The following is a 98150-nucleotide window of genomic DNA, read 5'->3' on the forward strand; positions in this document are numbered from 1 at the left end:
TGGACGAGGTTGAATCCATCGAGTCCATTGTCAAGCGATTCTCAACCGGCGCAATGAGTTACGGCTCTATTTCGCCTGAAGCTCACGAGACACTCGCGATTGCGATGAACTCCATCGGTGCCAAGAGCAATACAGGTGAGGGTGGTGAAGATGTTGCACGTCTTCTCGATCCCACTCGTCGTTCTGCCATTAAGCAAGTCGCATCTGGCCGTTTCGGTGTGACAAGCATGTATCTCACTCACGCTGATGACATCCAGATCAAGATGGCTCAGGGGGCAAAACCTGGTGAGGGTGGACAGCTTCCCAACAACAAGGTTTACCCGTGGATCGCTCGCACTCGTCACGCAACCGCAGGTGTGGGTCTCATCTCACCTCCACCGCACCACGACATCTACTCGATTGAAGACCTCAAGCAGCTCATTTTCGACGTCAAGCGTGCGAACCCTGCCGCTCGCGTGCATGTGAAATTAGTGAGCCAATCCGGCATCGGTGCTGTTGCTGCAGGTGTTTCTAAGGCACTGGCCGATGTCATTCTGATCTCAGGTCACGATGGTGGTACAGGTGCGAGTCCGTTGAACTCTCTCAAGCACGCTGGAACCCCCTGGGAACTAGGTCTTGCAGAAGCACAACAGACCCTCATGCTCAACGGAATGCGCGACCGCGTTTCTGTTCAGGTAGACGGACAGCTCAAAACCGGACGTGACGTTATCGTCGCAGCCTTGTTGGGCGCTGAAGAGTTTGGTTTTGCAACCGCACCACTCGTTGTCTCGGGCTGCATCATGATGCGCGTGTGTCACCTTGACACGTGTCCTGTTGGTGTCGCAACCCAGAACCCTGAGCTACGGGCACGATTCACAGGCAAGCCTGAGTTTGTCGTGAACTTCTTCCAATTCATTGCTCAGGAAGTACGTGAATACCTGGCTGAGCTTGGATATCGCAGCCTCGACGAAATCATTGGTCGAAATGATCTCCTCAACGTTAACGATGCAGTAGAGCACTGGAAGTCCGAAGGTCTGGATCTTGAGCCCATTCTGGTTGGCCCCAAGTTCTTAGCTGACGAGCCTCGCATCCGTGCACGTGCACAAGACCATGAGCTTGAAGAACACTTTGACAACGAGTTGATTAATCTGTCACGTGCAGCGTTGTCTGAGGGTAAGCCTGTCTCGATTGAGCTTCCTATCCGCAACACCGAACGTGCTGTGGGAACCATGCTTGGTCACGAACTGACCAAGAAGTATGGTCAGGACGCTTTGCCACATGGAACCATCGACATCACCTTGACGGGAACGGCAGGTCAATCCTTTGGTGCCTTCGTTCCGTCAGGTATTACTCTTCGCTTAGTCGGTGACTCGAACGACTACGTCGGTAAGGGTCTTTCAGGTGGTTCGATTGTGGTCAAACCTTCACCTTCTTCGAGGTTTGCTCCTGAAGAGAACGTGATTGCTGGAAACGTCATTGGTTATGGCGCAACGAGCGGTTCTATCTTTATCAGTGGTCTCGTGGGTGAACGATTCCTGGTACGTAACTCTGGTGCAACTGCAGTTGCTGAAGGCGTGGGAGATCACGCCCTCGAATACATGACCGGTGGTCTGGCAGTTATCCTCGGTTCAACAGGTCGCAACCTCGGTGCAGGTATGTCCGGTGGTATTGCCTACGTACATTCCCTCGATCCCAACAAGGTCAATGCTGATTCGCTTGGATCTGGTGAGCTTCGTTTGGAAAAGCTGGGAAGCGCAGATGCAGAAATCCTCAAGGACATTCTTGAATCTCATCTTGCAGAGACAGGATCACCACGAGCATCTGCACTACTTGACCAGTTTGAGAAGACTGTTGATGAATTCACCAAGGTAGTTCCTCGTGACTATGCAGCTGTGCTGGAAGTGCGTCAGGAAGCCGAAAACGCTGGTATTGATCCAGACGGGGATGCGACCTGGAAGAAGATCATGGAGGTGACCGGTGGCTGATCCCAAAGGTTTCTTGAACACGCGTCAGCGTGAAGTTCCTGCACGCCGTCCAGTTCCTATCCGCTTGATGGACTGGAAAGAAGTTTATGAAGCAGGAGACCGCGAGACGTTGGTTCGCCAAGCCGGTCGTTGCATGGATTGTGGAATTCCTTTCTGTCACCAGGGGTGCCCTCTCGGTAACCTGATCCCTGAGTGGAATGACCTCACCTGGCGCGGGGATGACAAGGATGCAATTGATCGCCTGCATGCGACCAATAACTTCCCGGAATTCACTGGTCGACTTTGTCCAGCACCGTGTGAATCTTCCTGCGTTCTGAGCATCAATCAACCTGCTGTCACCATCAAGCAAGTTGAAGTATCAATCATTGATAAGGCATTTGATGAGGGATGGGTCACTCCTCTGATTCCTGAGCGTCTTTCAGGGAAGACTGTCGCTGTTGTAGGTTCTGGTCCCGCCGGCCTCGCAGCTGCTCAACAACTTACTCGTGCTGGTCACACCGTTGCTGTGTTTGAGCGTGACGAAAAAATCGGTGGACTGCTTCGTTATGGCATCCCTGATTTCAAGATGGAAAAGGTTCACATTGACCGTCGTCTTGAGCAGATGGAGGCAGAAGGAACTCGTTTCCGCCCAGGGGTCAACATCGGCACAGACATTACCTGGGAAGACTTGCGTAAGCGTTATGACGCTGTTGTAGTTGCTACCGGTGCGATGGTTCCACGAGACCTTCCCATTCCTGGTCGTGATCTTTCCGGTGTTCACTTCGCCATGGACTACCTTGCTCAGTCCAATCGGGCTGTAGATGGGCTTGTCGTAACAGACCAGATTCACGCTCAGGGAAAGCACGTTGTCGTTCTTGGTGGTGGAGACACCGGCGCAGACTGCATTGGAACTGCTCACCGTCACCAAGCAGCAAGTGTCACCAACCTAGCTATTGGCCAGCAGCCTCCAGCGGAACGTTCAGATTCTCAACCTTGGCCTACGTTCCCGAACCTTTTCGAAGTAACTAGTGCTCACGAAGAGGGTGGTACTCGGGAATTCCTCGTCTCGACAGTTGAGTTCTTGGGTGACAAAGATAGCAATGTTCGCGCAGTTCGCGTTGCAGAAACTGAGTTTGTCGATGGAGCTCGAGTTCCCAGAGCAGGCACTGAACGTGAAATCCCAGCTGACCTTGTTCTTTTGGCACTTGGTTTCACTGGCCCTGAAGGCGAAATTGCAGAATCAGAGCTGGGTGTGAGCTTGACCCAACGAGGCAACATCAACCGTGATGCTCAGTATGCAACTGCTGAACCAGGCGTTTTTGTTGCTGGAGACGCAGGCCGTGGTCAATCACTCATTGTCTGGGCAATTGCCGAGGGTCGCGCTGCTGCAGCTGCAGTTGACCGCTACCTTGAAGGTGAAACCTTACTTCCAGTACCTGTAGCACCTACAGATCGCGGTTTCGCGGTTTAGTACGATTAGAAAGTCGCAATTCCCTCCTGCGACATGGCACCACTGAAACGAAAGAGACATTTCATGAGACGCGCCAAAATAGTTGCGACCCTAGGTCCAGCAACTTCCAGCTATGAGAGCCTGAAGTCAATCATCGAAGCTGGTGTTGACGTTGCACGTATGAACCTCTCGCATGGTTCTTACGATGTTCACGAAGAGGTTTACCGCAACGTTCGAAAGGCCGCAGAAGACCTCGGCAAGCCTGTAGCTGTGTTGGTTGACCTTCAAGGCCCCAAGATTCGTCTCGGCAAGTTTGAGGGTGGCCCTTACGACCTCGCTGAAGGCGATATCTTCAAGATCACCATCGAAGACATTGTGGGCAATAAGGACATCAGCTCCACAACCTTTAAGGGTTTGCCCCACGACGTGAAAGCAGGGGACCCCCTCCTTATTGATGACGGCAAGGTCACCCTCCGTGTTCTCGAAACAGACGGAACTTTAGTCACCACTGTTGTTGAAGTACCAGGACCCATTTCGAACAACAAGGGAATTAACCTTCCTGGTGTTGCGGTCAACGTTCCCGCTCTTTCTGACAAGGATGAGGCAGATCTTCGCTGGGGCCTTCGTCTCGGTGCTGATTTCATTGCGTTGAGCTTTGTCCGCGACGCAGCAGACATCAAGCGTGTGCACGAGATCATGGATGAAGAAGGCGTGCGCCTTCCCGTGATTGCCAAGGTTGAGAAGCCCCAGGCTGTCGACAATCTTGAAGAAATCGTAGATGCTTTTGACGCCATCATGGTCGCTCGAGGTGACCTCGGTGTTGAGCTTCCTCTTGAAGCTGTCCCCATTGTTCAGAAGCGTGCAGTCGAACTCGCGCGTCGCTGGGCAAAGCCCGTCATTGTGGCGACTCAGGTTCTTGAGTCCATGATTTCCAGCCCACGCCCAACCAGAGCTGAAGCTTCTGACTGTGCCAACGCTGTGCTTGATGGCACAGATGCTGTCATGCTCTCGGGTGAGACTAGCGTCGGTGAATTCCCCACGATTACCGTTGCCACCATGGCTCGTATCATCGAGTCCACTGAAGACCACGGTCTAGAGCGTATTCCTGAGCTTGGCACCAAGCCTCGCACCCAGGGCGGCGCTATCACTCTGGCGGCTAAGGAAGTTGCAGAGTTCGTTGATGCGAAGTTCCTCATCGTCTTTACGGAATCCGGCGACTCAGCACGCCGTATGGCTCGTCTCCGCTCGGATATCCCCATGATCGTGCTCACACCTCACGAGCACATTCGTCGCCGTATGGCACTGACCTGGGGCGTCAAGTCCTACCTTGTTGAAGCTGTCACGCACACCGACCAGATGTTTGGTCAGGTTGATGATCTTCTCCTTGGTGAAGGTTTAGCAGAAGCAGGAGACAAGGTCGTAGTTATTGCCGGTTCCCCTCCCGGAATCGCCGGTTCAACTAATGACCTTCGTGTTCACAAGGTTGGAGATGCTCGTAACGCTGCAGCTCCCGCCTATGAAAACCTCTAGGTTTCATAAAGAAAAGCCCCTCATGTGAGGGGCTTTTCTTAGTTGTGCCGAATGTGGGACTTGAACCCACACGTCCGAAGACAAAGCATTTTGAGTGCTCCGCGTCTGCCATTCCGCCAATTCGGCTTGTAACTCTTCAAGAATATCCTAGGCTGGAGACATGGCCGACCAAGAGATCCAAACTCCCACCAAACGACGCGTTGTTGTTGCAGAAGATGAGTCCCTTATCCGCATGGATATTGTAGAAACTCTCCGCGACAACGGTTTTGACGTTGTGGGGGAGGCCGGTGACGGTGAGGCCGCGGTAGCACTGGCAAAGGAACTTCGTCCCGATCTCGTCGTAATGGATGTCAAGATGCCGAAACTCGATGGCATCTCTGCTGCAGACCAGCTCAACAAAGAGCACATTGCACCCGTTGTTCTTTTGACTGCATTCAGCCAGAAAGAACTAGTTGAGCGGGCTACCGAAGCAGGAGCTCTTGCTTACGTGGTGAAGCCGTTCACTCCCAATGATTTACTACCTGCAGTTGAAATAGCGTTGTCCCGTTGGGCACAAATTGTTGCCCTGGAAAACGAGGTCGCAGATCTCTCTGAGCGTTTCGAAACCCGCAAGATTGTTGACATTGCTAAGGGCATTCTCAACGAAAAGATGGGTCTTACCGAGCCAGAAGCATTCCGTTGGATTCAAAAGGCTTCTATGGATCGTCGTCTCACCATGAAAGACGTTGCAGTGACCATTGTTGATCAGCTTGGTTCTGACCAGAAAAAGGAAAAGAAGTAACCTACTTCTTCCGTTCCTTAATGAAGTTCGTCAAGCGAACTGTGGAAAGTCGTCGTCCACTTTCATCTGTGCACACGATTTCGTGAGTAGTCAGTGTTCTTCCCAAGTGGAGTGCTGTGCACGTTGCAATGACGAAACCTTCGGAGATGCTGCCGGAATGGGTTGCGCTCACTTCGATTCCTACCGCTACGCGCCCTTCTCCCGCAAACATATTGGCGGCAATAGATCCCAAGCCTTCAGCAATCACAATGTGAGCACCGCCGTGGAGTATGCCCACAGATTGGGTATTACCTTCTACTGGCATCGTTGCAACAGAGTACTCAGGGGAAAGCTCGTGCAGTTGAATATCCATCTTTTCCCACAGAGGTCCAGCAGAAAAGCCACGATATTGCTCAAGGTCGAGTACTGGGGGGCGGACATATTCAGAAGACATTCAAGTTTCCTCGCAAGCTGAGTCTGGCGTGCTGTGTAGGCTTGGCACGTGTCGAATAACGCCCAGCCTACCCTTATGGTCATTGATGGGCACTCGCTCGCATTTCGGGCGTTTTATGCCCTTCCTGTAGACAGTTTTCGGACTGCGGATGGACAGCACACGAATGCCATTCACGGCTTCATTTCGATGATGTTGAACCTTCTTGCTAAAGAGAAGCCAACCCACTTGGCAGTTGCGTTTGATATCTCGCGCTACTCATTCAGAACCCGCGAATATCCCGAATACAAAGGAACTCGTGGAGAGACCCCACCAGAGTTCATTGGACAAGTCCCACTCCTCCAGGATGCACTGCATGCCATGGGGATTACGACCATCACAAAAGAAGACTTTGAGGCCGACGATATTCTCGCCACTCTTGCTTCTCAAGGTTCCGCACAAGACTTCAAAGTTCTCGTTGTTTCTGGTGACCGCGACACAATTCAACTGATCGATGACAATGTGACTTTGCTGTATCCGTCAAAGCAAGGCGTTTCAGAACTCACACGCTATGACGCGGCCAAAGTTTTCGAGCGTTATGGAATTCAGCCTCACCAATACCCTGAAATTGCCGCCCTCGTGGGTGAAACCAGCGACAACCTGCCAGGTGTTCCCAAGGTAGGGGAGAAGACGGCTGTTAAGTGGATCAATGAGTTTGGCTCTCTCGACGAGATCCTTCGCCGTGCAGACGAAATCGGTGGCAAGGTCGGCGAAAGTCTTCGTGAGTTCAAAGAAAACGCGATCCGTAACCGTCGACTCAACCGACTCGTCAATGATGTGGAACTACCTGTAGGACCGAAGGATCTGGAAAGACTTCCCTTTGATTCAGAGGCCGTCAAAGAAGTTTTTGGGCGCTTAGAATTCAAGTCGTTACTCACTCGTGTTCTTTCACTCAACGGTGAAGAAACGGCCCCTACGGCATCACAGCGATCCGCTCAAATACCGACTGCTATTAATACTTCTTCAGAAGAAGTACGTCCTGAACCTGTAGTTGCTTCTGTTGCACCTCGTTCACAACAACTCTTAGACGAAGAACTTGCTGCGTGGTTGCACCGTGCTTCAGATACATCTCCACAGGGCGTCTCCGTTGAGCTAGAGGTATATGCCACAGGAATTGCAGTTGTGGGTCTGGCAACAGAAACAGAAACCGTTGCAGTTCCGTGGTCTCCCGTTCATGCGGATATGAAACCCCTGATTGACTGGCTTGCAGGCCCCACGCCCAAGATTTTTCACGGGGCTAAAGAACAGATCAAAGCACTCCTTGCCGTTGGTGTTTCTATCGAAAACCTTGGTTTTGATACAGAAATTGCTGACTGGGTTCTTCGTCCAGACACGTCAAAGCGTGAGCTTGCTGATCTGACGAAGTTGTACCTGAACGAACTGTTACCAACGCCTGACCCTAATCAGCTTGTTCCAGATGATTCAGAGCTTGATGCTGGTGGTCGTGCGTGGTTCGTGCGCCGCATCGATGCCGCTATCCGAGACAAGATGGAAGCAGCCACCCTGGCCCTCTTCCTAGAGATCGAAATTCCTTCACTCATCACACTTGCTGCTATGGAAATGCGCGGCGTGACGGTCAACAAGGACAAACTCCAGTCGCTGTCTGACGAACTCGGCACTCGCGCCGAAACGGCCAAAACCGAGGCTTTTGCCGTCATCGGTCGCGAAGTAAACCTCGCTTCGCCTAAACAACTGCAAGAAGTTCTTTTCGACCAGCTAGGTATGCCTAAAACTCGCGCAACGAAGACGGGTTACACCACCGATGCGACAGCACTAGCTGATCTTCAAGCAACAAACCCACATCCATTCTTAGGGTTACTCCTGGAACACCGTGATGTCACCAAACTCAAGCAAATAGTAGAGACATTAATCTTGGCTATTGGCCCTGATGGTCGCATTCACACCACCTATGGTCAAACGGGCACGAGCACAGGGCGTTTGTCTTCTGCGAACCCCAATTTGCAGAACATTCCGATCAGAACTGCTGATGGTCGTCGCATTCGTGAAGCATTCGAAGTAGGTGACGGCTTCGACACCCTGGTCACTGCTGACTATTCTCAGATCGAAATGCGCATCATGGCGCACTTCTCAGAGGATGAAGGCCTCATCGAAGCGTTCATTTCAGGTGAGGATCTGCACAAATTCGTCGGTGCTCGCGTGTTCGGGGTAGAACCTGCCGAGGTTACTGGTGAAATGCGTAGTCAAGTCAAGGCAATGAGCTACGGCCTGGCTTATGGGCTCTCCGCTTTTGGCCTTGCCAGACAGCTCGGAATTGATAACAGTGCTGCAAAGAAGCTGATGGCTGACTATTTCCAGCGCTTCGGGGGAGTACGCGACTATCTTCGAAGCGTTGTAGAACAAGCACGAGCACAGGGTTACACAGAAACGTTATTTGGTCGTAGAAGGCCATTCCCTGACTTGGCCAGCCCTAATCGTGTACTTCGTGACAATGCTGAAAGAGCAGCATTGAACGCCCCGATGCAGGGAACAGCTGCTGACATCATGAAAATTGCCATGATTGGTATCGAACAGGACCTTGTTGCACTTGAGTTAAAGTCACAATTACTACTTCAAGTTCATGATGAGTTGGTTTTAGAAGTCATTGAATCTGAACGTGAACAGGTTGAAAAGATCGTGATTGATCGAATGGCTCATGCTGCGAAGTTGAGCGTTCCACTAGATGTTCAAATTGGTATCGGCTCAAACTGGAATGAAGCCGCCCACTAGCCTGATATCCGCGAGTTTGCGCGGAAGTCTGTGGTGAAGTAATCTGAGAGATGCACATTTGTGCGTTCTATCCGTCTGCCCGAAAGACAATTCACCAGCTTGCTGTGTCTGAAGGCCTGAAGTAAGTAAATACTGGAGCACGTTTTACATGACGCTTGTAGCAAAGAAGGCAGCCACTCAGGTTGCAATCAATGACATCGGTTCTGCTGAGGACTTCCTCGCCGCTGTCGAAAAGACCCTCAAGTTTTTCAACGATGGAGACCTCATTGAAGGCACCGTTGTCAAGGTAGACCGCGACGAGGTTCTCCTTGACGTTGGCTACAAGACCGAAGGTGTTATTCCTTCCCGCGAACTTTCCATCAAGCACGACATCGACCCTTCAGAGGTTGTCAAGGTCGGCGACACCGTTGAGGCTCTCGTTCTTCAGAAGGAAGATAAAGAAGGCCGCCTCATCCTCTCCAAGAAGCGTGCACAGTACGAACGTGCATGGGGCGATGTTGAGAAGATCAAGGATGCTGACGGCATCGTTACCGGTTCGGTTATCGAAGTTGTTAAGGGTGGCCTCATCGTTGACATCGGTCTTCGTGGATTCCTTCCTGCATCTCTCATTGAGCTGCGTCGCGTTCGTGACCTCACGCCTTACCTCGGCCAGGACATCGAAGCCAAGATTCTCGAGCTAGACAAGAACCGCAACAACGTAGTTCTTTCTCGCCGTGCGCTTCTTGAGCAGACTCAGTCCGAGAGCCGCAGCACCTTCCTGGTTAACCTCCAGAAGGGTCAGATCCGTAAGGGTGTCGTTTCCTCAATCGTCAACTTTGGTGCTTTCGTAGACCTCGGTGGCGTAGACGGTCTCGTCCACGTTTCAGAGCTCTCCTGGAAGCACATCGAGCACGCTTCTGAAGTTGTTGAAGTTGGCCAGGAAGTTACTGTCGAAATCCTCGAAGTTGACATGGACCGCGAGCGTGTATCGCTTTCGCTCAAGGCAACTCAGGAAGACCCATGGCAGGTATTTGCCCGTACCCACGCAATCGGACAGGTTGCCCCCGGTAAGGTCACCAAGCTCGTTCCATTCGGTGCATTCGTTCGCGTTGCAGACGGTATCGAAGGTCTCGTTCACATCTCTGAGCTCTCCAGCAAGCACGTTGAACTCGCAGAGCAGGTTGTATCTGTTGGTGATGACGTCTTCGTCAAGGTCATCGACATCGACCTCGAGCGTCGCCGCATCTCGCTCAGCCTCAAGCAGGCTAACGAGGGTGTTGACCCTGAGGGCACCGAGTTCGATCCAGCTCTCTACGGCATGCTCACCGAGTATGACGAGACTGGCAACTACAAGTACCCAGAGGGCTTCGACCCAGAGACCAACGAATGGCGTGAGGGCTTTGATGCCGCACGTGAGAAGTGGGAACTGGACTACGCAGCAGCTCAGGCTCGTTGGGAACAGCACAAGGTACAGGTCAAGGCAGCTAATGAAGCCGAAGCCAATATTCCTGATGCTCCAGCAGCTGCAGCTTCTGAAAGCACCTCTTTCTCCAGCGAGGCAGCTTCTGCTGGAACCCTCGCTGATGACGAGTCGCTTGCAGCACTTCGCGAGAAGCTTGCTGGCAACTAGTCACAAGAGTTATCAGATGGGTGGGTCCTTCGGGACCCACCCATTACTCGTTAAGCTGATGTTATGAAATTGGTTGGCCTCACCGGCGGTATTGGCTCAGGAAAGTCCACAATCGCGCGCCGTTTGGCAGAACATGGTGCACACATCATTGATGCAGATCAGGTGGCACGGGAAGTTGTTAAACCAGGCACACCAGCACTTGCTGAGATTGCTGCTGTCTTTGGTACACACGTCCTTTCAGCTGATGACTCTCTAAACCGTGACGTCCTAGGCGACATCGTTTTTTCTGACCCTGCTAAACGGTTACAGCTCAATGCCATCGTTCACCCTGCTGTTCAAAAGAGGACTCAAGAGCTCATTGCTCAGGCACCTCACGATGCAGTTGTCGTCTATGACGTTCCGCTTCTCGTTGAAACGCAGAACGAATATTCCTTCGACGAAATCGTCGTCGCGACAGCCCCTGAAAGTGTGCGCGTTGAGCGCTTAATGGAACACCGTGGCATGTTGGAATCAGAAGCAGCTGCACGTATTGAGTCGCAGGCCCCTGAAGAGGAACGCCTCAAGATTGCAAGTCACATTATTGACACCAGTGGCGACATTCTTCACACCTACTCTCAGGTTGACGCTCTCTGGTCTCAGCTAAAAAACGTAGACTAGGGGAGTGGACCCCCGACGATCTGAGAAGCCTTTCAAGGTCGTGAGCGAGTATTCTCCCAGCGGTGATCAACCAACAGCCATTGCAGAACTATCCGGTCGAATCAATGCCGGTGAGACAGACGTTGTTTTACTCGGAGCGACCGGTACCGGTAAGTCAGCAACCACAGCGTGGCTCGTTGAAGCGGTTCAACGTCCGACCCTGATTCTTGCCCACAACAAAACTCTTGCGGCTCAATTAGCTACTGAATTCCGTGAGTTGATGCCGGACAACGCGATCGAGTATTTCGTCTCCTATTACGACTACTACCAGCCTGAAGCATACGTTCCACAAACAGATACTTTTATTGAAAAAGACAGTTCGATTAACGCTGAAGTAGAGCGCTTGAGGCACTCCACAACGAACTCCCTCCTTACAAGACGTGATGTGGTGGTTGTCTCTACTGTGTCGTGTATCTATGGTTTAGGTGCTCCACAAGAGTATTTAGAAGCCATGATCACCCTCCAAGTGGGGGAGAAGATTCCTCGAGAAGCGATCCTTCGCCAATTTGTTTCCATGCAGTATTCCCGCAACGACATCGATTTCAGTCGGGGAAATTTTCGCGTCCGCGGAGACACTATTGAAATCATTCCAATGTATGAAGAGCTTGCTGTTCGTATTGAAATGTTTGGTGATGAAATAGAGGCTCTGTATAGCCTCCACCCACTCACTGGCGATGTCGTAGAGAAACTGGACATGGTCTCTGTTTTTCCTGCTTCGCATTACGTGGCCAGCGAAGAAATCATGAAGAAAGCCATCGTCACTATTCGTGAAGAGATGGAAGAGAGAGTTGCTGAGTTTGAGAAGCAGGGGAAGCTTCTGGAAGCACAACGTTTACGAATGCGAACCACCTTCGATCTCGAAATGATGCAGCAAATTGGATTCTGTTCCGGTATCGAGAACTATTCACGTCACATTGACGTTCGTGAACCAGGTGAAGCGCCTCAGTGTCTCCTTGATTATTTCCCCGATGATTTCTTGTGCGTCATTGATGAGTCCCATGTCACCGTTCCTCAAATTGGTGCAATGCACGAAGGAGACGCTTCTCGTAAACGCACACTGGTTGAACATGGATTCCGTCTTCCGTCAGCGATGGATAATCGACCTCTTCGCTTCGATGAATTCAAAGAACGTGTTGGCCAAACCGTCTATCTCTCCGCAACTCCCGGTAAATATGAGATGGGCATCGCTGACGGTGTTGTCGAGCAGATCATTCGACCTACAGGCTTGGTTGACCCACAAATCGTCATCAAACCGTCTCAGGGGCAGATAGATGACCTCTTAGAGCAAATACGTGTGCGTGCAGCTAAAGACGAACGTGTACTTGTCACAACTTTGACCAAGAAAATGGCAGAGGAACTCACTGACTTCCTCACCGAAGCTGGTGTGCGTGTTCGTTACCTTCACTCAGACGTGGACACATTGCGCAGGGTTGAGTTACTCACGGAACTTCGCCAAGGAGTATTTGACGTCCTTGTGGGTATCAACCTGCTCCGTGAAGGTTTGGACTTACCTGAAGTTTCTCTTGTCGCAATTTTGGACGCAGACAAAGAAGGATTCCTCCGTTCCGCAACGTCACTGATTCAGACCATTGGACGAGCTGCACGTAACGTCTCAGGTGAAGTGCATATGTACGCAGATGTCGTCACTAAATCAATGGCCCAAGCCATTGAGGAGACAACTCGACGCCGTGAAAAACAGGTTGCTTATAACCTCGCTCATGGTATTGATCCCCAGCCTCTTCGTAAGAAGATTGCAGACATCACAGCTATGTTGCAACGGGAAGAAGCAGACACTGCAGAGCTCCTCTCTGACACAGGGAATAAGAAGTCAAAGTCAGGTGCATCGCGACCCAGTACTTCTACTCTGCTTACCCCACGAATTGGTGCAGCCGGTGCTACTGAACTCGAAAACATCATCGGCGACCTCAATGAGCAAATGCTCGTTGCCGCTGCAGAATTAAAGTTTGAACTCGCTGCCCGATTACGAGATGAACTCTCGGAACTCAAACGTGAACTTCGCATCATGAAAGAAGCTGGACATGCCTAAACCACAGAACACACACTCACATTTGAGTGTCAAAGGTGCCCGTGTTCACAACCTGCAAAACGTTGATCTGGAAATCCCTCGTGATTCCCTAGTTGTCTTCACTGGGCTATCAGGTTCGGGCAAGTCTTCACTTGCCTTTGACACCATCTTTGCTGAAGGTCAACGTCGTTATGTTGAGTCCCTTTCTGCTTATGCACGTCAGTTCCTAGGCCAGGTCGATCGTCCTGACGTTGATTTCATCGAAGGCCTCTCTCCAGCTGTCTCAATTGATCAAAAGTCCACGAACCGTAACCCTCGATCAACAGTGGGCACGATCACGGAGATTTATGACTACATGCGACTGCTGTGGGCCCGTATCGGAATTCCGCACTGCCCTGAATGCGGCGAGATTATTCAGTCTCAGACTGTTCAGCAAATCGCTGATCAGCTCATGGATTTGCCGGAAGGTACTCGCTACCAAGTAGTAGCACCGGTTGTTTCACAGAAGAAGGGTGAGTTTGTAGATCTATTTGCTGAGCTCACTGCATCCGGATACTCGCGTGTCATTGTGGACGGAGAAGTTGTTCAACTTGCGGAAGCACCGGCACTCAAAAAGAGCTTCAAACACGATATTTCCGTGGTTATTGACCGCTTGGTAGCAGGTCCTGAACTTCTTTCTCGTCTCACTGATTCTTTGGAAACAGCTCTCAAGCTCACCAGCGGAACAGTAGAAATCAATTACGTTGACCAGGAAGGGGATGGTGCATGGCAATCATTCAGCGAGAAGCTCTCGTGCCCCAACGCACACCCCATTCAATTAGCTGAAATTGAACCACGCACGTTCTCGTTCAACTCTCCCTTTGGCGCTTGTCCTGTCTGCTCTGGATTAGGTACCAAGATGTCCGTAGATGAAGAGCTCTTGATGGGCGACCCTTCTCTTTCCATCAATGACGGTGTCATCATTCCTTGGGCTACCCAGGGTAAGGGTCTGTTCCAGTACTACGAGAAACTTCTCCTCGGTCTTGCATCAGATCTTGAGTTCTCTCTTGATTCACCGTGGGAAGAACTCGACGAAGAAGTTCGTGAAGCAGTCATGAACGGAAATAACTTTAACGTTCGCGTGAAATGGAAAAACCGTTACGGTCGTGAAGTTCAATACAGTTCTGGGTTTGAAGGTGTTGTTCCTTACATTGAACGTCAATATCTTCAAGCAGATACCGACGTTCAGCGTGCACGATGGGCTGAATACCTTCGAGAAGTACCTTGCGCCGAGTGTGCTGGACAGCGCCTGAAGCCAGAAGTACTTGCAGTCAAAATCAACGGTCTTTCCATTGCTGACCTTGCTGAGCTACCTCTGTCAGATGCACGTAATTTTATGGATGGCCTCACCCTCACCGATCGTGATGCCATGATTGCTGCCCAGGTTCTCCGAGAAATTAGAGCACGACTGAACTTCTTGATTGAAGTGGGTCTTACCTATCTCAATCTCTCACGTGCAGCCGGCTCGCTGTCCGGTGGTGAGGCACAACGCATTCGTCTGGCAACTCAGATTGGTTCCGGCCTGACCGGAGTCCTCTATGTCCTTGATGAACCTTCAATTGGTTTGCACCAAAGAGACAACCGCCGACTTATTGACACACTCATCAAGCTTCGCGACCTGGGTAACACACTCATTGTTGTTGAACATGATGAGGACACCATTCACACCGCAGACTGGATTGTGGATATCGGTCCCGGTGCAGGTGTTAACGGTGGAAAGGTTGTTCACTCCGGTGACTATGATTCACTTCTGAAGAACACTGAATCAATAACTTCAGACTATGTTTCTGGGCGCACAAAGATTGAAATTCCCAAGAAGCGACGTGCCATTGATAAAGACCGAGAAATCACGGTTGTGGGAGCTGAAGCAAATAACCTCAAGAAGGTCACTGCTACGTTCCCTCTTGGCACACTCACTGCTGTAACGGGTGTGTCAGGTTCTGGTAAGTCTTCACTGGTCAACGACATTCTTTACAAGGTGCTTGCCAACAAGCTCAACGGCGCTCGTACCGTCGCTGGTAAGCATGTTCGAGTTACCGGCTTGGAACACCTCGATAAGGTCATTCACGTTGATCAGAACCCGATTGGCCGTACTCCCAGGTCAAACCCTGCTACCTACACAGGGGTATTCGACAAGATCCGTACTCTGTTCTCTGAAACCACAGAGTCAAAGACACGTGGCTATCAGCAGGGACGATTCAGCTTCAACGTCAAGGGTGGACGCTGTGAAGCATGTGCAGGTGATGGCACGCTCAAAATCGAGATGAACTTCCTGCCGGATGTTTATGTTGACTGTGAGGTCTGCCACGGTAAGCGCTATAACCGTGAAACCCTGCAGGTTCGTTACAAGGGCAAGAACATCTCAGAGGTTCTTGATATGCCTATTGCCGAAGCAGCGGAGTTCTTTGAGGCAATCACGTCGATTCATCGCTTCCTCAAAACACTTGTCGATGTGGGCCTTGGCTATGTTCGCCTGGGCCAAAGTGCAACGACTCTCTCCGGGGGAGAGGCCCAACGTGTGAAGCTAGCAACTGAGCTTCAAAAGCGTAGTAACGGCCGCAGTATCTACGTCCTCGATGAGCCCACTACAGGTCTTCACTTTGAAGACGTTCGTAAACTCTTATTGGTTTTGAATTCTCTCGTTGATAAGGGCAACACCGTCATCGTCATTGAGCACAACCTCGATGTCATCAAGAGCGCTGACTGGCTGATTGACTTAGGCCCAGAGGGTGGAGCCGGTGGTGGAGAGATCATTGCTGTGGGCACGCCTGAACAGGTAGCTAAGAGCACCAAAAGCCACACGGCTACGTTCCTCCGAGAGATCATCGCGACCTAGTTATGGCCGATACCGTCCCGTATCGCCCCCAAACAGGCGATATTCCGACAGATCCCGGAGTTTATAGATTCCGAGATGAGTCTGGACGCATTTTGTATGTGGGAAAGGCTAAGAATCTCAGAGCTCGACTAACGAGCTACTTTGCACCTCTGAACACGCTCCATGAACGCACCCGTCGCATGGTCACCTCTGCGGCAAGCGTGGAGTGGACCATTGTAGGAACAGAATTTGAAGCCTTGCAGCTGGAGTTCACCTGGATTAAAGAGTTTGACCCACCGTTCAATATTCAATTTCGTGACGATAAGAGCTACCCCTATCTCGCTATCACTCTGGGGGAGAAGATTCCCCGTGTCATGGTGACGCGAACCCGAAAGATTGAAAATGCTCGATATTTCGGTCCCTATACAAAGACATGGGCAATCAGAGAAACGCTTGATCTGATCCTTCCCGTCTTCCCTGTGAGGACCTGTTCAGAGGGTGTGTATAAAAAAGCAGAGAAAGCGAAACGCCCTTGCTTACTTGGTGACATTGGCCGTTGCGCTGCTCCGTGTGCAGGGCGCGTATCACCTGAGGAACATCGCTCTATCGCTCTAGATTTAGCAACATTCATGACCGGAAAGAACGATGCCCACATCAAGAATCTCAAAGAGAAGATGGCGCAAGCATCCTCTAGTCAAGACTATGAATCAGCGGCAAAATATCGCGACAATATTCAAGCACTAGAAACGGTTGCTTCAAAGAGTGCTGTTGTGCTCAGCGATGACGTGGACACTGATGTCTTTGGTTTGGCTAGCGATGAACTCTCAGCCGCAGTACAACTGTTCATCGTTCGTGAGGGTCGTATTCGAGGAGTACATTCCTGGAATGTTGATACTGAATTAGACGTTTCGATTAGTGAACTCGTCGACAATATGCTCAGAACGGCATATGACAATGATGAGGTCCCTCCTCGTGACATCATCGTCCCTGAACTTCCAGAAGATGCGCCTGCTCTGACTACATGGCTCAGCGAGATTCGCCGAGAACGTCTGGGCGACGAAAGAGCCGCAAGCGTCAAGCTAAGAGTTGCTCATCGAGGGGATTTAGCTGCTCTTGCCAGCACCGTTAAACACAATGCCCAACAAGCATTGATTCTTTATAAAACTAAGCGGCGTGCCGATTACGTTACAAGGACCAAAGCTCTCAGTGATGTTCAAGAGGCGTTAGGGCTTCCAGAATCACCTTTACGAATTGAATGCTTCGACGTATCCCATTTGGGTGGAACGAAAATCGTTGCGTCCATGGTGGTTTTTGAGGACGGTCTTGCCAAAAAGAGCGACTACCGCAAGTTCAGCATTGCTCAAGCACGTGATGACACCGATGCCATGAATCAGGTACTCACCAGACGGGCTGCATATTTGACCGGTCAAGAAGAAGACACAGAAAAGAAGGCTTCAAGTTTCTCCTACCCACCTGGCCTGTTTGTTGTCGATGGAGCTTTACCTCAGGTGAATGCAGCCGCCAAGGCACTTGACGCAGCTGGTCTCTCACATATTCCCATTGTCGGATTAGCAAAACGACTTGAAGAGTTGTGGCTACCGGGTGAGAAGTTCCCCATCATTCTTCCTCGAAACTCAGAAGCTTTATTTCTTTTTCAACAGCTACGCGATGAGGCGCATCGTTTTGCCATCACGTTCCAAAGAGCATCGCGAAAACGCGACATCAATACCGTCTTGTCAGAAGTTCCCGGGATGGGGCCGGCAAAGGTCAAGGCTGTCCTGGCTCAGTTTGGTTCAGTTGCACAGTTACGCAAAGCAAGTGTTGAAGAAATTTCTCTCACACCACAGATCAGCCCAGCAATTGCTCAAGCAATCAAAGACACTTTGTCTAACCGCTAATTTTTGAGTTCACTCACAGCAAGATCTGTTCTGTCAGTTACGATTCCATCTACTCCGGCATGAATCAGTTGTGACATCTTCTCGGGGTCGTTGATTGTCCACACATGCACAAGAACACCAGCTTTGTGAAACATCGTCACTAGACGGGGTGAGGCAATGTTTATTCCAAGAGCACGAGCAGGAATTTGAACTGCGTCAAAAGGTTTCAAGAGTTTATTGACGAGCCATTGCTGTCCGAACAATCCCGCGAAGAGTGCAGGGGCAAATTCCTTCACTGAAGGAGAAGACGCTGTTCCAGGAGCAAGCAACATTATCGCTTTACGCCTAGTTGCATCAAAAGAAGTAATGAGCACTCTGTTGTGAGCAGAAAATTCATTGATGTCTTCAGCTACGGGCTCAGAGGCTTCACTGTTCTTGATGTCGATGTTGAACTTCACATGAGGGAATTTCGACAGTGCTTGATGCAAAGTGGGGATGTATTCGGGGAGTTCTGAAGCCATTAATGAATTGAGAAGAACTCCATCGATATCGTCATCATGGAACAAAACTGCCACACCGTCTTTTGTGCCATGTGCGTCTGTTTCAATGAAATCTGCACCGGCATCCAGAGCCGCTGTGAATGCCTTCAAAGAGTTGGGCTCAACATTCAGTGCGAGGCCTTGGTGAGCAAGAATGTGGGGGAGGGCTGAATCCAAATACGGGTGCACGGCTAGAGGCTAACACTCTCGCGGCTTGGTAGTCTGCTTGAGGAAACTTTTACAAAGGAGACTGACGTGTCGAACCCATTAGCTGCCGGATCACTTTCTGGAAAGCGCGCTTTAGTTACTGGATCTTCCCGCGGTATTGGCGCTGACACGATCAATTATTTTGCTGAAGCAGGCGCCAAAGTTGTCGTGAATTTCCGCAACAAAGAAGCTCGCGCTCTGAAGATTGTTGATGCGATTAAGGCAAATGGCGGAGAAGCCATTGCTGTGGGGGCTGACCTCACTGATCCATCTTCGGTTGCAGCAATGTTCTCCGCAGCACAAGATGCATTTGGCGGTCTTGACATCCTCGTAATGAATGCGTCCGGAGGCATGGAAGCCGGGATGGGCGATGACTACGCCATGAAACTCAATCGAGACTCTCAGGTGAATCTCCTCAAGGCAGCCCTGGAGGTTCTCGTGGATGGAGCTCGTGTGGTTTTTGTCACCAGCCACCAAGCACACTTCATCCGCACCACTCCAACCATGGACGAGTACCTTCCTGTAGCGCTGTCTAAGCGTGCTGGGGAAGATGCGTTGCGTGACATGATTCCTGAACTTGAAGCCCGTGGTATCGGTTTCACCGTCGTATCGGGAGACATGATTGAAGGCACTATTACTGCCACCTTGCTAGAGCGAGCCAACCCTGGTGCGATCAACGCTCGTAAAGAATCAGCTGGAAAGCTCTATAACGTTAGTGAGTTTGCTGCAGAGGTAGCTCTTGCTGCAGTTGAGCCAGTACCTGCAGATAACACTCGCCTCGTTGGCGACGTGAGCTCTTTCGTAGCGGAGTAACCATGGCGCGTCCGGCGCACCGAAGAGTTTCGAGGGTGGTTCTCTTAGATGAACACGATCGCTTCCTGCTCTTACTTACAGCTTCACCACGTTTACAGACACCAGTAGTTCGATGGCTTACTCCAGGCGGGGGAGTAGAAGATCACGAAACCCATGCCGAGGGTGCTATTCGAGAACTGTTTGAGGAAACCGGCTTACGAGTTGATTCAGTGGGTGATCCCATTTGGAACATTGAAGGCAAGTCCGTCTTCAACGATGGTCACGTTCAAACCACATATAGCGAATATTTCGTGGTGAGAACACAATCATTTGAGCTGACAAATGAACATTGGATGGAAAACGAGTTCATTGACATCACAGATGTTCGCTGGTGGACTCTTGACGAACTTATGAACTCGGGAGAAAAGTACTCGCCCGAACCGCTTCCTGATGTCATCCAGAAAGCAATTGATTGTTCTCTTAACAACTAAAAAAGGCCCGGATTATTCCGGGCCCAATTTAGAAGCAAAAACTTTAGATTGTGTTCTTTGCTGCTTTGCCAATCATGATTGCACCAATGATTTGTGCGACTGCAATCACCAACAGGAAGATTCCAGCGATCATTGTCAGCACAGCTACACCCTCAAGGGGAAGCAGGACAACAACGATTCCAGCGATGACAGAAATGATTCCTGCAACGATGGAAAACGCCTTGGACGGAGACTTGGAAGATTCAACCATGCTGACAATTCCGTCAATAATCCACGAGACACCGATAAGGATGCCGATAACGGCAAGAATTTCTGCCGGGTGAATGACGGCAAGTACGCCAACAACGAGAAGCAACAGGCCAATGATGATGTTCAGTGCACGGCCAACTCCGCCGAATGCGCCAGAGAACAAGCCTGTTCCCAGTCTTACAGCACCACGAACGATGAAGTAAATACCGAACAGAACAGCAACTACTTCAAGAACCTGTCCGGTAGCAGTGAGGATAAGGACTCCGAAAAGTGCTGAAAGAATCGCACCAATAATCAGACCAGTACGGATGACTTTGATGGTTTGTTTCGCAGTTTCGTGGCCATCGCCGTAGAAAGCGAAACCCTGAACGTCAGGGGAAGAATTGGACATAAGAGCTCCTTTGTAAGCGTAGAACGCAGTATCAGGATAATTCCCTGGCACCTGTTTCGGTTTATTGCTTGCGCCGGTCGGTGGAAATTGGCAGTCTGATGCTGTGGCCAACTCCTCACTCATCAACGGCAATGTGTCTTTCTGGTACACCGAAGCAGGATTCCCTTCAAGAACTCCCTCTCTCGCAGAATCCTTGACGTGTGATGTTTGCATTGTCGGAGCTGGTTACACCGGCATGTGGACTGCTTACTATCTTAAAAAAGCTGCTCCTCACCTCAGGGTCGTCGTATTTGAACAACAGTTTGCTGGTTTCGGAGCTTCAGGACGAAATGGTGGCTGGCTCACAAATTCAGTAACAGGAGGACGGGACCAGTACGTTTCTTCACATGGCAAGGAATCTGCACTGGCCATGCAGGCAGCTATGAACCACACAGTCGACGAAGTGATCCGAGTGTGTGAGGCCGAGGGAATTAGTGCCGACATCGTCAAAGGTGGCGAACTCAATGTCGCTTTCAATCCTGCACAGCATGCGCGCTTGATTGAGTGGGCAGAAGATGAACATTCGTGGGGTTACGACGAGGTACAAGTCTTTGGCAGCTCAGAAACGTTGTCCCGAATCTCTATGCCAAACGTAGTCTCGTCCATTTGGCACCCTCACTGTGCACGTATTCAACCTGCGAAATTGGCACAAGGCCTTCGTCAGTTAATACTCAACCTCGGGGTTGAACTCTATGAAGACACCACAGTGGATGAAATCCGTCCACATCAAGCAATCACTGCGCGAGGCATTATTACCGCTGATCACGTCATTCGAGCCACAGAGGGCTTCACAGCCAACCTCAAAGGCGTGCACAGACAAGTTCTACCCATGAATTCTTCGATTATTGTCACTGAGCCGTTGCCCGAGGGCGTATGGGATGACATTGGCTGGACTGGCAGCGAAACTTTGGGAGATATGGCCCATGTGTATTTCTATGCTCAGAGGACTGCAGATAATCGAATTGCCATGGGAGGCAGGGGAGTGCCCTACCGTTTCGGTTCGAGAACAGATACGAACGGCACGGCACAAGAAGCCACAGTTCACACGTTGATGAATCTGACGCGCACACATTTCCCGCAGACTGCCAATTTTGAATTTGAACATGTCTGGTCTGGTGTTCTTGGCGTCCCACGTGACTGGTCAGCTGCTGTGAATTATGTCAGTTCCACAGGAGAGGGTTCGGCTGGTGGTTACGTGGGGACAGGCGTGACCACAACTAACCTGGCAGGTCGAACTCTGACAGACCTCATATTGGGTAGACAAAGTGATCTGACGGCTTTGCCCTGGGTAAACCATCAAGTGAGAAATTGGGAACCTGAACCTTTGAGGTGGATTGCTACTCATGGTTTGTACGCTGCTTATGGTTTTGCTGACTCACGAGAACAACGAAGTAGTTCTACACGCACGTCCGTAGTGGCAACACTTGCTAACAAGATAACTGGGCGTCATTAATTGGGTATTAGTCCGATAATACACATTATGTCAGGTTATAAATTTCCCGTCAGTACTGATCACTCCTCACTGATTCGTAACAATTGAGGGCTACAACTTTGACTCTTCTACGAATTGATTCATAGAGTTCAGGAATGAGCACTACTTTTCCAAAGCCTCGGATTTCTCACTATGCAGGTGTTCTGTGGGGTTTGCTCGGAATACTTGCTTTTTCCTTCACACTCCCCTTCACCCGAGTGGCAGTAGAGACAATCAGTCCTTTTTTCATGACAACGGGCCGAGCGACACTAGCTGCCATGTTTGCACTCATTGCTTTTGCAATCGTGAGACCGCAGAGGCCTAACCGACGCCAAGTATTTCGTCTCACTGTTGTTGCTCTTGGAGTAGTTGTTGGTTTCCCTTTATTTACCTCTTTAGCACTGCAGAGCGTGCCCTCAGCGCATGGAACTGTCGTTATTGCTCTACTTCCGGCAGTTACGGCTCTTTTTGTCGTGATTAGGACTGGTGAACGGCCAAGTGTTCTCTTTTGGTTTGCCTCAATTGCTGGTGCAGCTGCTGTTGTGGTCTTCCTGACACTCGGAAGTGGCTTTTCAGGAGTGAGCCTTCCAGATATCTATTTGGTCCTTGCAGTCGTGCTAGCAGCTATTGGTTATACCGAGGGTGGATTACTCTCCAGGGAACTGGGTTCTTGGCAGACCATTTGCTGGGCACTGATCATCTCATTACCTCTCATGGCTCCCCTGACTGCCGTAAATGCGTGGCTCGTTCCCTTGTCACAGGAACCAGTTGCATGGCTTTGTTTTCTATATACAGCTGTATTCAGTATGTTTCTAGGATTTTTCGCCTGGTATCGCGGCCTCGCTATTGGACCTATGACATCCGTGAGTCAGGTTCAGCTGAGTCAGCCCGTATTCACCTTGCTGTGGTCTGCACTGATTCTTGGAGAAGTTCTCACCCCTGACATCCTCATTGGTGGAGCCGTGATTATTGCGCTTGCGTTTACAGCTGTGAGGGCACGTGTGAAAACCTTTGAACCCTCTAGTGTTAGTAAGTGATGACCACAAAAAAGCTTTCACCACGAAGTTGGTACTGGTACACATTCTTTTCGTTTGGTATCCAGGGTCTCTTTTTCTCCACGTGGGTGAGTAGGACACCTGAAATACAGAAATTGCTGGGGCTTGATACAGCTCAAATGGGTTTATTCACCCTTGCAATGGCGATAGGTTCTCTCGTTGGACTTTTAGCTGCAGGGCGAATAATCGCCCATTATGGAGTTCGACTCGTTCTAATTTCTTCATATGCAATCGGTGCGATTGCGTTAGCTTTTCTAGGAATTTTCTCTCAACAAGGAAACCTCGTTTTATCAACTGCTCTACTGATTCTGGTTGGTATGTCCGGTGGTGCTGGCGGACTTGCCATCAATATTGAGGGGGCGAACGTTGATCGAAATTCAACAAAGAGCTTGCTTCCTTCTCTCCATGGAGCTTTCAGCCTTGGTTCACTTATCGGTGGCGCAATTGGAACAGTTGCCATCGTTGCCGGCATAAATGTTCAAATGAACTTCATCCTTATGTCCATTGTGGTGTTGCTTGGCACCGCATTTGTTCTGACGAAACTCCCTGAAGAATCAGGTAAGCATGTACACGACAACATGAATACCGAAGAAATACGAACAATCCCTTCTGCAAAGGAACGTCGTTCTGTCTGGCGTGAGCCTCAAACGCTCATGGTTGCATTCATTGTTATCGGCTTTAACCTGGCAGAAGGCACAGCAAGCACTTGGCTTCCCATCGCGCTTGTAGATGCGGGGCTATCAAGTGCCATCGCTACAGCTTCTTTTACAGTGTTCGCTGGGGCCATGGCTGTTGGAAGACTTAGTGGTGGTTTGGTCGTTGACAAGCTTGGTCGTTCTCGATCAATTCTGCTTTTTGGAGCGTTAACAGCAGCTGGAATTCTCGTAGTGATATTGACTGGATTTATTGCGTTACCTCTTGTAGGTGCAGCCTTGTGGGGGCTTGGTAACTCTGTCGGGTTCCCTTTATGCGTCTCCGCAGTTTCAGAAGAACCTCGTCTCGCAAGCTCACGAGTAGGTGTGCTGTGGATTTCTAGTAATGCTTCTGGAATTACCGGTCCCCCGCTATTGGGCTTCATTGGTCAAGTCGCAGGCCTATTCACAGCATTCCTGGTGCCCTTCTTCCTCCTCATGGCAGGAATGGCCTTCAATCGTGCGACACGAACACACACAACTGTCGACGCGCGTCGATGAATGTGATTCAATAACTACATGTCGACTCCTGTTGGCGGAACAAAGTCGTTTCGCTCCCAAGCAATCATTCTCTTTGCCTACTTCCTCGTTTTTGGCGTAGGTGGTGCATCGTGGCTTGTCCGCTTGCCTGAAGTGCGTAGTTACATCAATGTGTCAACCTCAATACTGGGTTGGGTACTTTTTGCTGGCTCTGTCGGAGCCCTCACGTCACTGCTGCTCTCCGGAAGGTTTGTTGCACGTTTCGGAGCCCGAGCCGCTGTAGTTGTTGGTTTCACCACCCTGGGTATTGGTCAGGTAATTCAAGCGCTCTCTCTGATTGGTGAAGCACCTCTAGGTGTGGCAATTGGTGGATTAGTTGCAGGCTTAGGTTACGGAATCGGCGATGTGGGAATCAATGTCGAGGGTGCGGAACTCGAAAAAGCACGCGGCAAAAGTCTGCTTCCACAACTTCATGGAGCCTACAGTTTGGGAGCATTAGCAGGTGCTGGGATCGGCACTATCGCGATCATCACCCAGTTCTCTCTTGTGATTCAGATGATTGTTATCGCAATCATTACAACCTCAATCGCGTGGTTCACCTACAAGAAATTGCCTGCTGATACTGGCAAGTCTCTCGTCACAACTGCCGGCGTGAAAGCGAAGCGTGAACGTGTTGTTCTTTCTCGTCGGATACTGTTCCTTGGGCTTGGAATCATGGGGCTCTCGCTTGCCGAGGGCGGCTCGAACGACTGGTTAGCTCTCTCAGTTGTTGATGACTATAAACTCGACACCACAACCGCTGGAATTACCTTCGCGATTATGACGTTGGCCATGGTCATCACTCGTTTCTCAGGCGGCAAACTTGTTGACCGTTTCGGTCGTGTTTTTGCTCTTCGACTTCTCGGTATTGCAGGAGTACTTGGCATTTTGATTGTGATCCTCTCCCCCACGATTTATCTCGCCTGGGTAGGTGCAGCTCTGTGGGGTGCCGGTGTGGCATTAGGTTTCCCACTCTTCATTTCAGCTGCTGCAGATGGCGAAAACTCTTCTCAACGCGTTGCGACAGTTACGACGTTTGGATACATCGCCTTCTTGGTTGGTCCCCCACTTCTTGGCTTCTTAGGCCAGGCCTGGGGCCTCCTCAATATGTTCTATCTGCTTGCCTTCTTTGTTGCCTGCGCAGTGTATTTTGCTGGTGCAGCAAAGCCACTGGCACAAGACTGACTTCCCCGTGGCTCACACTTGCGCTGATAGATTTCTGACATGAACAAGCCACGTTACGTTCTGGCCATTGATAACGGGACAACCAGTACGAGGGCAATTCTCTTTGACCATGCCGGTAACAAATGTGGGACTGGTCAACTCGAAACCACTCAAATATTTCCTAAGAGTGGGTGGGTCGAACATGATCCACTTGAAATCTGGGCTAACACTGTCAGAGTCATCGAATTAGCACTGGAACAAGCAGGGGCAAGCCCTGAAGATATATCAGCTGTAGGAATCACCAATCAGCGTGAAACGACAGTTCTATGGGACAAGGCCACAGGCATTCCCGTATATAACGCGATTGTCTGGCAAGACACCAGAACTCAATCCATCATTGATGCCGTTGCATCTGCTGGGCTTGCAGTTCCTGACGTGAATCGTTACAAGAACAAGACAGGGTTGCCGCTTGCGACCTACTTTGCAGCGTCAAAAATTGTATGGATTCTGCGTAACGTTCCAGGCACTCTGGAACGTGCACATGCTGGTGAACTCGCTTTCGGGACCATCGATACCTGGTTGCTCTGGAACCTCACAGGTGGAATCAACGGCGGTAAGCATGTCACGGATGTGACAAACGCGTCACGAACTTTGTTGATGAACCTTGAATCACTTTCATGGGATGAAGAATTACTTTCTTCTTTCGAAATACCTAGTGAAATACTTCCCACAATTGCGTCATCGTCTGAAATTTATGGGACAGCAATAGCTCCGCTTACGAGTGTGCCTGTCTCCGGGATTCTGGGAGATCAACAAGCTGCAACTTTCGGTCAAGCAGCTTTCACCCGTGGTGAAGCAAAAAACACATACGGAACAGGCAACTTCCTCATCTTCAATACAGGTGAAGATATTGTTCATTCCCAGAACGGTCTTCTCACAACTGTCGCCTACAAACTCGGTAACGGAAATGCCCATTACGCCCTTGAAGGTTCGATCGCTGTCACGGGTTCGCTGATTCAATGGCTACGCGACAACCTGGGGATCATTTCTTCCGCCAGTGAAGTGGAGACACTTGCTCTGTCTGTTCCGGACAACGGCGGTGCGTATTTTGTTCCAGCGTTCAGCGGTCTTTTTGCTCCTCACTGGCGACCAGATGCCCGAGGAGCGATTGTGGGTCTGACCCGTTTCGTGAATAAAGCTCACATTGCTCGAGCCGCGTTGGAAGCCGTTGCTTTTCAAACCCGTGAAGTATTAGACGCAACAAATGCAGATACCGGCGTAAAGCTGTCAGAAGTGCGCGTAGACGGTGGAATGATCGCCAACGAACTCTTGATGCAATTTCAAGCAGACCTGCTGGGTGTACCCGTTATTCGACCAGTTATTGCTGAAACGACGGCATTAGGTGCTGCTTATGCAGCTGGATTAGCTGTAGGTTTCTGGGCAAATACCGATGAACTTCGAGGTTTGTGGCAAGAAGAAAAGCGCTGGCTTCCTCAGATTGACGATTCTGAACGCGCAAAACTCCTCAGAGTTTGGAACAAGGCAGTTGAAAAGAGCCTGAACTGGATTGATGAGGATTCAATTCAACTTTAACGCTGAGTTGCCGCTATCCACTTCTCAAGCTGAAGTGTTGCCCTGCCGGAATCGATAGATTCTGAAGCGATCACAAGCTTTTCAGACAGACGCTCAGTAATTGGTCGAAGGACCTGTGATGAATCTTTTGCAAGGTCATAAGCAACAAGACCAGCAGCTGCATTGAGCAGAACAATGTCCCTAACAGCCCCCCGTTCTCCGGCGAGAGTGTCCTTAAGAATCTGTGCGTTGTAAGAGGGTTCTCCCCCGCGGAAATCTTCCAAATTTGCTCGAGCAATGCCCAGATCAGAAGGATCTAAGTCGTGTTCAACAATTTGGCCGCGTGATACTTCCCAAATGTGACTGTGACCTGTTGTCGTCAGCTCATCTAATCCATCATCACCACGGAAAACAAGAGCTGTCGCATCTCGAGTGCGGAAAACACCGGTAATCAAAGGGACACGGTCAAGCTGTGCAACACCGACCGCGGAAGCTTCCGGGCGGGCTGGATTACACAAAGGCCCTAAAACATTGAAGATGGTGGGCACACCGAGTTCGCGACGAGCTTCGGCAACATGACGAAAACCAGGGTGAAATGCAGCTGCGTAGGCGAAAGTAATGCCTGTCTCATTGAGTACATCAGCAACCTCAGTGTTGGAGAGGTTGAGATTAATGCCGAGTTCAGAAAGGACATCGGAAGACCCAGAAGCGCTACTGGCTGCCCTATTTCCATGCTTTACAACGGGAATACCTGCTGCGGCAGCAACGATTGCTGCGGTGCTTGAGATATTCACCGTGTTGTGGCGATCTCCCCCGGTGCCAACAATGTCCAGGGCCATAGCAGGCACGGGTAAATCAAGGGCATTGGCTAGAACAGCATCTCGGAAACCAACAACCTCATGTACAGCCTCCCCCTTAGCGCGCAAAGCAATAAGGAAGCCGGCAATTTGAGCATTAGTCGCGTTTCCCGTCACGATCTGATTCATTGCCCATTCAGCTTCTGAAATGGATAAGTCAGTTCCGCTCAGGATTGCACTGAGCAAATTTGCCCAGGAGATGTTTTCCGCCATAGCTAACAGGGTACTTGCACAGCGTGGCGAGAGTCGATTGCACCCATGAGGAATGTGAATTCCGGCATAATGGAAGGGTGACAGCAGCCACTATTACACCAGCCCCCTTATCGTCTTCTGTGAGTCGACCCAACCCTGTTGCGGTCGGAACAATTGTTTGGCTTGGAAGCGAAGTTATGTTCTTCGCTGGCCTCTTTGCCATCTATTTCACATTGCGCGCAGCAGTGCCTGAAATGTGGGCAGAAGACTCCGCATTGTTGAACTTCCCGTTCTCTTTGACCAACACAATCATTCTGGTTTCGTCCTCAGTGACGGCTCAGTTTGGTGTGTTTGCTGCAGAACGACTTCAGTCACGCGCTACAGGTTGGAAGCCTTCTCAGTGGGGAATGGTTGAATGGTTCTTCCTCACTTATGTCCTCGGCGCGATCTTCGTGACTGGTCAGGTCTACGAATACGCCATGTTGGTCAGTGAAGGAATTACGTTCAACGGAAATGCTTACGGAACGGCCTTCTACCTGACAACTGGTTTCCACGGTCTTCACGTAACCGGTGGTTTGATCGCCTTCTTGCTCGTCATTGGACGCGCATTTGCTGTCAAGAACTTCGGACACAAGGAAGCAACGAGCGCCATTGTTGTTTCCTACTACTGGCACTTCGTGGACGTGGTCTGGATTGGCCTCTTCCTCGTCATCTACGTACTCAGATAACAAACGGACGGTATTGAACTTCATGCGTAAGAACATGTCTGAATCAAAAGCAACTCGACGTAACGGTCGTCGTGGTCCATTGGCTTCTGTTGCACTCATCTTGATTGGCCTCGTAGCAACCGGTGGAGCATATGCAGCTCTCAGCACCGCATCAGCTAGTGCCTCCGTTGACCTCAGCTCCCCCGCTGTCATCGACGAGGGTCAGAAGCTGTTCGCTGCTAACTGCTCAACATGCCACGGCCAGCAAGCTCAAGGAACTGCTAACGGTCCAAGCTTGATCGGTGTTGGTTCAGCTGCGGTTGATTTCCAGGTTGGTACTGGTCGTATGCCTATGCAGATGTCCGGCCCACAGGCTGAACAGAAGCCTGTTCAGTTCACTGACGAGCAGACCAAAGCACTTGCTGCTTATGTAGCTTCTCTGGCACCTGGTCCAGCTATCCCAGCTCAGTCTGAGCTTGAAGGTGGAAATGTTTCCAACGGTGGAGAGCTCTTCCGCATCAACTGTGCAATGTGCCACAACGTTGCTGGCGCTGGTGGAGCACTTACCGAAGGTAAGTACGCACCAGAACTCAAGGGTGTTGCTGCCGTTCACGTTTACGAAGCAATGCTTACTGGCCCTCAGAACATGCCTGTATTCAATGACTTGAACCTGTCCCCTGAAGAGAAGAAAGACATCATCTCTTACCTGACCTACATTCAGGAAAACCCTTCTGCTGGTGGTTTGGAACTTAGCAACTTGGGTCCAGTTTCTGAAGGTCTCTTCCTGTGGGTATTCGGCCTGGGTGCAATTGTTGCCTTGACCGTGTGGGTCACTGCGAAGTCAAACTAAGACTTTCACGACGAGTTTAGTAAGAATCTTGAGGAGAAACATGGCTAAGAACGAGAGTGGCAAAGCCGATATCGTTCCTGCGAACAGCGCAGAAGCAACAGGAACAGGTGTTGTTGCACCAGATGCATTCGCTAACCCTGGTTTGCCACCCCACCGTCCACGTGTAACCGACCTTGATCCCAAGGCTGCCAAGCGTGCAGAACGTGTTGTCTACGTCTTGTTCTACCTGTCAATCGCAGCCAGCGTGTTCGCTGTCTACGCTTACATGTTCTTCCCCATCGAGCCTGAAAATGTTCACTCGGTTCGAATGAACACCCTGTACCTCGGTCTTGGTATTGCTTTCTCTCTTCTTGCTATTGGTATTGCTGCTGTCCACTGGGGCAAGGCAGTTATGTCTGACAAGGAAGCCATTGATCACCGCCACCCAGTTCGAGGCACAGAGGAAACTCGTGCACGTGCTGTAGAAATCTTCCGTGAATCTGATGAAGAATCTGGATTTAGCCGTCGTACACTCATTCGTAACGGTCTCATTGGCGCATTGATTGCATTCCCACTTCCTGCAATTGCGCTCTTCCGCGGACTTGCACCAATGGATGTTGACCCTAATAACGAGCTCAAGCACACCTTCTGGAAGAAGGGTATGCGTTTGACTCGTGACCCACAGGGAACTCCAATCAAGGCGTCGGAACTCACCATTGGTTCCGCTTTCCAGGTCATTCCTGAAGGTCTCGTAGATCTTCCCGAGCACGAGATGCTCGATGCAAAGGCAAAGGCTGCAGTTCTTCTAGTTCGTTTGAAGAAGGAAGATCTGAACTGGACCAGCGAGGAACGCGAAAGCTGGTCTTATGAGGGAATCGTCGCTTACTCGAAGATTTGTACTCACGTTGGTTGCCCTGTTGCCCTCTACGAGCAGCAGACACATCACCTCCTGTGCCCCTGCCACCAATCGCAGTTCGATATTGCGAATGAGTGTGCTGTGATCTTTGGACCTGCAGCTCGCCCTCTCCCCCAACTTCCCATCACTGTTGACGCAGAGGGTTACCTCGTTGCAACAAGCGATTTCACCGAACCTGTAGGACCTAGCTTCTGGGAGCGTGCTAATTGAGTAACGTAACTGCACCTGCGCAAAGTGGTGTCGTAGGAAAATTCTCGAACTACCTCGACGAACGCACCAGTATTTCGGGTGCTGTCAAGGAATTCGGTCGCAAGGTATTCCCCGATCACTGGTCATTCCTTCTGGGTGAAGTTGCTCTCTACAGCTTCGTCATCATCCTTCTGACCGGTAGCTTCCTTACCTTCTTCTTCCAGGCTTCGATGACGCCTGTCCACTACGAAGGCTCTTACGTTCCCCTCAAGGGAATCGAGATGTCGGCAGCAATGGCCTCTACCCTGGATATCTCCTTCGATATCCGTGGCGGCTTGCTCATGCGTCAGATTCACCACTGGGCAGCGCTTCTCTTCGTAGCGAGCATCGGTCTCCACATGCTCCGCGTCTTCTTCACTGGCGCATTCCGCAAGCCTCGCGAATTGAACTGGTCGATTGGTTTCGTCCTGTTCGTTCTCGCAATGGCGGAAGGCTTCACCGGTTACTCACTTCCTGATGATCTGCTTTCCGGTAACGGTCTTCGAATCATTGACGGAATGGTCCTTGGTCTTCCCGTTGTTGGTACATGGATTACGTTCCTCCTCTTCGGTGGAGAGTTCCCAGGATCCGACATTGTGGGCCGTTTGTACTCACTGCACATTCTTCTTCTTCCTGCCTTTGTTCTGATTTTCATCGTGCTTCACTTGATGTTCGTCATCATTCACAAGCACACTCAGTACCCTGGCCCCGGAAAGACAGAAGAGAACGTAGTCGGTTTCCCCATCCTTCCTGTTTACGCAGCAAAGGCTGGTGGATTCTTCTTCCTGGTATTCGGTGTTGTAGCACTTATCGGTGCAACAGTAACCATCAACCCGATTTGGAACTACGGTCCATACGACCCCTCCCCTGTGTCTGCAGGTACACAGCCTGACTGGTACATCGGTTTTGCTGATGGTGCGCTCCGTCTGGTTCCACCACACCTCGAGACCTACTGGTTCGGCTACACCTGGTCGTGGAACATCATCATTCCTGTTCTGCTCCTCGTTGTTTTCCTCGCAGCAGCATTTGCCTACCCCTTTGTAGAAGCTTGGGTTACTGGCGACAAGCGTGAACACCACCTGCTTGACCGCCCACGTAACGCACCTGTACGTACCGCAATCGGTGCTGCTGGTGTTACCTTCTACGCAGTCCTCTGGGCAGCAGCTTCTTCGGACATCATTGCTACGCACTTCAAGGTAACAATGGAAGGTGTCATCAACACTCTGCAGATTATGCTGATTGTTGCTCCCATCATCGCCTTTATGACCGCAAAGCGAATTGCTCTGGCTCTTCAAAAGAAGGATCGTGAGATTCTCCTTCACGGTTTCGAAACAGGTCGCGTGGTTCGTCTTCCCGGTGGCGAGTACACCGAGGTGCACCAGCAGCTTGACGCATATGACCGTTGGCAGCTTGTCTCCTACAACGACAATGCTCCCATCATGCTTCGACCTAACCCTCAGGGAAAGATCACTGCTGGCATGCGAATGCGAGCATCAATGTCTCGTTTCTTCTTCGAAGACCGTATTGCTCCTGTTTCGCAGGAAGAATACAAGCAAGCTCTCGAGCACGCTCACCACTAAGCACACAGACAGAAAGCCCCTCTTCGGAGGGGCTTTCTTCATATCTACAGCTATAGAGGTTTTACTGGCTGCCTCAAGATCGTTTTGAGCTTGTCAGGTGCTGTCCTGCGCATATCGCTGAGATAAATCTCATGATGAAGACCGTTGAAGGTATAGCCGTTCTCTGGCATCACGACATCGTGCAAAGTGGATAGCACAGCACCTTCCCCAGAGAAGGGGCCTGTGTAGAGTGCTTGATAAGAAAGCCCCTCAGTAATGAATCTCAACTCTATGCTTGCTGCACAATCACTGCCTTTAGCGAGGGCTTTGGCCAAGGCAGCGTTGAAATGCTCTTCGGTAACCCACTCCGGAATTATGGAAAGTAATGTCCACTTCCAGGAAGTTCTTTTGTTTTCGGTGAATACAGAATAATCCTCGGCCCACCACAAAGCTTCTAGCGGAGGGATTACATAATCTTTTCCAGTTGCCGCTTTAGAGATGAATTTGAGCGGGTAGACAGTGGAATACAACGCTTGGATTGCCATGCTAAATTCGTCACTTTCAGGTGAACCCGATCCGTCCAGAGCGAGATACCGAAGAGGCGGAAGCTCTACCAACTCGAAGTCTGAATTCTTTGGCGCATAGAAGCTCTTCAAATACTTCTTGAAATCAAGTTTCTCTGACATATGAACGACGTTACCTCTCAGCATAAAGAAAAGGCCTCAGAAGCGAATCTGAGGCCTTTTCGTGAAGATTACGATCTAGTGACCGAAGTTCCCACGGTAGTACTCGTAGGTCCATCCAGTGATTGCCACAAGGACAAATGGAATAGCCAAGAAAATAATCCAGAAACCAACTGCAAGACCGAGGAATGCAAGACCAACTGAGAAGCCAAGCACTAATGGCCACCAGCTCCAAGGAGCAAAATGTCCGATGTTGGGATCTGCATCATCGATATCTGCTGTTGGCATGTCCTCAGGGAGGAGAATTCCACCTTGAGAGCGGTTAACCATGTTCAAGAAGAACGCAATGAATGCTGCAAGAACTGCAGAAAGCAAAAGGCCAAGAGAACCAGTAGCTTCAAACTCATTACCGGCCAGGTGGTTCCAAACGATGTAGGCGACACCTGACAGGAGGAAATACGCCCCTAGAACCAAAAGGATAACAATATTATTTTTCATTGTTGTTAGGCCTTTACCTTTCCGGCGAGTGCAGGCTGACTGGTGTAACCACTAGGAGCAAGCTCAGGGTGGTTCAGGTCGAACGCAGGAGACTCGCTGCGGATACGTGGGATCGAAGTGAAGTTGTGTCGAGGTGTAGGACAAGCTGTCGCCCACTCGAGTGAACGTCCGTAACCCCATGGGTCGTTGACCGTGACTTTTGCGCCGTAACGTGCGGTGAGGTACACATTCAAAACGAATGGAAGAAATGAAACTGCCATCAAGAATGCACCGATAGTGGAGAGCTGGTTCATCCAGGTGAACCCATCTTCAGGCAAGTAGGTTGCGTAACGACGTGGCATTCCCACAACACCTAGCCAGTGCTGTACAAGGAAGGTCATGTGGAAACTGATGAAGAACAACCAGAAGTGCCACATACCCAAACGCTCGTTGAGCATCTTTCCGGTCCACTTTGGCCACCAGAAGTAGAAACCACCAAACATTGCAAAGATCAAAGCTCCGACAATGACGTAGTGGAAGTGAGCCACGATGAAGTAGGAGTCAGACAGGTGGAAGTCAAGAACTGGCGAAGCCAGGATAATTCCAGTCAGACCACCGAAGACGAAGTTGAAGATGAATGCCAGTGCGAACATCATTGGCGTCTCGAAGGTTACTGAACCGCGGAAGATTGTTCCGATCCAGTTGAAAATCTTCACACCGGTTGGTACTGCAATAAGCATTGTCAGCAGAGCGAAGAATGGCAGAAGTACAGAGCCCGTGACGTACATGTGGTGTGCCCACACAGTCATTGAAAGAGCACCAATCGAGATGGTTGCGTAAACCAATGTCTTGTAACCAAAGATGGGCTTTCGGCTGAATACAGGAATAATTTCCGATACCACACCAAAGAACGGGAGGGCAAGGATATAAACCTCTGGGTGACCGAAGAACCAGAACATGTGCTGCCAGAGAATTGCTCCACCAGTAGCAGCGTCGTAGACGTGTGCGCCGAAGATGCGGTCAGCAGCTAGACCGAAGAGTGCTACTGCAAGAACGGGGAACACGAGAATGGCCAAGATCGAGGTCACAAGAATGTTCCACGAGAAAATCGACATACGGAACATTGTCATACCAGGAGCACGCATGGTGATGATGGTGGTGATGAAGTTCACCGAACCCATGATTGTTCCGAAGCCACCAAGAGCAAGACCCATCACCCACATGTTTGAACCGATGCCAGGTGAGAACGTCGACGTCGAAAGAGGAGCATAGGCAAACCAACCGAAGCTTGCTGCGCCCTGAGGGGTGAGGAATCCACCAACAGTAATCAATGCACCGAAGAAGTAGAACCAGAAAGAAAGCATGTTCAAACGTGGGAATGCAACGTCTGGAGCACCAAGTTGAATTGGGAGAATTGCATTAGCAAAACCCGCAAACAGAGGTGTTGCCACCAGTAAGAGCATGATGGTTCCGTGCATGGTGAACATCTGGTTGTACTGCTCTTTGGTCTGCAAAACGTTGAGACCTGGAGCGAAGAGCTGAGCACGGATGATCAGAGCCATGACGCCACCAAGAAGGAAGTACAAAATGGCTGTGATGTTGTACATGTGACCAATGACCTTGTGGTCGGTCGAGGTCAACCACTTCACAACAATGTTTCCCTTAGACACTGGACGTGTGACGCCAACAGTCTGAGGCTTGCTTGTTGTGGTTACAACAGGGGTGGGAGTAAGAGTTGCACTCATCGCTTTTCCCTACTACTTCGACTCGGTAGCGGATGCAACAACATTCGCTTGGTTCTTGTTACGGTCATACTCGGTTCCGAGCTGACCTTCAAAGCCCTGCTCACGCAAGCTCTCGATGTACGCGTCATATTCCTCTTGGGAAACAACCTTGACCTGGAAAAGCATCTGAGAGTGGAATTCACCACAGAGCTCTGCACACTTTCCTGCGTAGGTACCTTCGCGCTCAGGAATGATTGACATGACATTTGTCTTACCTGGAATCATGTCCTTCTTGTAGAGGAAGTCGATGACCCAGAAAGAGTGGATAACGTCGCGAGCGTTGAGCTGAATTTCGACCTTTTTGCCAACAGGCAAGTAAAGGGTCGGGATTGAAGATTCAAGAACAGAACCTTGTTCAGCTCCTTCTGAAAGATCGGGCTGAACCTGGATGCCTGAATAGTAGACATCTTCATCGGTGTAGTTGAAGTCCCAAGCCCACTGCTTTCCAAAAGCTTGAATGGTGACATCAGGGTTATCAAAACGCTGCTCAATGACTTCTTCATCACGAGCAGTGAGAGCAAAAAGACCAATGATGAGGATCAAAGGGATGACAGTGAAAAGAATTTCGATTGGCATGTTGTAGCGCAATTGAACAGGAAGTCCGGTGTCGGTCTTGCGGCGGCGGTAGACAACCATCGACCAGAGCATGAGGCCCCAAGCAATGAATCCGATTGCGAGAAGAATAATCCAGCTGTTCACCCAGAAATCAGTAACGAGCTGGGTGTGGTTTGTAACTGGAGCAGCCCCAGATACGAAGCCGGGCATGTAACCCGCGAGCTCCTGATCGGTACATGCCGACAGGGCAAGTACGAGCGTTGCTGCAATTGGAACTGCAGCCCATCGGATTCGACGTGTAGAACGCACTATTGGCCTTTCACAAACACTTGTTCAAATTCGAAACATATCTATCCCGAACATTTCAACTCTACCCTCAGAAAGGGCTGTGAATGTGTAGCAACGTGCTGGATTTTCGCTCCTCAGAAGCGAAAAGGAAGTTCGTTAGTGGAAAGAGTCTCCGCAGGCACAGCTTCCTTCAGCATTGGGGTTATCAATGGTGAAACCCTGCTTCTGGATGGTGTCTTCAAAGTCGATAGTTGCGCCATCGAGATAAGGAACGCTCATCTTGTCGACAACAACTCCAACTCCCTCAAAATCAACAACCGCATCGGCGTCCATAGTGCGCTCATCGAAGTACAGCTGGTAAATCAGCCCCGAACATCCGCCTGGTTGCACGGCAATTCGTAGTCGAAGATCATCGCGACCTTCCTGTTCCAGGAGTGCGCGAACTTTCTGAGCAGCAGCATCGGTGAGACCAACGCCGTGTGCTTTGGTCTCAGCGGTTGTCGTTTCAGTCATTTCCACTCCTTGGAAGGGTTTGTCTGGGGTATTTCTATTCTAAAAGGACAAGGTGAATGTTGCCTGCAATATTCCTGAGAACTCAAAGTTCACGAGAATTGCATTCCGCAAGAAATAGAAGATCCGCAACGATAGCTCGTTCAAAAGACTCAATATGCAAAGACTCATTTGGGCTGTGTGCTCGAGAATCGGGATCTTCAACTCCCGTGACTAAAACTTGTGCAGTTGGAAAAGCTGACACAAAGCTGGAGATAAAGGGAATGGATCCGCCCACACCCATCTCAACGACATCTTTCCCCCAGGCAGTAGTTAGAGAGTGAGAAATCGATTGTGCTGCCCAACCACTTGTGTCAGTAGAGAACGATTCGCCTAAATTAATGTCTTCAAAATCAACCTGAGCTCCATATGGAACGTTATTGAGAATGTGGTGACGGACAGCTTCGAAAGCATCTGAAGCTGATTGACCTGGTGCAACCCTGACGCTGATGCGAGCAGAAACACTAGGGAGTAATGTGTTTGAAGCATTGGCGACATCTGGAATGTCCATGCCTGTAACTGTGATCGAAGGCTGCGACCACAGTCGTTCAAGCACATGTCCATCACCGATAAGAGAGACTGCGTCTAGGACACCGCTTTCGAGTCTCATTTGGTCATCTTCATACTCAGGTATCTGGGCAATTGAACGAGTAAGTCCCTCAACCTGAACTGAGCCAGTTTCGGAATAGAACGAAGAGGTCAGCTTGGCAAAAGCCATAAAGGCATCTGGCACAGCACCACCAAACATGCCGGAATGCAATGCATGATCCAAAGTTCGCACCGTGAGTTTGAACGTGGCATTCCCCCGCAACGTAGTAGTGAGTGCTGGCGTTTCAAGATCCCAGTTCCCTGAGTCGGCAACAACAATGACGTCTGCCTCGAGCAAGGCGTGATGATCTTTCAAGAAGTTCTCAAATGACGGGGAGCCAAATTCTTCTTCTCCTTCAACAAAGAGAACAATCCCCAAATCAACATTCTCAACAAGTTCCGGAAGAAGACGAAGAGCTGAAATATGAGCCATGATGCCCGCCTTGTCATCTGCTGCACCACGACCAAAAAGACGTCCGTCTTTCTCAATTGGTTCAAATGGTTCACTCACCCACACCGCCAGGTCACCCGGAGGTTGAACATCATGGTGGGCGTAAAGCAGAATCGTGGGCTTTCCTTGAGCTGCCTGACGTCTCGCAACAACAGCGGGCTGTCCCAATTCGTCGCTATCTGACTTCATCGCTCTCAGGATGTGAACTGTGTCAAACAAATTTGTTCCACGAGCCAACTCAGCAACTTGTTCAGCACTCTTCACCACCTGTGATGGATCAAAAGAAGACCAGGAAACCGAAGGGATACGGACCAATTGCGTGAGATCGTGCATTGATTGCGGAAAAGCTTGTGACACCATTGCACGAACGTCAGAAATTGAAGCAGTCATGCCGGTAATCTTATGGTCGAAGCTTTCAAACAAAGGAACATCGTGGCTAAGAACTCTGAAGAAAACATCACTGCAGACTCAACTGTTGATGAAAACGGTGCTGGCAAAGGTCACGCAACCCCTAGTCGCAAAGAAAGAGAAGCTGCAAATAAGCGACCTCTCGTTCCCAGCGACCGCAAGGAAGCAGCTCGTTTGGAACGTGCACGCATGAATGAGCAGCGCAACAAGCAGCGAATTGGACTTGCTGCTGGAGACGAGCGTTACCTCCCCATGCGTGACCGTGGTCCTCAGAAGAAGTTTGCTCGCGATTTTGTCGATGCCCGTTACAACGTTGGCGAACTGATGGTTCCCTTTATGTTCTTGGTCATCATCATGACGTTCATTCCTAGTCTTCCTGTGCAGGAAAGCTCATTCCTAGTGCTCTGGGCTTTCTTCTTTATCGCCCTGACCGATGTCATGATTTTGGGTGTGCAGCTACGCAAGCGTGTTACAGCTAAATTCGGATCGGTCGATAAGGGCGTTCGTTGGTATGCAGGTATGCGTAGCCTTCAAATGCGACCTCTTCGCTTGCCCAAGCCTCAGGTAGCACGCCGCCAATACCCCAGCTAAGTAATTAGCGTTGAGCTGCGATCTTCTTCAAAACGCGGTTCATTTTGATTGCCCACAGAGGGCCGTTGTAAACAAAAGCTGAGTATCCCTGAACCAAGGTTGCACCAGCATCAAGACGCTCTTGTATTTGTTGCGCTGTCTCGATACCGCCGACAGAAATAATGCACATTTCAGCTGGAACAATAGCTCTTATCTGCTTGAGTACCTCTAGTGAGCGCGATGCCAAAGGTGCACCCGAGAGACCGCCAGCGCCAATAGCTGCCACTTTGTCTGGATCTGATATGAGACCATCACGACTAATTGTGGTGTTGGTGGCAATGATTCCATCTAACTTGAGAGTGACTGCCAACTGAGCAATTTCAGCGATTTCTTCCTCTGTGAGATCTGGTGCAATCTTCACCAAAAGAGGGGTGGAGCCTGCAGCGGACTTCACTGCTTCGAGCAGCGGCTTCAAGTGAGATATTTCCTGTAGGCCACGAAGTCCAGGGGTATTCGGTGAGCTGACGTTGACAACGAGGTAATCAGCCAAAGGTGCTAGAAGTTGTGAACTGATGAGGTAATCCTCAATCGCATTCTCAACTTCAGTAATGCGGGACTTACCAATGTTCACACCAATAACTGGACGATGTTTCAGCGCGCGAAGCTTCTTCAAACGAGGGACAGCTGCTGCCGCTCCCCCGTTATTGAAACCCATTCGATTAATCAGTGCACGATCAGGGATAAGTCGAAACAGGCGTGGTTTTGGGTTGCCTGGCTGAGCATGAGCAGTCAGAGTCCCGACTTCAACATGGCCAAAACCAAGTGCATATAGCCCGGAAACCATGGTGACATCCTTGTCGAACCCTGCCGCCATTCCAAAGGGAGAGTCGAAGTGCAAACCTAAGGCCTGAACATGCAGTTCCGGCACAGGTTTGCTGGCCGCATGCTTGATTCCACGGATACCTGGCAGTCCTGCAAGTTTGATTACCAATGCACCGAGGTGATGTGCATCCTCAGGATCAAGGTATTTAAAGAACCCTTTGAAAATCAGGTTATAGAACGAGTGTTCCCCGTTGTGAGTTACCACTACTTACTCAGCCTGACCGTTTTGACGCTCAGAACGAAGCGTCTGAACAGCCACTTCGAAATCTTCAAGCGAGTCAAACGCCTGATAAACACTGGCGAATCGGAGATACGCAACTTCATCGAGTTCACGTAAGGACGGCAAAATGGCCAGGCCAATTTCGTTGGCTTCAATTTGAGAAGCACCGGTGGCACGAATGGTTTCTTCTACCTTTTGAGCCAACACTGCAAGATCGGCATCAGTCACGGGACGACCTTGACATGCCTTACGAACACCCGCAACAACCTTTTCACGGCTGAAAGATTCGACGACTCCTGAACGTTTGATCACGGACAAAGAAGCTGTCTCAAGCGTTGAGAAGCGGCCATTGCACTCTGGGCACTGGCGTCGACGACGGATAGAAAGTCCATCGTCACTTGTTCGCGAGTCAATTACTCGGGAGTCTGAATGGCGACAAAAGGGGCAATACATTCGACTAATTGTCCTCTGTGTTGAAACGGATATCTACAGCATCACCGTGTGCGGGTAAATCTTCATCATCGGCCAACACACGAATACCCTGAGCAACTTCTTTGAGTGCATCTTTGCTGTACTCAATGATTTGTTGTGGCCGTAAGAATGTGTATGCCCCGAGGCCAGAGGAGAACAAAGCTTGTCCAGCTGTAGGGAGAACGTGATTAGAACCGGCGGAGTAGTCACCCAGGCTGACGGGAGTGAAGTCTCCGACGAATACAGCTCCGGCGTTGGTTATCTGAGTAACCAGTTGGGAAGCGTGTTCGCTTTGAATCTCTAGGTGTTCAGGGCCATAAGCATTGGAGAAGTCGACGGCGACGGAAAGATCATCAACGAGAACTATTGCTGATTGTGGCCCCTCAAGAGCAATTTTTACTCGAGCTGAGTGTGGAGTAGCGCATGCCTGTTTGCTGATTTCTGCTTCGACCGCAGCAGCGAGTTCGACAGAGTCCGTTACCAGGACGGCGGAGGCCATTTCATCGTGTTCCGCTTGAGATATGAGGTCAGCAGCAACGTATTCAGCACGGGCCGACGAATCAGCAATGATAAGAATTTCTGTTGGTCCAGCCTCAGAATCAATCCCCACACGGCCACGTACAAGGCGCTTCGCAGCCGCAACATAGACATTGCCAGGACCAGTAACAACATTCACCGGCACGAGATCAAGATCTTCCACACCGTAAGCAAAAGCGCCGATAGCTCCGGCCCCACCCATGGCATAAATTTCATTCACGTCTAAAAGACCAGCGGCAGCAAGAATTGTGGGGTGTACGCGACCACCGAAGTGAGCCTGCGGCGGAGAAGCTAAGGCGATTGAACGAACACCGGCAACCTGTGCAGGAACAACATTCATAATGACGCTTGAGGGATAGACAGCTTTTCCACCAGGAACGTAAAGTCCCACACGTTCAACTGGCTGCCAACGCTGAGTAATCACAGCACCTGAAGCAATTTCAGAGCTGACTGCTGGTGGAACTTGAGCCTGAGAGCCAACCCTGACACGCGAAATGGCAGTTTCTAGTGAGCTTCGAAGCTCAGGTGAAAGTCCAGCAACTGCTTCATCGATGTGTGTTTGAGGTACACGAATTTCATATTCTGACACATTGTCCAAACGCAGAGCTTGCTCTCGTAAGGCAAGCGAACCGTCTGTGCGGACAGCAGTAATGATCTCACTGGCAACATCAAGTGCCGTATCTACATCTAGCTCAGTGCGAGGAATAAGCCCCAAGAATTGAGCACGAGTAGGACGTGAACCACGCAGGTCAAGAGTACGAATCATCAGAAGTCCAGTCTAATTCCGCTATCCCAGGCAACCTGGACCGAGAAGAGACTTGAGTTCACCATAGAGATCAGAGGAGATATTTACTTTGGCTGGAAGTTCAAAGACGCGAGCAGTTGCTCCACGAGTGAGCCGCAAACGAACCTCACTGTCACCAGGGTGTCGCTTGAGAACAGCAGAGAGTTCACCAATCGTCGCAGAGGTAGCACGAACTTCTGGAAGTACTAGATTGAGCGGTCCTTGCTGGCCAATAACAGCACCCACATCTGGGACGAACATGCTCATGGCCTGGATATTAAGGCCATCATCACGAACATTGACACGACCCTTGACTGCTAACACAAGGTCCGTTTCCAGCATTGGGCCAAATTCTTGATAAGTGCGACCGAGCAACATGATGTCCATCTCGCCGCCAAAATCTTCGAGTTTGATAATGCCGTAAGCATTACCCGACTTCTTGGCTATGCGGCGTTGAACCTCAGTGACTAAACCTGCCAATACGACAATGTCGCCGTCCATTGTGGAATCACTTGTTGTCAGATCATTGATGGTGACTGTTGCATGTTTGGCCAACTGCAATTCCAGGCCAGCCAACGGGTGATCGGAAACATAGAGCCCGAGCATTTCTCGCTCAAAGGCAAGCTTGTCCCGTTTGGTGAATTCTGGTCGGTCGGGAACTTGAGAATGTTCTTCGGCAAATTCGAACATGTCGCCAAAGAGATCGACCTGCCCCAAAGCTTCATTGCGCTTGAGGCTGACGGCAGACTCGACGGCATCCTCGTGGATCTCGACCAGGGCACGTCGAGTGTTACCCATGGCGTCAAAGGCACCCGCCTTGATGAGGGATTCCAAGGTCTTCTTGTTGGCTACTTGTGTGGGAACTTTCTTCAAGAAGTCATGGAATGTCTCGAAACGTCCTTTGTCTGCACGAGCAGCTTTGATGTGTTCGACAACTCCAAAGCCGACATTTCGAATAGCACCCATGCCGAATCGAATGTCTTGACCTACAGCAGAGAAAACACCATCTGATTCGTTCACATCAGGAGCGAGGACGTTGAGCCCCATTCGGCGACATTCAGAGAGATAGATGCCTAACTTGTCTTTCGAGTCGCCCACAGAAGTCAGCAGCGCTGCCATATATTCCGCGGGGAAATTCGCTTTGAGGTAGGCAGTCCAGTAACTGAGCACGCCGTAACCAGCTGAGTGGGCCTTATTGAAGGCATAGTCTGCGAACGGCATCAGCGTATCCCAGAGAATCTTCACTGCCGGGGCTGAGTAACCATTGGCGAGCATGCCAGATTCAAAATCAGCAAACTGCTTATCAAGCTCTGATTTCTTCTTTTTACCCATGGCGCGACGCAAAACGTCCGCTTGCCCCAGGGTGAAGCCAGCAACTTTCTGAGCTACAGCCATGACCTGCTCTTGATACACAATCAAGCCATACGTGGTTCCCAGAATTTCTGAGAGTGGCTCCTCTAACTCTGGGTGAATGGGTTCAATTTCTTGAAGACCGTTTTTTCGCAGGGCGTAGTTAGTGTGGGAATTCATGCCCATTGGACCTGGGCGGTACAAGGCGATAACAGCCGAAATATCTTCGAAGTTTGTGGGCTTCAATTGGCGCAACAATGCGCGCATCGGGCCACCATCTAGCTGGAATACTCCAAGGGTGTCTCCGCGAGAAAGCAATTCATAAGTTGCTGGGTCAGAATCCAAATCCAATAATTCAGGCTCAACAGTGATGCCTCGGTTGTTCTGAATGTTCACGAGTGCGTCTTGAATAACCGTAAGGTTACGAAGCCCCAAGAAGTCCATCTTGAGGAGTCCCAGCGACTCGCACGGTGGTTGGTCAAATTGGGTAATGATGGCGCCGTCATCTTCACGTTTCATGATGGGGATGACGTCCATCAACGGTTCTGCTGACATGATCACACCTGCAGCGTGAACACCCCATTGGCGTTTGAGGTTTTCGATTCCCTGGGCCGTATTGAAAACTGTCTGAGCATCTACATCAGATTCAAGTACGGATCTAAAGTCAGCAGCTTCTTTATAGCGAGGCGCCTGAGGATCCATAATTTCGGTTAAGGTGATGTCTTTACCCATGATAGAAGGAGGCATCGCCTTGGTGAGCTTCTCCCCTACCGAATAGGGCATACCAAGTACTCGCGAGGAGTCCTTGAGCGCTTGCTTTGCCTTGATAGTTCCATATGTCACGATCTGCGCAACACGGTCGCTGCCGTACTTCTCCGTGACATAACGAATAACTTCACCGCGACGACGATCATCGAAGTCGACGTCCACGTCGGGCATTGACACACGTTCGGGGTTGAGGAATCGCTCAAAGATGAGACCGTGGTGAAGGGGATCTAGTTCAGTGATTCCCATGGCGTAGGAAGCAAGAGAACCAGCGGCTGAACCACGACCTGGACCAACACGAATTCCTTGCTGACGTGCCCACGCGATGAAGTCAGAAACGACGAGGAAGTATCCGGGGAATCCCATCTGAATAATGACGTCTACTTCATATTTTGCCTGAGCTTTGTGAGCGTCAGAAACTCCTCCGGGGAAACGTCGTTCCAGACCGGAAGCAACTTCTTTTTCAAACCAAGAAGCTTCTGTTTCTCCCTCGGGGACAGGGAAACGAGGCATGAGGTCGCGCTTCTCAAAGCTTGTTTCACAGCGTTCTGCGATGAGCAGAGTGTTGTCACAAGCTTCTGGATAGTCTGCGAATAAGCGACGCATTTCCGCGGCTGACTTGAGATAGAACTCATTCGATTCAAATTTGAAGCGGTTTGGGTCATCCAGAGTTGAGCCTGACTGAACGCACAACAAAGCAGCGTGAGCATCCGCATCGTGAGCGTGCGTGTAGTGAAGGTCATTGGTGGCAACAAGCGGCAAACCGAGATCTTTAGAAAGCTTAATTAGGTCGGTGACGACGCGTCGCTCAATATCGAGACCGTGGTCCATGATTTCGACAAAGAAATTCTCTGCGCCAAAAATGTCACGAAATTCTGCAGCAGCCGCCCGTGCTTCGGCATACTGACCAATTCGCAACCGGGTCTGGATTTCTCCACCAGGACAACCAGTCGTGGCGATCAGACCTTTGCCATAGGTGTTGAGGAGATCTCTGTCCATACGTGGCTTGAAGTAATACCCCTCAAGAGAGGCCAAAGAAGACATCTTGAAAAGGTTGTGCATTCCTTCAGTAGAAGAAGAAAGCATTGTCATGTGCGTATACGCGCCACCACCTGAGACATCATCATCGCCACCGTTGTTCCAGCGAATACGTGTCTTATCTGTGCGGTGGGTGCCAGGAGTGAGGTATGCCTCTGTCCCAATAATGGGCTTGATTCCCGCATCAGTTGCTGCGTTCCAGAAGTCGTAGGCGCCGAACATGTTTCCATGGTCAGTAATGGCAATAGCCGGCATTCCTGATTCAACAGCAGCGTTAATCAAAGGTTTGACTCGAGCAGCACCATCGAGCATCGAATACTCAGAGTGAACGTGAAGGTGAACGAACGAGTCGTTTTCCTTGCCCATTTTCACTCCAGTTTCGTAAGCCTCAAGAACTTCAATTCTAGGGCTTGCGGCGAATCAAAATGAGCGACAATCCGACAATTCCCACAGCTCCGATGGTCCATTCAATGAATCGTCCAAACGCCATGGCTGGAGTGATTGTTGAACTCAGAGGAACTGCGCTCAGCATGGCTCCAGGTTGGTAAGCAGGGATACTGTCTATCGTTTCGCCAGTGGGCGAAATTATCTCGGACGTCCCTACTGTGGAGATATTCACAACCGAACGGCCGGTCTCTATCGCGCGGAGTCGAGCGATAGAGAGTTGTTGAAGGTTCTCAGAGGTTTTGCCAAAATCTGCATTGTTTGTCTGGGCGAGAATGAGCTCGGCACCCTGAGAAATCATTTGATACGCCTGTTGATCGTCGGTGATATCAAAACAGATGGCGATACCAGCGAGCACACCGTTGATATCAACGACATTTGACCGAGTTCCAAATGAATAGTTACGGGTAACAAGATCAACAAGATCAGGTTGGAATGTGCGCCACAAATCTCTGTTTGGCATGTACTCGGCAAAAGGAACCGGATGGATTTTGTCGTATTGAGCCTGGAGTCCATCGGACCACACCAACGATGAATTGAAATATCGCTCATCGCTCGTTGTGGTGATTGTTCCGGTCACGATTGGGGCTTCTATTTTTGCCGAAACGGTGGTTAACATCAGCGCAGCCAATTGGGATTGGAGGGGATCAATATCACTTGCGTTCTCTGGCCACACAACCATATCGACGTCCTTGCCCACAAAAGGAAGAGTCCCTGAGATGTGATCTTGCAAAATCTCCCCCGGAGCGCCATGGTCGAACAATCCAGCTTTTGAGTTTCCTTGAACCGCAAGCACTTTGGTCGTGCCAGAAATATCAATGACGAAACTTGGAACAGCAATCGCAGCGACAAACACCAGGATGGGAAGAACCAGCAAGGAGCGTCGCTTCTCCCTGAGAACCTGAAATATCAAAGCCGCAGTCAGAGCAACTACGAACGTGACCCCTGCAGTTCCTACCCAGGCGACATCATGCGCAAGAGGACTTTGGGATTGCGAATGGGCGAGACGACCCCAGGAAAATCCTCCGTATGGCCACACGCTGGTAACGCTTTCTCGGAGTGTCCAGAGTGCAGCAATCACAATGCTGACGAGTCCTAGACGCCCAAAACGTGATGGCCATCTTGTTGGACCTCGATTGAGTGCTAAAGCCATGAGGGAAGCACCCAATCCAAAGAACAAGGCTTGAAGTATGCCCAGAGCAAGCCATGGCACGGGCCCCAGATATAGCGTCAACCAGTTGATCAGAGATAACCAAAAACTGGCACCCGCAGCCGTTCCAATTACGAAAGAACTCCAGAAACGGCGTCCAAGCAAGGACCACAGAAGGAGAAACACACCAATGAAAGCAAGTGGCCAAAAATTAGTGGCGGGGAACGCTCCCTGTAAAGCGAAACCCGAAACCATAGCTAGTGCCAGGGCAATCCAGAAATTGAGTCTTTTCATTTAGACCACCGTGGAATAGGCAACAATGCCACGTCGAACCTGATCCAGGGCCATACGAGCTGTCTTCTGAAGATCACCTGTTGTTACCTGCGCTAACTGATCGAGAAGGTCGATAGTTTGTTTGGACCACCGCACAAAGTCACCAGCAGGCATGTCAGCGTCAAAGAGAACGTCATCTAACCGTGAACCCTTAGCCCATTTATACATAGCCAGAGAAAGTCCAGTTGCAAGAGGGTTTGTTCCAGGGAGCTCGTGATAACTCTCAAGCTCTTCTAAGTCAGACCAGAGGTTCTGTGTCTCGTGAAGTACGTCAATGAACTTCCCCCTGGGTAAATAGCGCTCATTGACCAATCCCTCTTCACGACGAGGTTCAAAAACAATTGCACACGCCATGGCGGCTAGTCCCGGGGCATCAAGCTTATCCCAGAGCTGTAGACGAATACCTTCTGCAATCAGCAAGTCGCGCTCACCATAAATTTTTCCCAAAGATTCACCCTTAGGAGTGAGCGAAAACTCAGAGCCCTGAGGGTCTTTCATGAGGTAGTCCATGTCCACCAACACATCACAGACACGATCAAATATCCGCGCAACTGCACCTGTTCGAGTGTTGATTTGTTGCACGAGCTTGTCGGTTTCACGCTTTAGTCTCCACCAACGCTCTGCCCAACGTGCATGTTGTTCACGATCGGGACAGTGATGACATGAGTGGCTTTTTAGCTGCTTACGCAATGAGTTCAACTCAGAGCTACGTTTCTCTTTTGCTGCTCGTGAACCGGCTTCAGTTTGTTTTTCTAAATCCGTCAACTTGCGACGCAGTGCAGCGTATTCCACGAAGTCACCTAAGTGGCATGTCATGGGTTCGGAATATCCGCTGAGAGTCTCTTCCTGCTGTTTGACCTTACGGGCAAGATCAACCACGGCTCGGTCTGCCTGGAATTGGGCAAAGCTGCTTTCCAGGATTTCACGTGTGCGACTTCGACCAAACTGTTCAATCAGGTTGATTGCCATGTTGTAAGTAGGACGGAAGCTGGAGTTCAGAGGATATGTTCGCCTGCTGGCAAGAGAAGCTACCGTCTGAGGATCTAAGTTGTTGGCCCATTGAATGAGAGAGTGGCCTTCAACGTCAATCCCGCGACGTCCAGCACGACCGGTGAGCTGGGTGTACTCCCCCGGCGTGAGTGGGACTCGAGCTTCACCGTTGAACTTTTCAAGTTTCTCCAACACCACTGTTCGTGCTGGCATGTTGATACCCAACGCGAGTGTTTCAGTTGCAAATACAACCTTGACGAGTTTCTTTTGGAAAAGCTCTTCGACGACTTCCTTGAAAGCAGGAAGCAACCCAGCGTGGTGAGCTGCCACACCACGTTCAAGACCTTCGAGCCACTCCCAGTAGCCCAACACACCTAAATCTTCATCGGCAAGGGTGCTGCACCGATCTTCCACAATGTCACGAATGATTTCTCGTTCTTCAGCATCAGTGAGTCGAATACCAGAGCGCAAGACCTGAGAAACAGCTTGATCACAGCCTGCTCGGCTGAATATGAAGGAAATAGCGGGAAGTAGATTCTTTTCATCAAGAAGTTGAATGATGTCAGCACGTTCCATGCGGCCTTGTAGAGGCTGGTTTTGTGCATATTGTGGACGATTATTTCGTCCACCTCGATGAGCATTGCGACCTGCGGAACGCATGTGAGGTGCACGTTGGTTGGAGTGAGCAAGGCGTAAGAGTTCAGGATTTACTCGATGTTCTGCAGCAGCGTGTGAACCATCGAAGAGGTCAATGAATTTGTTACCAACCAAAACATGCTGGTCAAGAGGAACAGGGCGGTCTTCAGAAACGATGATGTCAGTATTGCCACGAACTGCCTGCAGCCAATCACCAAACTCTTCCGCGTTCGAGACGGTAGCGCTCAAGCCCACCAGTCTGACGTGTTGGGGCAGGTGGATGATGACTTCTTCCCAGACAGCTCCTCGGAATCTATCTGCCAAGTAGTGGATTTCATCCATCACAACAAAGCGGAGATCTTTCAACAGATCGCTATCTGCATAGAGCATGTTGCGCAGAACTTCAGTCGTCATGACGACGATTCGAGCCCCAGAATTGATATTTGTATCGCCGGTCAGGATACCGACGTTTTCTGCGCCCCACTCTTCTACGAACTCGTTGTATTTCTGGTTCGACAAGGCCTTCATGGGAGTGGTGTAGAAAAGCTTGTCAGCCGGGGTGCTCATGGCCAAGAAGACGGCAAACTCTGCCACAACTGTCTTTCCTGCACCTGTCGGAGCAGCAACCAGAACACTATTTCCGGATTCCAATACGTTCGCAGCCGCAATCTGGAAGGGGTCTAAATCGAATGTGCGCTTTTCTCGAAACTCATTGACGAGAGGAGTTTTAGAACGTGCTTGTGCTTGCGCAAAGCGTTCAGCAGCTGAAAGTTCGGCCATCGGCTATGCCGACAGTGCTTCAGTTGGAGGAAGCGAGCTTGCCTGATCGTCACTATATTCTGAAACCTTTTTGGTCTTTCGACGATCATGGAGCCATGCGATTCCAGCAGCCAAGAAATACAGCAGAACCATGGGAATCGCCAGGAGGAACATGGACAGCACATCTGCAGCAGGAGTCGCAATAGCAGTGAAGAGAGTAATCACAAGAACTGCAATGCGCCAGGCTTTGATGATGCTGTAGGCAGAAAGTAGACCAGCGAAATTGAACAAGACCAAAAATACCGGCAGGACGAAAGCTACTCCCACGACAAGCACTAGCTTGAGAACAAAATCGAAGTACGTTTTGGCCGTGATGATGGTGGCATCGTCACTAGGAGCAAAGCTCGTCATCAGGGCCACTATGTGGGGGTAGACATACCAACCCGCTGCACAACCAGCTAGAAATAACGGAATTGCACTGAGCATGAAGCCCAAGGTGTATTTGATTTCACGTTTTGTCAGCCCTGGCATGAAAAATGCCCAAATTTGATAGAGCCAGAACGGGCTTGAAATGACGATGCCGACTGTGAAAGCAATCTGAAGCTTCAAATCGAAGGCACTGGTGATGCCGTCATAATTCAGGGTGGCGACTCGACCTTGTTCAGAAGCTACAAGAAAAATCGGTTCCCGCAGTTGTGACAGAAGGAAATCTGCTGAGAACCAGCCGAGCAAAGCACCTATGACGATAAAGAGGGCAGAGAAATATAGCCTTTTGCGAAGCTCAACAAGATGTCCACCAAGGGACATCTTTCCTTCGCGCCTGGAGGCTTTAGTCTGCCGTGCCGCCATGGGCTACTAAGCGGACTTTGACGAGTCGCTTGAATCGGTAGAACTTGAGTCAGAAGGAGTCTGACCATCTTCCTTCATCTGCTTCACTTCACTTTTGAAGATGCGCATGGACTGCCCCAACGAACGAGCAAGACCAGGAAGCTTGGGTGCACCGAACAACAAAAGAATGATGGCAATGATGATGAGCAAGTGCCAACCGGAGAGATTTCCTAGCATCTGTACTTCCCTTTGAATTGTTGCGATGGTGTTGTCTATAGTTTAGGCGCTATAGCGAGAGAGTGCCTGCCGCGACCACTCGCTCACAGTGTCAATAGCTACTTGTGGCGAGATGACCCGGATAGATCCCGGAAACTGTGCCACAAAGACAGAAACGCTTCCAAGGTCACTAAAAGCGACCTCAACTTCGATCTCATCATCGGAACGTGCGCCTGTTACCTCGGGACGATAGGCCGCCAGCAGAGATAAAGCTGACTCCTCAACGGCAAAAGTAACCCGAATGTCTGTGTCTTTGATCTCGAAAAGTTCGTCAGAAAGATCGTGAGCTGTCAGCGTTGTCTGAATTGATTCCCCAGTCAGGGAGAGTTGAGAAATTCGGTCCAATCGAAAAGTGCGCAACGCTTGACGTTCGTGACACCAGCCACGGAGATACCAAGACTCCCCCACTAGGTCTAACCGCAAGGGATCAACTGATCGAGGAGTGAGTTCTCCAATGGCAGAACGATACTCAAAACCGACGCTATGACCGGACGTCACAGCCTGACGGATGACATCGAGGTCAACGGGGACTGGCGCTGGTGTAACAAGGAGATTTTCTGGTTCGGCCGATGCTCCAGAAGCAATCTTGAGAACGAGCTTGTCAATAATGGACCTATCCCGTTCGGGAACGATTCCAGAAATGTATTGAAGGCCAGCAAGGAGCGCAGCTGCTTCACGAGCTGAGAACCTGGGTGTCGATTCAACCCCAACATGTTGCCAAAGTTCAACAATGTGTTCTTGTTCAAACAAGTCCCAGTTGATGTCAAAGAGATCCTGGTGTTGGTAGTACCCGTCATCGCCGGGAACACCAGACATCGCAAGTAGTTGAACGAGTTCATCTACTTGGGATGTCGTCAAGTCAAAATGCGTTGCCAATTGCTCGACAGGAACTGGACCTTGTTCAATCAGATAGGGAACAAATGACATCAGGTATGTCACTCTGTCTGCAGCTTCCAAACGTGTGGCCATTAGTTGCGCCCTTCATGGAGAGCGGAAATCGTTACCAACCGTGAACGCACTGCGTGAATCAACTCTGGCGGCGATTCAACAGTGAGTTGCCCACCGAAGACCGCCAGATCATCAGCGAGAAGTTCCACATCTGAGTATCCGAAAGACAGAGACGTGTGAGTGGGGTCTAGCTGATATTTGGAGGCAAGCCGAAGTTGAGCATCTGACCCCGGCACTACCGATACTGATGCAGAATTTAGCCGAGTAAGAGATTCAAGTTCTTGCTGAAGTCGCTGAGCGTATTGTTCTGGAGAAAGAGGGTACGTTTTCTGTGGAATGCGGGTAGGTACAGAAACAATGCGCTTAAGAAGAAAGGTTCGCTCTGCCTGAACATCGAGGTCAAAGGCCAAAACATACCAAAGTCCACCCCAGTTCAACACCGCTAACGGAGATGCCGTTCGTTGTTGCGGTTTGCTATCACCGGGTTTGAGATAGCTGAAGGAAAGGATGAGCTCATTCTCTAACGCATCTTCAATTGCAGCGAAAGCTCGGTCATTAGTCCTGATGTGAGGGGCGACACCGATGAGGGGATCATTTGCTGAAACACCAAGCGATTTGATTTTGGTCAATGCATGACGCGAATCACTAGAAAGTGACGCCTCCCTCCAGGCATTCGCGGCCACATTGAGCAACGTAAGTTCATCTGAGCTGAAAGTGACATCTTCAGGAAAGTCATAATTGCGTCGTGAAATGGAGTATCTGATGTGGTGAGTTTGACCCTCTTCTTCGGGCAACTCCAATGTGTCGATGATGACACCCATCGAACGTATTTCATCCTTGTCGCGTTCAAACATCTTGTCGAGAGAAGTGTTGCCATTGAAGTCATAGATGTCGCTATAACCACGAACGGTCTTCAGGATCTCGTTCTTTGTAAGACCTTCTCGCGATGACACGAGAGCAAGAATGAGACTGAAAAGACGGTCTTCTTTCTTAACTCTATTTTCTGCTCGGGCCATCTTCTTCTCCGTTAGGGAGTAGTACCCAGGATGTCGATCACGAAGACCAAAGTGGATCCAGAAGGGATCGTGCCTTTGTCTTGGTCGCCATAGCCCAAATCAGGAGGAATGATGGCGACAATCTGTGAACCCACGGTTTGGCCTTCTAACGCTTGAGCGAATCCAGGAACGACGCCATTCAAGCTAAGGGTTGCTGGAGTATTTCGTGACCAACTGGAGTCGAAGACAGTTCCATCGTTCCAGAGCACACCTGTGTAGTGAACGGTTACGGAACCGCCTGCTTGAACAACAGGGCCATCACCCTTTTTGAGAACTTCAACTTTGAGTTCGGTAGGCGCTGTGGACTTGGGAACCGTCACGCCGGGAACGCCATTGGCATCTAGTACGACAGCTGGGAAACCGTCTTGCGCGGGTTGGTCCTTGCCATTTGCTTTGGCCAAGCTTGTTGAGACCAAATCAGCAACAACGACAAGGCTGGTGTCCTTGCCTAGGTCGCCAACAGGTGCACCATTTTGATCAAGAAGATCTGTGGGGGCAATAACAGAAACAATCTGACTGCCTGCAGGTGCACACTGAATCGTCGCGACCAGACCGTGAATCAGAGAGTTGTCGTCGAGTGAGGAAGTTTGAAGATCAGTGCCGTCGTATTTGGTCTGACCCAGAATGTCGCCAGTTTCACCGTTGTAGATGGTGAAGTCGAGCGTGACAGCTCCACCAGGCAAAGCCGGAGCACCGTCGCCCTTGACGAGAATCTTTCGTTCGGTTTTAGATGCCGTCAAAGGAGTGGGGAACGTAGCAGTAGGCAATTCACCGAAACCACCACTGACTTTGACCTTGTCAACTGCAGAACCGGACTCAGCCAGTGGTGTGCACGAAGCGTCAGAAGATGACGAATTGCACGCACTCAGGCCGACAATCAGGGCAATACTGACAAAAAGGGCAGAACTACGACGCACAATTCCTCGCAAAAATAGGTATGAGGAAGATTCCCTCAGCACGCTCTAGCCTATGTCGTGAATTTACTATTCAGCTGGCGACGAGCTGTCTGGAGCCTGTGAAAGTTCTGCACTTTCTGTGGCAGAACGTACTCTTTTTCGCAAGCTCTTTGGACTGATTTCGCGTCCTCCCAGCACTCCGGGAGTCCAGGCTTCAAGATCTTCAGCGCTGAAATCGCTCTTTGATGCACGGCGTTTGAGATCTGGGAGCACTGTGCCGGGAGCTAATTTTCGAGCAGTGACCAAGAATGCAGTGTGGCCAATCATGCGATGTTCAGGTCGCACTGCTAAACCTTCAACGTGCCATCCACGCACAATCGTTTCACTTGATTGAGGGTGAGAAAACTGTCCGGTCTCACGAAGCGCTTCGACGACTCGAGAGAGCTGCGTCACTGTAGCGACATACATGAGTACTACTCCACCGGGCACAAGCGCATCCGCAACCATGTCCACACATTCCCAAGGAGCAAGCATGTCTAGAACGACTCGGTCAGCCTCAGCAGGCTTCACTGTTGAGGGCAGGGCATCCTGAAGATCTCCGACCGTAACAGACCAGTTTTCGGGCGTGTATCCGTGGAAGGTCGATACATTTGCTCGAGCAATTTCTGCGAATTCTTCACGGCGCTCAAATGAATACAGGAAACCTTGAGGGCCAATGGCTCGCAAAAGCCAAAGAGATAAAGCTCCAGAACCAACGCCTGCTTCTACAACGCGTGCACCGGGGAAAATGTCTGCCTGCCCAAGGATGGCTTGCGCTTCTTTGGGATAAATAATTGCAGCGCCTCGAGGCATCGACATCACAAAGTCGACCAATAATGGCCGCATTACTAAGTACTCAACGCCAGAACTGTTGAGGACAACGGACGCATCTGGGAGTCCAATAATGTCGTCATGCTTCACAACGCCACGGTGTGTGTGAAATTCGTCTCCATGCTTCAAAGAGACAGTGTTGATTTTGCCTTTGGGATCCGTGAGCTGGCACCTGTCTCCTGCACGAAAGGGTCCAGGCATATATCGCGGAGTTGTTTCGTGTGTCATCAGTTCAGTCCTCGTTGTGCAGTGAATATGTCAAAAACGCGGTCTGCGGTCACGCCAACCAACGTATCGAGAGTCACATCGGTGGGAATCCCCGAAAGGGGGACAAGATATTCAACACCGATCGTGACTGCTCCTGAAGAATGTGCAGAACGACAACCTGAAGGGGAATCTTCGAAAGCAACACATCGAGTAATGTCGACACCTAGTTTGTCTGCTGCTTGCAGGTATGCCTCTGGGTCAGGTTTTGATTTCATGACGTTATCACCTGCCACTACTTCGGTGAGAGGGAGACCAGGTATGAGTGCGACAACAGATCGCGCCATTCGCTCAATAGACATGGTTACTAAAGCTTGAGGGATGCCTGCAGTGTGGAACTGCTGAATGAGTTCAAGCGCACCGGGACGCCACGGGACGGAAACTTCTAATTGCTCTAGGACCCGATTGGTCAGGGCTTGGATGATTTCATCGATGGAAAGATCCACGCCATGACGCTGCAACTTTTCAGCAGTAGTGGGTAAACCGTTGCCCACCAATTCCATTCCGTCTTGGTGGGTCCAGATACCGCCAAAGAGTTCAACGAGTTCAATCTCTGCCGTAATCCAATATTCCTCGGAGTCAACGATGGTTCCATCCATGTCCCACAGAATTGCGTGGGGCATGACAGGGGAACTTGTTTCGCTACTACTCACCTAACAAGACTACTTGTCGGTAGACCTGAGTATTCTTGGTAACGAAGTAGAACGGGGTTCCCCACAGTGAGTAACGCACGCAATCCATTCAGAGGTCGCCTCCTCGTGGTGGCATTCGAAGGTTGGAACGATGCTGGAGAGGCAGCAAGCTCCGCAGTAACCACCCTGCAAGAGCAACTCGATGTCATTGCGTTACACACCGTTGATCCTGAAACTTTCTACGATTTTCAGTTCAACCGTCCAACCATTGGTTTCGACGACGATGGCAATCGTGCGTTGACGTGGCCCACCTCAATTCTTTATGCCCCTATGGTTCCAGCAGAGCTGGATGAAACTGTCTCAGAAGATCTTCTTCTCGACGTCACGGGAGCTAATGCCAACAACATTTACCTGTTGCAAGGTGTCGAACCCAGCCGAAATTGGCTCACCTTTACTAATGAAATTCTTGATATCGCGCTCGCCGCGGATATTTCAGCCATTGTGCTCCTGGGGTCGATGCTGGCTGATGTTCCTCACACCAGGCCGATTTCAACATTTGTTTCAAGCGAAAATGCAGCAGTTCGACATGAGCTTGACGTTGAGCGCAGTACCTATGAAGGTCCAGTTGGAATTTTGAGTGTGATTGCAGCGGCTGCCGAGGAAGCCGATATCCCCACGGTTGCTATCTGGGCTTCAGTTCCCCATTACGTCCACCAGGGCCCGAGCCCGAAAGCAACTTTGGCGCTCATTGACAAGCTTGAAGAAATTGTCGACGTAGTAATCCCCCGCGGTGAACTGGTTGCAGAAGCAGCCGAATGGGAAGAGAACATCAACAAACTCGCAGCAGAAGATGACGATATGTCTTCCTATATTGCGCAGCTCGAGCAGGCACGAGACATGGTTGATTCGCCCGAAGCTACTGGCGAATCCCTGGCTCAAGAGTTTGAACGATTCCTTCGTACAACTGATAAACCAGACACCGAAGGAACAGAGCCTCCAACTGGTCTCTAGCCCTGAATAACTCCGCCACTCAGAAGAATCAACAGGGTTCCACCCAGCACTATTCGGTAGATCACAAAAGGCCAGAAACTGTGCTTGCCCAACCAATTCATCAGGAATGCAATCACACCAATTCCCACGATGAAGGCAACAACGGTGGCTCCGAAGGTTTCAAACCCAGTGAAGACCTGGGGTTCGTTGAAACTTTTGGCAAGTTGATACAGACCGCTTCCGAATACGGCAGGTAGTGCAAGCAGGAATGAATAGCGCGCTGCCGCGGTTCGACTGAAACCCATGAATAAGCCGGCAGTAATGGTTCCACCTGAGCGAGAAACACCAGGAATCAAGGCAAGTGCTTGGGCAAAACCAAAGATGATCCCACGACCAACTGTGAGCTGTTGAAGGCTCTTTGTTTTCTTCCCCACAACATCTGCAATGCCCAGAAGAATGCCAAACACAATCAACATGGTGGCCACAATCCAGAGAGAACGTAGCGTCGTTTCAATCTCATCTTGGAAAGCAAGGCCTAACACGATGATGGGAAGTGAACCGAAGATGATGAGCCATCCCATACGTGCATCTGGGTCGTTACGAGGCATTTTGCCTACGAGAGCTAAGCACCAGTGTTTGATGATGCGCACAAGATCGCGCCAGAAATACACAACGACAGCGGCTTCAGTGCCCAACTGGGTAATGGCAGTGAACGTAGCACCAGGGTCACCACCATTGGGGAGGAATTCACCAATGATTCTGAGGTGCGCGGAACTAGAAACGGGAATGAACTCAGTCAATCCCTGCACAAAACCGAGAAACAACGCCTCAAAAAAACCCATAACCCTGACCCTAATCGCCCATTATTCGTCACAGGAGTTGCCACGTGAACATCGCGCATATTTCTTCGTGCTAATGTTGTCTCTCGGTGGTAAAACACCATCACCTGCGCGGGTGGCGGAATGGCAGACGCGCTAGCTTGAGGTGCTAGTGTCCGTAAGGACGTGGGGGTTCAAGTCCCCCTTCGCGCACAGAGAAGAAGTCCCGGTCTAACGACCGGGACTTCTTTTGTTAAGTTCTACGCTGTTGCAAGTTCCTGCTCGGCTAAATCTGCTTTCCAGGCGACAAGCTTGCGAACGGATTCGCTCTTATCGGACGCCAGCTTTTCCATGGTGTCTTGAGGCACAAAGAAATTGACTGCTACCCAACTGCGAACCTGTTCACTCTTATCGGAGGCGAGGTGACGAAGAATGTCGCAAGGGGTTGTTTCATTTCGAGCGACACAGATCCGAACACCTTCGTTCTTATCCTTCGCTAGTGCCCACATCACTTCTTCAGGGACGTGATAGCTCAGGGCAACACTCTCCCTAATCTTCGGGTTCTTGTCCGTGGCCATGCTGCGTAGACGGTTGATTTTGCTCTCACCGAACTCTGGACCAAGGAATTTTGCTACTGCAGTCTCGTTGAGCTTTTTATCCGCTTTGAGGGCGTCAAGCTGTGCGCGTTGTGCTGGAGTGTTAAATCTGATGCAAGACATGTTGAAAATAGTACTGCTGAGAAACCTTCAACTAGTGATTGAACCACAACATCTAGGGTGTGTCGCAGAGAAAAAGAGAAGATGTTGCTATTTGACAGGGGAAGAGATGCGACGACGCATGAGGTCAATGCGTGCTTGCAGTTGTGCGACTGTTGCCTGTGCAACTGCAGGGCCACCGCAAGTTTGTCGTAATTCTGTGTGAATCATTCCGTGCGGAGTGTTTGTTTGCTTACTCCACAAAGCAACAAGAGAATTCAGGAGTGCGCGTTGTTCTTTGAGGCTGCGGTGTAGAGGAATGCTTTTATTGAGAGCAACGTCGCTAGATCGTCCCACTCCCCTTTGAGCTTGACGGCGTTGGCGATGGCGTAGCAGTTCAGAGATTTGTTCCGGCTCCAAGATGCCAGGGATACCAATAAAGTCATGCTCTTCTGGAGAACCAGGTTCGGCATATCCACCAAACTCTTCACCTTGGAACATGACCATGTCAAAGTTGGCATCAGAACCAAGGAATGCATACTCCCCCAGTTCTTCTTCCAAGGAATCCGAGGCAGATTCTTCTCTTTGCGCCTGATCAAAAGCATCCATTTCTGGATACTCTTCATCTCCCGGCTGTAATCGTCGCTCTAAAGCGTGATCGCGCTGGAGCTCAAGTTCTTGGGCAAGCTGCATGAGCTGTGGGACATTTGGTAGGAAAACAGTTGCTGTTTCACCGCGACGACGTGCTCGCACGAAACGTCCAATGGCTTGCGCAAAGTACAAGGGTGTTGCGGCGCTGGTGGCATAAACGCCCACAGCAAGACGGGGAACATCAACCCCTTCAGAAACCATCCGAACAGCGACCATCCAGCGCGAGTTTCCAGCAGAGAACTCGTCAATCTTGTCTCCGCCACCAGATACATCACTGAGGACAACCGTGGGCTCTTCTCCCGTGAGTTCATGGAGAACTTTCGCGTATGCACGAGCATCATCTTGATCCGTTGCAATCACGAGACCAGCGGCATCAGGGATCGATTGACGAACTTCCGACAAACGATTGTTTGCGGCCTGCATAACCTGAGGAATCCAGTCACCGCCTGGATCAAGTGCTGCCCGCCACGCCTGAGACGTGACGTCTTTGGTGTTGTCCTGACCTAGACGAGCTTCCATCTCGTCTCCGGCTCGCGTGCGCCAACGCATAGAACCGGCATAAACCATAAACATAACCGGCCTAACAACACCGTCCTGCAAAGCACGACCGTAACCATAGTCATAGTCAGTTTGCGAGACCAAAATGCCATCTCTGTCGGGCAAATAACTTACGAACGGAATTGGAGCTGTGTCACTCCTGAATGGGGTCCCTGTCAGCGACAATCGTCGTTCTGCACGACTAAAGGCCACTCGAAGTGCATCACCCCAGCTGAGTGCATCACCTCCGTGATGAACCTCATCCATGATCACTAATGTTCGGGCTGAATCAGTGAGGTCTTGATGAATGTGGGCCTTCATGGCAATCTGCGCATACGTGACTGCAACTCCGTGAAACTGGCGCCCGTGTCTCTTCTGAGCGTTACTGAAATGCGGATCGAGACGGATGCCCACTTTATGAGCAGCGTCAGCCCACTGAGTTTTCAAGTGTTCAGTTGGCGTAACTACTGTGATGCGATCAATGGTTCTGCGGCGTAAGAGCTCTGTTGCGAGGCGGAGAGCGAACGTAGTTTTTCCTGCCCCTGGAGTTGCAGCGGCGAGGAAATCTTGAGGTTCCGTTGAAAAGTAGGAGTCCAATGCTTCGGTTTGCCACGCACGGAGGTTTTCTGCAGTACCCCACGGAGCACGTGCGGGATAAGCCGGCGAGAGATGTTCTGCGGCGAACGAGCCAATGTGCGTCTGTTCACCGGTCATGATGAATCAATCCTAAGAATGATTTGGCGCTTCAGCCTGCCAGCTAGTCGGTGAGTGCATATAAAGCGACAGCACTTGCTGAAGCAACGTTGAGAGAGTCAACACCGTGCAACATCGGAATAGTGACTACAGAGTCACACGCATCAAGCGCTTGACGGCTCAGACCATCACCTTCGGAACCAACTACAAGGGCAACTTTTTCCGGCTGATCCTGTGCAAAGTCTCGGAGAGAAATTGCGTCATCGGAGAGCGCCATTGCTGCAATATGGAAACCAGCGTCATGGAGTTGTTCGCGTGCTTCCGGCCATTCAGGTAAACGAGTCCACGGCACTTGCAAGACAGTACCCATTGATACACGCACAGAACGGCGGTACAGAGGATCAGCGCAACGAGGTGAGATGAGTACCGCATCAGCTCCTAATCCAGCCACAGCGCGGAATATGGCTCCAACGTTTGTGTGATCAACGATGTCCTCGAGAACGACGACCCGGCTTGCTCCATTCAACAACGCCGCTACCGAAGGAAGTTCTGGACGCTGCATAGATGCCATTGCGCCGCGATGCATATCAAAACCTGTGAGTTGTTCAAGGAGTTCGCTTGAGCCCACATAAATGATGCAGTCAGTGAATTGTTCTACAAGTGGTTCGATATCTGAAAGCCACTGTTCTTGAATAAGGACAGACCTGGGAATGTGACCAGCGTTGAGAGCACGTTGGATAACTTTGCTGGATTCAGCAATGTAAAGTCCACGTTCCGGTTCCGACACTTTACGCAGCGCTACGTCTGTCAATCCGACATAATCTTGGAGTCCGCTGTGTGAGAGATCAGTGATGCGAACTACGGAAGCCATGTCTTCAGTTTGGCAGTAACTCGAAACATGAACGAAACGCAAGTGTTTTAGGCTTGCGGCCATGGCCGCAATTCTGGAGCACAACACTCATGTCGAAGGCATTGAGTCCCTTGTTGAGCTCATTGCTGGCCGCAGAGTAGCTGTCCTGACAGGTGCCGGGGTTTCTACAGATTCAGGAATACCTGACTACCGCGGGAAAGGCGCCTCGAAGCGCACACCGATGAACATTGGTGATTTTCTTTCTGGACACTCATTTCGACAGCGATATTGGGCAGGGGCTCATGTGGGATGGAAGTCATTCTCGGATGCACAACCCAATCAAGGCCACCTTGCTCTAGCAGCGATGGAACAGGCCGGTGTCATTGAAGGAGTTATCAGCCAGAATGTAGACGGTCTTCACCGGAGAGCTGGAAGTTCCCACGTTGTCGATTTACATGGAAGTCTTGACCGCGTCATTTGTCTCGATTGCGGACAACAGTTCGATCGCTCAGGCATTGAAAAGAAGCTCAGTGAACTCAACCCCTGGCTTGATGAGCTCAGCAATATCGTTCTTGCTCCAGATGGAGACGTGGACGTCACGGACTACAGTTCTGTGGTTGTTCCTGAATGTACGGTTTGTGGGGGCATGCTCAAGCCTGATGTCGTGTTCTTTGGTGAATTTGTTCCACCCAAGGTATTCGCTGCCGCCACTGGCTTAGTGAAACGTGCAAATGTACTGCTGATTGCAGGGTCTTCTTTGGCAGTGAATTCAGGCATTCGACTTCTTGATCAAGCAAAGAGACAGCGAATGCCCGTCATTATTGTCAACCGAGGCGAAACCAAGGGAGACAAAAAGGCTTCTATCAAGCTCGAAGCTGGCACAAGTGACGTACTCAGTTCGCTTGCATTGAGCTTAGGAGCGGGAAACCTTTACGAGGACATCGAATAATTCCGTAGCGGACTTCTTCCAACTGAAGAGTGCAGCTTGCTCTCGACTTTTCCGCGCTACGCGATGCCAGGTGTCTTGATCCGACAGTGACAGGATTGCATCCGCGAAAGCTTGAGCATCATCTGCTGGGGCAAAGAGTGCGGCCTCTCCCCCGATCTCATGAAAGATATCGATATCCGAGACAACGATCGGCGTCCCTAAGCTCATCGCTTCAACCAGAGGTATGCCGAAACCTTCATCCCGTGAAGCGCTCACCAGTGCGGTTGCGGTGGAAAGAAGTCGGACGTACTCTTCATCCGATGTTCCGTTATGAAACTCAATACGTGCCCCTGGAGCCAGTGAACTCAATCGTGCACGATCTGAATCAGAAATCCTGCTTAAGAGGTGAAGAGTGAAATCTGGCAGTAGTGAAGAAGCTTTCACAAGCGTTTCCACATTTTTATAAGGCATAAACGAACCCATGTAGACGATGGATTTCGAACGTTCTACAGATGAATCTGCAGAAACATTGACAGCTGATTCATCTGCTGCATTGTGCACCACATAAACGGGCTTGGTAGTCAGCTTGTTCGATGTGATGAGTTTCTTGGTGGTTTCCGAAACTGCAACCACTGCGTCACTGTGCGCCAGGAGCATTTTCTGAGGCCACCATGCTGTGTGATACAAACGCCAGAGCAAACGAATGGGCCACGTGAACTGTCGTGGAGGTGTGGGATGACTGTAATAAATCAAATCATGAACCGTAAGTACCAGTTTGTATTTGCGTCCACGAGCACCGATGGTCTGCATGGGGCTGAACACAATGTCCGGATGAAGCGCATTGATTTGGGATGCCACAAACGGTTCTCGTGGACTGGTCGGAGCACTGATCTTCGAAAAGGGAAGATCGGGGAGCATGTTCAGTTGCCCAGTATCGCTAATAAGCATCACCACTTCGTCGCCCTTCGCATGTGCGATAGGCGCAAGCTGCTCCACTAATCGAGCACTAAACCGTGAGATTCCGTCATGATGATCTGTGCGGACATAACGACAGTCGAAAGCTATTTTCATGATCTGGCCTGTAGTCCCAGAAAGTCACGAATATTTCGTGCAGCGAAGTCTGGGGCCTCGTAATGAACGAGATGTCCCACACCTTCCACGATTTCTAAACGGGTGCCAGGAATCCTCGATGCCAAGAGTTTCTGTTCCGGCAACGCAGTGATGTCATCTTTATCTGCAACGAGCATCATCAACTCCTGATGAATGTCTGGTGCAAATTGTGAAACATCGTTAGAGACAGAAGTTTCGAATGCTTCCAAAACAGAATCGCGGGAGGCAAACAAGCTGAAATATTGGTCATGCTGTTCATGTATCCATTGACGAAGATTGGCATCTTTCGTCTTTGCCATCGTTTCACTCATTACGCGAACGATGGTCTTGTTTTTGAGAAGCGCATAACCAGACTTTGCGGGTAAAGCTGCAGCTGCTTTGTAATACAAGACAGCAAGTCGCGTCATGACGCCTCGAGGGCCTTTGAGTGCGTTCGCAGCAATCGGATTGATCAGAATCGCACGTTTGTTTGAAAGAACTGAAGCAAGTGCTGCTCCCACAACAATGGACCCGAATGAGTGACCCAAAATAACTGCGTTTTCAGCTTTGAGCTGTTTAAGAAAATCTCTGAGCCATGTCGAATAAGCAGTGATATCGGCAGGACTGGGCAACGCATCAGAAATGCCAAAGCCAGGTAAATCCGGAATGATGACATGAACATCAGAACCCAGTTCAGCAACAATGGGCTCTAAACCATGGTGATCTCCACGGAAGCCATGAATCATGACGAGCTGAAGTGGAGATTTCTTATCGCCATATTCCCAGAAGACAGTCTTGACGCCGTTGACGACAATTGAAGCTTCTGCAGTGGGAATCACTGCGAGCTTCTGAGCATAGGGAGATACAGCAGGCATTGCCTCAAGTGTAGGCGCACCGCGCCCATACCCGGCTCATGTCGGCGGTAGAACCTAGAGTGAGTTACGTGACCAACACAGGACTGCCCGAGTGGGCCAACGTAATTGCTGTTTTTGATACTGAGACGACGGGTATTGCGCCAGAAACGACACGCATCGTTTCCGCACACATCAGTGTCTTGAATCCCTACGGTGAAGTTGAGGATCCCACTAATTGGCTTGTTGATTGCGGAATCGACATTCCGGAACAAGCAACAGCAGTTCACGGCATCACGACAGAACGCATGCGTGCTGAAGGTGCTCCGGCAGCAGACAGTATCTACGAGATTCTGACCAAACTTCAGGGGTTCTTGAGTGCTGGAATCGGTGTCGTTGCGTATAACGCTGCATATGACTTCACGATTCTTGACCGTGAAGCTAAGCGCTACGGTTTTGACCCGCTTGAACTTCCCACCCCTGTTATCGACCCCCTCATCATTGATAAGCAAGTTGATATGTACCGTAAGGGCAAGCGCACGCTTGAAGCCGCCGCCGGCCACTATGGGGTTGAACTCACCGATGCACATGACGCTTCAGCTGATGCAATAGCAGCTGGACGTGTTGCCCAAGCCATCGGCAAAAAGTACGCAGCCGACCTAGCTTTCTCTGCCACCGAACTGCATGATCTTCAAGTTATCTGGGCTAAAGAACAGGCAGAAAGTTACGCCACCTGGCGTCGGAGCCAGAATCTTCCTGTTTACCCAGGTGATGGTCTCTGGCCTGTGCGCTGATACTTACGAGGTTAACGAAGAAAGCCCGGTCAATGACCGGGCTTTCTTGATGTTTAGGGTGCTTACTGACCGAAACCGGCGAAGCGCTTGTTGAACTTCTCCACGCGACCAGCGGAGTCCATGATGCGCTGCTTACCGGTGTAGAACGGGTGAGAAGCGTTGGAGATTTCAACGTCAACAATGGGGTACTCGTTGCCGTCAGTCCACGTGGTGGTCTTTGAGCTCTTGAGAGTGGAACGGGTCAGGAACGATTCGCCCGAAGCAAGGTCGTGGAAAACGACGGGTGCGTACTCGGGGTGGATGTCAGACTTCATCAGGATTTTCCTTCAATAGGGACGTTGCTCAACACATGATGTGAGGAACAAAAGCTTGCGGCCGTTCGCCTTACGAACAAGGCCGACTCACAATGTTATCAGAAACTTAGAGACTTGCTTGTGCAGAGTAGCGACCGTCGTTGTTATAGACGGTGACAGAGACGCCAAAGACGTCTGTGAGGTTCTCGCTTGTCAGTGTTGTGGCGAGAGGCCCAGCGTATGCAGCGCCCCCGTCCTTGACGAGGAGAACGTGGCTGAAACCCCGTGGAATCTCTTCAACGTGGTGAGTAACCATGATGATGGCAGGTGCTGTGGGGTTTCCAGCAAAATATCCCAGCATTTGCATGATTTCTTCACGAGAACCTAGGTCGAGACCTGCCGTTGGCTCATCCAACAAGAGAAGTTCTGGATCAGTCATGATGGAACGCGCAATTTGCATACGCTTTGCTTCACCTTCAGAGAGTGAAACGAGTGTGCGATCGGAAAGACCCTCGAGACGCCATTCAGCAAGAACGCGACGTGCACGTCGAATGTCGAGATCTTCAAACTGTTCACCACGGCGTTCAGCAGCTGCGTATGCAGCTGTGATGACTGCATCAGAAACAGTCTCCGTCGGCGGAATGCGCTTAGACATGCTGGAAGATGCGTAACCAACTCGTGGCCGTAACCATTCAGGGTCTGCTGTTGCAAGATCTTCGTCAAGAACGGTCACCTGGCCGCTTGTGGGGATATCCCAGCCCGCTGCCATATCAAGCAGCGAAGTTTTTCCTGCGCCGTTGGCACCAAGGATTATCCAGCGTTGATCGCTAGATACCTCCCAGTTCAGGTTATTGACAACGGTATTGCCGTCGCGAACGAGAGAAGCGTTTGAAAAACGAAGAACCTGAACCATTCCTCAATGCTAACGAGAGTTAGGCCGTGACGAGGTTGTAAATCGCCCGTGTTTGCTCTGCAATTGCCATCCAGTCGAAGTGAACACGAGCACGCTCCCTCGCTGCGACACCCATCTGCTGCGCTCGAGCAGGATCTGACACCGCTTCACGAAGTGCCTGCTCAAGATCAGAGACAAATTTTTCAGGGTTCACCGGAGTTCCGGTTCCATCTTGAACCTGTTCAATGGGGACCAGCCAGCCAGTGACACCGTCTTCCACTACTTCAGGAATACCACCCGTGGCCGTTCCCACGACGGGGATGCCGCATGCCATAGCTTCCAAATTCACAATCCCCAAGGGTTCATAAATGGATGGGCACACAAAAGTAGTCCCTGCGCTCAAGATTGCAGCAAGTTCATGACGGGGTAAATGGTCCGTAATCCAAATCACTCCCTCACGTTGGGCTTGGAGCTGAGCAACCTTGTGCTCAACCTCTGCCTTGATTTCTGGAGTATCTGGAGCACCTGCACACAAAATCAGTTGAACTTCGCTAGGAAGACGCTCAGCAGCTTCTAAGAGGTATGGAAGACCCTTCTGTCGGGTTATGCGCCCTACAAAGACCACCGAAGGACGCGACGAGTCAATCCCCCATCGCTCCAACAGCTCAGGGTTTGCTGTGGGAGCCCAGGCATCAACATCAATACCGTTGTGAACAACATGAACTTTGGCGGGGTCGATATGTGGATAGCTCCGAAGAATATCCAGGCGCATACCAGCGCTGACAGCAATCACAGCATCTGCAGATTCGTAAGCAGACTTCTCAATCTGGCTCGAAACCCGATAACCACCACCTAATTGCTCTGCCTTCCAGGGTCGCAAAGGCTCCAAGCTGTGTGCAGTGATGACGTGGGGAATTCCATGAAGTAGTTGAGCAACACGTCCGGCTTCATTTGCGTACCACGTGTGGGAATGCACCACATCAGCTCCAGCTGCATCGTTCGCCATCAAGAGATTCACACCGATGGTTTGGAGAACGGAATTCGCTTCTGAGAGCTCTGTGGGCACTTCATAGTTTGTGACGTCCTGCTCTGAGCGCGGTGCCCCGAAGCAGCGCACTTGAACCTCTAAAGAGGTGCGCAGTGCCTTGACAAGCTCGGTCACGTGAACACCAGCTCCACCGTAAATCTCTGGCGGATATTCCTTAGTCAATAAATCAACGCGCATGTGAAGAACGCTATAACACTCAGAGTTCTAATGCCCACACGTAATCTTTCTCATTACGTTGCATATCTGTTACAAGAGTGTCCTACTGTTGAGACATGCCAAAGAAGGTTTTCGGAATTGTTCTCGCCGGCGGCGAGGGCAAGCGCCTCATGCCCCTGACAGAAGACCGCGCGAAGCCAGCTGTGCCCTTTGGCGGCCAGTATCGATTAGTTGACTTCGCTATCTCCAACTTAATCAACTCGGGGCTTCGTCAAATTGTTGTGCTGACTCAGTACAAATCCCATTCACTTGACCGCCACGTTTCACAGACTTGGCGCATGTCTGGTCTCCTGGGCTCTTATGTGGCTTCTGTTCCAGCCCAGCAACGCCTGGGCAAGCGTTGGTTCTCAGGAAGTGCCGATGCAATCCTGCAGAGTCTCAACCTGATTCGCGATGAAAAGCCAGACATCGTCGTTGTCGTGGGTGCAGACCACGTTTATCGCATGGACTTTGATCAAATGATTCAAGCTCATATTGAATCGGGCAAGAAAGTTACTGTCGCCGCAATTCGTCAGCCCATTCGCATGGCTGATCAGTTTGGCGTGATTGAAGTTGATAATACGGATGTAACCAAAATTGGTCGCTTCCGCGAAAAGCCAACTGATGCGATTGGTTTGCCCGATAACCCAGAAGAAGTTCTGGTCTCGATGGGCAATTACGTCTTTGACGCGGATGCACTCATCGAAGCCGTCGAAACGGACGGAGAATTACCAGACTCCAGCCACGATATGGGTGGAGACATCATCCCCTACTTCGTCGCCAAAGATGAAGCAGGCGTTTACGACTTCAACCGCAATGATGTCCCCGGTTCCACCGACCGTGATAAGTACTACTGGCGTGATGTCGGTAGCATCGATAGCTTTTTTGATGCACACATGGACCTCATCTCGACTTTGCCAGTGTTCAACCTGTACAACACGGATTGGCCCATTTACTCAATGCAGGTCAACTCACCGCCGGCAAAGTTTGTGCGCGATGCCCGTGGAAGAGTTGGGGCAACAATCGACTCTGTTGTTTCACTTGGTTCTTTACTGTCTGGTGCTCACATCGAACGAAGCGTTCTAGGACCTTGGTGCGAAGTAAGTTCTGGGGCAAGCATCCACGACTCAATCGTTTTCGACCACGTCAGTGTGGGTTCAGATGTAGAAATTCGCAGAGCTATTCTGGATAAAGAAGTAGTTGTTGATGATGGAGCCAAAATCGGCGTGGATCACGATCGTGACCGGGCACGAGGATTCACCGTCACAGAATCAGGCATCACTGTTGTAGGCAAGGGAGTTCGAGTAGCGCCATGACCGAATCCCGTACTGTCTCAATAAATACGGATTCTCAGCGCTTCCTCGTCGTACTTGATGTCGACTCAACTCTGATTGAGAATGAGGCAATCGAACTCATTGCTGCCGAAGCTGGGTCTCTTGAACTCGTAGCAGCAGTTACTGAACGTGCCATGCGAGGTGAACTAGATTTTGCCGAAAGTCTCCGAGAACGTGTGGCCACCCTTGAAGGGTTGCCAGAGAGTGTTTTTGATACCGTCCGCTCCCAGATCACCGTCACAGCCGGTGCACAGGCACTAATTGAGAAAGTCAAAGCCCACGGCGGACATGTCGGTGTTGTCAGTGGCGGTTTTCACGAACTTCTCGATCCACTTGCCAAATCGCTCGGTCTTGATTTCTGGAAGGCAAACAGACTAGAAATCAGCGACGGCAAGCTCACAGGAAAAGTCTTAGGCGAAATCGTCGACGCTCAAACCAAAGCAGACACTTTGATTGAATGGGCAAACTTGACCAACACTCCCCTGGCACAAACCGTTGCCATAGGCGATGGCGCAAATGACCTCACCATGATGGGGGTTGCAGGACTCGGGATTGCTTTCTGCGCAAAACCCATTGTTCAAGAACAAGCTGACGTTGCACTCAATGAGCGTGACCTCAGCAAAGCACTGGAGATGTTTGGGCTTTAGTGGCCCATTCCTAAACCACCATCGACGGGGATTACTGCACCGGAAATGTATCCGGCATCATCGGAAGCAAGCCACGCACATACTTTGGCTACTTCTGAAGGTTGAGCAAAACGACCGGCAGGGATGTTCTTACGGTATTGCTCCTGCTGTTCCTCTGGCAGAGCAGCAGTCATATCGGTTTCAATAAATCCAGGTGCAACAACGTTCGCCGTGATTCCTCGTGCACCGAGTTCACGAGTGAGTGAACGGGCCATTCCTACAAGGGCACTCTTTGAAGACGAGTAGTTAACCTGGCCAGCAGAGCCATAGAGGCCCACAACAGAAGAAATCAACACAATTCGACCAAAACGAGCCTTAAGCATGCCCTTAACTGCACGCTTCACAACCTTGAAAGTGCCACCCAAGTTGGTATCAACAACAGAATCAAATTCTTCATCGGTCATTCGCATAACCAGGGTGTCTTTGGTGATACCAGCGTTAGCAACGAGAACCTCGATTGGACCAAGTTTGGATTCAATCTCTGCGTATGCTGCATCCAAAGAAGCACCGTCAGTTACATCAGCACGCACAGTGAGTGAACCTGCAGGGCCTTCGCCAGAACGGGCAGTAACAGCCACGCGGTGTCCTTGTGCGATGAACTCTTCAGCAAGAGCGAAACCAATTCCACGGTTTCCACCCGTAATCAGCACGGTACGAACAGTCACAATTCCTCCAGTCGGATGCATTGAATGCCAGCTTAGTCGTAGGCTAGGAGCACCACATCAACCGTTGGGACACGGCCGACAATGAAGAAACAGCTTCAGTCAGCAACATCACTTCCGCTCGCTCCAATTGATGAGCGTCGCATTCGCATGATCAAATACTCCATTGCCATGGGTATTCGTATGGTGTGCATTATTGCCATGCTTTTTGTCTCAGGCTGGTGGCTTGTCGTGTGTGCAACTGGTGCGATTGTGTTGCCATATTTCGCCATGATTATTGCCAACGTTAAAGTGGCTCCACAACAGGGAGCCGTCGAACGTCCAGCAACAATCGTGTTATATCAAGAGAAGTCCAGTTGAGCTCTGAACAGCAGCAAAATGCTGAGCAAGTTCCGTGGTATCGCGTTGCCTTCACTAAGCGCTGGCTGAGTTATCTCCTGATAACTGCGATCTTTGCTGGTGCATGTATCGCTCTCTCAACATGGCAGTTTGCTCGCCGTGACGAAGCACGACAGGAAATTGATCGTGTGCTGGCAAACTACAACTCTGAACCAGAAGCTCTGAACATAGTTCTTCCTGATCCACAACAATTCAATCCAGATGACAAGTGGATTCCGGTTGAAGTAACTGGGAAATATCTTGTAGATGAACAATTCGTTGTGCGTAGTAGACCTCGAGAACAAGTGGCTGGTGTTGAGGTTCTTTCTCCCCTACTCACTGATGAGGGGACGATATTTATTGTCGACCGTGGTTGGCTTCCAGCCAATGAGAATCCAGAAGATCCATACGTTCTTCCTTCCCCTCCGACTGGAGAAGTAACCGTCATAGCCCGGCTCAAAGCCAGTGAACCAAGCATTCCTGGACGGGAAATGTCCGATGGCCAAGTAGCAACTATTGAATTGCCACTGATTGAAGAAATTTTGGGAGCACCGACATACACCGGAGCTTACGGGCTCCTCGCACGTGAAACCCCGTCAGCAAGTGACACTGCTCCCCTCCCAGCACTCAAACCAACTCTGGAAGAGGGTGCCCACCTCAGCTATGCATTGCAGTGGATCATGTTTGGAGTATTGGCGTTTATCGGACTTGTCTGGGCTGTGCGCAACGAACTGCGTATCCGCAATGCAGAAACCGAAGAAGGTCAAGCAAAACGCGCAGCGCAAGCCTCAAAGCGCAGGGCAAAGCCCACTGAGGAAGACATCGAAGATGCCATCCTCGACGGACGCTAATTAGCGAACAGCGCGGTTGATGGCAGAAACGACTGCCTTCAAAGAAGCCGTAGAAATGTCGGAATCGATACCAACACCCCACAGCCTGGTCCCATTGACATTGAGCTCCACATAGGCGGCAGCCATGGCGTCTCCACCGGCAGCGAGAGTGTGCTCGACGTAGTCGAAGAGTTCCACCTCGATACCTTGAGCAGCCATCAGCTTCAAGAAAGCATCAATTGGACCGTTACCCACGGTGTCTTGACGAGAAACTGTTTCTCCATCACGTAGATCTACAGAGAGCTTGAGAGTGCCGTTGAAGTCACTTTCGGTGCGGCTACCCGTGAGCTCAAAACGACCCCACTTGTTGGCAACATCTTTCGCGGGAAGATATTCATCTTGGAAGATTTCCCACAGATCATCGCTTGAAACTTCTCCACCCTCAGCGTCCGTCTTGTGCTGGACAACACCGGAGAACTCAATCTGGAGACGGCGAGGAAGCTCGAGGTTGTGGTCCTTCTTGAGCAAGTAGGCCACACCACCCTTACCCGACTGAGAATTCACGCGGATAACAGCTTCATAGCTGCGACCGAGGTCCTTAGGGTCTACTGGAAGATAGGGAACAGCCCAGACAAGGTTGTCCACGTGTGTGCCCTGCGCTTGGGCATCAGCGGCCATGCGCTCGAAGCCCTTCTTGATGGCGTCTTGGTGTGAGCCAGAGAAAGCAGTGTAAACAAGGTCACCTGCCCACGGGCTGCGCTCGTGAACCTTGAGCTGGTTGCAATACTCAGCAGTGCGTTTGACCTCGTCAAGGTTGCTGAAATCGATTTGCGGATCAATGCCTTGAGTAAACATATTGATGCCGAGGGCAACAAGGTCAACGTTTCCTGTGCGCTCACCGTTACCGAACAAACATCCTTCGATACGGTCTGCTCCAGCCATGTAGCCAAGCTCTGCAGCAGCAACGGCAGTTCCACGGTCATTGTGGGGGTGCAGAGAGATCAGAACGTTCTCGCGGTAGGCAAGGTGGCGTCCCATCCATTCGATGGAGTCTGCATAGACATTGGGTGATGCCATTTCCACTGTGGCAGGAAGGTTGATGATGACCTTGCGCTCTGGGGTGGGCTCCAGGATTTCCAAAACTGCGTTACATACCTCTACGGCATATTCAAGCTCGGTACCGGTGAAACTTTCTGGAGAATATTCGTAATAGACCTGTGTCTGCGGAATGGTCTTTTCCATTTCGCGGCAGTATCGAGCTCCGTGCAAAGCAATATCCATGATTCCTTGACGGTCTTCACGGAAAACAACCTCACGCTGCAAGATGCTGGTGGAGTTATAGAAGTGAACAATTGCTTGTTTAGCGCCTGCAATGGCCTCATAGGTACGTTCAATGAGGTGGTCGCGGGCCTGAGTCAAAACCTGGATGGTGACGTCATCCGGAATTGCTTTTTCTTCAATAAGTGAACGAACAAAATCAAAGTCAGTTTGGCTTGCGGAAGGAAAACCAACTTCGATTTCCTTGTAGCCCATCTTCACCAGAAGGTCGAACATGATGCGCTTGCGTTCAGGGCTCATGGGATCAATGAGTGCCTGGTTACCGTCACGAAGGTCTACCGCACACCAGATAGGCGCTTTCTCAATGCGGTTGCCAGGCCAGGTACGGTCGGTGAGATCAATGCCGAGGCTCTCGTGGTACGGACGGTACTTGTGCACTGGCATTGTGCTGGGGGCTTGATTGTTCTTCATGCTTTTTCTCCTCGCGGGTGGTGGTCAGCCAACGGGCGTCTCCGCGACGAGTGAGGCCTAATAAGTGGACTCGTCGCGGCAGCTAAGAAGAAGCAGACCAAAGGACATATTTCTAGGCTAGCACTGAGCTACTAGAAGCCCAATCGCTGAAGCAATTTGGGATCTCTTTGCCAATCTTTGGCAACCTTCACGCGCAAGCTGAGGAAGACCTTCTGGCCTACCAGTGGTTCGATTGCGGCACGCGATCGCTGACCAATATCTTTCAGGCGTTCTCCACCATTACCAATGATGATGCCTTTTTGGCTGTCGCGTTCAACGAAGACGTTTGCATAGATTTCGAGGAGGTCTTTATCTTCCCTCTGAATCATGTCATCGAGAGTAACTGCGAGAGAGTGAGGCAATTCTTCATGAACGCCTTCAAGAATTGTTTCTCTGATGAGCTCAGAGATTCGCTTCTCTAAATCTTCATCAGTGTTCTGCTCCAAGGGATACAGAGCTACACCTTCAGGCAAAAGCTTGATGAGTTCATCAGCTAAAAGATCAACCTGATCATCGCCCACTGCTGAAACAGGAATGATCGTGGACCAATCACGCAGTTCTTGGACTTCGAGAAGGCGGGTAGCAATTGCCTTTTTAGACGAGACATCCGTTTTGGTGATCACCGCAACCTTCACAGCACGAGGATATTTATCCAGCTGTTCATTGATGAAGCGGTCTCCGGGACCAACGGGTTCGTCCGCAGGAAAACACATCCCGATAACATCTACGTCACCGAGCGTGGCAGAAACCAGCGCATTGAGACGTTCACCCAGGAGTGTTCGAGGGCGGTGAATACCGGGAGTATCGACAAGAATTAATTGCCCAGTAGGGCGATTAGTGATGCCCCGAATAGTGTGACGGGTGGTTTGCGGTTTTGAAGAGGTGATGGCCACCTTCTCCCCCACAAGTGCATTGGTCAGCGTTGACTTACCCACGTTGGGACGCCCGACAAGAGAAACAAAACCTGAGCGTGGTGGGGTGTCAGGACTCTCCCCGCGCTTTTCTGCCTTAGACGGACGAGCCATTAGTTTCCCTCTTCCGTGAAAGCCTGACGAGCATCAATCAAATCCTGATCTGCCTCCACAATCGCACGCATCACACGCTTGCGGTGGGAACCACTGCGGTCTGCTTCAATAATCAGACCACTGATGGTGACTTTATCTCCTACTTCGGGCACCCGGCCTAATTCCTTGGCCAAAAGCCCACCAACAGAGTCAACATCATCATCATCAAGCTCTAGACCAAAGAGTTCACCCAGCTCGTCCAAAGGTAAACGAGTGGCAACACGGAAAAGCTGGTCACCAAGTTTTTCAACTTCAGGGGCGCCACGGTCATGTTCATCAGCAATGTCACCCACAAGTTCTTCAATGAGATCTTCCAGGGTGACCAAACCAGCGATTCCACCATGCTCGTCCACCACTAATGCAAGGTGAGTGTGCTGTGCTTGCATCTGCTTAAGGGTGTCATCAGCCTTCTTAGACTCCGGCACAAACATGGCAGGGCGAGCAAGATCTTGTGCAGTGAGTGAAGCGAATTCTGTTGAGTTTTCAAAGGAACGTCGCGATACGTCTCGCAAATTCAACACACCAACCACTTCGTCCACATCATCGGCGATAACAGGAATACGGGAGTATCCGGAATCGAGGAAGATTTTGGTGGCGGCAGTGAGGGTGGCATCAGCATCAACCGTGACCATGTCAGTTCGAGGAACCATGACTTCGCGAGCGACAGTATCTCCCCATTCGAAAATTGAATGGATGAGTTCTCGCTCATCACTTTCAATGACGTCGTGTTTCACAGCCTCGTCAACCATGCTCAGCAATTGATCTTCAGATGCAAACGACGTCGTGCCAGGGCGACCAGGTGTGACTTTGTCACCCATAGTGACCAAGAAATTTGCGAGAGGGCCAAGAATGACTCGGAAGAAATGAATCATGGGTGCAGAAACATTGAGTACTGCTTCAGGATGAGCTCGGCCCACTGAGCGGGGACTTGAACCTGCTAACACGAAACTGGCGACAGACATGATGAAAATCGCAAGCACAAGCGCTGCCCAATAGGGCAAACCAGCAGTAACCAATTGAAGTGTGACCAGCACTGCTGCAGCAGTCTCAGCCAAGATACGAACAAAAGTTGTCACGGTTCGGTGCGGACCGAGGTCCTGGGCAAGTGCCACGAGGGAACGTCTGGATCGACGACCTTGTGCCTGCTCTGTGATGTCATCAGTGGACAGAACGCCCATGGCAGACTCGCTGGCTGCCATCAGACCACCAAAGCTAATCAGCAGGATGAGTCCGACAACCGTGAGGAATAGTGTCACTCTGAATCGCGCTGTTTCTCGCTCATGGTGTAGCCAATGATCAAATCACGTTGCAGGCTAAACATTTCTTTTTCCTCTTCAGGTTCTGCGTGATCAAAACCAAGCAGGTGGAGGATTCCGTGTGCTGTGAGATAAAGCAGTTCATCCATAGTGGAATGACCGGCACCTTCTGCCTGCACTTCAGCAACCTGTGGGCAGAGAACGACATCACCCAAAACCCCTGGAGGTGTGATGATGTCATCATTTCCAGGTCGTAGTTCATCCATAGGGAAACTCAAGACATCAGTGGGACCTGGCTCCCCCATCCACTGAACATGTAGTTGTTCCATCGCTGCTTCATCGACTAAAACGAGAGCAATCTCAGCATCTGGATGAACTCGCATGGCATCAAGACAGTAGGTTGCTAAGCGCTGAAGGGCAGCCTCATCGATGTCGTAGGTTGACTCGTTGTTTACTTCGATGCTCACTGAGCACTCTCCTTGGAGTTTTCACGGCGGTGTCGTGCTGCCAGTGTTTTTTCGTCGTATTCGCTGTAGGCATCGACGATTCGTCCCACGAGTGAGTGACGTACAACATCAGCACTTGTCAGTCGTGCAAAGTGAATGTCGTCAATGTCATCAAGAATCCCGGTGACTAACCGCAGTCCGCTCGCCGTGCTCGGGAGATCAACTTGAGTAATGTCTCCGGTGATAACCATCTTCGAATCAAACCCCAAACGTGTGAGGAACATCTTCATTTGTTCTGGAGTAGTGTTCTGGGCTTCATCGAGGATGATGAAGGAGTTATTCAAAGTTCTGCCACGCATATATGCCAGCGGCGCCACTTCGATTGTCCCCACAGCCATGAGCTTGGGAACTACTTCGGGATCAAGCATTTCATTGAGTGCATCAAACAATGGCCGAAGGTACGGATCGATCTTGTCCGTCAGACTTCCTGGCAAGAAGCCTAAGCGTTCCCCTGCTTCAACGGCAGGACGGGTCAAAATAATTCGTTCAACTTCTTTGCGCTGAAGTGCCTGGACTGCTTTAGCCATGGCTAAATAGGTCTTGCCTGTACCAGCCGGACCAATTCCGAAGGTAATAATGTGGTCGTCAATAGCTCTGACATATTCTTGCTGGCCCAGAGTCTTTGGACGAAGCGTCTTGCCACGGGTGGACAAAATGTCCTCACCTAAGACAGCTGAGGGCGAAGTATGAGGATGGGCATCCTGTATGTGCTTGGATTCGGCAACATCGGTGGGGGTTAAATCTTGACCATTACGCACCATGGTCAATAGTTCTTTCATGAGCGCTTTTGCAGCAATAACTTGATCTGTTGCCTCATCACCGATGACTTTGGGAAGTAGACGAATCTCGTTTCCTCGCACGTGTACGTCCACAAGTGGGTATTGACGCTCGAGATTCGTGAGCAATCTGTCTTGTGCCCCGAGAAGTCGCACCATTTCGATGCCATCAATAGTGATGACGTCGTCCGCCGAAGGGTTAGGCAAGTGATTGCTCCTGAAGTCCGCCAGATAGGACATGGGCATGAACATGGAAAACGGTTTGTCCGACTGTTTCACCCGTGTTGAAGGTGAGACGGTATTCACCGTTGGCATGAAGAGTTGCAAGATTATGGGCAGTGGCAACAATTTCAGCGAGCAGTTCAGGATCTCCTGCGGCAAGTTCGGTCACATTTGCGAATTGGGAAACCTTGGGAATCACGAGCAAGTGAACAGGTGCCTGCGGTGCAATGTCTCGAATGGCAATGACTCGATCATTTTCAAAGAGGATCTCCGCAGGAATATCCCTGTTGATGATCTTGGTGAAGATTGATTCGGAAGTAGACATAGTTCTAGCTTAACAACGCCCTAGCTTGGCGTTGAGTATCGCCAAGGCGGCTGGTCCTGCGGTAGATGTTCGCAGAATATTCGAACCGAGAGTCACGATTGTTGCTCCTGATTCAGCAAAACGAGATAACTCAGCATCCGTGATGCCGCCTTCTGGGCCAACAATTATCGCAATAGAACGCTGATCGAGTTCGACCTGACTGAGCGGAATTGTTCCTGTGGGGTCGAGAACAAGAACATTAATGCCGTCTAGTTCAGCTCCCAATTGGGCAGTTTTCAGGTGAGGACCAACTCGGGGAATGAATGGTCTAATCGACTGTTTTGTCGCTTCGCGAACGATCGCAGACCATCTAGCAATTCCCTTGTCAACCTTGGGGCCTTCCCACTTAGACACACTTCGATCAGCTGCCCACGGGATGACAACGTCTATTCCTAATTCGGTAGCCGCTTCGACGGCTCGTTCATCTCGATCTGTTTTAGCAAGCGCCTGCACGAGGTACAACTGGGGATGAGAAAGTTCTACCTGCTCAACAGATAACACCTGCAGTTCAACGGTGTCTTTGGAAGTTGACTGAACTTCACCGGTAATCAACAGGCCTCGACCGTTTCCAATCGCCACGATCTCTCCAACACGTACTCGTGAGACAGTTGACGCATGCCGACCCTCTGGACCGTCAAGAAGAACTGTCGCTCCTACCGTGGTGGCTTCAAGCGAATCTGCGAGATAGAAATGAGCCATATTTAGACGTTAAAGAAGCGGTCTCGTAGTTTGGAGAACATCCCCTGTTGGAAATGTGCCAATTGCGGCGCTGACTGCTTGCGCCCTTTGGCAAAACTCTCGATTATTTCTTTTTCTTTGCCACTGAGTTTTGTTGGCGTGACAATGTGAATGCCCACTTTGAGATCTCCTCGACCATTGCCACGAAGTCGAGTAATTCCCCGGTCTTTCACCGTCAGGACTTCTGAACCTTGTGTCCCCGGCTTGATCTCGACTGAAACGTCCCCGTCGAGCGCTGGCACGGTCACTTTGGTTCCCAGGATGGCGTCGGTCATCTGAATTTCGAGGGTGCAGAGAAGGTCGTCGTTATCTCTGCTGAAAATTTCGTCGTTGTTGACCTTGATCTCAAAATAGAGATCTCCGTTTACGCCGCCAGCTTGTCCAGCTTCACCAGCTTGGGTCATGTGCAGGCGAACTCCCGTGTCCACTCCAGCGGGGATATCTAGAGGTATCGAACGAGTTGCACGAACTCGCCCCTGACCCTGGCATGAGCTACATGGAGCCGGAATGGTCGTTCCATATCCCCTGCAGCTTCCACAGGGATTTGAGGTCATGACGTTGCCGAGAAGTGAGCGAACTGCACGCTGGATTGTTCCAGAACCTCCACAGATGTCGCAGGTGGCCAGGGATGTTCCTGGCTGACAGCACGAACCAGAGCATGTTTCACACACCACGGCAGTATCGATGTCAATGTCTTTATGAACCCCGAAGATGACATCTGCGAGATCAACCTCAACACGAAGGAGAGCATCTTGGCCGCGTTCCATCCTGGAACGAGGACCACGTTGTTGACCACCACCAAAGAAGGTTGAGAAGATGTCACCGAAGTCACTGAAACCACCACCACCACCAAATCCAGCCTGTGGCCCCAGGTCATATTGTTGACGCTGAACGGGATCACTCAGCACCTCATATGCGTGAGTAACAAGTTTGAACTTCTCCTGAGCACTCTCATCAGGGTTCACATCTGGGTGCAGCTCACGTGCAAGGCGGCGATACGCCTTCTTGATTTCTTCAGGGCTCGCTTCACGCGAGACACCGAGGACGTCGTAATGATCAGCCACGAAGGCATTCTCCTTTGGGGTAACAGTTACTGTGCGTCGAGGACACGGGTGAGGTATCGAGCTACTGCTCGAATGGAGGCAATGTTGTTGGAATAGTCCATCCGGGTGGGGCCTAACAATCCAAGTGTTGCTGACTCCCCCGCGGAGGTATATCCGGTGGCGAGCAAACTTGTTTGCTCCAGACCGGTAGTGCTGTGTTCACGGCCAATACTGACAGCAACTTCATGAGCATCAGACGTCATCTCGGAGAGAAGCTTGAGCAAGATGACCTGCTCTTCAATAGCGTCCAAGACAGGATAAATGCTCCCGTGGAAATCATCTTCCGTGCGCACTAGGTTTGCCGTGCCAGCCATAACGAGCTTTTGCTGACGATTGGCTTGAATACTGTCCGACAAGGCATTGGCAATGAGGCTAGTTGCAGAAGCTAGTTGCGGAGAGACAGTTCTTGTCAACGAGCCAACGGAATCAGCAAGCTCGGTAAGAAGCTTCCCTGCAACTTGAGCATTAATGCTTGCTCGAAGCTCAGACAGTTCCTTCTCAGACAAGTCAACGTCTAAGTCCAACAGTCGTTGCTCTACTCGACCGTTATCGGTGATGACAATGCACAAAGCCCGGCGATTGCCGAGGGAAACCAGCTCTATGTGACGCACACGTGTCACGCCCAAGGTGGGATATTGAACTATCGCAACCTGGTTCGTCAGTTGAGAAAGAAGGCGAACTGTTCGTCCCAACAGTTCATCGAAATCGACGGATTCGTCTAAGAAGTGATCGATGGCCTGCTTCTGCGCGGAGCTAATGTGCTTAACCTCTGCAAGATGGTCAACAAACAGGCGGTAACCCTTGTCTGTGGGAACTCGTCCGCTCGAAGTATGAGGAGCAACAATGAGCTCCTCTTCTTCAAGAAGTGCCATGTCATTTCGAATAGTGGCAGCGGACACACCAAACTGGTGACGATCCACAATTGCCTTGGAGCCGACCGGTTCGCGCGATGAAACATAGTCCTGAACTATTGCTCGAAGGACTTCAAGACCGCGTTGAGAAACCATGCAATCCTCCTTCAATTCATCGCTGGCACTCGACCATTCTGAGTGCTAATACTACCGCGAGAAAGCGTGTCTGTGCAGTTAGGAAAAGGTAAGCCGACGGACGACTTCATCAGCGCGGAGGCGGCCAGCAAGAGTCAGTACTAGTCGTTTGTTGATTGCTGAAGTTCCATCTATCAAGCCATCAGCGATAAGTGAAGCCACAGCAGTGTTATCTAGTTCTGCCGTAGAAATACCTTCACGTATGCGGCTTCCTAATAAGACATTTTCTAGGGCAACTGCAGTTAGATCAGGCTGTTCCCATCCAGCTGCAGGAGAATGACCATCCGCAAGTCGTTGAGCATAAGCGGCAGGATGTTTCACATTCCAGAATCGAACTCCACCAATGTGAGAGTGTGCACCTGGCCCATACCCCCACCAATCATTTCCTTGCCAATAGGTGAGGTTATGCACGGATCTCTGATCAGGAGAACGAGCCCAGTTGCTCACTTCGTACCATTGAAAACCGGCAGCAGAGAGAAGCTTTTCAGCTAACTCATACATATCCGCTTCAAGATCATCATCGGGAACAGGTAACTCTCCCCGACGTATCCGACGCTCTAATGCTGTCCCGTCCTCAACGATGAGTGCATAGGCAGAAATATGGCCAGTGCCGAGAGAAATGGCAGCTTCCACAGATTCTTGCCACTGCTCCAAGGTCTCCCCTGGGGTGCCATAAATCAAGTCAATACTGACTTCTAAACCTGCTTGTTGAGCTAGTGACACTGCGTGGGCAACAGATGCGGGGTTGTGAGTTCTGTCTAACGTTGCAAGCACAGAGGGAACGGCAGATTGCATGCCGAGGCTCAGACGAGTGAATCCAGCTTCCGCCAGTTTCTGTACATAGTCATCCGTGATGGTGTCCGGGTTTGCTTCCGTCGTAATTTCGACTCCGGGAGCAAATGCATGTTGAGTGCGGAGAAGCTCAAGTGCCCGGACCAGATCTTCAGCCGGAAGCAGTGTGGGAGTGCCTCCCCCAAAAAAGACAGAAGTCAGTGCGCGCACAGGGAGTTCGGAACGAGCCAGAACTTGACCAGAGAGCTCAATTTCTCTTGCCAACTCGTCTATGTAGGTTGACTGAGACGTCCCGCGAAGTTCTGTAGCTGTGTACGTGTTGAAGTCACAGTACCCGCAACGAACGCGGCAAAAAGGAACGTGAACATATGCGCTCATGGTGCGCTGTTCTGCCCCGATGTTGACACCAACAGGCAAAGAACCGTCAGCAGGCATTGGATTGCCCTCAGGAAGCGGTCCTGCCATGAGTTAGGCCGTGCGAGCAGGAAGGAGAGAACGAACGTACTGTCGACGCTGAAGCCACTGGCGCAAACGAATCAGAGGTGAAAGATAGAAATACTTTCGACCTTCAGCAATCGCCGTTACGGATCGCACAACAGACCAAACGGAATCATCATCACGCCATTCAACGCTGAAGAATTCTTCACCGATGATCGGCTCTAGATCGAGGGTGCCGAGTGCGTAACCCATACGACGCTCTTCACGAACCACGTAAATTACGCGGTGACTTGTGGTGACGTCATAAGGGGTCCACATTTTTGCTAGCTCAACTGTGGTTCCTGCCGATAAGTAGGGAGTCCCATCAGGTGCAAAGAGTTGGTCCAAGGCATCAGCAGTTGGAGGAACCGGTGCGCCAAACTCATTGAACAACAAGCCGTTGTAGCCCTCTGAGTGAGCTTCATTCACAGAAACTACTTCAAGGTGCGAACCGCGTGGAACACCCCAGGTCATTAGGGCTGCCGTTGCGGCATCAAAGCGTTCTTGTCCACTTCCTAACCGAAATTCAGACTGAGTGGAACGAAAACCTGTCGGAGGGAACACGAGGACGTCAGCAGCTTGTGTAGCACCGACTGAACCGTAGCTGACCGCACGATCACCTGCGAAATTACTCCGGCGTTGTGATTCAGACATTTATTTCTTCTTCACTTCTTCATCGCCTTGCAATGCTGCAATAAAGGCCTCTTGAGGAACTTCGACGCGTCCCACCATCTTCATGCGCTTTTTACCTTCCTTCTGCTTTTCCAGAAGTTTGCGCTTACGAGTGATGTCACCGCCGTAACACTTTGCCAGGACGTCCTTACGGATAGCAGAAATAGTTTCACGAGCAATGATTCGTGCACCAATAGCCGCCTGAATGGGAACCTCAAATTGCTGGCGTGGAATAAGTTTCTTCAGGCGCTCGGTCATCATGAGGCCATAGGCATATGCCTTGTCCTTGTGAACAATGGCACTAAATGCATCTACTTGTTCGCCCTGAAGAAGAATGTCGACCTTAACCAGGTCGGAGTCTTGCTCTCCTGCTTCTTCATAGTCAAGCGAGGCATAACCCTGTGTGCGACTTTTGAGGTGATCGAAGAAGTCAAAGACGATCTCACCAAGAGGAATCTCGTACTTCATCTCGACACGATCTTCACCGAAGTACTCCATGCCCAAAAGATTTCCGCGACGACTCTGACACAGCTCCATGATGGTGCCGACATAATCTTTGGGAGTCAAAATACCTGCCCGAACCAAGGGTTCAGACACACGAGTGATTTTGCCAGTGGGGTATTCACTCGGGTTAGTGACCGTCACCGTTTTCTTATCTTCGGTTGTGACTTCGTAGGGCACTGAAGGTGCGGTCGCAATCAAATCAAGACCGAATTCGCGTTCGAGGCGTTCGGTGATGATCTCCAAGTGGAGAAGCCCGAGGAATCCACAACGGAATCCGAAACCTAACGCTACGGAAGTCTCAGGTTCGTAGTTCAGTGACGCATCAGAGAGTTTGAGCTTGTCGAGAGCTTCACGAAGTACTGGGTAATCCGAACCATCAATGGGGTAGAGACCAGAAAAAACCATGGCCTTCGGGTCTGTGTACCCAGGAAGTGCTTGAGTTGCCGGCTTCACCGAGTCAGTTACGGTATCACCCACTTTGGACTGGCGAACATCTTTCACACCCGTAATGAGGTAGCCAACTTCTCCGACGCCGAGACCTTGTGAGGGAATGGGCTCTGGTGAACTAACACCAATTTCAATGAGTTCGTGAGCAGCTTTGGTGCTCATCATCTGAATGCGTTGACGTGGCTTGAGGGAGCCATCAATAACTCGAACGTAGGTAATCACACCTCGATAAGCGTCATAAACAGAGTCAAAAATCATGGCACGGGCTGGTGCATCTGCATCACCGACTGGCGCAGGAATCTTGTCGACAACGAGGTCAAGAAGTTCCGCAACACCCATTCCTGTTTTACCGGAAACGCGCAAGACATCTTCTGGCTTGCCACCGATGAGATCAGCCAATTCTTTGGCGTACTTCTCTGGATCTGCAGCTGGAAGGTCAATTTTATTGAGCACAGGAATGATGGTGAGGTCATTCTCCATAGCGAGATACAAGTTCGCCAAGGTCTGAGCTTCAATCCCTTGTGCAGCATCAACGAGAAGAATCGCACCCTCACACGCAGCCAACGAACGGCTCACTTCGTAGGTGAAGTCAACGTGGCCGGGGGTGTCGATCATGTTGAGTGCGAAAGTTTCACCATTGAGCTCCCAGGGCATACGAACTGCCTGGCTTTTGATTGTGATGCCACGTTCGCGTTCAATATCCATGCGGTCAAGATATTGAGCACGCATAGAACGATCGTCGACAATGCCCGTAATCTGCAGCATGCGGTCGGCAAGGGTCGACTTACCGTGGTCAATGTGAGCGATGATGCAGAAGTTGCGAATCTTCGCTGGGTCAGTTGACGCAGGCTGCAGTGGTTTCGTGGCGCGAGGAGACATAGAACCTCTAGTCTCCCACGAACTACGACACAGTTTTAGCAACTGCCACTCTTACTGGTAGTGTTGGTTCTTGGCTTACGTGTAGTCCCACCTACACGATTCGTCGCGAAGAGCCCTCTACCTCTGGTGCGACACAATCCAAACGTAAATACATCGAGTGAAAGACACGGTTAACGTGGCAAACATTAAGTCGCAGATCAAGCGAATTGGCACCAACGCAAAGGCAACTGAGCGCAACAAGGCTGTGAAGTCAGAGGTTAAGACCGCTGTCCGTGCAGCTCGCACTGCAGTAGCAACCGGAGACAAGGCAGTTGCTGAAGCAGCCTTGAAGACCGCAACCAAGAAGCTCGACAAGGCAGTAAGCAAGGGTGTTCTTCACAAGAACAACGCTGCTAACCGCAAGTCAGCTATTGCTAAGAAGGTTGCTGCTCTCTAAGCACTCTTTATAAATATGGCCTCCACATAAGTGGGGGCCATATTTGTTTAAGTCTGCAGCGGTCGGAAGCTAGCGCTTCCCATAGCTGGCGACAACGTTAACCATGCGTTCAAGTGCGTAAATGGGATCACGAGAGGCACCTTTGACGTTGGCGTCTGTCTGGGCAATGACTTCAATCGCATTACCCAATCCAGTTTCACTCCAGCCGGAGAGATCTTTACGCGCGCGGTCAATTTGCCAGGGTGCAGCACCCAACGCTCCGGCAAGTTCTCCAGAGCCTCGTCGTTCTCCATAAAGCTTGGCCATCAAACGTAGCTTGGCGGCAAATGTAGCCACGATAGGAACTGGATCTGCTCCGGATTGCAGGGCGTGGCGCAACGTGACTAACGAATCACCGAGACGGCCTGCGACAGCCGAATCTACAACTTTGAACGCTGTTGCTTCGATACGACCACCGTAGTAATCCTCAACAGTGCGATCTGTTATGTCACCATCAGCATCTGCAATGAGCTGTTGACAAGCATTTGCTAGTTCGGAACCTGAACCTGAGAAAGCTTGAACTAAGGAGCGAAGCGCACTGGGGGCAATCTTCCTCCCAGCAAGACGGAATTCATTTCCCGCAAAGTCAAACTTGTCGTTGTCGCTTTTGAGTTCCGCGCAGACAATCTCGACAGCTCCGCCAGTGCCTGAACGGAGAGTGTCGAGCAGTTTCTTACCTCGAACTCCCCCACCGTGACGAAGAACAACCGTGGTGTCAGAATCAGGCGATTCTGCATAGTCCAGCATTTCAAGCAAGAACTCGTCGTTGCATTTCTCTACATCACTGACCCGGATGAGACGTGGTTCACCAAACAATGAAGGGCTTGCCAGGGTAAGGAGCTCTCCTGGCGCATAGGAACTGGCATCTAAGTCACTCACTTCGAGGGATGCGTCAGAAGCTTTAAGGATCTCTCGAATGTTCTGGATTGCTCGGTCTGCGAGAAAACCTTCTGCGCCAGAAACTAAAACGATGGGGGCAGGCTTGGCGTTGTTCCATGAGAGTTGCTCTATCGCAATCTTTGCCTTACCTGCCATGGATTTAGCCTAATGCTCTGTCCAGACACTCAAGCCCGAAGATCTCGCACTGATCAGTATCAACCCGTCATTATCAGTTCGCGGAGTGAGTGCACCGAGGTCAGTTAACAATGAGAGTGTTTCGCTTCTGGGATGCCCATAGTCATTTTCTGCACCCACAGAGAAAAGACCAATGGCTGGATTCACTTTTTCATAGAGAGTAGAACTTTGATCTGCAGATCCATGATGTGCCACCTTCACCACCTGGACAGTTGGAAGGTCTACCGTGTTCATCAATGCAAGTTGGGCTTCCTGGCCTAAGTCTCCAAGAAACAAAGCTCTAAACGAGGGGAATGCAACCAGGAGCGTCACTGAACCGGGATTTCCTAGCTCCATCGTTGGATGTTGGGTATCGGGCCATAAAACCTGCCATTGGGACTCCCCCAGAGCACCGGAAAGCCCTTGAATACCCCTCTGAAGACGGGCACCAGCGCGGCTGAGCTCAGTGAGTAGTCCTTCGTCCTCTGCATTTTCTGGTTTGCCCACAATCGCGTGGTCTACTTTCCCCATCACTGCATCTAGACCACCCACATGATCTTTATCGAAGTGAGTCAACACCAAGAGATCAATGTGAGTAATTCTCAATTGCTCCAAACACTTCTTCATCGGCTCAGGGGTGCGCCCAACATCAATAACAGCAACTTGTCCCTTGCTTTTAAGCACGAGGGCATCACCTTCTCCAACGTCACACGCAGCAACACTCCAATCATCTGGAAGTGACGATGAAAAAGTGAATCCACTGACTAGTGCTGAAACACCCCAGATAGCACCCGACATCACGATGACAACTGCCGACGTGTTCCGGACAATCATCTTCGGTGCCAAAAGAGCTAACAACACAAGTACGGAAAGCATTGCCGCAGAAAAGGCGCCACTCATGCCTTCAAACCAAGGAAGCTGGGCTTGAGGGAAGCTTGCAATGAGTGATGCTGTGTGACCTATCCATTGCGCAGGCAACCAGGACATCCACAACAACGGCAACGCTAATCCAGGTGCCCACCAAACAACCAAACACGCGACGAGTCCAATAACTGTGGCAACAGGTGCAGCAGGTGCTGCAATGACATTGGCAAGTACGCCATAAGTCGGAAGTTGTGGACTGAGAAGAATGATGAAGGGCTGACACAGGAGCTGCGCCGATAGCGGTATTGCAATCATCGCTGATAACCAAAATGGCAACCATCTGCTGAGACTCATTGTGAGTGGTCCCGAGAACAACACAATCCCAGCGGTTGCTGACACCGACAAGATAAATCCAAAATCGATCGCCCACCACGGATTCCATAACAACATCAACAGTGTTGCAAGAGCGAGAAGAGGTATCCCAGAACCCGGCCTGCCACTGAACAAAGACAACATGACAACCATTGCCATAACTGCTGCTCGAAGAACACTGGGTTGAGGCGTGACCAAGACGACAAAGGCAACCAGAGCCACCGAAGCAGCTATCAGTCTCACCTTTCTCCCCGCACCACACAGTGCAGCAATAGACATGACGCTGGCGGTCACAATTGCACAGTTCGCCCCAGAGACCGCAGTGATGTGAGTGAGAGAGACCACCTTCATTGCATTACTCAACTGCTCACTGACTCTGCTGGTATCGCCAATGGCGAGACCCGGAATCAACTGCCCACCATAATCAGGAAGCTCTGCCGTGGCAGTCAGAAAAGAATTCCTCAGCACATCTGCCCACGCAAGCCACCACGGTGACTGAACTTGTTCAGGATTATCCCAAGGTTGTGTCTCTGTATGATTGGGCAGCTGAATCAGCCACGCAACCAACAACGTAGCTGTGACGATGCCACTGAGACCCAAAATTGGCTGAAACCGAATCACTGCAAAGCCACACAAAGTAAAGAGCAGAATTACTCCTCCTGCGACAGGAGCGACAAGTGGCCTAGAGTCACTCCATACGAGAGCGGCAGCGAGCACAATCCACCCGAAAAGTACGGGAAGAAATAAACGAAGATCAGCTGCGATTCTGATTGTTTTCACAACGTGACAAGATCTCTAATCCCAGCAAACAACTTGTCGCCAATTCCTGACACCTCATTGAGTTGATCAACGGAGGCGAAACCACTGTTGCTATTCCTCCACTGCACAATTCGTTCGGCCAGAGTTGGGCCAATGCCAGGCAAAGAGTCGAACTGCTCGGCTGTCGCCGAATTCAGGGATAACGTGCCACCTTGATCGGAAGAGCCATTGACATTACAGTTCTGATCTTTCGAAGGTATGGAGAGTTGCTCTCCGTCCTTCACCTCCCGAGCGAGATTCACTCCACATTCGGCCGCGGTGGAGAGCAGACCACCTGCGGACATCACTGCATCAATAACCCTGGAACCAGAATTCAATTCATAAATGCCGGGGTTATTCACTTCGCCGATGACATGGATGAGTACAGTTCCCAATACTGTCGAGTCTTGTTCGGAAACCATCATGGGTGACGCTGTGAGATTGTGCGGGATTTCTACGCTTCTACCAACAGAGCTCAGTGATGACGCAATGATTGTGATGATCACTATTGCTAAGCCAGCAATAGTTGCGGTTCCAACTGCGAGTTTCACACGAATACGACTGTGCTGTAATTTACCGCTGAACAGATCCTCTGTCTCAGAATCATCAAGTCCCATCACACGTCTGAGGTTGTGGGTGATCACATTCATCAGCCGAGAATACGAAAAATTGTGTCTCTAAAATCTGAGGGGCAAGAGGGATGTGGAGTAATACTCACTTATCAGTGAGGTGGAGAACTACTGGCGAGCCCACTCAAGTGGAGCAGTAAGTGGCAATACGGTGAACAAGTGAGCATCGCGTCGAATGTGCAGAGTAAGAAACGTATCCCGTTTCTTCAATTAGCCAAAACGATTATTGCCACGTTATTGGCTTGGTTTGCTGCTCTAGCTGTCTACCCCACAGAACAGCCCATATTCGCAGCTATTGCCGCGATTATCGTGATCCAGCCCAGTATTAACCAATCACTGGGCAAAGCTATAGAACGAAGCACAGGCGTTGTACTGGGAGTCGCTATTGCTCTCGTTGCCAGCCTGATCTTCGGAACTCCCAGTTGGCTTGTCCTTGCCGCAATCATGGTGGCCTTCATAGCTGGTTGGGTTTTCAAATTTACCCCTGGAACGGCAAATCAAATTGCCATCAGCGCGATGCTGGTCATTGCAATTGGCTCTGCTACTCCCGAGTATGCAGTTGGACGTATCGTCGAGACAATCATTGGTGCGAGCATTGCTTTCATTGTCAATGCAGTAATCGTCCCACCCGTTGCGATTGGGCCCTCACAACAAGCCATTGCAACACTAGGAGCAAATATTGCGGAAGTTCTAGAAGACATCGGCAGTGTATTGCGACGAGAGACCAGCTATGAAGTGCTCTCTGACATCAACACACGAGCGCGTGAACTGAGGCCACAACTTGATCGTGCACAAGCAACCTTGCGCTCAGCACAAGAAGGTCTTCGTTTCAACGTCTTCAAAGGCACGCACGGGAAAGATCTAGATTCTCAACAGCAATTGCTAGAACAGCTTGCTGTTCTCGTCACACGAACAATTGGAGTTGCCCGTGGTGTTCGAGATAACTACGACGAAACAGTGATTGCTGAGCCCGGCATTGCTCAAATAGCCGAAGAATTCCTCCGATCAGGGCACGATTTGAGGCTGCTCGTTCGTGACGCAGGATTGCCAGCCACGAAACAAGCACACCCTGACACTCAGGAAATGCCTGCCCTCACCGAACCCATCCACTTGAGCCCTCCGTCAGGTTTCAACTGGATTTTGATCGGGTTCCTTATGGAAAATCTTCGCCGTATCCGAGATGAGATCACGGGAAGTGGCGACTAGTAGGTCACCCGGATAAAACACCGCTCATCGCAAGGAGGAATCCACGATTCAGCCTCTGGGTAAAGCATTCTGCGAAGAGTCAGCACACGTCGAACAGAGTCATCGAGTTGGGCGGAAGAGATCTGGCCTGTATTCACTGCAGACACGACCCCAGAAACGATCGCCCCTGCATCGAAATCTGAACCAGCTACATACAACAAGACATCGTTTCCAGCTGCCAGAGCAAGTACGGCGTTATTCACTCGATCCGCATATTCAGGCAGGTGAGACTGTTCCAGCATCGTCATGTCATCGGTAATGATTACTCCGGAGAAACCGAGGTTATCTCTGAGGATGTGGTGCCAGGTCTTCGAGAGTGAAGAGGGAGTGTTATCAACTGCAGGGAAGGCGAGGTGTCCAAACATCACCATAGACGTCCCTGCATCAATCCCCGCCTGAAAAGGGATGGCATCGGAAGCAAGCCATTGGTCAAATGTCAACGGAGAAAGAGGGACGCCAACATGAGAATCCCCAGGGGCGCTGCCATGCCCCGGGAAATGCTTGATAGTACTCAGCACCGAAGGACCTTCACCGGTCACAGCAGCGGTTACTCTTTCGGCAACCGAAGTTGGATCTCCCCCGAATGAACGACCATAAATGAATGACTGAGGATCTCCGGAAACATCCGCCACGACACCAAAGTTTAGGTTGACGCCAACACTCGAAAGAAGTTCTCCTCTACCCGTAAAAGCAGAATAGGTGGCTGACGCAGGTTCATTCCTTAAGGTGTCCGCTCCAGCAAAATCGTCGTAGGGCAGACGCTTGATCAGCCCACCCTCTTCATCAATACCGATAAGCCTGGGCAGTTCCGGAGATCCTGCAATTACACTAGTTTCTTCAGCAAGCTCGGTGGAGGTTGCAGGAACATTACTGCCCATGACAATAAATCCGCCGAGTTCATTGTCTTGAACAAATGCGTGAAGCGAGGCGGGATCAGTCCCTGGGTAATTGGCAATGATCAGAGAACGAATCTTTTGTTCTAACGTCATCGAGGCGAGCACATTCTCGACATAGAAATCGACGGGGTGACTCCCCCACTGCTCTACCTCTGGAACAGAATTAATGCGGGTGTAGTTTGCTGGATCGCCAAAACGGTCGACAGGAGGCGCTACAAACAAAGAAAATGCCAACACTGAAGTAACAGCTGTCCCGCTGATCACAGCAGCCCAGAGAGCTATCGGGTGTTGGGTCTTGCTCACTCTTGGAGTTTAGCTAGGCAAGAGAAAGAAACAGCTTCTCCAGCTCAGCAACCGTTGGTGCGTCCTTATCTGCGGAACCGCCAGAGGTCATACATTCCTGCATAGCTTTGGCAATAATGGCAAAGCCTGCTTTATCGATGGCTCCTGATACCGCAGAGAGTTGAGTCACAACGGCGCGACAATCTCCGCCAGCTTCGACAGCCGTGATTACTGCAGCTAATTGGCCCTGTGCACGTTTCAGTCGGTTGACAATAGCCTTGTGTTCCTCGGGGGTTACGTCAGTCATTTCTGATCTCCTTTCGAGGCCATACCGGCCTTCCATGTGAGGTAGCCACCATCTAGGTTGACTGCTTCAATTCCTTCTTGGGCCAAAATACGTGTTGCTGTGTGACCACGTTGGCCAACCTGACAATGGACGACTACTTTTTTCCCACGCAACTGCTCTAAGTTCTCTCGAAGAGTGTCCAGGGGGATGTTCATGCTCTCGGGCATTGATCCGAACTTATGCTCTCCCACAGTTCTAACGTCGAGGACTTCCCAGCCATCAGATCGAAAGTTCTCTAGTTCGTGCCATTCAATCGTTGAGGTGAACCCCTCAGCTACGTTGCGGTTGATGTAACCCAACATATTGATCGGATCTTTAGCAGAACCATGCTGTGGGTCGTAGGCAAGCTCGAGCTGCGCCAGCGCGGAAGCGGTAATTCCTGCAAACATTGCTGTTGCAATCACATCTATGCGCTTATCAACACCTGTTCCACCAACGCCTTGCGCACCGAGAATCTGGTCGTTATCAGCATCCACGATGAGCTTGAGACGCATCGTTTCAGCGCCAGGATAGTAAGCAGCATGGTTTGCGGGGTGAGCATGAACGATGCGAATGTTCCGGCCTTGTGTCCTGAGCGCAGTTTCAGTCCATCCCACAGATGCTGCAGCTAAACCTTCAAAAGTCACAATTGAAGTTCCTAATGCAGGGGTTGCAGGAACAACAGGTGCATGTGCGATTGCATTAGCTACCGAGTGCCCGTGCCTATTCGCCAAACCGGCCAGAGTAGCCAGACGAGGTTCGCCAGAAATCGCATCTGTCTTTTCCGCAGCATCACCAACAGCAAAAATGCTGGGGTCACTTGTGCGCTGCTGTTCGTCAGCCCAAATGCCTCCGTTTTCACCGATTCGCAAGCCAGCTAATTGGGCAAGTCCAATTTCAGGACGCACACCCATTGCAGAGAAAATTACGTCTGCAGAAATCTCCTCACCAGTGGAGAGGGTGACTGTTTTTTTGGTGTAATCAACTGCAGTGGTGTTGAAACGAATATCCACACCAGCTGCTCGCATTCGTGTGGTTAACATCACGGCCATCTCAGGGTCGAGATTCTTCATGAGTTGATTACCACGCTGAAGCAAGGTGACGCTAAGTCCACGTTTAATCAGGTTTTCAGCAACTTCTATGCCAATGAATCCTCCCCCGAGCACTAGCGCCGTAGAAGGCTTGGACCCCAACCAGGCCATTGCGCGATCAAGGTCTTCAATGTCACGCATGGACATCGCACGATCAGCCCCAGGTTGACCAGGCATAACCGGAGCAGCACCAGGCGAGAGAACAAGGAAGTCATAAGACTCGACATAGTCAGTTTTGTCTTCAAGGTTGCGAACAGTCACTGTTTTCTGCTCACGATTAATGTCGACTACTTCACTTTTTACTCGAACGTCTAAGGCGAAACGTGCTGCCAACGACGCCGGTGTCTGCAACATGAGTGAAGAACGCTGCTCAATTGTCCCGCTCAGGTGATAGGGCAGACCACAGTTCGCAAAAGAGACATATCCACTGCGTTCGAGAACTACGATTTCTGCGTGTTCATCGAGACGACGCAGACGAGTAGCGGCAGACATTCCACCTGCAACGCCGCCGATAACTACTACCTTGAGGGGTTGAGACATAACTCAATCATATACCCCTAGGGGTATCTTTACGAGATGTTACTTGTCCATCTCAGCGAGGAGTTCGCGAACTCGAGGAACCACAACTTCGCCATAGAGTCGAATGCTGCTCATTAGATGCTCGTGTGGCAGTGTTCCCAAGCTGTACTTCAGATCGAAGCGAGAAATCCCTAGACCATGAATGCTTCGAGCTAGTTTCTGGGCAACTGTTTCAGGAGAACCAGCAAATAGAGCCCCTTCAAGGCCTGCTTCGTGATCAAACTGTGCTCGAGTCAACGGTGGCCAGCCACGAGTGCGACCAATGCGCTCATGCATGACTTGATAATGAGGGAACATGAGGTTCTTTGCTTCGTCATCGGTTTGTGCGATAAATCCAGGTGAATGCTGCCCGATAGGGAGAGGTTCTAGTTCCAGCTGAGCGAGTGCCTGGTGATAGAGATCGACATAAGGGCGGAAACGTAATGGGTCTCCCCCAATGATGGCCAACATCAACGGCAAACCGTATTGGGCAGCGCGAACAACAGACTGAGGACTGCCACCAACACCAATCCACGTTTTGAGCTTGCCCCCTTCAACAGTTGGGTAAACCATCTGCTCATTCAATGCGGGGCGGATAGTCCCCTGCCACGTTGTGGGGCCACCCTGGACGAGATGTGCAAAGAGATCCAGCTTCTCCTCAAACAGTCTTTCGTAATCCTGCAGATCAAACCCAAAAAGTGGGAAGGATTCTGTAAAAGAGCCTCGACCCACAATTACTTCAGCTCGACCGTTGGAGACGGCATCTAAGGTGGAGAACTTCTGAAAAACGCGGATGGGATCATCTGAACTCAGCACTGTAACTGCTGACCCCAGGTGAATGTTCTTGGTTTGAGCGGCAATAGCTCCCAGTAACACTTCAGGCGATGAGACAGCAAAGTCATCTCGGTGATGCTCACCAATTCCGAAGAAATTCAATCCAACCTCATCGGCAAGAACTGCCTCGGCTGCCACGTTGCGAAGTACTTGCGCCTGGGAGAGAGGTTTTCCATTCAGATCCTCTGTGACATCGCCGAAGGTGTCTAATCCGAATTCAATAACTTTCGCCACAATGTTCCCTTTTCTTTGCTGCTGTCGCCAACAGCAAGGATAAGCGGAAATTCACCGTTTCTATTCCTTCATTCGGTTCTTATGACAGAATTATCACCAGTGATATCCAAAGACGGATATCGCATACCATTCACAACGGATCGTCCGGCACGTACCTGCCGGTGAAGGAGCACTAATAGTCATGGCTACAGTTACATTTGATAACGCCACTCGCCTCTACCCCGGCACTACCAAGCCCGCAGTAGACAAAATCAACCTCAAGGTTGAAGATGGCGAATTCCTCGTTCTTGTCGGACCTTCGGGTTGCGGTAAGTCAACAACCTTGCGCATGCTTGCCGGCCTCGAAGAGGTCAACGGCGGCCGCATCCTGATCGGCGACCGTGATGTCACTGATGTTCCTCCCAAGGACCGCGACATCGCTATGGTTTTCCAGAACTACGCCCTCTACCCCCACATGACCGTGGCAGAGAACATGGGTTTTGCGCTCAAGATTGCTGGTATCAAGAAGGAAGAACGCGCAGAGCGTGTCCTCGAGGCCGCAAAGCTCCTTGACCTCGAGCAGTACCTGGACCGCAAGCCCAAAGCACTTTCTGGTGGTCAGCGTCAGCGTGTAGCAATGGGACGAGCAATCGTTCGTAAGCCTCAGGTATTCCTCATGGATGAGCCACTTTCTAACTTGGATGCAAAGCTTCGTGTACAGACTCGTACCCAGATCTCTTCACTACAGCGTCGTCTGGGCGTCACCACTGTTTACGTGACACACGACCAGGTTGAAGCACTCACCATGGGTGACCGCATCGCAGTCTTGAAAGATGGATTGCTTCAGCAAGTCGGCACACCCCGCGACCTGTATGAGCGTCCAGCAAACAAGTTCGTCGCTGGATTCATTGGCTCCCCTGCAATGAACCTCTTCCCTTCCAAGGTTGTTTCCGGTGGTGTTGAGTTTGGTAACACCGTTGCCAAGGTCGACGCAGAAGTAACCAAGAAGGCAACTGGAGCAGTCACCGTAGGTATTCGTCCCGAAGACCTCACAGTGAACAAGGACAAAGGCCTCAAGATCAAGGTTGACGTCGTTGAAGAGCTCGGTGCAGACGGCTACCTTTACGGACACGTCATCATCGACGGTGCTGAGCACAGCATCACAGTTCGTGTAGATGGTCGTGACCACCCTATGCGCGGTGATGAAGTATTCGTACTTCCCACTGAGAAGCACATTCACGTCTTTGACGCAGAATCTGGTGAGCGTCTCTCCGGAGCAATCTCTCACTAATTCACAGCTGAATCTGTCAGATTCATCAGTACATCTCGTGCACCGTTGCCCGCGATCAGTTATCTGGTCGCGGGCAACTCACTTAAGAGAAGAGAAACGTCAATGAGTGGTTCACTCAACATCACTGCTGCAACGGTTGAACCTGGTTTACTCGCGTTACCCTGGGATGTTCCATTGGAGAACTGGCCTGACGACACCATCACGGCACTCCCTAAAGGTATTTCGCGCCACATAGTGCGCTTTGCACAACTTGACGGTTATGTGATCGCCATCAAAGAAACAACTGATGAGATGGCACAAGGCGAATACGAGATGCTTCGTAATTTGCAGAAGATTGAAGTGCCCTGCGTGGAACCTGTTGCTGTCGTTCAAGGACGAACAGATGTAGAAGGGAACCCTTTACCCTCAGCACTTGTCACTCGTCACCTCAAATTCTCGATGCCTTTTCGTGCACTTTATTCCACAACTCTGCGTCCAGAAACAGCACAACGTTTAGTGGATTCACTCGCCCTGCTCCTTGTCAGACTTCACAATGTGGGTTTTTTCTGGGGTGACGTGTCTCTGTCGAATACCCTTTTCCGCCGTGATGCTGGTTCCTTTGCGGCTTATTTGGTTGACGCTGAAACCGGCAGGCTTTATGACAGCCTGACGAAGGGTCAACGTGAACATGATCTAGAGATCGCCCGAGTCAATATCGCCGGTGAGCTCATGGATATTCAGGCCGGAGGAAAGCTTGATTCAGACATCGACCCTGTTGCCACAAGTGATCGAATTATGGCCAGTTATGACACTTTGTGGCATGAACTCAATGACCCTGAACTTCTCGAACAAAATGAACTCTGGAAGATCAACAAACGCGTGCAACGCTTGAATGAACTTGGTTTCGATATTGAAGAGCTCTCTATCAAAACAGATGCTGATGGCACCAAGGTTAAAATTCAACCCAAGGTGGTGGACTCAGGTCACCATGCACGCCGCCTACTGCGCCTGACGGGGCTAGACACAGAAGAGAACCAAGCCAGACGCCTCCTCAATGATTTAGATTCATATTCCGCAACTGTGAGCTTGCTCAACCTTGATGAGGAAGTTGTTGCACACTTGTGGCTGACGAGAGTTTTCGAACCTGTCATTCGGGCAGTTCCAGAGAACTTAGACAGCAAACTTGAACCAGCTGAAGTTTTCCACCAGGTTCTGGAACACCGTTGGTTTATGTCCCAAGAACAGGCCCGAGACGTTCCCCTGAACGAGGCCGTTCGGGATTACATAGAAAACGTGCTTCAGTACCGCAGGGACGAAGAAGTCGTAATCAATCCCCCCACTGGAACATTCACTGCTGCGGTGGACATCATTCGCGATGACGATGATTTCGAATACAACGACGAACCGATGCCCCCGCGTGGTGCAGATGAACCTGAGCGGGATTGGCGCGACCTGGTTTAGCCTGTAGTTATGCGTGCCGCCGTAGCCACCAGCCAAGACTTTGACAACCCTCTTGCAGGACTAGTCGTCCAAGAAATGCCAGAGCCTGAAATTCCTACAGGTTGGGCCAGGGTACGTCTCGTTTCAGCCTCGCTTAATCCACACGATGTATGGACTCTGCGTGGGGTAGGCCATCCCGCTGAGCGAATTCCCATGATCTTGGGTTGTGATGGTGCCGGGTACACCGATGACGGCAAACCGGTCATTATTTATCCTGTTGTTGCTGACGCGGCGCGTGGAATGGGCGATATGACGATGGATCCGCAGCGTTCCATCATCAGCGAGCTCTATAACGGTACTTTTGCCGATTACATTGTGGTGCCAGAAGGCAGCCTCGTTCCCAAGCCTGAATGGCTGAGTTTTGACGAAGCAGCTGCAATGGGTATTGCCTGGGGAACTGCCTATCGCATGCTGTTCACCCGTGCTGACCTCAAAGCCGGTGACAGGGTTTTAGTTCAAGGGGCGTCTGGTGGCGTTGCCAGCGCCGCCATAGCTCTTGCCAAGGCAGCTGGAGCAACTGTGTACGTCACAGCTCGAGATGAGCGCAAAAGGCAGTTTGCACTCGATTTAGGCGCAGATGCAGCTTTCGAGCCTGGTGCACGACTGCCCGAGAGAGTAGATATCGTCGTCGAGACAGTGGGAGAGGCTACCTGGTCACATTCCCTCAAGTCACTTCGCCCAGGTGGAACTGTCGTGATTTGTGGCGCAACGTCAGGTCCTCATGCAAACGCAGACCTGAACAGAATCTTTTACCAACAGTTGAGCATTATTGGTTCAACCACGTGCACATTGGCAGAGTTCTATAACTGCCTGCGCGTAATGGAAGAATCTGGTGCGCGACCCGTCATTGATCACTGTGTGAGTCTTGAGGATATCCAAGACGGTTTCGCAGCACTGATTGACGGAAACAACCTAGGAAAAATTGTTGTCCGGATTAGTGAAGAAAAGTAAGTCTTAGAGAACTTTCTTCACGACGGAGGACTTGAGTTGCATCTGGCCAAAGCCGTCTACCTTGCAGTCAATGTCGTGACCATCTGAAGCGTCCGGTACCAAGCGAATGTTGCGCACCTTGGTTCCAACCTTGATGTCCTGAGGGAAACCTTTTACCTTGAGGCCTTTGACCACGGTGACAGTGTCGCCATCAGCAAGAACGTTTCCAACGGAGTCCTTGATAATCGAAGAATCATTAGCCTGATCTTCTTCAGGGTTCCATTCGTGTGCACATTCTGGGCAAACCAGCAAGGCACCCATCTCGTAGGTGTATTCACTTGAGCAGTGTGGGCAAGGGGGCAGAGTTTCTGACATGTCAATCCTTTGAACCTCGAAAACATATCACGTAGCCTTGGGTCATGAAGATAGCCCTCGCCAATGATCATGCAGGACTCGCACTCAAAAACGAGATTGCTGCCTGGCTCACGATTCAAGGTCATGAGGTGATTGACTTCGGAACTGACAGCAGTGACCCCGCCGATCTACCGGATCATGTTTATCCAGCAGCAAAGTCAGTTGCTCTGGGGGAAGTTGATCGCGGGATATTCGTTGACGGGGTTGGATATGGCTCAGCCATGATTGCCAACAAAGTCAACGGCGTCTATGCCGCAGTCTGTCAGGACTCCTTCTGTGCAGAATTGGCACGAAGCCATTCAGATACCAACGTGCTGTGTATCGGCGGCAAGATTATTGGCTCTGCTCTCGCCATGGAGATTGTGCGGGTGTGGATGACCACAGAATGGCTTGGTACCCACGATGAGAAATATGCTCGGCGCGTAGCCAAAGTCGTTGAGATCAATAACGAAAATCTTCAGCCATTGGAGAGATAGAGACCCTGTAAGTTTCCCTGCCATTACGCAGGATCGAGGTCTAGATTCAACCTGAGAGCCGGCGTGGGAGTACGCTCGGAACAGGGGATGATTTTGCTACACAAGCTACCGGTTCACTCAGTGCTGATCACAACAGCAATTGCTTTACCGAGCTTTGTTCTGGGATCTAGTTTCGCTTTGGTGGCCAGCTCTGCTGTGACTTCACCCATCGTGATAGAAGCTATTGATCCCCCGCGTTCCGAACATGCTGACGGTGTTCTCACCACGGCAAAGCCCTCAGTGGCCCCCGTAGCTGAAGTTATTGTGGATGAACCTGTTCGACCTCAACCGCCTACTCCACCTGGTGTTGAAGTGGTTCCTGATGCTCCCAACAACATCTCGATTTACACTCCCCCTGAGGGTTTCGTCTATAACGGCACCCGAATGGTGAACCTGAGTTCATCAGATATTCCTAGTTGGATTTCTTACGAGGTCAATAATGACAACGAGCAATCTGGCGAGGATGAGGTGTCGTGGAACTCATCCCTTTATGTGTTCTATAACAACAAGTTTGGCCAGACCTACCAATACGATCCCATTGAGGTTCATGCACATTGGTGGGGAGATCCTGGTACAAGTCCGGACCACGATTCCATCGTGAACTACATCGATAACAAAGATGCTCTCACCGTGAACTTTGTGGTCTCAGCTCATCGCGTGACAAGCATGATGCCTCTGTCCTGGATGGCGACCACCACCGGTTACCGAAACCCATGGGCCTGGAAAATGGAAATTGACCCACGCCTCAGCGATGAAGTGTATAAAACAGTGGGGGCCTTGATGTACATCGTCGAACTCAAGAATGGTCAATTACAGAACGAACCGATTCGACTTCATAAAGAGTTCTACCCCACTGGCTGTTCTGAGATAGACGTAACGTATCTCAGGTCGTGGGTGAACCGATTTGCGAGCGGAGAATACGACATCACCACAGGGGAACCAGCGGTTATTCCAGTGCCCACTCCATAAAGAACCAGTGGGTGGTTAAACAAAGAATTCCTCGCAGTTGCGAGGAATTTCTTGTGGATCTGAGGGTGTCTAGGTTCACGACCTTGTTGACACATGAGTCGCGTCCTTATTAACACTAGATGAGTCGCGTCCTTGTTGACACTCTGGAGCAATGTCG

Annotated in this window: 89 protein-coding genes and 2 tRNA genes (1 of these 91 only partly in view); 37 read left to right on the forward strand and 54 right to left on the reverse strand. The window is 50.7% G+C overall.

Annotation, left to right across the window (positions count from 1 at the left end):
• From gltB to pyk, 3 genes are all read left to right on the forward strand, one after another.
• Positions 1–1964 carry the 3' portion of a glutamate synthase large subunit gene (gene gltB, locus M2118_RS06585; protein ID WP_280795130.1) on the forward strand. The gene continues 2599 nt to the left of window position 1, outside the view, so only the last 1964 of its 4563 coding nucleotides appear in the window; its start codon lies off the left edge, out of view; the stop codon is at positions 1962–1964.
• Entirely contained in the window at positions 1957–3414 is a 1458-nt protein-coding gene (locus M2118_RS06590; RefSeq protein WP_280795131.1) for a glutamate synthase subunit beta, read from the forward strand. The genes gltB and M2118_RS06590 overlap by 8 nt, the downstream gene beginning before the upstream one ends.
• A gap of 63 nt (positions 3415–3477) precedes the next feature.
• Positions 3478–4923 carry a pyruvate kinase gene (gene pyk / locus M2118_RS06595; protein WP_280795132.1) on the forward strand — a complete coding sequence of 482 codons (1446 nt, stop codon included), beginning with the start codon at positions 3478–3480 and terminating at the stop codon, positions 4921–4923.
• A 45-nt stretch (positions 4924–4968) separates the two neighbouring features.
• Here the strand turns inward: pyk and M2118_RS06600 are convergent.
• Positions 4969–5049, reverse strand: a tRNA-Leu gene (locus tag M2118_RS06600).
• Between the two features lie 34 nt (positions 5050–5083).
• On the opposite strand from M2118_RS06600, the gene M2118_RS06605 reads away from it, so the two are divergent.
• On the forward strand, positions 5084–5704 hold the full coding sequence (locus tag M2118_RS06605) for an ANTAR domain-containing response regulator (RefSeq protein WP_280795133.1): 621 nt from the start codon (positions 5084–5086) through the stop codon (positions 5702–5704).
• A 1-nt stretch (position 5705) separates the two neighbouring features.
• Here M2118_RS06605 and M2118_RS06610 read toward each other — a convergent pair whose 3' ends face one another.
• Positions 5706–6137, reverse strand: a complete 432-nt coding sequence (locus M2118_RS06610) for a PaaI family thioesterase (protein WP_280795134.1) — start codon at positions 6135–6137, stop codon at positions 5706–5708.
• A 48-nt stretch (positions 6138–6185) separates the two neighbouring features.
• Between M2118_RS06610 and polA the strand changes: the two genes are divergently transcribed.
• The 6 genes from polA to uvrC all read left to right on the forward strand — a co-directional run bounded on the left by polA (position 6186) and on the right by uvrC (position 17983).
• Entirely contained in the window at positions 6186–8900 is a 2715-nt protein-coding gene (gene polA, locus M2118_RS06615) for a DNA polymerase I (protein WP_280795135.1), read from the forward strand.
• Between the two features lie 148 nt (positions 8901–9048).
• Positions 9049–10509, forward strand: a complete 1461-nt coding sequence (gene rpsA, locus M2118_RS06620) for a 30S ribosomal protein S1 (protein WP_280795136.1) — start codon at positions 9049–9051, stop codon at positions 10507–10509.
• 63 nt (positions 10510–10572) lie between these two features.
• Positions 10573–11166 (forward strand): dephospho-CoA kinase, encoded by a 594-nt coding sequence (gene coaE / locus M2118_RS06625; RefSeq protein WP_280795137.1) that lies wholly within the window; start codon positions 10573–10575, stop codon positions 11164–11166.
• Between the two features lie 4 nt (positions 11167–11170).
• Positions 11171–13252: an excinuclease ABC subunit UvrB gene (uvrB, locus tag M2118_RS06630; protein WP_280795138.1), complete on the forward strand. Its 2082-nt coding sequence runs from the start codon at positions 11171–11173 to the stop codon at positions 13250–13252.
• Positions 13245–16106, forward strand: coding sequence for an excinuclease ABC subunit UvrA (uvrA, locus tag M2118_RS06635; protein WP_280795139.1), 2862 nt, complete (start codon positions 13245–13247; stop codon positions 16104–16106). Before uvrB ends, uvrA begins: the two co-directional genes overlap by 8 nt.
• Positions 16107–16108: 2 nt before the next feature.
• On the forward strand, positions 16109–17983 hold the full coding sequence (uvrC, locus tag M2118_RS06640) for an excinuclease ABC subunit UvrC (RefSeq protein ID WP_280795140.1): 1875 nt from the start codon (positions 16109–16111) through the stop codon (positions 17981–17983).
• On the opposite strand, the gene M2118_RS06645 is transcribed toward uvrC, so the two are convergent.
• A complete protein-coding gene (locus tag M2118_RS06645) occupies positions 17980–18690 on the reverse strand; it encodes a glycerophosphodiester phosphodiesterase family protein (RefSeq protein ID WP_280795141.1) in 711 nt (236 codons plus the stop codon). The two genes, uvrC and M2118_RS06645, sit on opposite strands and share 4 nt — an antisense overlap.
• Positions 18691–18756: 66 nt before the next feature.
• Here M2118_RS06645 and M2118_RS06650 point away from each other — a divergent pair, with 66 nt between their 5' ends.
• A complete protein-coding gene (locus M2118_RS06650; protein WP_280795142.1) occupies positions 18757–19521 on the forward strand; it encodes an SDR family oxidoreductase in 765 nt (254 codons plus the stop codon).
• 2 nt (positions 19522–19523) lie between these two features.
• Positions 19524–19991 carry an NUDIX hydrolase gene (locus M2118_RS06655; RefSeq protein ID WP_280795143.1) on the forward strand — a complete coding sequence of 156 codons (468 nt, stop codon included), beginning with the start codon at positions 19524–19526 and terminating at the stop codon, positions 19989–19991.
• A gap of 43 nt (positions 19992–20034) precedes the next feature.
• On the opposite strand, the gene M2118_RS06660 is transcribed toward M2118_RS06655, so the two are convergent.
• Entirely contained in the window at positions 20035–20631 is a 597-nt protein-coding gene (locus M2118_RS06660) for an HdeD family acid-resistance protein (RefSeq protein ID WP_280795144.1), read from the reverse strand.
• A 103-nt stretch (positions 20632–20734) separates the two neighbouring features.
• On the opposite strand from M2118_RS06660, the gene M2118_RS06665 reads away from it, so the two are divergent.
• The 5 genes from M2118_RS06665 to glpK all read left to right on the forward strand — a co-directional run bounded on the left by M2118_RS06665 (position 20735) and on the right by glpK (position 27164).
• On the forward strand, positions 20735–22123 hold the full coding sequence (locus M2118_RS06665; protein WP_280795145.1) for an NAD(P)/FAD-dependent oxidoreductase: 1389 nt from the start codon (positions 20735–20737) through the stop codon (positions 22121–22123).
• Positions 22124–22257: 134 nt separating this feature from the next.
• Positions 22258–23178, forward strand: a complete 921-nt coding sequence (locus M2118_RS06670; protein WP_280795146.1) for a DMT family transporter — start codon at positions 22258–22260, stop codon at positions 23176–23178.
• Positions 23178–24389, forward strand: a complete 1212-nt coding sequence (locus tag M2118_RS06675) for an MFS transporter (RefSeq protein ID WP_280795224.1) — start codon at positions 23178–23180, stop codon at positions 24387–24389. The genes M2118_RS06670 and M2118_RS06675 overlap by 1 nt, the downstream gene beginning before the upstream one ends.
• An 18-nt stretch (positions 24390–24407) precedes the next feature.
• Complete coding sequence (locus tag M2118_RS06680) at positions 24408–25592, forward strand: MFS transporter (protein WP_280795147.1); 1185 nt, start codon at positions 24408–24410, stop codon at positions 25590–25592.
• A gap of 39 nt (positions 25593–25631) precedes the next feature.
• Positions 25632–27164, forward strand: a complete 1533-nt coding sequence (gene glpK, locus M2118_RS06685; protein ID WP_280795148.1) for a glycerol kinase GlpK — start codon at positions 25632–25634, stop codon at positions 27162–27164.
• Here glpK and trpD read toward each other — a convergent pair.
• Positions 27161–28213, reverse strand: coding sequence for an anthranilate phosphoribosyltransferase (gene trpD, locus M2118_RS06690; RefSeq protein ID WP_280795149.1), 1053 nt, complete (start codon positions 28211–28213; stop codon positions 27161–27163). The two genes, glpK and trpD, sit on opposite strands and share 4 nt — an antisense overlap.
• A 77-nt stretch (positions 28214–28290) precedes the next feature.
• On the opposite strand from trpD, the gene ctaE reads away from it, so the two are divergent.
• Genes ctaE through qcrB form a run of 4 tightly spaced genes read left to right on the forward strand, consistent with a single transcriptional unit; the run spans position 28291 to position 32452 of the window.
• Positions 28291–28920 (forward strand): aa3-type cytochrome oxidase subunit III, encoded by a 630-nt coding sequence (ctaE, locus tag M2118_RS06695; protein WP_280795150.1) that lies wholly within the window; start codon positions 28291–28293, stop codon positions 28918–28920.
• Positions 28921–28954: 34 nt separating this feature from the next.
• Entirely contained in the window at positions 28955–29749 is a 795-nt protein-coding gene (gene qcrC, locus M2118_RS06700) for a cytochrome bc1 complex diheme cytochrome c subunit (RefSeq protein ID WP_280795151.1), read from the forward strand.
• A 40-nt stretch (positions 29750–29789) separates the two neighbouring features.
• On the forward strand, positions 29790–30854 hold the full coding sequence (gene qcrA, locus M2118_RS06705) for a cytochrome bc1 complex Rieske iron-sulfur subunit (RefSeq protein ID WP_280795152.1): 1065 nt from the start codon (positions 29790–29792) through the stop codon (positions 30852–30854).
• The gene (qcrB, locus tag M2118_RS06710) at positions 30851–32452 is read left to right on the forward strand and encodes a cytochrome bc1 complex cytochrome b subunit (protein ID WP_280795153.1); all 1602 of its coding nucleotides are present in this window, start codon (positions 30851–30853) and stop codon (positions 32450–32452) included. Before qcrA ends, qcrB begins: the two co-directional genes overlap by 4 nt.
• A gap of 50 nt (positions 32453–32502) precedes the next feature.
• Here the strand turns inward: qcrB and M2118_RS06715 are convergent, their stop codons facing one another.
• From M2118_RS06715 to M2118_RS06740, 6 genes are all read right to left on the reverse strand, one after another.
• On the reverse strand, positions 32503–33117 hold the full coding sequence (locus tag M2118_RS06715) for a GyrI-like domain-containing protein (RefSeq protein WP_280795154.1): 615 nt from the start codon (positions 33115–33117) through the stop codon (positions 32503–32505).
• A 75-nt stretch (positions 33118–33192) separates the two neighbouring features.
• The gene (gene ctaF, locus M2118_RS06720; protein ID WP_280795155.1) at positions 33193–33612 is read right to left on the reverse strand and encodes an aa3-type cytochrome oxidase subunit IV; all 420 of its coding nucleotides are present in this window, start codon (positions 33610–33612) and stop codon (positions 33193–33195) included.
• A 5-nt stretch (positions 33613–33617) separates the two neighbouring features.
• Positions 33618–35336, reverse strand: coding sequence for an aa3-type cytochrome oxidase subunit I (gene ctaD / locus M2118_RS06725; RefSeq protein WP_280795156.1), 1719 nt, complete (start codon positions 35334–35336; stop codon positions 33618–33620).
• Positions 35337–35348: 12 nt separating this feature from the next.
• Positions 35349–36239 carry an aa3-type cytochrome oxidase subunit II gene (gene ctaC / locus M2118_RS06730; protein WP_280795157.1) on the reverse strand — a complete coding sequence of 297 codons (891 nt, stop codon included), beginning with the start codon at positions 36237–36239 and terminating at the stop codon, positions 35349–35351.
• A gap of 135 nt (positions 36240–36374) precedes the next feature.
• Positions 36375–36731 carry an iron-sulfur cluster insertion protein ErpA gene (erpA, locus tag M2118_RS06735; protein WP_280795158.1) on the reverse strand — a complete coding sequence of 119 codons (357 nt, stop codon included), beginning with the start codon at positions 36729–36731 and terminating at the stop codon, positions 36375–36377.
• An 82-nt stretch (positions 36732–36813) separates the two neighbouring features.
• A complete protein-coding gene (locus tag M2118_RS06740; RefSeq protein WP_280795159.1) occupies positions 36814–38196 on the reverse strand; it encodes a dipeptidase in 1383 nt (460 codons plus the stop codon).
• 42 nt (positions 38197–38238) lie between these two features.
• Between M2118_RS06740 and M2118_RS06745 the strand changes: the two genes are divergently transcribed.
• Positions 38239–38805: a DUF3043 domain-containing protein gene (locus M2118_RS06745; protein ID WP_280795160.1), complete on the forward strand. Its 567-nt coding sequence runs from the start codon at positions 38239–38241 to the stop codon at positions 38803–38805.
• Between the two features lie 4 nt (positions 38806–38809).
• Here M2118_RS06745 and M2118_RS06750 read toward each other — a convergent pair whose 3' ends face one another.
• The 13 genes from M2118_RS06750 to M2118_RS06810 form a co-directional block, all read right to left on the reverse strand.
• Positions 38810–39871 carry a quinone-dependent dihydroorotate dehydrogenase gene (locus M2118_RS06750; RefSeq protein WP_432418385.1) on the reverse strand — a complete coding sequence of 354 codons (1062 nt, stop codon included), beginning with the start codon at positions 39869–39871 and terminating at the stop codon, positions 38810–38812.
• A 3-nt stretch (positions 39872–39874) separates the two neighbouring features.
• On the reverse strand, positions 39875–40339 hold the full coding sequence (gene nrdR, locus M2118_RS06755) for a transcriptional regulator NrdR (RefSeq protein WP_280795161.1): 465 nt from the start codon (positions 40337–40339) through the stop codon (positions 39875–39877).
• A gap of 4 nt (positions 40340–40343) precedes the next feature.
• Positions 40344–41660: a histidinol dehydrogenase gene (gene hisD / locus M2118_RS06760; protein ID WP_280795162.1), complete on the reverse strand. Its 1317-nt coding sequence runs from the start codon at positions 41658–41660 to the stop codon at positions 40344–40346.
• A 21-nt stretch (positions 41661–41681) separates the two neighbouring features.
• Complete coding sequence (gene dnaE, locus M2118_RS06765; protein ID WP_280795163.1) at positions 41682–45197, reverse strand: DNA polymerase III subunit alpha; 3516 nt, start codon at positions 45195–45197, stop codon at positions 41682–41684.
• Positions 45198–45234: 37 nt separating this feature from the next.
• Positions 45235–46719: an apolipoprotein N-acyltransferase gene (lnt, locus tag M2118_RS06770; RefSeq protein WP_280795164.1), complete on the reverse strand. Its 1485-nt coding sequence runs from the start codon at positions 46717–46719 to the stop codon at positions 45235–45237.
• Positions 46720–49164: a DEAD/DEAH box helicase gene (locus M2118_RS06775; protein ID WP_280795165.1), complete on the reverse strand. Its 2445-nt coding sequence runs from the start codon at positions 49162–49164 to the stop codon at positions 46720–46722.
• A gap of 3 nt (positions 49165–49167) precedes the next feature.
• A complete protein-coding gene (gene tatC / locus M2118_RS06780; protein ID WP_280795226.1) occupies positions 49168–49950 on the reverse strand; it encodes a twin-arginine translocase subunit TatC in 783 nt (260 codons plus the stop codon).
• A gap of 48 nt (positions 49951–49998) precedes the next feature.
• Positions 49999–50208 carry a Sec-independent protein translocase subunit TatA gene (gene tatA, locus M2118_RS06785; protein WP_280795166.1) on the reverse strand — a complete coding sequence of 70 codons (210 nt, stop codon included), beginning with the start codon at positions 50206–50208 and terminating at the stop codon, positions 49999–50001.
• Between the two features lie 42 nt (positions 50209–50250).
• On the reverse strand, positions 50251–51216 hold the full coding sequence (locus tag M2118_RS06790) for a helix-turn-helix transcriptional regulator (protein ID WP_280795167.1): 966 nt from the start codon (positions 51214–51216) through the stop codon (positions 50251–50253).
• Positions 51216–52211 (reverse strand): helix-turn-helix transcriptional regulator, encoded by a 996-nt coding sequence (locus M2118_RS06795; protein WP_280795168.1) that lies wholly within the window; start codon positions 52209–52211, stop codon positions 51216–51218. The genes M2118_RS06790 and M2118_RS06795 overlap by 1 nt, the downstream gene beginning before the upstream one ends.
• Before the next feature lie 11 nt (positions 52212–52222).
• Positions 52223–53167 (reverse strand): FKBP-type peptidyl-prolyl cis-trans isomerase, encoded by a 945-nt coding sequence (locus M2118_RS06800; RefSeq protein WP_280795169.1) that lies wholly within the window; start codon positions 53165–53167, stop codon positions 52223–52225.
• A 66-nt stretch (positions 53168–53233) separates the two neighbouring features.
• The gene (locus M2118_RS06805) at positions 53234–54244 is read right to left on the reverse strand and encodes a tRNA (adenine-N1)-methyltransferase (RefSeq protein WP_280795170.1); all 1011 of its coding nucleotides are present in this window, start codon (positions 54242–54244) and stop codon (positions 53234–53236) included.
• A complete protein-coding gene (locus tag M2118_RS06810) occupies positions 54244–54933 on the reverse strand; it encodes an HAD family hydrolase (protein ID WP_280795171.1) in 690 nt (229 codons plus the stop codon). The genes M2118_RS06805 and M2118_RS06810 overlap by 1 nt, the downstream gene beginning before the upstream one ends.
• Positions 54934–54999: 66 nt before the next feature.
• Between M2118_RS06810 and M2118_RS06815 the strand changes: the two genes are divergently transcribed.
• Positions 55000–55923 (forward strand): PAC2 family protein, encoded by a 924-nt coding sequence (locus M2118_RS06815; protein ID WP_280795172.1) that lies wholly within the window; start codon positions 55000–55002, stop codon positions 55921–55923.
• Here M2118_RS06815 and M2118_RS06820 read toward each other — a convergent pair.
• A complete protein-coding gene (locus M2118_RS06820; RefSeq protein WP_280795173.1) occupies positions 55920–56744 on the reverse strand; it encodes an undecaprenyl-diphosphate phosphatase in 825 nt (274 codons plus the stop codon). The two genes, M2118_RS06815 and M2118_RS06820, sit on opposite strands and share 4 nt — an antisense overlap.
• Positions 56745–56850: 106 nt before the next feature.
• On the opposite strand from M2118_RS06820, the gene M2118_RS06825 reads away from it, so the two are divergent.
• Positions 56851–56933 (forward strand) — tRNA-Leu (locus tag M2118_RS06825).
• A 47-nt stretch (positions 56934–56980) separates the two neighbouring features.
• Here M2118_RS06825 and M2118_RS06830 read toward each other — a convergent pair.
• The 3 genes from M2118_RS06830 to M2118_RS06840 all read right to left on the reverse strand — a co-directional run bounded on the left by M2118_RS06830 (position 56981) and on the right by M2118_RS06840 (position 60167).
• Positions 56981–57439, reverse strand: a complete 459-nt coding sequence (locus tag M2118_RS06830; RefSeq protein WP_280795174.1) for a hypothetical protein — start codon at positions 57437–57439, stop codon at positions 56981–56983.
• Between the two features lie 87 nt (positions 57440–57526).
• Positions 57527–59317 (reverse strand): DEAD/DEAH box helicase, encoded by a 1791-nt coding sequence (locus M2118_RS06835; protein ID WP_280795175.1) that lies wholly within the window; start codon positions 59315–59317, stop codon positions 57527–57529.
• Between the two features lie 43 nt (positions 59318–59360).
• Positions 59361–60167, reverse strand: coding sequence for a TrmH family RNA methyltransferase (locus tag M2118_RS06840; RefSeq protein WP_280795176.1), 807 nt, complete (start codon positions 60165–60167; stop codon positions 59361–59363).
• A gap of 61 nt (positions 60168–60228) precedes the next feature.
• Here M2118_RS06840 and M2118_RS06845 point away from each other — a divergent pair, with 61 nt between their 5' ends.
• Positions 60229–61095: a Sir2 family NAD-dependent protein deacetylase gene (locus M2118_RS06845; RefSeq protein WP_280795177.1), complete on the forward strand. Its 867-nt coding sequence runs from the start codon at positions 60229–60231 to the stop codon at positions 61093–61095.
• Here M2118_RS06845 and M2118_RS06850 read toward each other — a convergent pair.
• Both M2118_RS06850 and M2118_RS06855 read right to left on the reverse strand, forming a co-directional pair.
• The gene (locus M2118_RS06850) at positions 61060–62070 is read right to left on the reverse strand and encodes a glycosyltransferase family 4 protein (RefSeq protein WP_348519957.1); all 1011 of its coding nucleotides are present in this window, start codon (positions 62068–62070) and stop codon (positions 61060–61062) included. The two genes, M2118_RS06845 and M2118_RS06850, sit on opposite strands and share 36 nt — an antisense overlap.
• 71 nt (positions 62071–62141) lie before the next feature.
• Positions 62142–63038, reverse strand: coding sequence for an alpha/beta fold hydrolase (locus M2118_RS06855; protein ID WP_280795179.1), 897 nt, complete (start codon positions 63036–63038; stop codon positions 62142–62144).
• Between the two features lie 68 nt (positions 63039–63106).
• On the opposite strand from M2118_RS06855, the gene M2118_RS06860 reads away from it, so the two are divergent.
• Positions 63107–63808, forward strand: coding sequence for an exonuclease domain-containing protein (locus M2118_RS06860; RefSeq protein ID WP_280795180.1), 702 nt, complete (start codon positions 63107–63109; stop codon positions 63806–63808).
• 62 nt (positions 63809–63870) lie between these two features.
• Here M2118_RS06860 and M2118_RS06865 read toward each other — a convergent pair whose 3' ends face one another.
• The 3 genes from M2118_RS06865 to glgA all read right to left on the reverse strand — a co-directional run bounded on the left by M2118_RS06865 (position 63871) and on the right by glgA (position 66218).
• Complete coding sequence (locus M2118_RS06865; protein WP_280795181.1) at positions 63871–64122, reverse strand: type B 50S ribosomal protein L31; 252 nt, start codon at positions 64120–64122, stop codon at positions 63871–63873.
• Between the two features lie 106 nt (positions 64123–64228).
• Positions 64229–65014, reverse strand: coding sequence for an ABC transporter ATP-binding protein (locus tag M2118_RS06870; protein ID WP_280795182.1), 786 nt, complete (start codon positions 65012–65014; stop codon positions 64229–64231).
• Positions 65015–65033: 19 nt separating this feature from the next.
• The gene (gene glgA, locus M2118_RS06875) at positions 65034–66218 is read right to left on the reverse strand and encodes a glycogen synthase (protein WP_280795183.1); all 1185 of its coding nucleotides are present in this window, start codon (positions 66216–66218) and stop codon (positions 65034–65036) included.
• Between the two features lie 95 nt (positions 66219–66313).
• Between glgA and glgC the strand changes: the two genes are divergently transcribed.
• Together glgC and serB are read left to right on the forward strand one after the other, a co-directional pair.
• The gene (gene glgC, locus M2118_RS06880; protein WP_280795184.1) at positions 66314–67552 is read left to right on the forward strand and encodes a glucose-1-phosphate adenylyltransferase; all 1239 of its coding nucleotides are present in this window, start codon (positions 66314–66316) and stop codon (positions 67550–67552) included.
• Positions 67549–68217, forward strand: a complete 669-nt coding sequence (gene serB / locus M2118_RS06885; RefSeq protein WP_280795185.1) for a phosphoserine phosphatase SerB — start codon at positions 67549–67551, stop codon at positions 68215–68217. Before glgC ends, serB begins: the two co-directional genes overlap by 4 nt.
• On the opposite strand, the gene fabG is transcribed toward serB, so the two are convergent.
• A complete protein-coding gene (fabG, locus tag M2118_RS06890) occupies positions 68214–68942 on the reverse strand; it encodes a 3-oxoacyl-ACP reductase FabG (RefSeq protein WP_432418386.1) in 729 nt (242 codons plus the stop codon). The genes serB and fabG overlap by 4 nt on opposite strands.
• Before the next feature lie 60 nt (positions 68943–69002).
• On the opposite strand from fabG, the gene M2118_RS06895 reads away from it, so the two are divergent.
• Together M2118_RS06895 and M2118_RS06900 are read left to right on the forward strand one after the other, a co-directional pair.
• Positions 69003–69278, forward strand: coding sequence for a DUF3099 domain-containing protein (locus M2118_RS06895; protein ID WP_280795186.1), 276 nt, complete (start codon positions 69003–69005; stop codon positions 69276–69278).
• Positions 69275–70147 carry an SURF1 family cytochrome oxidase biogenesis protein gene (locus tag M2118_RS06900; RefSeq protein WP_280795187.1) on the forward strand — a complete coding sequence of 291 codons (873 nt, stop codon included), beginning with the start codon at positions 69275–69277 and terminating at the stop codon, positions 70145–70147. Before M2118_RS06895 ends, M2118_RS06900 begins: the two co-directional genes overlap by 4 nt.
• On the opposite strand, the gene leuA is transcribed toward M2118_RS06900, so the two are convergent.
• The 12 genes from leuA to lepA form a co-directional block, all read right to left on the reverse strand.
• Positions 70148–71875, reverse strand: a complete 1728-nt coding sequence (gene leuA / locus M2118_RS06905) for a 2-isopropylmalate synthase (protein WP_280795188.1) — start codon at positions 71873–71875, stop codon at positions 70148–70150.
• Positions 71876–72006: 131 nt separating this feature from the next.
• Entirely contained in the window at positions 72007–72939 is a 933-nt protein-coding gene (gene era, locus M2118_RS06910; protein WP_280795189.1) for a GTPase Era, read from the reverse strand.
• Positions 72939–74234, reverse strand: a complete 1296-nt coding sequence (locus M2118_RS06915; RefSeq protein WP_280795190.1) for a hemolysin family protein — start codon at positions 74232–74234, stop codon at positions 72939–72941. The genes era and M2118_RS06915 overlap by 1 nt, the downstream gene beginning before the upstream one ends.
• On the reverse strand, positions 74231–74701 hold the full coding sequence (gene ybeY / locus M2118_RS06920; protein ID WP_280795191.1) for an rRNA maturation RNase YbeY: 471 nt from the start codon (positions 74699–74701) through the stop codon (positions 74231–74233). Before ybeY ends, M2118_RS06915 begins: the two co-directional genes overlap by 4 nt.
• The gene (locus tag M2118_RS06925; protein WP_432418387.1) at positions 74698–75756 is read right to left on the reverse strand and encodes a PhoH family protein; all 1059 of its coding nucleotides are present in this window, start codon (positions 75754–75756) and stop codon (positions 74698–74700) included. The genes ybeY and M2118_RS06925 overlap by 4 nt, the downstream gene beginning before the upstream one ends.
• Positions 75716–76063: an HIT domain-containing protein gene (locus tag M2118_RS06930; RefSeq protein ID WP_280795192.1), complete on the reverse strand. Its 348-nt coding sequence runs from the start codon at positions 76061–76063 to the stop codon at positions 75716–75718. Before M2118_RS06930 ends, M2118_RS06925 begins: the two co-directional genes overlap by 41 nt.
• Before the next feature lie 9 nt (positions 76064–76072).
• The gene (locus M2118_RS06935) at positions 76073–76801 is read right to left on the reverse strand and encodes a 16S rRNA (uracil(1498)-N(3))-methyltransferase (RefSeq protein ID WP_280795193.1); all 729 of its coding nucleotides are present in this window, start codon (positions 76799–76801) and stop codon (positions 76073–76075) included.
• A 2-nt stretch (positions 76802–76803) separates the two neighbouring features.
• Entirely contained in the window at positions 76804–77904 is a 1101-nt protein-coding gene (gene dnaJ, locus M2118_RS06940) for a molecular chaperone DnaJ (RefSeq protein WP_280795194.1), read from the reverse strand.
• Positions 77905–77930: 26 nt separating this feature from the next.
• Positions 77931–78950, reverse strand: a complete 1020-nt coding sequence (hrcA, locus tag M2118_RS06945; RefSeq protein ID WP_280795195.1) for a heat-inducible transcriptional repressor HrcA — start codon at positions 78948–78950, stop codon at positions 77931–77933.
• Positions 78951–79028: 78 nt separating this feature from the next.
• Entirely contained in the window at positions 79029–80246 is a 1218-nt protein-coding gene (hemW, locus tag M2118_RS06950) for a radical SAM family heme chaperone HemW (protein WP_280795196.1), read from the reverse strand.
• Between the two features lie 3 nt (positions 80247–80249).
• A complete protein-coding gene (locus M2118_RS06955; RefSeq protein WP_280795198.1) occupies positions 80250–80912 on the reverse strand; it encodes a DUF1990 family protein in 663 nt (220 codons plus the stop codon).
• The gene (lepA, locus tag M2118_RS06960) at positions 80913–82760 is read right to left on the reverse strand and encodes a translation elongation factor 4 (RefSeq protein WP_280795200.1); all 1848 of its coding nucleotides are present in this window, start codon (positions 82758–82760) and stop codon (positions 80913–80915) included.
• A 175-nt stretch (positions 82761–82935) separates the two neighbouring features.
• Between lepA and rpsT the strand changes: the two genes are divergently transcribed.
• Positions 82936–83196 (forward strand): 30S ribosomal protein S20, encoded by a 261-nt coding sequence (rpsT, locus tag M2118_RS06965; protein ID WP_280795230.1) that lies wholly within the window; start codon positions 82936–82938, stop codon positions 83194–83196.
• A 69-nt stretch (positions 83197–83265) separates the two neighbouring features.
• Here the strand turns inward: rpsT and holA are convergent, their stop codons facing one another.
• From holA to M2118_RS06980, 3 genes are read right to left on the reverse strand one after another with little or no spacing between them, the layout of a single operon-like run.
• The gene (gene holA / locus M2118_RS06970) at positions 83266–84270 is read right to left on the reverse strand and encodes a DNA polymerase III subunit delta (protein WP_280795201.1); all 1005 of its coding nucleotides are present in this window, start codon (positions 84268–84270) and stop codon (positions 83266–83268) included.
• A 9-nt stretch (positions 84271–84279) separates the two neighbouring features.
• Positions 84280–86304 carry a ComEC/Rec2 family competence protein gene (locus M2118_RS06975; RefSeq protein WP_280795202.1) on the reverse strand — a complete coding sequence of 675 codons (2025 nt, stop codon included), beginning with the start codon at positions 86302–86304 and terminating at the stop codon, positions 84280–84282.
• Positions 86301–86972, reverse strand: a complete 672-nt coding sequence (locus M2118_RS06980) for a ComEA family DNA-binding protein (protein ID WP_280795203.1) — start codon at positions 86970–86972, stop codon at positions 86301–86303. Before M2118_RS06980 ends, M2118_RS06975 begins: the two co-directional genes overlap by 4 nt.
• A 138-nt stretch (positions 86973–87110) precedes the next feature.
• On the opposite strand from M2118_RS06980, the gene M2118_RS06985 reads away from it, so the two are divergent.
• Positions 87111–88157 (forward strand): FUSC family protein, encoded by a 1047-nt coding sequence (locus M2118_RS06985; RefSeq protein WP_280795204.1) that lies wholly within the window; start codon positions 87111–87113, stop codon positions 88155–88157.
• On the opposite strand, the gene M2118_RS06990 is transcribed toward M2118_RS06985, so the two are convergent.
• Genes M2118_RS06990 through M2118_RS07005 form a run of 4 tightly spaced genes read right to left on the reverse strand, consistent with a single transcriptional unit; the run spans position 88154 to position 92416 of the window.
• Complete coding sequence (locus M2118_RS06990) at positions 88154–89395, reverse strand: glycoside hydrolase family 3 N-terminal domain-containing protein (protein WP_280795205.1); 1242 nt, start codon at positions 89393–89395, stop codon at positions 88154–88156. The two genes, M2118_RS06985 and M2118_RS06990, sit on opposite strands and share 4 nt — an antisense overlap.
• 13 nt (positions 89396–89408) lie before the next feature.
• Complete coding sequence (locus M2118_RS06995; RefSeq protein WP_280795206.1) at positions 89409–89681, reverse strand: metal-sensitive transcriptional regulator; 273 nt, start codon at positions 89679–89681, stop codon at positions 89409–89411.
• The gene (locus tag M2118_RS07000; protein ID WP_280795208.1) at positions 89678–91330 is read right to left on the reverse strand and encodes an FAD-dependent oxidoreductase; all 1653 of its coding nucleotides are present in this window, start codon (positions 91328–91330) and stop codon (positions 89678–89680) included. Before M2118_RS07000 ends, M2118_RS06995 begins: the two co-directional genes overlap by 4 nt.
• 39 nt (positions 91331–91369) lie before the next feature.
• Positions 91370–92416 carry an LLM class flavin-dependent oxidoreductase gene (locus M2118_RS07005; protein WP_280795209.1) on the reverse strand — a complete coding sequence of 349 codons (1047 nt, stop codon included), beginning with the start codon at positions 92414–92416 and terminating at the stop codon, positions 91370–91372.
• Between the two features lie 181 nt (positions 92417–92597).
• Here M2118_RS07005 and M2118_RS07010 point away from each other — a divergent pair, with 181 nt between their 5' ends.
• From M2118_RS07010 to M2118_RS07020, 3 genes are all read left to right on the forward strand, one after another.
• Positions 92598–93686, forward strand: coding sequence for an ABC transporter ATP-binding protein (locus M2118_RS07010; RefSeq protein ID WP_280795210.1), 1089 nt, complete (start codon positions 92598–92600; stop codon positions 93684–93686).
• A gap of 102 nt (positions 93687–93788) precedes the next feature.
• Entirely contained in the window at positions 93789–95126 is a 1338-nt protein-coding gene (locus tag M2118_RS07015) for a DUF4032 domain-containing protein (protein ID WP_280795212.1), read from the forward strand.
• Positions 95127–95135: 9 nt separating this feature from the next.
• A complete protein-coding gene (locus M2118_RS07020) occupies positions 95136–96116 on the forward strand; it encodes a zinc-binding dehydrogenase (protein ID WP_280795213.1) in 981 nt (326 codons plus the stop codon).
• Positions 96117–96119: 3 nt separating this feature from the next.
• On the opposite strand, the gene M2118_RS07025 is transcribed toward M2118_RS07020, so the two are convergent.
• Positions 96120–96470, reverse strand: a complete 351-nt coding sequence (locus M2118_RS07025; protein WP_280795214.1) for a zinc ribbon domain-containing protein YjdM — start codon at positions 96468–96470, stop codon at positions 96120–96122.
• Between the two features lie 44 nt (positions 96471–96514).
• On the opposite strand from M2118_RS07025, the gene M2118_RS07030 reads away from it, so the two are divergent.
• Both M2118_RS07030 and M2118_RS07035 read left to right on the forward strand, forming a co-directional pair.
• Positions 96515–96985: an RpiB/LacA/LacB family sugar-phosphate isomerase gene (locus M2118_RS07030; RefSeq protein ID WP_280795215.1), complete on the forward strand. Its 471-nt coding sequence runs from the start codon at positions 96515–96517 to the stop codon at positions 96983–96985.
• A gap of 120 nt (positions 96986–97105) precedes the next feature.
• Positions 97106–97993: a hypothetical protein gene (locus M2118_RS07035; RefSeq protein ID WP_280795216.1), complete on the forward strand. Its 888-nt coding sequence runs from the start codon at positions 97106–97108 to the stop codon at positions 97991–97993.
• Positions 97994–98150 lie beyond the last annotated feature (157 nt).

Source organism: Aurantimicrobium minutum, assembly GCF_029892845.1.
Taxonomy (GTDB): Bacteria; Actinomycetota; Actinomycetes; order Actinomycetales; family Microbacteriaceae; genus Aurantimicrobium; species Aurantimicrobium minutum_B.

Excerpts from the sequence above, each read along its gene's own strand:
- M2118_RS06670 (WP_280795146.1), top strand. The coding sequence starts at position 22,258 with ATGAGCACTACTTTTCCAAAGCCTCGGATTTCTCACTATGCAGGTGTT.
- M2118_RS06605 (WP_280795133.1), top strand. The coding sequence starts at position 5,084 with ATGGCCGACCAAGAGATCCAAACTCCCACCAAACGACGCGTTGTTGTT.
- uvrC (WP_280795140.1), top strand. The coding sequence starts at position 16,109 with ATGGCCGATACCGTCCCGTATCGCCCCCAAACAGGCGATATTCCGACA.
- lnt (WP_280795164.1), bottom strand. The coding sequence starts at position 46,719 with ATGAAAAGACTCAATTTCTGGATTGCCCTGGCACTAGCTATGGTTTCG.
- M2118_RS06870 (WP_280795182.1), bottom strand. The coding sequence starts at position 65,014 with ATGGTTCAGGTTCTTCGTTTTTCAAACGCTTCTCTCGTTCGCGACGGC.
- M2118_RS06610 (WP_280795134.1), bottom strand. The coding sequence starts at position 6,137 with ATGTCTTCTGAATATGTCCGCCCCCCAGTACTCGACCTTGAGCAATAT.
- fabG (WP_432418386.1), bottom strand. The coding sequence starts at position 68,942 with ATGCATCCGACTGGAGGAATTGTGACTGTTCGTACCGTGCTGATTACG.
- M2118_RS06795 (WP_280795168.1), bottom strand. The coding sequence starts at position 52,211 with ATGGCCCGAGCAGAAAATAGAGTTAAGAAAGAAGACCGTCTTTTCAGT.
- coaE (WP_280795137.1), top strand. The coding sequence starts at position 10,573 with ATGAAATTGGTTGGCCTCACCGGCGGTATTGGCTCAGGAAAGTCCACA.
- nrdR (WP_280795161.1), bottom strand. The coding sequence starts at position 40,339 with ATGTATTGCCCCTTTTGTCGCCATTCAGACTCCCGAGTAATTGACTCG.
- leuA (WP_280795188.1), bottom strand. The coding sequence starts at position 71,875 with ATGAAGAACAATCAAGCCCCCAGCACAATGCCAGTGCACAAGTACCGT.
- ctaF (WP_280795155.1), bottom strand. The coding sequence starts at position 33,612 with ATGAAAAATAATATTGTTATCCTTTTGGTTCTAGGGGCGTATTTCCTC.
- glgA (WP_280795183.1), bottom strand. The coding sequence starts at position 66,218 with ATGCGCGTTGATTTATTGACTAAGGAATATCCGCCAGAGATTTACGGT.
- M2118_RS06935 (WP_280795193.1), bottom strand. The coding sequence starts at position 76,801 with ATGGCTCATTTCTATCTCGCAGATTCGCTTGAAGCCACCACGGTAGGA.
- M2118_RS06820 (WP_280795173.1), bottom strand. The coding sequence starts at position 56,744 with ATGGGTTTTTTTGAGGCGTTGTTTCTCGGTTTTGTGCAGGGATTGACT.
- hrcA (WP_280795195.1), bottom strand. The coding sequence starts at position 78,950 with ATGGTTTCTCAACGCGGTCTTGAAGTCCTTCGAGCAATAGTTCAGGAC.
- M2118_RS06740 (WP_280795159.1), bottom strand. The coding sequence starts at position 38,196 with ATGACTGCTTCAATTTCTGACGTTCGTGCAATGGTGTCACAAGCTTTT.
- lepA (WP_280795200.1), bottom strand. The coding sequence starts at position 82,760 with ATGTCTCCTCGCGCCACGAAACCACTGCAGCCTGCGTCAACTGACCCA.
- M2118_RS06995 (WP_280795206.1), bottom strand. The coding sequence starts at position 89,681 with ATGACTGACGTAACCCCCGAGGAACACAAGGCTATTGTCAACCGACTG.
- M2118_RS06840 (WP_280795176.1), bottom strand. The coding sequence starts at position 60,167 with ATGGCTTCCGTAGTTCGCATCACTGATCTCTCACACAGCGGACTCCAA.
- M2118_RS06855 (WP_280795179.1), bottom strand. The coding sequence starts at position 63,038 with ATGCCTGCTGTATCTCCCTATGCTCAGAAGCTCGCAGTGATTCCCACT.
- ctaD (WP_280795156.1), bottom strand. The coding sequence starts at position 35,336 with ATGAGTGCAACTCTTACTCCCACCCCTGTTGTAACCACAACAAGCAAG.
- glgC (WP_280795184.1), top strand. The coding sequence starts at position 66,314 with ATGCCAAAGAAGGTTTTCGGAATTGTTCTCGCCGGCGGCGAGGGCAAG.
- glpK (WP_280795148.1), top strand. The coding sequence starts at position 25,632 with ATGAACAAGCCACGTTACGTTCTGGCCATTGATAACGGGACAACCAGT.
- M2118_RS07030 (WP_280795215.1), top strand. The coding sequence starts at position 96,515 with ATGAAGATAGCCCTCGCCAATGATCATGCAGGACTCGCACTCAAAAAC.
- M2118_RS06980 (WP_280795203.1), bottom strand. The coding sequence starts at position 86,972 with ATGAATGTGATCACCCACAACCTCAGACGTGTGATGGGACTTGATGAT.
- erpA (WP_280795158.1), bottom strand. The coding sequence starts at position 36,731 with ATGACTGAAACGACAACCGCTGAGACCAAAGCACACGGCGTTGGTCTC.
- rpsA (WP_280795136.1), top strand. The coding sequence starts at position 9,049 with ATGACGCTTGTAGCAAAGAAGGCAGCCACTCAGGTTGCAATCAATGAC.
- M2118_RS07020 (WP_280795213.1), top strand. The coding sequence starts at position 95,136 with ATGCGTGCCGCCGTAGCCACCAGCCAAGACTTTGACAACCCTCTTGCA.
- M2118_RS06835 (WP_280795175.1), bottom strand. The coding sequence starts at position 59,317 with ATGACCGGTGAACAGACGCACATTGGCTCGTTCGCCGCAGAACATCTC.
- holA (WP_280795201.1), bottom strand. The coding sequence starts at position 84,270 with ATGGCAGGTAAGGCAAAGATTGCGATAGAGCAACTCTCATGGAACAAC.
- M2118_RS06925 (WP_432418387.1), bottom strand. The coding sequence starts at position 75,756 with ATGTCCTATCTGGCGGACTTCAGGAGCAATCACTTGCCTAACCCTTCG.
- M2118_RS07010 (WP_280795210.1), top strand. The coding sequence starts at position 92,598 with ATGGCTACAGTTACATTTGATAACGCCACTCGCCTCTACCCCGGCACT.
- M2118_RS07025 (WP_280795214.1), bottom strand. The coding sequence starts at position 96,470 with ATGTCAGAAACTCTGCCCCCTTGCCCACACTGCTCAAGTGAATACACC.
- tatA (WP_280795166.1), bottom strand. The coding sequence starts at position 50,208 with ATGCTAGGAAATCTCTCCGGTTGGCACTTGCTCATCATCATTGCCATC.
- M2118_RS06895 (WP_280795186.1), top strand. The coding sequence starts at position 69,003 with ATGAAGAAACAGCTTCAGTCAGCAACATCACTTCCGCTCGCTCCAATT.
- M2118_RS06655 (WP_280795143.1), top strand. The coding sequence starts at position 19,524 with ATGGCGCGTCCGGCGCACCGAAGAGTTTCGAGGGTGGTTCTCTTAGAT.
- trpD (WP_280795149.1), bottom strand. The coding sequence starts at position 28,213 with ATGGCGGAAAACATCTCCTGGGCAAATTTGCTCAGTGCAATCCTGAGC.
- M2118_RS06660 (WP_280795144.1), bottom strand. The coding sequence starts at position 20,631 with ATGTCCAATTCTTCCCCTGACGTTCAGGGTTTCGCTTTCTACGGCGAT.
- M2118_RS06680 (WP_280795147.1), top strand. The coding sequence starts at position 24,408 with ATGTCGACTCCTGTTGGCGGAACAAAGTCGTTTCGCTCCCAAGCAATC.
- M2118_RS07000 (WP_280795208.1), bottom strand. The coding sequence starts at position 91,330 with ATGTCTCAACCCCTCAAGGTAGTAGTTATCGGCGGCGTTGCAGGTGGA.
- M2118_RS06715 (WP_280795154.1), bottom strand. The coding sequence starts at position 33,117 with ATGTCAGAGAAACTTGATTTCAAGAAGTATTTGAAGAGCTTCTATGCG.
- M2118_RS06790 (WP_280795167.1), bottom strand. The coding sequence starts at position 51,216 with ATGGCCACACGTTTGGAAGCTGCAGACAGAGTGACATACCTGATGTCA.
- hisD (WP_280795162.1), bottom strand. The coding sequence starts at position 41,660 with ATGATTCGTACTCTTGACCTGCGTGGTTCACGTCCTACTCGTGCTCAA.
- tatC (WP_280795226.1), bottom strand. The coding sequence starts at position 49,950 with ATGTCCCTTGGTGGACATCTTGTTGAGCTTCGCAAAAGGCTATATTTC.
- M2118_RS06955 (WP_280795198.1), bottom strand. The coding sequence starts at position 80,912 with ATGTCTGAATCACAACGCCGGAGTAATTTCGCAGGTGATCGTGCGGTC.
- qcrA (WP_280795152.1), top strand. The coding sequence starts at position 29,790 with ATGGCTAAGAACGAGAGTGGCAAAGCCGATATCGTTCCTGCGAACAGC.
- pyk (WP_280795132.1), top strand. The coding sequence starts at position 3,478 with ATGAGACGCGCCAAAATAGTTGCGACCCTAGGTCCAGCAACTTCCAGC.
- qcrC (WP_280795151.1), top strand. The coding sequence starts at position 28,955 with ATGTCTGAATCAAAAGCAACTCGACGTAACGGTCGTCGTGGTCCATTG.
- M2118_RS06930 (WP_280795192.1), bottom strand. The coding sequence starts at position 76,063 with ATGTCTACTTCCGAATCAATCTTCACCAAGATCATCAACAGGGATATT.
- era (WP_280795189.1), bottom strand. The coding sequence starts at position 72,939 with ATGGCTCGTCCGTCTAAGGCAGAAAAGCGCGGGGAGAGTCCTGACACC.
- M2118_RS07015 (WP_280795212.1), top strand. The coding sequence starts at position 93,789 with ATGAGTGGTTCACTCAACATCACTGCTGCAACGGTTGAACCTGGTTTA.
- M2118_RS06775 (WP_280795165.1), bottom strand. The coding sequence starts at position 49,164 with ATGGCCGAACTTTCAGCTGCTGAACGCTTTGCGCAAGCACAAGCACGT.
- M2118_RS06805 (WP_280795170.1), bottom strand. The coding sequence starts at position 54,244 with ATGACACACGAAACAACTCCGCGATATATGCCTGGACCCTTTCGTGCA.
- M2118_RS06830 (WP_280795174.1), bottom strand. The coding sequence starts at position 57,439 with ATGTCTTGCATCAGATTTAACACTCCAGCACAACGCGCACAGCTTGAC.
- serB (WP_280795185.1), top strand. The coding sequence starts at position 67,549 with ATGACCGAATCCCGTACTGTCTCAATAAATACGGATTCTCAGCGCTTC.
- M2118_RS06845 (WP_280795177.1), top strand. The coding sequence starts at position 60,229 with ATGGCCGCAATTCTGGAGCACAACACTCATGTCGAAGGCATTGAGTCC.
- uvrA (WP_280795139.1), top strand. The coding sequence starts at position 13,245 with ATGCCTAAACCACAGAACACACACTCACATTTGAGTGTCAAAGGTGCC.
- M2118_RS06675 (WP_280795224.1), top strand. The coding sequence starts at position 23,178 with ATGACCACAAAAAAGCTTTCACCACGAAGTTGGTACTGGTACACATTC.
- hemW (WP_280795196.1), bottom strand. The coding sequence starts at position 80,246 with ATGGCAGGACCGCTTCCTGAGGGCAATCCAATGCCTGCTGACGGTTCT.
- dnaE (WP_280795163.1), bottom strand. The coding sequence starts at position 45,197 with ATGGGCAAGGAAAACGACTCGTTCGTTCACCTTCACGTTCACTCTGAG.
- M2118_RS06865 (WP_280795181.1), bottom strand. The coding sequence starts at position 64,122 with ATGAAGTCTGACATCCACCCCGAGTACGCACCCGTCGTTTTCCACGAC.